Here is a 115,343-nt window from a genome sequence, read left to right as displayed (position 1 = left end):
CTCGCAATAATAATCTTGCATTTCATCATAGTAAATATCTTCGACCTTTAACGGAATTCTATTATCACTATTAAATATATTATTTTGTATAATACACCTTAATTGTTCGTCTCTTCCTCTAATAACTTTATGAAATTTTACATAATTTAATGACTCGATTTGAAATATGGAATTTAAAATTATTTTCATTTCAAACAATGCATTAACTTTATTAAATCCCAATCTTATGAGAATATCATAATTTATATTATTTTTCTCACAATTATAAGATATAATAGAATGAGATTTTATAGAATTTAATAGTAGTCTATAACATTTAAAAGTATTTGAATCTTCTGCTATATACATAGAATTAATAAAACAATTAGAATTTCCTTTGTTTTCTGTCCATATATATCCTATGTATCTATAGTCATTTTTTAATAACTTTACCTGTTTTTTTATTAATAGCTGTTGAAATTGATTTAAATTATGATATTGATAAAAAAAATCCTTATTAAGTTTGTTAAAATTAGTCCTGCATTCATTAAGGAGTTTAAAATCATTCATATTATTTTTATTAAGCGTATAAAATCTGTACATTGCTTCAACCTTCTTTAGGAAAATTATAAAATATACAGTGTGTAGACAAATAAATATTACAAAAATAAGTCCAAAAGAAAACTTAAGTATTTTCTATTATGGACTTATTTTTGTATTTATTCAGCTTCTTTTATGCTCAAGCTAATTTTCTTTTCTTCTTTATTCACATTAATTATCTTAGCCTTAACTTGTTCTCCTATTTTTAACACATCTTCTGGTTTGTTAATTCTCTTATAGCTTATTTCAGAAATATGAACTAATCCATCTACACCAGGTTCTAATTCTACGAAAGCACCAAAATCAGCAAAACGAACAACTTTTCCTAAAACCATATTACCTACAGGATATTTTTCTTCTACATCATTCCATGGATTTGGGATTAGTTTTTTTATACTTAAGGATAATTTTTTACTTTCTTTATCAGCTTCTAATATATATACTTTTATTTTCTGACCTATTTTTAATACATCTTCTGGTTTTTCGATCCTTCCCCAAGAAATTTCAGAAACATGTAGCAAACCATCTATACCATATATATCCACAAAAGCTCCAAAATTAGTTATTCTCTTTATTTCTCCCTCTACAATTTGATCCTTATGAAGCTTTTCCCATGTCTTATTTTCTCTTTCTAGCTGTTGTTTCATTAGTATGTCTCTTCTAGAAGCAACTATTTTAGTTCCTCTTCTTTGAATCTTATATTCTATTATATTTACATCTAATTCTTTTCCTATGTAGGATTCTAAATTGTCAACATGATGAAGTTCTATATGAGAAGCTGGAATAAACACTCTTATTCCTTTATATCTTCCTATAACGCCTCCATTAACTACTTCTTTAATTAATAATTTTATAATTTCTTTATTTTCAAAAGCATATTTTAATTCATCATATGCTTTTTCCCTTTCGATTTCAATCTTTGATAATACTACATATCCATCATTATTTCTAAGACTTACTACCTTAGCTTCTACTGTGTCTCCTACATTAAAAATATCTTTAATACTCACATTTTCATCTCTCGTCGCCTCTTTTAAAGGAATAATTCCATCTTTTTTATAACCAATATCAACAAATGCTTCATTATCGTTTAACAAAATAATTTTTCCTTCTATCACATCTCCAACAGCAATTTGAACATCATTTTCCTCCATAAAAGCTAATTGCTCATTAAATTCTAAATCTTTACTTTCATTCATTTTTAATATGGCCTCCTTTATAATCCAATCAGGTGTTGAAGCTCCTGCCGTAACACCTATATTCTTACTGCTCTTAATTACTTCTTCAGGTATTTCACTTGAATTTTCTACATGTATAGTATTTTTACAATTTTCTTTGCAAATTTCGTATAATTTTGCTGTGTTTGAACTATGATGACCACCAATGATTATCATAGTATCTACCTGACTTGATAATTCACGTGCAGCTTTTTGTCTTATTTGAGTAGCGTTACATATTGTATTAAATGCAATAAACTCTTTGCATTGCTTTGCTATAATATTTATCACTTTTTCCCAATTTTCTTGCTTTTCAGTGGTTTGTGCTACTACACATACTTTTGAAGGAAGTTCCGTAATATTAGAACCATCTTTTGATACTATGGCCTTATCATCACAACAACCATTTATTCCGATTACTTCTGGATGAGTATAATCTCCAACTATAACTATGCTATATCCTGATTTAGAGTACTTTTCTACTTTTTGTTGTATATGTGCTACATAGGGACATGTAGCATCTGCTATTATTAATTTCTTTTTCTCTAATGTTTTAAGTATTTTAGGAGATATTCCATGAGACCTTATTATTATAACATCTCCTTCTTTTAAAGAATCTAATTCATTTATCTCTATAGAATATATATTTTTTAATTTCAAAAATTCAACCACATCGTTATTATGGATTAGTTGACCTAGAGTATATATTGGCTTATCATATTTTTCTCTATATTTTAAGGCTGTATCGACTGCTCTTTTAACTCCAAAGCAAAAACCAGCCTTATCTGCTAATATTATTTTTTTCACCTTATATCACACTACCTTACTTGATTATGTTATTTAAATTATTACTTATATAGCTTGATATTATATTAACAACATCGTCAATAGTCATTGATGTTGTATCAATTTCTATTGCATCTTTAGCTTTAACTAGTGGATTTATTTCTCTATGTGAATCTATATAATCTCTTTTTTTAATCTCTTCTAAGATTTTATCATAATCGACGTCTATATTTTTCTCTAATAATTCATTATACCTTCTTTTAGCTCTTTCTTCAGGCGAAGCTGTTAGATAGAATTTGAAAGGTGCATCCTTTAATACAACTGTTCCAATATCCCTACCATCCATTATGACATTATATTTCTCAGACATTTTCCTTTGTAAATATACTAACTTTTCTCTTACTTCTGGCACCGCTGCATAATTTGAAACATTATCACTTATATTAGGGAGGGTTAATTTATCATTAATGTTTTCTCCGTTTAATATTAATTCATTATTTTGAAACTCCATATCTAAATCATCTATTAATTTACACAAACCATCAATGTCTTTATATGAAACATTATTCTCTAGAGCTATTAGTGTAATAGCTCTATACATTGAACCAGTATTTATGTACATAAGATTAAATTTATCTGCAACCATTTTTGCTATAGTACTTTTTCCTGCTCCTGCTGGACCATCAATTGCTACACTTATTCTCAAATCAATACCGCCTTTCTTAAATAGAACCTCTTAATTATATTCTAGAGAAAATATAAAAATCCTTCAAAACAAATTAATATTTAATCCACACCAACGCTTATGCCAGCAAGATAACCTGTGGACAAAGCTATTTGAATATTAAAGCCACCTGTATATCCATCCACATCTATCATTTCTCCAGCAAAATATAAGTTATCAATTATTTTAGATTTCATTGTAGAAGGATTAATTTCCTTTACATCTATTCCACCAGATGTAATTATAGCCTCTGATATAGGTCTTAACCCTTTAATCTTTAGTTGAAAGTTTTGAAGAAGATAAACAAGTCTTTTTCTCTCTTCCTTAGTTATGGAGTTTACTTTTTTACTTTCATTTATTCCACTTAACTGTACTACGGTATTTATAATTTTACTAGGAAGTAAATCATTAAGAGCATTTTTAAAATCTTTATTCAGATTTTTAGCAAAATCTCTTTGTATCCTTTTATCTAATTCCTCAAAAGATAAAGCTGGCTTTAAATTAATTACTGCTCTTAAATTAGGTTTTAAGTTAACAACTCTACTTCCACTAAGAACTACAGGTCCAGATATTCCAAAGTGTGTAAAGATCATCTCGCCAAATTCTTCATATAGAGTTTTATCTTTATCATCTTTAATAATAAATTTTATATTTTTCAAGGATAACCCTTGAAGATCTTTTACCCATTTTTCTTCTACTTCTATAGGAACTAAGGATGGCTTAGGATCTATTATATTATGTCCAAGTTCTTTGGCAAATAGTAACCCTTCACCTGTAGAACCTGTTTTAGGGTAAGATAATCCACCTGTAGCAAGTATAAAATAATCTGCCGACAGTTTTTTTCCATTTTTAAGAACTATTTTTGTTATTTTTTTACCGTTACATTCAATTGTATCTACTTTAGAATTAAGCATTATATTCACATTTTTCCTATGTAATTCATTTTCAAGAGCCTTTATAATGTCAGATGATTTATCTGATTCTGGGAATACTCTATCACCGCGTTCCACTTTTAACTTTACTCCTAATTTATTAAAAAAGTTCATTGTATCTTGGTTTGTAAAAGAATATAGACTGCTATACATAAAATTAGAGTTTACTGGAATATTATCAAAGAATTCACTTATATCTTTTGCATTTGTTACATTGCATCTTCCTTTTCCAGTAATAAATAATTTCTTACCTAATTTTTCATTCTTTTCAACTAAAATAACCTTATATTTATCAGCAGCAGAAATGGCTGCCATCATACCTGCAGGTCCTCCACCTATGACTATAACTGTTTTCATTTGTCCACCTCATTAATTTTAGTAACCAGAATTATAAACTATGCATAAACTTATTACTATTATAATCTAATACAATGAAATATTTTATTCAAGTAATAAAATTCTATCAAACACTTTAATTATAAATAAAAAAATAGAAGTAAGAAACTATGTATAATTTCTTACTTCTATAATGTTATTCATCTCTTTTATAAGAGTATACTTGATATTCTTCCCAAATGTTTTCTAGCTCTTTAAAAAGACTTGAAATATGCTCCTTTTCTCGTAATCCAACTGCAACTATTAAGGCGTTAATTACACTAAGCGGAGCAACTAGAGAATCAACAAAAGACGCCATATTACTTTGTGCTATTAATGTATATTCAGCTCTAGTTGCCAGTGGAGATAGAAGGCTATCTGTTATAGCAACAACTTTTGTTCCTTTACTTTGAGCAAATTCTAAGACTTCAACAGTTCTTGCTGCATATCGTGGGAATCCAATTCCAATAACCAAATCTTCTTCTGTTATATTTATCATTTGATCAAAAATATCGCTAATACCATGCTTTATTACCTTTACATTATCTAAAATCATATTTAAATAAAATCCAAGAAATTCTGCTAATACTGTAGAACTCCTTAATCCAATAATATATATCCTTCTTGAATTAAAAATGCTGTTTACTACTTCTTCAAAATCTTTATGATTAATTTTTTCTAAAGTAGCTCTTATATTTTCCATATCTGCTTTTAATACACCTTTTAAGGCATTTTCTTGATTAATCAAACTATTTGATATTTCAATTCTTTGTACTGTTGTTAATTTGTTTTTTATTAAATCGTGTAAAGATTTTTGTAATTTAGGGTACCCACTAAAACCTAGTTCATTTGCAAATCTAACTACAGTAGATTCACTAACACCTACACTATTTCCAAGTTTTGCTGCAGTCATAAAAGCTGCTTTATCATAATGCTTTAATATGTATTCGGCAATAAGCTTTTGTCCTTTACTTAACCTTGGAAATTTCATTTGTATTGTTCTCATCAAATCCTGATTGTTGTCATCCATATATATTCAATCCCTTCTTATATTGCAGAAAAATGAAATTTTTATTTCATTTTAGCACCAATTAAATTATTTATCAATATATAATTCATATTTATTAAAACTTCATACTATTATTATAAACTTTTTAAGTAATTCACTTCATTTTCGTGCAAGTATCTCCATTCTCCCTTTCTTAAGTTTCCTATAGATATCTTGCCAACAGCTACTCTTTTTAGAGCTATGACTGGGTGACCTATAGCTTCACACATACGTCTTATTTGTCTATTCTTTCCTTCGTGAATTATTATTTCTACCTTACAATTAGAATTCATCTTTTTTAAGATTTTAAATTGAGCTGTAGCTGTAATATATCCACCTATATCAATTCCATTACAAAACCTATTTATTTCATTTTCAGTGGGTATTCCTCTTATAGTAGCTATATATACTTTATTAATCTGCTGACGAGGATGAATTACTCGATTATATATATCGCCATCATTTGTAAGTAGTAATAAACCTGATGTATTATAATCTAATCTTCCTATAGGAAAAATTCTTTCATCAACTTTTACTATATCTAATATAGTTTTTCTTCCCCTTTCATCCTTCACAGTAGAGACATATCCTTCAGGCTTATTCAAAGCAATATAAACTTTCCTTTCTTCTAAGCTAATAAGCTTTGAATCTATATAAACATTATCTATTAGAGGATCAATTTTATAGCCTAATTCTGTGATAACTTTTTCATTAACTTTTACTCTTCCGCTTTTAATTATTTCTTCACATTTTCTTCTTGACGCTACTCCACAGGCAGCCATATACTTTTGTAGTCTTTCTTTCAAGATTTACCACCTTCAATGCTTTATTATTTATCATTCTTTTCCAAGTGACATTATACTTGAACTTAATATAATTTTCCACCCATAATTCGTTTTATAATATCTATCCTCTTATAACCTAATTTATATCTTTTTATTTCATTTGATAATATTTTTGTTTGAAAAGGGTTAATTTCTAGAACTTTTGATATTTCTTCCAAGGTATAAAAATCATTTTTTAATACATTCATAATATTATTCTGAAGCATTCTTTTATACTTCAAATCAATTTTTCTATTTTTATGAGGACCATCTAAACCTCGATGATGATAAGGGCATAAAAATATATAGTTCATTGGAATATCTAAACCACCTTGACTTTTATAAACTATATGATGTTTTTCACCTTGTTCTCCGCATATAACACATTGACTCATATTACTCTCTCCAATCTTTGTTTATGAATAATGGATAAATATATTATATACTATATTAATAAAACTAATTGTTTTTTATATTTTATAATGATATATTAGAGGAAAAATATTACCTTAAAGAAAGGCGGAAATTTATATGGCAAACTACGACATAATAGCTACTGCTGCATTTGGATTAGAATCAATTGTTGCAAAAGAGTTAAAAAGATTAGGATATAGTAATTTAAAAGTTGAAAACGGAAAAATTACTTATAATGGTGATGAGGAATGTATATGTAAATCTAATCTTTGGTTAAGGTGTGCAGATAGAATATACATAAAATTATCTGAATTTAAAGCAACTACCTTTGAGGAGCTATTTCAAGGAGTTAAACATATTAATTGGGCAAACTATCTTCCGGAAGATGCAAACTTTATAGTAAACGCTAAATCAGTTAAATCTAAACTTTTTAGCTTATCAGATATACAGTCAATAACCAAGAAAGCAATAGTAGAAAAATTAAAAGAATCTTATTCTATAGAGTGGTTTAGTGAAAGTGGTAGTAAGTATCCTATATTGGTATCTATATTAAATGATAATGCCACCGTGCTTTTAGATACAAGTGGAGATGCTCTTCACAAAAGAGGATATAGAGAAATTGGAAGTGCAGCTCCTTTGAAAGAAACTTTAGCTGCAGCTTTAGTGCTTTTAAGTAATTGGAGATATGACAGAAATTTTGTGGATCCTTTTTGTGGTTCAGGGACTATTCCCATTGAAGCAGCTTTAATTGCTAAAAATATAGCTCCTGGACTTAATAGAAATTTTGCATGTGAAGATTGGGATTTTATTATTTCCAGTTTAACTTGGAAAAAGGTAAGAAAAGAAGCTTATGAAGCTATAATGTATGATAAACAATTTAACATATTTGGATATGACATTGATGATAAGATAATCTCTACAGCTAGAAAAAATGCAGAAAAAGCTGGTGTAGATGATTGCATCCATTTTCAGACACAAGAAGTCACAGCACTTAGCTCTAAAAAACATTATGGAACTATAGTATGTAATCCTCCTTATGGAGAAAGATTAAGTGATAAGAAAAAGGTTGAGCTTTTATATTCAGATATGGGGAAAACCTTTAGAAAATTAGATACTTGGTCATATTTCATAATTACTTCTTATGACCAATTTGAGAAATTCTTTGGTAAAAAATCTGATAAGAATCGAAAATTATATAATGGAAGGATTCAATGCTATTATTACCAATATATTGGACCTAAACCTCCTAAAAAAACAAGGGATTAAACGCGCCCTTGTCTTTTTATATATTTTATTTTTTGATGTACATATTTTCTTGTCTTCCTACAAGTATAGATAGTAATATGGGTATGGAAATAATGCTCAATATATAAGAAGTAACCATTTCTAGCAACACTAAGATACATAAAAATACTCCTTTTGGAATCATATCTCCATAACCTACAGTAAAAAAAGTAACTCCACTAAAATATATACAATCAACAAGACTCTTTTTTCCTCCATCATCCATGAAATTACCATTTAAATCAGAAATAATATCAGGTGGAAGATTGTTAATTATGTAATAAAGAAATCCATAAGCAAAAATCACTATAGAAATTGATATAGTTATACTAGCAATGAAGAAAAGAAATCTATTATTATACATTAATTTCTGCCACTTTACGTGAGTATTTTCTAATGAATTTATTTCCTTCCATATATAATACATGTTATGCAGCATCAACATAAGCAATAGAGAAATAAATAATACGCTAAAAATAATTGGCTTTTTGAGATAAACAATTTCTTCATTTTTAGGAACATGTATAGCTATATATAATTCTGCTAATGCACTAATAGTTCCTATCATTAAAAATATAAGATTTATAAGAAACTTTTCTATAATATTTTTTTGATTGTATATAATAATCATTATGAATATAGAAATAGCGATATAAGTTATTATTCCTAAGAGCATATTAACTATGTTTATTCCCCCTAGATTTTTTATTTTTATATAAGTACTATATGCGTGTAATTAGTTTAATGATTACATATAATTATTTTAAATTTTCGGAAGTATTTGTTTACAATTTAAAAAGTATACATAATAAATATTATGTATACTTTTTACCCTATTTCATACTAATTGGCATTTAATCCAGCTTGATTTAACAAGTTCCATGGCTTATTATAATGAGGCTGGAAAAAGAAGTCTATAAATGCTAATTCATCTATTGTTATTTTTCTTTGGATACATACAGATATAGTATTTATAGCTTGAGTTAAATCTACCTTGGATATTATCTGAGCTCCTAGGATTATTCTTGAGTCCTCTGAATAAACTATCTTTAATTTTACATTATCGTGAGTAGGCATAAATTCAGGGCGATAACTATCTTCAACTGTTACTTCTTTAACTTTTATTCCCTTAAGCTTAGCTGAATATTCTGTTAAGCCTGTTGAAGCAATATTATAATCATATATCTTAATTCCAGAAGTACCTTGAGTTCCGATATACTTTGTGGTTGGTTTAATTAAGTTCCTAGCAACTAATGTTCCCATACGAACTGCATTAGTTGCTAAAGGAATATATTCATATGTTCCTGTAGGGTTATATAATACAGCGCAATTGTCTCCAGCTGCGAATACATCTTTATTACTAGTTCTCATATATTCATCTATTATAATTGCTCCGTTATCTAGCATATCAATTTTACCTTTAAGCATATCTGTATTAGGCTTGAATCCAATACATAGTATAACTAAATCAGTTTCATATTCGTTCTTATTTGTAATTACTCTTGAAACCTTTTTATTTTTTTCCTCAAATTTTTTAACTGTTTCTCCTAAGGCTAATTTTATTGAATGTTCCCTAAAAACTTCTTCAGCCATATCAGTAAATTCTTTATCCAAATATTTACTTAAAATTCTATCTTGAGCATCTATAAGTGTTACATTTTTACCATTCGACTCAAAAGCCTCTGCTAACTCAACTCCAATATATCCTGCACCTACTACTATTATGTTTTTCGCATCCTTGGCTTTTTCAATTATTGTATTAGAATGGTAAAAGTTTTTTGATAAAAGAATATTTTCTAAATCAATTCCTTCAATTCTAGGCATTATTGGCCATGATCCTGTTGTAATTATTAGCTTATCAAAATTATCTTTAAAAATATTGTTATCTTTTAAATTCTTTACCTTAATTTCTTTATTATTTATGTCTATATCTAATACTTCATGCATCATTTTAGTTTTTACACCTAATTCTTCTAATTTGTCTGGTGAACAATAAAATAAGCCTTGACGGTCTTTTACTACACCTGCTATATATAGAGCAATTCCACAGGATAAAAATGATATATTATCATTTTTTTCATAAACAGTTATTTCAGCATATGGATATAAATTTGCAGTATTTAATATAGCTGCTGTTCCAGCATGTGTACAACCTATAACAACTATTTTCATAAATTCTTCCCCTTTCTCATTGTCTTTTATATAATAAGTATTTATATGTTATTATTTTGCAATAAAATTAAATATATGTTGCTAAATAATATAAAATTTCATAATTGATAATATTAAATTAATTCTCAAATGTAAAACTTAGTCTATATAAAAATAAGTTGGTAAATGTCTATTTTTATTTTTGGCCCTACTGGACTATTCTCTGTTTCTCTAGGCCCACTATTTTGCCAATTACAATTATCACAAATATCGAACATATCTACTTCATATTTTAACCTTATCATAATAAGTCACTTTGTTTTATCTACTTAAGTCACTTTTCTTAAGAGAGTTATTAGCAAATCCAATAAATGATACTTCTCCAATAGTATAATTAATATGTTCTTCTGAAATCATAGAACCATTATACGAACCTTGAAACTTATATCTATCCATAGTTGAATTTGTCCAATACTCAATATATGTAAAAGTTTGTTCATCTATTTGTCCTTCAACTTCGTTTATACATATATACTCTTATTATTGCTTCTAAGGTTATTTCTAATCCATTTGAATATATTGGGATTACTTACGTAGTAAATGCAAAAGAGCCTTTGCTTATCAGTCAATTCCGAATTCTCCAACTCGATAACTGCTTTAAGCTCAGGCTCTTTATTTATATTATTCTTACTTATATTTTTAGTTGCAACTTTTTCAGCCTTGGTTGCAACTTTTTTTACGGTTGTATTTAATTCACGGGCCTCCATTGTATTTATCTCTCTTTGCCTATAATTTTATAGTGCCTTCACTAATATTAAACTTCTCATCTGGTTTCTTAAATGTATAATTGCCAGTTTCATACTCAGCTCTAATTTCATTTTTATCTAGTCCTCTTATATTTGTTATTCTACATTGCCACCACCTCATATTGTTTGTATATAAAAAAGAGCCTAATAACTCTTTAATTTAATGTTTGACCTTTTTATGGTTCTATTTTGTTTAATACATTTAAACACATTCTGTTGAACGCAAGTTCTGTATCATTATTTTTTCTAAGATAGTTTCTATATATGTCTTTAGCTCCACTTCCAACAGTTACAGTAATCATTACTAAAATCTTAGCGTAACAATATCACTAAATTATACATATATTGTTAATGCATAGAAATTTTTGGAGGAATCATAGTGGAACATTCTCATAGTTACTCAGGCACAACAACATACAATCATGGTCACATTCATCATTATGGCGGAGTTACATCCAAAGCACCAAGCAGAGTACCTCATACTCATTCCATGAAAGGCGAAACAACCTATAACCACGAGCATGACCATGATTATGAAACCAGAACAGGTCCAGCAATAATGCTGCCTAATGGACTTCATTATCACTATTTTGAAACTAGAGTAAAACTTGAAAACAGTCATATTCACTGTATAGCTGGTTATACCAGTGCGGATTAATTAATTTCAATTGATTGTCTAAGGAGAATATAGCACTGTAACTCTATTTTCCTTAGACATTTTCCATTTATGCTGCTCCATTACTTTTAATAACTTCTTTAACATCTTGTAAAACTTCTTTTATATTTCTATTTACATTTATTACATAATCATAAAGAACTATTTTAAATACTTTTTTATCATGTTCAATTTTTTTTAGACTTTTAGTTCCGCCAGCCTTTACTATTCTTTTATACCTAGTGCTTTCATCAGCTTTTAAATTTATTTGCTAGTTCTAAAAAATTTAAACAAGCAGTAAAAAACTCCTAGGCTCGGATCTACCACTGGATACCATTATTTTTAGAATAAATATAAAAAGGCTGTTGACAAAATGTGTTTATCAACAGCCTGAACTCAACTTATACGAAATCGAGCTTTTTTTATTATTTTTATACTAATTTTTTTGTAAATACATTTTCTAACCCAAGTTTTTTAATTCTATCTTTAATTTTATCTTTATCAATTGTATATAATCCTAACTGTTTCATTCTATCAAAATATATTGAACCTGCAAAAGTAAATCTACTCTTTCTATCCTTATCTTCTAAAAATCTCTTATTTGAAAAATCTATAATGTCACCAATGACAGTTTCATTTGGTAAGCTTAGTAGTTTTTTACCTGCTGCATATCTAGCAGCATTATGTCCAGCAAGAGAACCTGTACATATTGCTTCTGTATGTCCTACAAATAGACCTGCCTTTTCCCCTCCACAGAATAAGTTATCTATACCCTTTACTTTCATAGTATTATCTCTAGGAGTAATTGCCAAGTACCTTATTGAATTCCCTTTGCCACCAGCATACGGATCTATATATTTTACATGTTCTAATCCTTTAATTTTTCTTAACTTTTCCAATGGATAATAAGATGTCATTAACTTTACATGTCCTGTGTCTAATAATACTACATTTTCAGCAAATTCTTTTAAAGCATATTGCTGGCAAACTTTTATTTTTAGTTTATCTAAATTAACATCTTCTTCAGGAACCTTTAATACTACTACTCCTTTTTCCTCCAATTCATCAACTATTTCTTTATCTATACTTTCTTTACATAGTTTACAAGAACCACTAAATGCTCCGTATACCTCATCTGCTCTTTCTCCTCTTAAATCCTCAATTCCAGCTCTTTGGCTTATGCTTATTCTTGGACCAAATGAAGGACATCTTAAAACGCACATAGAGCATCCATTTCCATATCTTAAACAATTGCCCATAGGTCCTGTTGTTCCTGTAGTTTCTATGAACACATCACCTTCCTCATAGTTTCCATCACTTGTATATATGCCTATAATTTTATTATTTTCTTTTTTTACATTTATAACTCTAGATATAAGCTTTAATTCTATATTCATGTCTTCTAGGTATTTTCTAACTTCTGCTTCTATTCTATTAACATCATATAACCAGGCATGTTCATGTCCTGGAAAATTTATATTTTTATGTCTGCTATTTTTATCTGTTATATTTATTAAATCACCAGCTCCAAGTGCTATTAATTCTTCGCTAGCCGTGTATCTCCCATTATTCCTCATTATTCCGCCAACATTTCCAAGTCCTAATATCATATCAGTCTTTTCGTATAATACTACTTGAGCTCCAGCTTTTTTAGCAGTTATGGCTGCTGCACATCCTGCCCAACCTCCGCCTATTATAATAACCTTCATATTAGTCTCCTCCCTTCAAAAATATACTTAGGATCAACTTGTAATTTACATAGCCTTTTAACTATATGTCCTTTAAATCTTGCCGTACACGCTCCACATACTCCTTCACCACAACACATCTTTGCATTATTACAGCAGGAATAATTGAAGTCATCTCCCAAGTACTCCATAACTTTATATATAAGAATATCAGCTCCAGAACAATGTATTAAATTAATATCATATTTATTCACTATATTTTGTAATATTTTCTTTAAATCATTTGTCAGCTCTCCGCAATTAAAAGTAGAGCATTCTATAACTTTTACATTATATAATTTAATATAATCTTCTACAAAGTTCTCATTATACTCAGCCTTGTCTAAAATCAATGTAACGTTATTGTCATTAGCACAGAGTTTTTTCATAATCGGTATCATTGGTGCTAGTCCTATAGCTCTTGCTATAATTATAGAATTTCCTTTTTTTGCATTCAATATATGCCGTACTCCTAGAACACCATTCCAATAAGGAGCCTTTACTAAAATATCTTGATTCTTATTTAATTCATCTATTTTCTTAGTTTTGGATGCAACAACTTCTATAGCTACTGTTATTGTATTGTTGAGAGTATCTATGTCCATAATTGAGATTGGAGCATTAAAGTATTCTTCACAGGAAGGATTTCTCAAAAATACAAAACTTCCAGGGCGCACTAAAGATTGGCTTAAATCATATGGAACTTTAATAGTAAGTATTATCAATTTATTATCAATTTTTTTCTTATCAACTATGTTGCATAGATAATGCTTTCTTCCGTTTTTAGCTTTATTTCCATTCCATATATATTCTTGATATATACAAGTCCCTTTCCAGTTTATACAGTCGCAAAAGGTCTTACTATTAAGTTCCGAACATAGAATACAGTCCCCTGTTTCAGCTAAATGGCAAGGACAATATTCACTTCCGGCATCTATACAATCAATGATCTCATATTTCATCCTAATGCCTCCTATTAACAACTATACTAATAAAATATTTTACTTGCTATCCTTTTGTTACACTATTATCTATAAAATTAAGCAACATGGAAAATCTTCTTCAACTTATTGAGAATATAATAAAAACACATAAAAAAATATAAGTCTTAATTATACTAAGACTTATATTTTTTAGTGGTGCTTTATTTATAATAAAACTTCAATAGACTTAAGTTCATCTATTCGTATTTCTTTATTTAGCGCTTTTATATTAACTTTTTCAATTTTTTTAGATGCCATAAAATATTTTATAAGCTTTAAATAATTAATACTTTCAATAGCTTTTTTAGCCTCTTCTTCATTTAGTACTTCTTTTCTATTATCCTTATAATTTAATGTTATTATCATTAAATTACCCCCACTCAATATAATACACTATAATTTATATTATTTTATTAAGTAAAAAATACATCTAACTTACATTTTTTCTAGATAATATTAGCATATAAAATAAAAAAAGAAGCCTTAGCTTCTTTTTAAAAATTTTTTTATAATTTCCTTAATATTTTTATGAATTTTAGTATCTATATTATCTTTACTTATCAATACAGTAGTTTTAACTAAACTTCCATTTTTATAAATACACAGTCTTCCAAGTGGAGTCCCAGAATTAATCTTTCGTGGTATATTAGTTGGTTTTATAACTTTTGTTTCTAGATTTTCTTCTAATGCTACCGGAATTATTACATCTTCACTTGAGATTAACTTTATGTTTTTATTTCTATCACAGACTATATTATCTATTGTTTCTCCTTTAGTCGCAATTTGTTTAAATTTAAAATTTTGTTTAATATGATCATAAATTTTTTTTGTTTCGTCCCATCGTTTATTGCTATTAAGAACTACTATAATTATATCATCCTTTTCATCATGTATAGATGAAACTAAGCACTTTCCTGCACCACCTGTATATCCTGTTTTAACTCCATTTGCATTTGGAATTTGATATAGTATCTTATTAATATTATGATAACTTCGTGTGAATCCATATTCATTTGCATCTACATATTTAGAACTTACAATTTTATTGAAAATTTCATTTTCCTTAGCTTTCGATGTAATTAAAGCTAAATCATATGCAGTTGAATAATGATATTGGCTATCAAGTCCATGAGGAGATTCAAAATGCGTATTAATAGCACCTATCTGCAATGCATATTCATTCATTAATTTTAAAAATTCATTTACACTTCCACTTATCCCTTCAGCAATGGCTATTGCAGCATCATTACCAGATCTTAACATAAGACCATAAAGTAATTCTCTTAGAGTTATAATTTCTCCTTTTTTATATCCTACCTGAGATCCATGAATATTAGCTGCCTTCTCTGATATTTCTATTTTCATGTCTAAATTTCCATATTTCAGTGCTATCAAAGAGGTCATAATTTTTGTAGTACTAGCTATTGGTATTAACATATCAGAATTTTTTTCATATAACACAGCTTTAGACTTGCTGCTCATAGCTATTGCACTTCTAGCATCAACATATAATCTTTTCGATTTAGCCTCTACTTTATATGCAAAAATTATATTAAACAATATAAGTAAACATGCTACTAAACAGAACTTAGTTTTGTTTTTCATATTTGGTTCACCTCTCTTTATATTTATTTTTTTCATAATTTTATATTAATAATCAAGAAACTTTTTCCGGTTTACATTTTATCTAAATTTACATAATAAAATATATGTAAACTAAAATATTTTATTTGTTTTTATAAAAATTCATATTATCAGTAAATATTGGTAATAATAATGATTATAAAGAAATTTGGAGGAGTATTTGTGATTTGGTTACTTATTATAGGCTTGATTTTTTTTATTCCACTTCCTATATATATAACTTTTGAATATAAAAATAATACTATTAACATTTATTTATATAGGTTTAAAATATCTCATTCTAAAAGATTTCATAATAAATCAACCAATACTATGAATGGTTTTCACTCTCAAAGTTTTTATATAAATATTATGAAAAAACTACACAGTAAATTTTTTTATGATACTATATTTAAACCTTCCATAAGTTTATACATTGATTTATGCTATGGCCTAGAAGATGCCTTTATAACAGCACTTTTATATGGAATTCTTCATAGCATATCTAATACTGTATATAATTTACTATCTAACATATTTAGAATAAAAAAATTCAAATCAAATATTAAGTCAACTTTTAATAAAACAGTTTTAAGCTTTACAATAAAAAGTATAACTTTTATAAGTTTAGTTAAAATTATCTATATAGTTATAATGGTACTTATATATGTAAAGAAGAAAAATAAATTTTATTTAAATCCTAAGGAGGTAAGCTGAATTGGAATCTCATCCTATTGAAAATCTAATGAAAAGTATGCTGGAAAATTTAAAAGATATGATAGATGTTAATACTGTTGTAGGTGATCCTATAAAATCTGTCGATGGAACTACTATAATTCCTATCTCTAGAGTATCATTGGGATTTGTATCTGGAGGAAGTGAATTCTGTTCAATAAAAACAAAGGAAGATCATGAAAATTATCCTTTTGGTGGTGGAACTGGTTCAGGAATTTCTGTAAAACCTGTAGCATTTTTAGTTATAAAAGATAATTTAATAAGATTACTTCCTGTTGATCAAAATAACATAAATATTTTTGATAGAATACTAGAGCAAATACCTCAGTTTATTGATATGTTTAAAAAGACAACCAAAGCTGATAAGAAATGTAAAGACAGTGAAGAGGAAGAATAATGACATCATCCTTCCTCTTCACTGTCCTGAATGAACTCATTTAATGATGGCATCTGCTCTAAATTTTGTAATCCAAAGTATCTTAGGAATTCATCTGTTGTTCCATACATTATTGGTCTTCCTAAAACATGTTTTCTTCCAGATTCTTTTATGAGATTTCTTTCTAGTAGTGTTTGAATTGCTTTATCACTTTTAACCCCCCTAATTTCATCGATTTCTACCCTTGTAATAGGTTGTCTATATACTATTATTGCTAAAGTTTCTAAGGCAGCTCTTGATAATGATTGTCTACTATTAGTTTTTAGTAACTTTTGTACAAAACTACTATTTTCTGACTTAGTAACAAGCGTATATTCATCATTCATATTAATCAATAATATTCCTCTTTCTTCTTTCTCGTATTCTTTTTTTAATTCTTGTAATAATTTATATGTATATTCTATATCACACTCTAATATATCAGCTATTTCCTTAATATTCATAGCCTCTCCGCTTACAAATAATATTGATTCTATTATTGAAAAATATCTTTTTTTCATAGATACCTCATTCATCTCTAATTGATCTACACTCCTACTCTTCATTGTTTTTTATCTCCTCTATATATATTTCTTCAAAATTACACTCCTGTACTACTGATACTATTCTTAATTTTATCAATTCTAATAATGCTAAAAATGATACTACTATTTCAATTTTATTTTTACATTCATTCATAATTTTTGAGAAAATTATTCTTTTTTCTTCATGAATTCTTTTACTCAATTCCTCAATTTTATCTTCAACTTTAAATCTATCTATAGGAATTTCCCTTTCTATCGTATTTCCTGTATTCATCTTATTATTATAAATAGTTATTAAATTATTATATATGTTAAACAATTTAAGTATAGTAATACCTTGCAATAATTCTTCTGTATTATAATTTGTTGCTTTATTATCTTCAATAATCTCAGGCTTTTTGGAAAACATAATCTCGGAAGTCTTTTCTTTTTCTTTAAGCCAATCCGCAACTTTCTTAAATTTTTTATATTCTATAAGTTTATCCATCAAATATTTTCTAGGATCTTCTTCCGTATCTTCATTATCTATATTTTCTTTAGGAAGAAGCATTTTTGACTTTATTTCTAAAAGAGTAGCTGCTATAACAATGAATTCAGAAGTTATATCTAAATCCATCTCTTTCATATTATTAATATAATCTAAATATTGAGTTGTAATATCATGTATTTTTATATCATATATTTCCATTTTGTTCTTTTTTATCAAATATAATAATAAGTCAAAAGGTCCTTCAAAATTTTCAATTTTTATGCTTATTGACATTAACTATCTCTCCTAGTTTTGCGTATAAGTATTGCTTCTCGTTAAGTATACCAGTATTTAATTTCAACAATAATAAGCGTTTAAGTATTTCTCTATACTGTTTACCTTTTTTTATTCCTAAATTTATTAAATCTTTGCCAGTTACATTTAATGATATATTATTCATATTTTTTATATAGTTAAGTATTAAGTATTTATATGACTTATTAAAACTTATTAATTTTATGTCAGTATCGCTCATTCTGCTTAATATATTATAAATATTGAAATTATTAATATCACTATGAAGCAATCTATCTAATTTATAGGTTAGATTTTCAAAATCTCTAAAAGCAGATTTTAACTCTTTTTTTAATACTGAATTATTAATAAGTAGTTGTCTATGATTTTTATTTTTCATAGAAATAAATAGATTTATTAATCTATCATCCATACATGTATAATTATAAATCTTTTTTCCTATATTAAATAAATTAAGGTCTATTTCCAAGATTCCTAATTCATTATACATTAATATATTTTTTATCCAATTTGTTTCGCTGCATGCTATTAAAATTTCTCTTACAATTCTATCTGAACTTATAGTATTAAAAACCTGTGCATCTATACATTCTCTTATCTCATATAGATCATTTATATAAAAGTTATACCTATTAGCATATTTTATAGCTCGAAATATGCGGGTTGGATCCTCATTATAACTATCTATATGCACTTTCTTAACTATTCTATTTCTTAAGTCTGCTACTCCATTATAAGGATCAATGATTTTGTTATTTACTATATCGTACCCTATAGCATTTATAGTAAAGTCTCTTCTATACAAATCGTCATAAATATTTGATGGTATTATATTAGGTAAAGCTCCGGGAAACTCATATTCTTCTTTTCTACATCTTATTAAATCCAATATAACTCCATTTTTAAATGTTATGGTGCTGGTTTGAAATTTTTCATAATACTTATATTCTTTTACAAAATCAATTTTTTTTATAATATCAATAGGATTGCATTCTATACATATATCTATATCTCTTGGTTTCTTATTCAATAAAAAATCTCTTACTACTCCACCTACTAAATAAGCTTTTCTATTATGTTTTAGACACTCTTTTTTTATTAAATTTATTATATTTAGTTCATCATAGTTAAAATGAGATAATATATTCATATGCTTTACCCCTAGTATTATAATATAAATTTATATTATAATACTACAAACAAAAAGTCCACATTCCTTAACGCTGTGGACTTTTAATATTTATATTGCATTATCAAATAAATTCATAAGATTGTATTTTATACTATCTAGCAAGTTATAAGTTTTAATATCTCTATCGCTATAAACCGGCACTTTATTATAAAGCTTGCCATTCACATATACTTCACAATATCCTATAACTTCATATTTTTTATATTCTTTTTTATTAGTATTTAATACAACCTTAGTTTCTATTTTATTATCTACTCCTCTTTCTAATACTAATACTAAATCTTCTTTAGCTTTAGCAAAAAAGAACTTACTACCTTTCTTATTTAAATTGATTTTTTGTATATCACTATCTTTAGCTACAACTTTCTTAGATTCAAATTTAGAAAATCCATAATTCATTAGCATACTTGCATCACGGTTCCTTATTTTATAAGTAGGAGCGCCCATTATTACAGCTAACATCCTAATATTGTTTCTTGTAGCTGTAGCTGATATACAATACTTTGCTTCATTTGTAAATCCAGTTTTTAATCCATCACATCCCTTATAAAATCTTACCAATTTATTGTGATTTACAAGTTCAATAGGTTGTTTCCTACCTTCTGATATTGTTTCCATATATGTTCCCGTATATTTTAGTATATTATCATGCTTTAATAATTCACGAGACATTATTGCTATGTCATAAGCGCTACTTAAGTGACCCTCTGCAGAAAGTCCATGACAATTTTTAAAAGTTGTATCATTCATACCTAACTCTTTAGCTCTATTATTCATCAAGTTTACAAAAGCTGCTTCACTTCCAGCTATATATTCTGCTAATGCCACTGCTGCGTCATTTCCCGAAGCTATGGCAACACCTTTTATTAACTCCTCTACTGTTCTAACTTCTCCAGTATCTAAAAGCATACTACTACTACCATTACTTCCAGCTTTTTTAGCATTTTCACTTACTACAACTTTATCGGATATTTTTATTTTTCCAGAATCTATAGCTTCCATAGTTAGAAGCATGGTCATTATTTTTGTTACAGATGCTGGTGCAAATTTATCATGTATATTCTTTTCAAATATAATTTTACCAGTAGATGGTTCCATTAAAAGACCTGATCTTGCCTCTATATCAAGGCCACCTTCTCCTTCTACTTCTATTGCTTTTGCATTTATGGTAAAAATCTGGCTAATAAAAGATATTAATAAAATTATACATATTAATAATTTGTTCTTAATCTTCATATTTATCCCCTTTCTAGTTACCTATAGATTTATAATTTTAGTTTTACCAATTTAAATAAGATTATCACAATATTTATTATTTGAAATAAAAAAGCACATCTTGAGCATTTAAGCTCTGGGATGTGCTTTTTTATAAACATCAGCTATTTTATTTTGTTTATATATACTAGTGTAAATTTGAGTAGTAGACATAGTATTGTGACCCAAAAGTTCTTGAACTATTTTTATGTCAGCACCATTTTGAAGGAGATGTACCGCAAACGAATGCCTTAAAGTGTATGAATTGATTTTTTTATTAATCTTAGCTTTTTTAGCATAAGCTCGTACTATCTTCCAAAAACCTTGTCTAGTCATTTTCTTACCTCTTACATTAGAAAATAACAATTCCGAATTATCCGTATAGAGTTTGTCCCTAATTTTTATATATTCTCTTAAGTATTCTACTGCATAATTGCCTATTGGTATAATTCGCTCCTTGTTACTGCTTTTTTTACACCTAATATAAGATAATTTTAAATTTACATCAAATATGGTCAAATTTAGTAATTCTGACACTTTTATACCTGTAGCATACATAAGCTCCAACATCGCTTTATCTCTTATTCCCTTATAATCGGTACAATCAGGAGTAGCTAAAAACCTATCTACTTCTTCTACAGTAAGAATTTCAGGAAAAGTTCTTTTATTTTTAGGTATCTGATAATTAAAAAATGGAGTTTCATTAATCTTTCCTATGCTTACTAAATATTTGTAAAAACTTCGTATTGCTACTAAATTCCTTATAATCGAGCTATTAGCTTTACCTTGCCTCTTTAATACTTGTACATAAGACATTATAACTAAAGTATCTATATCCAAAACATCCTCATTTCTATCATTTAAAAATGATAGAAATTTAGAAATATCTCTTCTATATGCATCTATAGTATTATTACTCAACTTATTTTTTCTCATTTTTTCAATAAATTCAATCAAATAGCTATTATTATTCATATTATATCTCCAGCTTATATAAATTGTATGATTATGAACTGTATCATAATTTAAAGAACCTATTAATCATATAAGTATATTTATATAGTATAATCTCATACCCACTCAAAATATTAAATACAAAGGTAATATCTCTATATCTATTAAACTCAATAATAAATTTCCATAATATAAAATCAATTATTTTAGGAATAAGTATTCCAAGCGTAAAAATTATAAGATAACACTTTAATAGCAGCACAACAAACCTATAGGCTAATATATATTTATTACCATTCATATTATAAAGCTTACTCCACTATATGCTATAAATTTTAATATGTTTGGAGATATATATCCTTCAATAATAAAGCCTACAAACATAAACACAGTTATAAAAACAAATAATGTAGAGTATGCTGCTATCTGAGTTAAATTCCCGCCTTTATTTATGGATTTAGGAGAAATATTTCTTAAAAGCATTAAAGAAAACTCTATTGCAAGTACTGATAAAATAATAATACATGGTATATAAACAATGTTTTGAGGAAAAACAATAAGTAAATCTATTAAAATTCCTTTACTACCTAACCCATTTATGAATAGACTAGATGTAAAACCTATAGTAAATCCTTTAAATAAATCAATAATTAGTATTATAGGCGCACCCAATATAGTAAGCCCTAAAAACCATATAGCTAAAATAATAGTCATATTATTTTTAATAGCCTCAATAAAAATATATCTTCTATTCACTTGCGCTCCATTAATTGTTTCGCAAATGTTTCTAAAATAAGTTATAAGGTTAGATTTTTCTACGCTCCCCATATATTTAACCGAATATATTCCCATCACTATACCTATACATAAAAACAGTACAGTAATTAGATATAAAATTAAATTTTGAGTTATATGATTTATTAACTTATATGAAGTCTTATTGTCTTTCACTTCTATACTCCTCCTTTTGTTAATCATCTTTTTTATGTTTATGATTACAAAAGAAGTTATATGCATAAATAGTTTTTAGATAAGCTTCATGTTATATACTAACTAATTTTATTTTTTATCTTAGTTTATTTACAATCAAAAATCAAAGCGCTCCAACTCTTGCTACTTATGTTTTATCAATTAATCTACGTTCGTTTATTATTTATTTTATATTCATAGTTAGAATAAATCAATATATTTTTACAATTATTACTACATATCTAAAAAACATTAGTTTTATCATAAATTATAATTTTTTCTTATATAATTAATATTTTTTATAAAAATAGACTTCCTCCATACTACTTCTTATAAATGAAGAAAGTCTATCGTTATTATTTTTTAACTCATACACAAAATTTGCATATTTAAGTAAAATCTACTTTGCTTTTTTATATAGTTTGTCGTTATAAATTATTCATAAATACTTGATTTCACTTGTACTAGCTAACTTTATTTTTTAACCTTAGTTTATCTGCAACCATAGCTATAAACTCGCTATTTGTTGGTTTACCTTTTCCATTATGTATTGTATATCCAAATATTCTATTTATAGTTTCAACTTGTCCTCGTGACCATGCAACCTCTATAGCATGTCTTATAGCTCTTTCTACGCGACTCGCAGTAGTGTTATATTTCTTAGCTATTGATGGATATAGTTCTTTTGTAACAGCTGACAAAAGTTCAACATCATTAACAACCATACTAATAGCCTCTCTAAGATACATATATCCTTTTATATGTGCTGGCACTCCTATTTCATGTATTATATTTGTTATCTCAGATTCTAAATCTAGTGGTTCATTTCTTCTAATGTTTATATCCTCTGTTTCTATTAAAGAAGCTGTCTTTCTAGTTTGTTCTCCTGATATTGTATTATTAAACATTTGCCTAATTCTCTTTGTAAACACATCCATATCAAACGGCTTTACCACATAGTAATCTGCACCAAGAGTGATTGCTCTTTGAGTAATCTTATCTTGTCCTACTGCTGATAATACAATTATTCTTGGTAATGGATCAATATTCATAGCATTTAATCTTTCTAAAACTCCTAGTCCATCTAAATGTGGCATAATTATGTCAAGAACTACTAAGTCAGGCCTTTTCTCTTGAATTAACTTTAAAGCTTCAATACCATCTTTTGCAACTCCTGTTACAACAATATCCCTTTGATTCAGTAAATAATCATTAAGAATATTACAAAATTCTTTATTATCATCTGCAATTACTACACTTATTTTATTATTTTCCATATATATCTCCCCTTCACAATTTCGTTCCATTTGCTAACGATTTATTTATTCGACAAAAGAATAATATTTCCTTCTTATTTAGGAATTTCTTCTAAAATTAGGATAAAATAATAAAATAAAAGATAGCTTTTGCTATCTCTTATTTTACTATTTTATATAATTAATTACTAGATTATTGTGCTAAAATACCAGCATCTTTAAGCATCCATTCTATATATATTCCATAACCTACATCTGGTCGATTAATTAAAACATGGGTAACTGCTCCAACTAGCTTATTATCTTGAATTATTGGACTTCCACTCATACCCTGAACAATACCGCCAGTTTTTTTTAAAAGTTCTTCATCGATTACCTTTATTACCATGCTCTTAGGACCTGGATTATCTTGATGCAGTAGTTTTTCAATTTTAATATCATACAGTTTAGGCTCTGATCCATCTATTGTAGTTAATATTTTAGCTGGACCTTCTTTTATTTCATTTCTTAGCGCAATTTTTATAGGTTTATTATATTTACTAGAAATTAATTTCTCATTTCCATTACCATATATTCCACACAAAGTATTTTTATTTACATTTCCTAAGTCTTCTTCTTCATTTATAAATATGCCTCTAAGTTCTCCGGGGTTTCCCTTTTCTCCCTTTCTTATAGAAATAATAGAAGATTCAACAATCTCTCCTTTATTGATTTTTAATACTGTACCAGTATCAACATCTGTTATAGGATGACCAAGTGCTGCAAATTTTTTACTTTTACTGTCATAAAACGTTAATGTTCCTACTCCAGAGGTGGAATCTCTTACCCATAAACCAATTTTATATACATTATCTGTTTTATCTTTTACAGGTTTTACTTTCTTTTCTAAAGTATTATTATTTCTTTCTATTATAATATTTAATTCTCTATTTTTACTTGAATTTATTTCTTTAATAAGCTCTTCAGAACTATTTATAGATACTCCATTAACTTTAGTTATTATATCTCCTACCTGTATACCACTCTCTGCCGATGGGCTGATTATTTTTCCTTTTATACCTTCTACATCTGAAAGAGCTACTACTAAAACACCTTTAGTATTTAATTTTACTCCTACTGGTGTTCCTCCGGGATGCACATAGATTTCCGGTACTGATCTTACAGAAACTGACTTAATTGGAAGTATACCCAATAGACTCACATTTACTACTTCATCATAAATTTTTGATTTTTCAATATCAAAATCAGTTCTATTTAATTTTATAATATAATTGGATTTTAATTCCTGACCTTCTCTTAAAAAAATTGTACTTGGTATACTTTGAGTTTTAAAATATAAGAGCATAACTAAAATCATTGTAGGAATCAAACTCCAGCATATTATGCATTTCTTTTTGTTTTTCATTTTTATACCTCCTGCATAACATACTTTATTCAAGTTTAATTTGCCCTTTTAGAGTTTAATTATGCTAATGTATACTTGTATATAGAGTAATACTTTAATAGAGAAACAAATATATGAAATTAATTTAAAAAAAACGAAAAAATAATTCATAATCATATGCTGATTATGAATTATTTTTATGTAGAACCAACTCTTTTTTTCGATTATAGGCAAGATTAACCATTTCTTTAGAATTTTTTAATGTAAGTTCAGTAATTTCTGAACCTCCTATCATTCTTGCTATTTCATGTTCTTTTTGTAAGTTATCTATTTCTTTTATAGTAGTGAAAGTCTTTTTATTTACTACATTCTTAGAAACTAAAAAATGTGCATCTGACATACTTGCAATTTGTGGTAAATGAGTCACACAAAATACTTGATGTGCATTAGATATCAAATACATCTTCTCAGCAACTCTTTGAGCTATTCTTCCACTAATTCCAGTATCTATTTCATCAAATATAACAGATGGAATTTCATCTTTATCTACAAAAACAGTCTTTAGACTTAACATTATTCTAGACAATTCTCCTCCTGAAACTACCTTATCTAAAGCTTTTAAAGGTTCTCCTGGATTAGTTGATATCAAAAACTGGACTTTATCGCATCCATTATCATAGAATTCATCTTGAAAGTCAACTTTAATTCTCAATATGCTCTTTTCAAGTCCAACATAATCTAATTCTTCTTTTATTCTTTTTTCTAATACTTTCCCAATATCTACTCGTATATTATGTATTTCTTTTCCGTAGCATACCAATTCTTGAATAGTTTTAATTCGCTCTTTTTTTAATTCTTCAATAATTTTTTCACTATGTATTATATCATTATATTGCTTTTCTATTCTTTTTTTATATTGTAGAATATCTTCTATAGTTTTTCCATACTTTCTTTTTAGGGAGTCGATTTGAAATATTCTGCTATTTACATATTCTAGTTCATTTTTATCATAGTGTATAGATTCTTGCATATTTCTGATTTCGGATATAATTTGCTCTATATTAAAATAAGTGTCTTCTACAGAATTTGTTATGTTTTTTAATTTATCCATATGTTTGTCAACATTTTTAAGTTCGCGAATAACTCTATTTAAACAATCATAAACCGATATAAAAGTATCGTTACTATTATATAGAATATTATAGCTATTTGATAATGCATTATTTATTTTTTCAGCATTATTCAATATAGCATATCTTTCCTCTAATTTTTTATCTTCACCTATTTTTAATCTAGCATTATTTATTTCTTCAATTTGATATTTAAGAAAATCAGTTAACTTTTCCTTTTCTTCATCTTGTGATTTGAATTGTCTTATTCGTTTATCTATATCTAATAATTGATTATATTTTTCACTATATTGCTTCAAAACATTATTTAATCTATCATCACCAAATTTATCTAAATAATTTATGTGGGAAGCAGAATCTAATAATTCTTGATTCTCATGTTGTCCATGAATATTTATAAGAGTATTAGCTATCTTTTTTACGTTAGATAGTAATATTGATTTACCGTTAATTTTAACTATACTTTTTCCTGACTTAAAGGTTTCCCTGCTTATAATCAATAAATCATTATATTCGATTTCCATCTCATTCATAATCTTTTTTGTATTACTGTTCAAAATATCAAAAATGGCTTCAACAAAAGTTCTATTTTCACCTGTTCTTATTAAGCTTTTATTAAATTTACCTCCGAGGACATAATTTATTGCATCTATTAATATAGATTTACCTGCACCTGTTTCTCCAGTTAAAACATTAAAACCTTTTTCAAAATTTATAGTCAAATCTTCGATTAGTGCAAAATTTTTAATATTTAATTGAAGAAGCATATCACCCCTCCTACACCTAAGAAAGCATTCTTCTTAGCTTTTTTACTATGTCTTGAGCCTTATCTTCACTTTTAGCTAAAATAAATATAGTATTATCTCCTGCTATAGTTCCAGCAATTCCTTCAAAGTTCATAGAGTCTATAGCTTCCGCAGCTGCTGGGCCTGAACCAGATAAAGTTTTTACAACTACAAAATTTTGGACATTTTCAACACTAATCACTGTATTAGCAAATATTTTCACTAATTTATCAGATAGAAATCCATCGCTTTGAAATATGGTAGCATATTTATATTTACCATCTTTTGATAAAACTTTAATAAGCTTTAATTCCTTTATATCTCTTGATACAGTTGCTTGTGTTACATCCATACCGCTCTTTTTTAATTCTTCAGCTAATTCCTCTTGTGTCTCTATATCTTTTGTGTTTATAATCTCTAAAATTCTTGCGTGACGTTGAATTTTCATTTTTCATCTCCCTATTTCATAAATTATAATTAAAAAATTTTCTTCCTTAAGACTTCAAAGTAATTATATCCATTTATTCTAACTAACTTACACTTAAAACTATACTTCTTTACTTCTATTCTCCTGCATTTTTCTAAATCTATAGCTTCCTGTCCATCTATAGTTAAAAAGACTTGTTCATTTTTACTATTTACTATGATGCTTATTTTACTACTACTTTCTAATATAATGCTTCTCATATGCATAGAATGAGGACATATAGGAATCAATGATATAACATCTAATGTAGGATATACTATAGGTCCTCCCGCCGATAAAGCATATGCAGTTGAGCCTGTTGGTGTAGAAATTATTACACCATCTGAATTAAAAGAAGTATAGAATTTATCATTTATATATATTTCATAATTCAATATTCTGGATAAAGTTCCCTTTGAAACAACTATATCATTCAGAGAATTATATAATTTTGTATTTCCATCAATATTAATCTCACATTGAAGCATCATTCTGTCTTCAATAGTGTAGCTTCCTTTACCTATGTTCTCAATAGCCTTTTCAATTTCTAAAATTTCAACCGCTGTTAAAAATCCTAAATGCCCCATATTTATCCCTAAAATTGGAACTTCGAATCTAGCTACAGTCCTAGCTGTCCTTAGAATAGTACCATCTCCACCTAAAACAATTATCATATCTAATTCTTTAGATTTAATTCTATCAAGATCAATAGAATCTCTATATATTTTAACTTCAACACCTTTAATAGACTGAGTTATCTTGTTTATTATATTCTCTATTATATTTTCATCGATAAATTTACTACTATTTATATTTAAGCCTATATTTTTCATTGTTCCTCCAATCACAAATTTTTATGTGAAGAATCAACTACAAAGTCAACCACTCTAAAATCAAAATCTGCTTTACAATTCTGATCTTTTGTAAAATATACTAGATATTCTATATTCCCCTCTGGTCCTTTAATCGGTGAATGTTCAAGACCTAATATTTTTTGATTGTTTTCTAAAAGAAATCTTAATATATCATTAATAACCTCTTTATGAGTGCTTGCTTCTTTAACTACTCCTTTTTTGCCTATTTTATCTCTTCCGGCTTCAAACTGAGGCTTAATTAGCGCAACTATTCCTCCCTTATCTGTTAATAAATTAATAATAGGTGGAACTATTTTTTTTAAAGATATAAATGATACATCTATACTAGCAAAATCAGGATAATCATTAATATCCTCAGTTGTTAGATATCTTGCATTTGTTCTTTCCATACAAATAACTCTAGGATCTGTCCTTAATTTCCATGCAAATTGTCCATATCCTACATCTACGGCAAAAACTTTTTTTGCTCCATTTTGAAGCATACAATCAGTAAATCCCCCAGTAGATGCTCCTATATCCATGCAAACCTTACCATTTAAATGTATATTAAAGCTTTTAATTGCCTTCTCTAATTTTAGTCCACCTCTGCTTACATAAGGCATTATGTTTCCTTTAAATTCTATATGTGAGCTTTCTTTAATTCTTTGCCCACATTTATCTACTCTTTGACCATCTACAAATATATCTCCAGCCATTATACTAGCTCTAGCTTTTTCTCTTGACGGAAAAAAACCTCTTTCAACCAAAATCACATCCAGTCTTTTGCTTTTTGCTGTTTCCATATCATGACTCCTTTAAGTATTATTATAAAATTTTTAATATGTTTTTAACAACTCCATCTGGATCTAGATAATTTAGTTTATATAAAATATCAACATTTCCATGAGGTATAAACTTATCTTCAAAGCCCAAATTTAATACTTTGATTTCACCATTTTTCTCTATAGTATTTATATATTCTAATATTAAACTTCCTAAACCTCCATGAATTACATTATCCTCCAAAGTCACTATTTTATATCCTTTTTTAACTAATTCTAAAATCAACTTCTTATCAATAGGCTTAACAAAACAAGCATTTATAACAGATAAATTAATTCCCATATTTTTCATTTTATCTGCAACTTCAACAGCTATTGCAACCATTTTTCCTGTAGCTATTACAGCTATATCCCCTTCTGACCTTAAAACTTCCCATTTTCCTTTAGTATATTCTTTTTGTATTGATAGATTTATTTTATCTCCTCCTCTAGGATACCTAATAGCTATAGGGAAATCCTGTTTTAAAGCCCATCTCATTATGTACTCAACTTCCCCCATAGATTTGGGAGCAACAATTGTCATATTTGGCATATGCGATAAATAAGATAAGTCAAAAACTCCTTGATGAGTTTCTCCATCATTTCCGACTATACCTGCTCTATCTATAGCAAAAATAACTGGAAGATTTTGATGGCATACATCGTGAAGTACCTGATCATAGGCTCTCTGAAGAAAAGTAGAATATACTGCAAAAATAGGCCTAAATCCTGCTTGAGCCATTCCAGCAGCAAAGGTTACAGCATGTTGTTCAGCAATTCCAACATCAAAAAATCTATTTGGAAATTTTTCACTAAAATCTTTTAAACCTGTTCCATCTCTCATAGCAGCAGTAATACCTACTATCTTTTCATTTTCAGAAGCTAATTTAACTATAGCATCACCAAATGCTTTAGAATAAGTGTTTCCACTTATTTTAGAGACCTTTCCTGTTTCTAAATTAAAAGCCGATATTCCATGAAATTCATCAGGATTTTCTTCTGCAAATTTATATCCTTTACCTTTCTGAGTAACAACATGTATTAATACTGGTCCCTTTATTTCTTTAGCTAAAGACATGACTCTAGTTAGTTCTTTAATATTATGTCCATCTATAGGTCCTAAGTATTTAATACCCATATCTTCGAAAAACATACCTGGTACTAATATTTGCTTTATTCCAGACTTTATTTTTCTTATGGAATCAGCTAAACCATTTCCAATGCTAGTTTTTCTTAAAGCATCATTAAAATCTTCTTTAAATTTATTATACTTAGGGTCAATTCTTATCCTATTCAAATAAGTGGATAATCCTCCTACATTTTTACCAATAGACATTTGGTTATCATTTAATATAATAATCAAATCTGTTTTTCTGTCTCCCACATCATTAAGAGCTTCTAAAGCCATACCACCAGTTAAAGCACCATCACCTATTACAGAGATAACATGATATTTTTTTTTGTTTAAATCTCTAGCTCTAGCCATGCCTAATGAGGCAGATATAGATGTGCTACTATGCCCTGTTTCAAAAATATCATATTCACTTTCACATCTTTTAGGAAATCCGCTTATACCTCCAAACTGTCTTAGTTTATCAAACTTGTCTTTTCTTCCTGTTAATATTTTATGTACATATGTTTGATGTCCAACATCCCATACTACTTTGTCTTCATCTAAGTTAAATACTCTATATAAACTTAATGTTAACTCTACAACTCCTAAGTTAGAAGCTAAGTGTCCTCCTGTTTTAGATACTTTATCAATTAGAAAATTTCTTATATCCTCAGCTAATCTTTCCAACTGTTTAAAAGACATTTTCTTTAAATCATCTATATTATTATAGGAATCAAGCATATTTTTCATATTATCATCTTTCCTTTGTATTAACATATACTGCCTAATTTTACACTGAAATTATACCACACACACTAAAAATTTCAAAGTTCCCAATAATACTACATTGCATTCTGTTACTTTTAATTAAATTTTTAATTAATATTCTCTCTCTAACAGAAATAAAGTTATATTCTTTAGATTTTCAATATTTCCGCAAATTCTATTCAGCAAACTTAATGATTCATCTGTTAATGATTTACACATCTCTTCACATTTTTTTAATCCAAATTTTGAAACAAAATTAGTTTTATTATTATTTTTATCACTATTTATATTCTTGCCTAATGTTTTTGTGTTTCCTATTACATCTAATATGTCATCCTTTATTTGGAATGCTAAACCTAACTTTTCTCCAAAAATGCTTAAAGTTTTTATATCTTCTTCTTTTGCTTCACCTAAAATAGCACCTGCTACTATTGCGCCTTTAATAAGCTTTCCTGTTTTATGCTCATGCATATAAAATAACTGCTCATCACTTATTTCTTTTCCCTCACTAATAATGTCTACTACCTGCCCTCCTATCATTCCTTCAACCCCAGCAGACTTAGAAATAATATAACAAGCTTCTAATTCTTTTTTCCCTCCTTTTAAACACTGTTCAAACATTATGTTCATTGCCTCATTTAAAAGGCCATCTCCTGCTAATACTGCTATAGCTTCACCATAAACTTTATGATTTGTAGGTTTTCCGCGTCTTAAATCATCGTTATCCATACAAGGTAAATCATCATGTATTAATGAATATGTATGAATCATTTCTAAAGCACATGCAATTGGCATAAAATATTCATAATTATCTTTATAAATGCTAGCTGCACATAGCATTAGTATAGGCCTTATTCTTTTTCCCCCTACTTTAATACTATATTCCATAGCTTCATATATTAATTTATTATAACTTCCTTTTCCTTTAAAATATTTTTCTAACCAATCATTTATTTCAATTTTTAATCTACTAATATCCATATTATTCATCAACCTCTATAAAATTTATTTCTCCTCTTTCAGTTAAGACCTTTATTTTACCTTCAGCTTCATTTAGCAACTTATATATTTTATTACAGATATTAATTCCATCTTCATAATTTTTTATAGAACTCTCTAAAGATAATTCGCCATCTTCCATTTGCTTAATAATAAACTCTAACTTATTCACTAAATCTTCGTAAGACTCTTTTTTTTTTCCCATTATTAAACCTCCAAAGTTTTTAAATGCAATCATTCTATTTTTTCAACATTACTTAAATTAACTTTAGCTTTGCCTTTTTTTAGAGTTATATTTATTACCTTATCCTTACATAACTGATTTACATCAGTTATCAATTGATTATTTTCATCTTCAATCACAGAAAATCCTTTATTTAATATATTCAATGGATTATGTGCTTGAATTAAAGAATTTAGTTTTGCCAAATGTTTTTTTTCATGCTCCAATTTTGATTCTATTGTGTACATCAGCTTATCTCTCATACTATCTAATCTAATATACTCATTTGCGATATACTTTATAGGATTATTTATTTTCAAATTGTTCATTAGAATAGTTAAATTGTCGTATTTGGAGTTTATACTATTTTTCATAATTTTAAACATTTTGTCTTTATATACTTCTATCTTTTTATTAAATTCACTTAAGCTAAATACAGCTATCTCAGCAGCTGCAGACGGAGTTGGCGCTCTCATATCACTAACAAAATCACTTATTGTAAAATCTGTCTCATGTCCAATGGCGCTTATAATTGGCTTATTGCAATCATATATGGCATAAGCTAAATTCTCATCATTAAAAGCCCATAATTCTTCTAAAGAGCCTCCTCCTCTTGCTAATATAATTAAATCTACATCATTTCTATTGTCAAAATACTTTATTCCTTCTATTAATTGATGGCTTGCTTCATCCCCTTGGACAAGTGATGGATAGATTATAAGTTCTACAGTAGGATTTCTTCTTCTTGTTACATTTATTATATCTCGTATAGCAGCTCCTGTAGGAGATGTAATTATACCTATTTTTCTTGCATATAACGGAATATCTTTCTTATGTTGCTCATCAAATATTCCTTCCTTATACAATCTTTTTTTCAATTTTTCAAATTCTAAAAATAAATTTCCTATACCTTCCTTTTCTAATTCTTCACAATAAAACTGATATAATCCATCTCGCGAATATACTGAAACTCTACCTCTTAATATAACATTATCTCCATCCTTAGGCATTGAAATAATATTCTCAGCATAACTTTTAAACATAATACAATTTATCTTACTATATTCATCTTTTAGGGAAAAATATATATGTCCACTGCTGTGTATCTTAAAATTAGATATTTCGCCTTTAACATAAGAATTTCTTAATATAAAGTCATTATCCATTACTTTTTTTATATAATTATTTAGTTGAGAAACACTTAATGTCTTTATATGCATATTAGCTTAATCCCTCACATAAATTTTTCATAAGCATAGTTGTTGTCATAGCTCCAACTCCTCCTGGTACTGGTGTTACAAAACTTGCTTTTTCTAAAACTTCATCAAAACATACATCTCCAACAAGCGTTCCTTCTATAACTGTGGTACCCACATCAATCACGATAGCTCCTGGTTTTATATACTCTTTTGTGATAAATCTAGGTTTTCCAATGGCTACTATTAAAATATCTGCATTACAGCAAATCTCCTTCAAATTATTTGTTTTAGAATGACAAATAGTAACTGTAGCATTCTCATTTAAAAGCAATTGCGATACTGGTTTTCCAACAATATTACTTCGTCCTATAATTACAGCATGCTTTCCCTCTATTTTCACACCTGTACTTTTTATTAATTCTATTATTCCTTTAGGAGTGCATGGTATAAAACATTTTTCTCCTTTATATAGTTTGCCTAAACTTAAAGTACTAAGAGCATCTATATCCTTTTCATGTGATATGAAAGATGTTATTTTAGCTTCATCTAAATGTTTCGGAAGAGGAAGTTGAAGAATTATTCCATCCACTTTGTTATCTTTATTTAAATCTTCTATAACTTTTATTAACTTTTCTTCCTCAACATCTTTTTCTAAATAAACACTTTTTACTTTTATCCCCAGCTTATTACATAGTTTATTTTGACTATTCATGTAGTAAGCCGAAGCATCATCCCTGCCCACCAAAATATTGGCTAGACAAGGAACTTTTTCTCCATTCGTATTTTTAAATTTAATAATTTGCTTAATCTCTTCCTGGATTTTTTTAGAAAGTTCTTTTCCATCTAGTTTAATTCCCATTACTTACACCCCAGATCATAATTTATTCCTGTATCATACTTCCAAGGACTCCATTTATAAATGAAGGTGAGTTATCCGTAGAATATTTTTTAGCAAGTTCTATACCTTCATTTACAGCAACTTTATTTGGTACATCTTCATTAAACACAATTTCATAGGTAGAAATTCTAAGTATACAAAGATCTATTTTTGATAACCTGTTTAACTTCCAATTTTTTAAATTACTTTCTATTTTTTTATCTATGAGTTCAAGATTTTCATTTATCCCTTTTATAATATTCTCTACATAACTAAAATCCACATCATGTAAATCCATATCTGTGTTTTCTTTAAAATTGTTTAATATTTCCTCGTACGATTCCTTATTAATACTCATTTCAAATAATAATCTCATAGCCACTTCTCTTGTTTTTCTTCTATTCATATTTTCCTCCTATAATTTATGTAATTACTATATAAAAAATAAACCTTATTTTAATTATTATCAACTTATTTATTCTTATGCATATTTAAACATGGAAACACCCTCTGATTTCAGAGGGTGTAAAATTAATCTTCATTTTCTTTAATCTTTTCTTCCGCTTTAGGAAGTACCACATTTTGAATATAAACATTAACTGCTGTTACATTTAATCCTGTCATAAGTTCTACTGACTTTTTAACATTTTCTTGAACCTTTCTAGCTACATCACCAATCTTAATACCATACTTAACTACTACATACAAATCTATCGTAGCACTGTCTTCTCCTACATTTACTTTAATTCCCTTAGAGACATTTTTCTTGCCACTAAGAATTTGAGTTATGCCTCCAACCAATGTAGTGCTCATTCCTTCAATTCCATCTATTTCTGAAGCAGCTAGCCCTGCAATAACTTCTACTACTTCATCCGATATCTTTACGATACCTGCTTCCATTTCCTTATTTAAATTTTCGTCCATTTATGTACCCCCTTGTTTTGATTACTTCAAAACAAATTATTCTTAAAGTTATTATATCAAACATAGCATGTTTTTACAAATATAATTATTCTTTTAATTGAATTTCTACATCTCGTATTTGAGTAACATCCATAACTACATCTTGGATCTGTTTCTGTTGACTTTCACTTAGTTTTTTAGATGATTTTATAATCACTGTAACTTTATTATCTTGAACATAGCATAATACATCTTCATAGCCTTTGCTCTTTAAAATAGTTTCTATTTGTGATTGATTAGTAGTTGCTAAAGCTAAATTAGTATATTTTTTAGATAACTCAGCTCTATCCTCTTTTGATGTATGTTCATCATCTATTAATGCTTTTAGATTTTGTAATGCCTGAGCTGCGTTATTATCTCTTATAATTTGAGCTTCTTCAAAATAATTTGAACCACTTGTATTTTTGCTCGCATCATTAAATGAAATAGCGTCCTTTCCGTTAGTTATGTCGTTTCCTGCTACATAATCTAAATCTGCATTTAATTTTGTAGCTAACACACCAGCACATACAATAAGTGCTAATAGGACAACAATAATAACTCCTTGTTTCTTATTCATTTAAATACCTCCTAATCGTGATTATTTTTATTTTCTCTTTCTTAAAAATTTATATGCTTTTGACCTTAAATATATGTTATTTTTTCATAGAGTACACGTTTACTTGATTTTCTTTTAATCCAAATAAATTTATAACAGCTTTATGGATTTGTAGCTTTATTAAATTGTTTTCTGCTCCTTCAGCTACTACACAAACTCCTGTAACCTCTGGCTTATATTTTTTTACTACAAAAGGCTCTGTTCCATTATCAGTATTCATCATAACAATAGTTCTTCCATCGTTCTTTTGTGTAATCTTCCTTGTTCCTCCATCTGTATCTTTTTCTTCAGTTAAGCTAGTAGAATCATTTATGTTTATTGCCGGTATCTGCTCTTCACCCCCTTTAAAGTAAATCATTACTTTCACCTTTCCCACTCCTTGAATATTTTCCAGTGTGTCCTTCAATTTTCTTTCCAGTTCTGCTTCTTCACTAGCAATTACTTCATCTTCCTTCTGATTTTTTATGGTTGATGCATTTTCTTCTATATTTTTCATATTTTCAGAATTGTTATTAGCTGTAGCAACACTCTTAGTCTTAAAAGTATTACTGATCATAGCTAGTAAAACTCCTATTAAAAGCAGTATAACTAAATTAGTAATATAACTTTTCTCATTTTTCTCCTTCACCTTACTTTTTAATTTTTCTGAATTAAATATCTTTTTAAAATCCATAAGCTCACCCTCTCTTTTACTTAAATTATATTAACTTCTTTAACTATAATTTATAAACTTTAATTTTTTCTTTAGGTATGCTAGTGATTTCGCTAAGATATTCCGTAATACTGTTGCTTTTTTTATTATCAATTGTTTCTTGACCATTTACTTCTTTACTATTTCCTACATTTACCTTTTCTATCTTTTTTACTTTTCCTTCATTAACCCCAACTTTTATTTCATTTATTATAAATTCTTCTTTTTTATCATCATATTTAACTTCTACACCTACTTTATAATCATCTTTAGGATATTTTTCTTTTAATTTCTGAATACATATGCTTTCCAAATTACTTGCAAAAACTTCTGTTGTATTATCAATACTATTTTTCTTATATTTTTCATAGTTTTCCTGATATTTTCTGCTATCAAAATATTGAGATGCCGCGTCTATGTAATTATCTATATTAAAATCACTATTAAATATTTTTATTATAGGATTAATCAATACAGTTATTAGAATTAATCCTAAAACAAACTTAGTATACTTTTTCATAGAGTTACTCGGGAGTATTATTTCTACTGCTGTTATAAAAAATATAGCAGTACAAACATTCATAACCCATCCTCTAAGAGCATCTATCATATCTTTCCTCCTTTATCCTCCTAAAATACTTCTGCCTGCTGATGCAATTATTGATATAATTATAAAAAACATTACTGAAACGCTTATGAGGCATGAATTTATAAGTATAAGGGAATCCCCTGCTGAAGCTATACACTTAACTAATCTGCTATCGCTGATGGGTTCTATAAGTGCCGCAGTCAATTTATATATAAATGCCATAACTACAATTTTGATTACTGGAAATATCAGTATTGCTATCAAAATAATTAATCCTATACTACTTAATGCATTTTTTAAAAGTAAAGAATACCCTGCTACAGTGGAAATTGCATCTGAAAGACTTTTACCTACTATTGGTATAAAACTATCTACTGCAAACTTTGCAGTTTTCTCTGTTACGGCATCTATCGTAGCTGTAGCCATACTTCTTATAGTTACAGTTCCTATAAAAATAGTCATTATAATACCTTGTATCCAAAGGGCAGATTTATTTAATAGTTTTGATAGATTGTCTACTTTATATTCTTGAGATATATTATTTACAAATTGTATTACAAAAGATAATCCAATAATAGGTATTATTAAATTCACAAATATCCTAGCACTTATATTTATGACTCCAATTATTATAGGATCCATAACAGCTGCTTGTGAAAATCCTCCAACACTAGCTAATAATATTAGTAAAACAGGCATCAAAGCCGCCATAAAGTCAGTCATATCTTTTATTGCTTCTCTTACAATAGATACACCTATATAGAATGTTCTAGATATCAATATTATAAGCAGCGAATAACATGCAAAATATGCTATATTTGATAAATTTCCATTACTAAAAGCATTCTCAAGATTATTTATAAGAGCACAAATAATGCATATTATTATTATCATATACATAAGTTTTCCGCATGCTATCACTTCTCTAAATCCATAACTCATTAATGCTTTAAAAATTTTTTTAGTAGAAAGTTTACCATCTCCATTTTTCATATAATCTTTAACGTATGCTTTTATGTCTATGTCATTTAAAATTTCATATTTTGTTTTCATATTTGTCATATAATTATATAATTGTTCAACTTGCTGAATCTCTTCTTGTTTCATCATTGGTGCTGATTCAAAGGCTTGTACATTGAGAGGAATTAGCAAAAACAGTATCAATATAATTATTAATCTTTTCATAATTTTACTCCTATGTCTTTTTTACATAATTTTTATTATAGATTGTAATACTGCCATTAAGATGGGAATTGCCAATACTAAAATCAATATTTTTCCAGCAAATTCCACCTTAGATGCTAACGTATTTTCTCCTGCATCCTTACATATTTCACTGCAAAAGGATGCCAGATATGCAATTCCAAGTATTTTAAATACTATATTTAAATATACAAAATCTATGTTTGCTTTTAATGCAAGCTGCTGAAGTAATTGTAATACAGCAGTAATCTTGTCGAGCATAAATAGAAAAATTAATATCCCAGCTGCTATACTAATATGTATAGCTAGATCATTTCTTCTATTTTTAAATACCAACACTACAAATAGTGTAACAAATGCAAATGCAACTACTTTTACTACTTCCATACATTCCTCCTAAAACTGGAACATAGTTCTTACTGTACTAAATAACTTATTTATAAGATTTATTACCATCATTAGCACAATAATTATTCCAGCCAAATTTGCTATTATGGCATAATCCTTTTTTCCAGTAGTCTCTAAAATTTTATCAAGAATAATAATCAATATACTAACAGCAGCTATTTTGAAAATTAAACTCACATCTAACATTCTTATCCCCCCTTATATAATCATAATTGTAAGTATAGCCCCGAAGGAAAATCCGAGATATCTATACATTTTAATATTTTTATTCATTTCAATTTCTGCATCATAAACTTGTTTTTTTACATTTTCCAAGGTCAATAATAATATACTTTTTTGTCCCTCTACATCTGATTCTCCCAAAGATTTTGATAGGTTTAACATTATATCAATATCAGATTGTTTCAAATTTAACTTATCTCTATTTTGCTTGAACATTCTTTTAAATCCTTCATTTACACTATCTACCTCATTGTTATACAATAGGTTAGAAACTTCTACAAATATATCTCCTATTGGCTTATTGCATTTATATCCTATATCTTGAAAAGCTTTTGGAAGAGATTCGTTTGTATAAACTATCTTGCTTTTAAGTTCCAATAACGCTTGTTCAATTTCTTTTAATTGAAAAACCCGTTTTTTTAGACTTTCACCATATAAAAAACCTATAAGTGAAGAACATATTAAAATCAAAGTACATCCAACTATCTTTAAATACAGCATATTATCTCCTCCATAGTTTTTCTTTTTTGCTAAAGTCATATATATACTCAATTGTACCAACGCCACCTAAGCCACTTAGTACTATAGCTCTTTGAAATACTTGATTTTCTAATATTTCTTTAAATACTGGCCTTTTATATAAATCTTCTACTCCTGCACCATGGATAGTTGTAATTAAATTTACTCCAGAATTCATAGCCATTAGCACACTTTCCATGTCTTTATCCGTTCCTATCTCATCACATACAATAACCTCAGGAGCCATACTTCTTATAGCCATCATAATTCCTTCACTTTTTAGGCAATTATCAAGAATGTCTGTCCTTAAGCCTACATCCATTTGGGGTATTCCGTTATAACATCCTCCTATTTCACTTCTTTCATCTATTATGCATACCTTTTTACCAACAAAGCTCAAATTTGCTACTTTCATTCCATTTGATATATTTTTACTTATATCTCTTAATAAAGTAGTTTTCCCGCATTTAGGAGGAGATATCAATATAGTATTTAGAATTCTATTATCTTCAATTATGTATGGCATCACTTGTTTTGAACATCCTGCAATCTCTCTGCATATTCTTATGTTTAGAGAAGCTATGTTTTTTATAGTTCTAATTTTATTGTTATCAATAACACATGAGCCACATAGCCCAACCCTATGACCACCTTTTATAGTAATATATCCTTGCTTTATCTCTTCTTCAAAAGCATAAATTGAATAATTACTAATTCTTTGTATGATTGTTTTTAATTCTTCTTTTGTAACTATATAATTAGTTACAATTTCCTTATTGTCAGCATAGATTAATATAGGTTTATTTATTTTTATTCTTATCTCCTGAAGTTTTTCCAGTTCTTTTATCTTTTCAATGATGTTCTTTATAGATTGGGGTAAAATATAAAATACATCCTTAGTGTTCATAACTTTCATCCTCCTTTCTTATTAAATTTTTATTTCTATGGTTATATAATTATTCCATTTAATAAAAAATTAAAATACAAATGCATTTAGGTTTATTCGACTATTTTTAAGATAAATTTCTTAAATAAAAAAAGCATATATGTTCGCAATATTTAATTTGCAAACATATATGCTTTTTTATTAAATAGTTTTTTTATTATTTTAAATATATGAGATTATGACAGTTAGGACATTTTAATTCATCTTCTTCATTTAAAAATTCTTTTTCAACAGCTAAAATTTCATGACATTTGTTGCATTCTATATCTACATAATCATAGCTATTAAACTCTTCTTCTTCCTCTTCAAATCCATATATTTCTTCTTCTATATTACCTAAATTTTCATCAAGAACAGTTACATACTCATTAATTTCACTTATACTATCCTCTGTTTTATCTATTTTCACAGCAATATCCATTAGAATATCACTCATGTCAGACAAGATTTTATACTCTTTAAAATTGCCCTTAGATTCTATATCTTTAATTTCCTCTTTTAAAGAAGACAATCTTGATATAAGAGAACTCATTTTACCACTCCCTTAGAGTAGTTACACTCTCTCCATATATTCTCCAGTTCTAGTATCTACTCTTATAGTCTCTCCTTCATTTACAAATAGCGGAACCTGAACTACTGCTCCAGTTTCTAATTTTGCTGGTTTCATTACATTTGATGTGGTGTTTCCTCTAACTCCTGGTTCACATTCAACCACTTGCAATTCTACAAAGTTAGGAGCTTCAACAGAGAAAGCCTCTCCTTTATAAAATTTAATTATCGCAAACATATTCTCTTTTAAATACTTAATAGCGTCTTCTACTTGACTATAGTTTAAAGGAATTTGATCAAAAGTTTCTTGATCCATAAAATAATAAAGTTCTCCATCACTATATAAGTATTGCATTTCTTTTCTTTCAATAACTGCTTCTTGGAATTTAGCAGTTGGGTTAAAAGTTGTTTCTGTAACCGCACCTGTTTTAACATTTTTAAGTTTTGTTCTTACGAATGCAGCTCCCTTACCTGGCTTAACATGTAAAAAATCAACTACACTATAAACTTGTCCATCTAATTCAAAAGTAGTTCCTTTTCTTAAATCTCCAGCTGAAATCATTATGATCCCTCCACTAATTAATTGTAATAATTTTTATTATAACTCTAAAACATATATTAACACCAATTCTATATCATTTAAAATATATAAGAGCATTATTACTCTATGTTCTACTTTATAACATATCATAAAACATGACTTATATATTTTAAATATGGATTAATTGCTTTTAGAGTTTTTTCTTATATCAAACTAAATATATAAATTATATGCTTTATAAAAAAACAAAAACAGTATTTACATATTTAATTTTTATAGTTCCTGATTGTAACCAATGATATTTTATCAAAACTTGCGAATATTTGCAAATAGAATTATTTTATGCATAAATTTTTATTATTTTAATAACCATCTATGAAATTTATACTTAGTTCTCCAATATAAGTTTTATTATTTTCATGCTTTAATTTTATAGAGCTTATACTATAAAAATTGTCTTTATTTTTTATATCATCAATAAAAATTTTTAATAAATTTAGCGTTCCTTTAAATTGCAAATTCATATTGACTATATTACTATCCATATTATTGACTATTCTTTCAATTTTTATGTATTCTTTTTCTTCTATACCTTTAATTATATCAGAATATTTTATATTGCCGACTTCTTTCTTTGTAGTATCTGTATAAGAAAAATTCTCTAACTTTTCCTTTTGAAAAGAAATTTTTTTTACTATAATAAAATTTAAAATAATAGTTATTATAACCCCAATTAGAGTTATAAGTAATATAGAACTTTCTTTGTAATATTTATTTTTGTAATATTTATTCATAATCTTTTACCTCTAACTCTATTTTAGTGATAATCTTCTTCTCATTTATATTGTGTATGTCTATACTTTTTATTTTATAGTTCTTTCCTTTTTCTATGTTTTCTATCATTTCCCTGGCAGTTTCTATATTATTAAAACTACTTTCTACATATATTTCTTTTCCACTTACCTCTAATGAATCAAAAAACATGTTATTCTGCACATATTTTTTTAAACTATTGAAAGCATTTATGGTATCATATTTCTTAGTTTGAATTTCATTTATTTCATTTTCACTTTTTAAATTCCTATTGTTTTTTAAATTATTCATACTTATCAAACTTTTGAATTCATTTTGGTATTTAAAAAATCTCACACCTCCAACTACGATTATAAGAGACATTATCCACATACAAATTCTGAACCTAATCCTTTTTTTCTTTTCTATTTTATTCCTATACCACAATGGTAAAAAATTATTATCTTGCATATCTATTTCCTCGTTATAGTAAAATATTCTATCATTTTATTACTACTTAAACTTCCCAAATCTACATATTTATATTTCATTAGATTGTTAATATAATCTATAAACTCTTTATCATTAAAATTAGCACTATATATCTTCGATACTTTTCCATTATATTGATCTAGCTTATGTAAAACATAATCTAAGCCATCTACTATTAAGTCATAATTACAGTCTACTTCATTTATTATTCTATTAGCTATCATTCTTTTTTTCATTACCCCTAAAATATATAAACTATTATTAAATCTAAATAAGAATACATAATCTTTTTCTTCTATTCTCTTTTCAAAATAATTTAAAAAGCAAAATTGTATTAAATTTATTTTTTTTACTCTATTATCATTAATACATTTTTCTAAACAGCTCAATTTATCACAATATATACAAAAAACCAAAACTTCTAATTCATTATTTTCTTCATTTAAAATAGTGTAAGTATAAAATATATTTTCTGACTTTTTCCCATACATAAAAATTAATTCATTTTTAATAATAGAGTTTAGACTATGCTTGTTTTTTATATTTGGTAACTTTAAATACTTAATATATATTTCCTCACCTTCTATAATTATATATACATTTCTATTCTTAAAATTAACATTAATCTTTTCCTCATTAAGCATAGATTCATAATCTATTTTTTTATTTTTCAAAAATTTATTATTAAATTCTAAAGTTTTAATATATTCTTTAGATATAGTTAATAGCATATTTCTTCCCATAGTATTACTATCTCCTTATTTAATTTTAAATTTTAGCTATACTACATACTGTTTCTTCTTTATCATTTTTAGTGAGTATACATCTATAAAACTCTTTTTTACTTAATCCATCTCTAGTATGTAAAGATAAAATTATTTCTTTGGATTGTGAGTCATATTCCACAAAAGAATCCTCATAATGCAATCTATTTTTATCTAATTCTAATAATTTATTATGTATATTTTCATCATCCCAAGTTTTTATATTATCCTTAAGATACTTGTTTAAACTAGCTAACAAATGCACCCTATATTCTTCATAAGGATCAGATTTAAGCTCACTTTCAATAGTGCTTATAATATACCTTTTTTCCATAATTCGAAGCTTATACTCATACAATAGCATTCCAATAACAACGCTACTGATTATTAGTGTGCTTATCATAATATATCCTCTTTTTTTCCTATTCCGAAACATCTTTCATAATTTTCTCCCTCTAATGTATTTATAGAAATAAATATGAGATTTTCTTTTAATGTGATTTTGAATGCAGCTACATCTTCTATAATAGTGTCAGTAACTTTACTTGTATTTTTTACCTTATTATAAGTTATAACAATTTTAAATTTGCCATTATACTTTTTAAGAGCTTTTATTATATTCTCATCACCGTTAAGTTTTTTTATGATTATAGTGTCTTCATTCACTTTAACAGATTTGTTATCTAATGCATAAACCTCACCCTCTATAAATCTTAGGGCTTCTCTGCAATAACTCTCTTCTCTATCGGCTTTTATAAATTTTTTGTATTTTATTGCTTGTGTTGATAACATATTTATCTCTATAAGCAATATAGTTATCCCAATTCCCATTGCTACTATAACTTCTATTATAGTAAACCCTTTTTTCATTATTAGTAATCCCCTTTATAAAAAGAAGTGCTTATATTATTAGTTTCATCAACTAATCTAAATATAAGATTTAAGTTAAGTTTTATAACATTATTAGGCTCTCCATGAACTTTTATTTCTAAATATGGTAATTTGTTAGGTTTTTCAAAAGTAATTATTTCTGAAAATTCTTTGTTTTTAAGAACATCTAAATTTATATTTTCATTATTTATGTATAACTTTTTAGTAGCACAACTCTCATCGTTTAAATTTTCTCCTTCATAAGCTATATTTTTTATATCTTCATAAGTTTTATTAAAAATCAATGTGTTTTTTAAACCTTCTAGAAACTCTGCATATTTATTTATCTCTAAATTATATTTTTTTAAATTTATATTTCTCATCTCCATACTAAAAATAAAACTCAGTACTAAAGAAAGTAGAATTATACTAAAAACTGCTTCTAATAAAATATAACCTTTATTCGTTTTTAATCTGCACATATCTTGTTCCTACCCTTATTGTTATCCTATGAAGTTCTCCCTGCTTATCTTGATAATTTATAGTACACGATGTTAAAACTTCTCCCAAGTTATTTATATTTATCCTTTTATAAAAGCTTTCTGTATTTTTAAACTTAAATTCCAATGGAATTTCATATTCTTCTATTTTTTTATTTCCACAGAAAAATTTAACCTTATTTTCTTCAGAAAATAATAGATATCCACTTTTATTCTTATTTTTACAATATAGCGCAGAATTTTTTATCATATGTAGTATATAGTTATTACACAAATCTACACTAGTACTATTGGTCCAACTATCATAAAATTTAAAATAATTAGTAATGCAAACTCCTATTGCCATAGCTAATATGCTTAAAGCAATAATTAGTTCAATCATAGTTATTCCTTTGTGTGTCTTTACCTTATAACTTCCATTTTGTAATGTCTGCACTCTATTCCCCCTAAGCTGACACCTGTGTGCTATCCGTTAAAGGATATATCTGATTATGTGCATTATCTTGAATCTTAAATCCAGTACTAGTTTTGTTAAATTCCAAATAGTATTGCTTTTTATCTACTTCATATTTAACGGTCACTACATTTTCAGAACTTTCATTAACTTCTATATTATCTATTCCCAACAATTCTTTAGTTGCTTTAGAAATATCTATCTCACTAAAACTTTCATTTCCTTCAATGTAACTGTCCATTACTGCTAAGTAAATTTGCCTTCCAGTATCTACTACTTTTAATCTTTGAGCTTTAGATCTATATCCATTGAATTTAGGTATTAAAAAACTGGCCATAACTAATATTATTGACATAACTATTATAAGCTCAATTAAAGTAAATCCCTTTTTTTTATTTTTAGATAGCTTCCTATTTTTCAAACTTATTCCTCCTTACAATCATATACTTAGTATATAGATTCAATTGAATCTAGTGTATTCATTATCGGAATTAAAATTTTCATAATAACACAAGCAACTATTCCACCTACTATTAGTATAGTAATTGGCTCAATAAGCTTAGAAATTTTATGTATTGTTTCATTTATATCAAATTTATGAATTGTTGCTGCATTCTCTATCATGTCTTCTAAGTTTCCAGTTTCTTCGCCTATAGATATCATTGATATAAACATATCATTAAACAAAACTTCTTTTTCTAAAGCCTTTGATAAGTTAGTTCCTTGTCTTATATTAGAAATTACTTTAGATATTTTGTCTTTAATCTGATCATTATCTACACTACTCCTAATAATCTCAAGAGCAGAAATGATTGGTATTCCACTTTTTATCAAAATATTTAAACTTCTAGCAATGTTAATTTCCCATATGCTTAAAAAAACTTTACTTATTATAGGGACTTCAAACTTAAAGTGATTTATTACTTTAGTTAAATTCATCTTTTTATATAAAATCAATAATAAAATACATGCAATTATAAAAGATATCTTAAATGTATTGAATGTAATTACTTTATTCATATTCATTATACTCATCATGCTTTCTGCATCTATAGATAAGTCACTAGTTTTAGAAATATCGCTTATAAAATTAGGTAATATTTTTAAAGTAAGAAATAACACAATTATTATTGTACTAATAAGAACCGATAGCGGATATACTAATGAAGTTTTTATCTTCTTTTGAATGTTGTATTGTTCAATATAATATTCCGACAGACTAGAGAGTATATTATCTAGATTACCACTATATTCACCTATTTTTATCATTTGAATCATGAATTCAGGGTAAATTTGAGGAAAATTACTTAAACTAGAGTGAATTTCTTTGCCATTTTCTACATCGCATTTTATGCTGTATAAACTATCCCTAATTGAAGAATTTAATCTTTGAGTACAGAGAATATCCAATCCTTTTGATAAATTTATTCCAGATTTTAATATCTCTGAAAACTGCTTGCAAAATATAGCTATATCTTTAAAAGTAACCTGGTTAAATAAAACTTTACTTTTGGTTGATTTGTAATTTAATAAAAATAAATTTTTTTCATGAATTATATGGAACAGTTCTCTCTCATCTTTTAACGCATATTTACCCCTAATAATTTTTCCTTTAATATCTAAAGCTTTGTACTTATATGTTTTCATAACAAATCCTCATCATTTCATCAACTGTTGTAATTCCATTCATAACTAGTTCCATACATTTATTTTTTAATGTTGACATACCATTCTTTATACTAAATTCGCTTATTTCGAGAGAAGAAGATTTTTTTCTTATTAGTTCTCTGTGATTATTAGTGATATGCATAATTTCGAATATAGCACTTCTTCCCCTATACCCTGTTCCATTGCAATATTTACATCCTATTCCCTTAAAAGTCCTAATATTATTGTCTAATAACAAAATTTTCTTCTCCTTATCTGTAGGAGTATATTCTCTCTTGCAGTTTTCACATATATTTCTTAAAAGTCTTTGTGCAATTACTGCAACCAGTGAATCGGCTATTAAATAATTAGGCACATTCATATCAGCAAGTCTTACTATTGCACTAGCAGCATCATTAGTATGGAGAGTAGATAATACTAGATGGCCTGTTATAGCCGCTTTTATAGCAATTTTAGCTGTTTCTTCATCTCTTATTTCTCCAACCATGATTATATCTGGATCTTGCCTTAGTATACTTCTAAGTCCTGTTGAAAAAGTAAGTCCAGCCTTGCTATTTACGTTCATTTGATTAATTCCTTGTATTTCATACTCTACTGGATCTTCAATAGTAATTATATTTTTTTCTTTAGAATTTAGATGATTCAACATAGCACACAAAGTAGTGGTCTTACCGCTTCCAGTTGGACCAGTCACTAGTATGATGCCATTTGGATTTCTTAAAATATCTTTTATTTCTTCCATTTGTGTTGCATCCTTTAATAAATTTTCTATATATATTCCTTTACTTAGTTTATATAAGATTCTTATTGCTATTTTTTCTCCATATAAAATTGGAATTGATGATATCCTTAAATCAAATTCTTGATTATTAAACCTGTATTCCATTTTTCCATCTTGCGGAAGCAGCTTTTGTGATATATCCATACCTGATTTTATCTTTATCCTAGTACATATTAATGAGTATATTTCCTTTGGAATTATCATTTCTTCTTTTAATAACCCATCAATTCTAAATCTCACTATAGAGTCATTTTCTCTTGGTTCTATATGTATATCACTCGCTCTTTCTTTTATAGCCTCACTAATTATTGAATCAGTTAGTTTAACTATAGATGTTTTTTCAACTATTTCATCATCAACTTTTTTCTTTATCAGATAACTATGATTCTGTGATTCATAATTCTCATAATAATTTTCTATTGCACAGAGTATTTTGCTTTTTTTCTCTATGTAAGGAATAACCTGCTTATTAGTAATAAACCTTATATCATCGATTGCAGAATCATTTAATGGATTGTACATAGCGACATATAAATCATTTCCTTCTATATCAAATGGAATAACACAATATTTTTTTACTATTTCCTTTGGTAAAATTTTTATAACTTTAGTTGGAATGGAAGCTTTATCTAGGTTTGCATTTTTTATATCAAATTCTTTACCAATGATTTCATAAAACATATTTTCATCAATAAATCCATTAGATATAAGTATTTCATCCATTGCTTTTCCAGTAGTATTTTGAATATTTATTATGTTTTCATAATCTAGTTTTGTTATGATATTATTTTTTATAAGAACTTTTACCAGTCTATTCATCATATTTATCACCATAACTAAATTTATTTAATTATCAAATCATTTACATATTCTTTCCAACATAAAACTTTTTAATCAATTTTTCCAAAAAATAAAAATCCCATTAATTAAATAGGATTTTTATCATTTCATATTAAACTTATACTAAACTGTTTCTCCCTCAAAAACTGTAACTGCTGGTCCAGTCATAAGTACTTCTTTATCTAACAGCTTGATTAAAAGTTCTCCACCCGGCACCATTACTTTTACTTCATCATCTACATAGCCAAATAACTTAGCAGCTACTACAGATGCACAACTTCCTGTCCCACAAGCTAAAGTTGGTCCTGCACCTCTCTCCCAAGTCTTTACCTTAATAATATTTCTGCTAACCACCTCACAAAAGTTTACATTAGTGCCTTCAAGAAACATATCATGTATTTCTATATATTTTCCCTCTTCAATACTTATATCATCTAAGTTACAAAAAATAACTGTATGCGGTACTCCCATTAACATAGAAGTTATAGTATATTCCTTGCCATTTACAATTATATTTTTATTTATAATTTCTTCTTCTGATTCAGCTGGTATTAATTTAGGATTTAATGAATAAGTCCCCATGTCAATAGTTACTTCAGAAACCTTTCCATTTTTTACTGTTAAATCAGCTACTTTAATACCATTTCCTGTTGCAATTTTAATTTTACTATTGCATACAATTTTTTTATCAAATACATATTTTGCAAAACATCTTATGCCATTACCGCACATAGCTGCATATGAGCCATCAGCATTTATGATTTCCATCTCTATATCTGCTATATTGCTTTTCCTAACTAAAAGTATCCCATCAGCTCCAATTCCAAATCTTCTATTGCATAACTTTTGTGCTATATCACTTTCTTTTCCTTTAAAATTTCCATTTAAATCTTCAATAACTATAAAATCATTTCCTGTTCCGTGCATCTTAGTGAATTTCAATTAAACCCCTCCATTAAAAAACACATACTTTCCAGTAATGTATTTTCTCTATTGCTTATTCAATTATTGATTATTATCTATGTAAATAATATACTATAAAGAGTAACTACTTGTGAAGTATTTAAACTTCCTACCTTTCAACTACGTAGTTGCAACTTAAGAAAGGATGATAATATGGCGTTAGATGGAATATTCTTATTTAGCTTAGTACAAGAATTGAAAGATGTTATTATAGGAGGAAAAATTGATAAAATAAATCAACCTGAAAAAGATGAAATAATTTTAAACATACATAAGGGGAGAATAAAGCACAAATTACTTATAAGTTCTAGTTCTACCTATCCTAGGATACATTTAACTAAATTAAATAAACCTAATCCTATGAAGGCTCCTATGTTTTGTATGGTCCTTAGAAAATATCTTACCAATGCTAAAATAGCGGATATAAGCCAAATAGATAGTGATAGAATTGTAATTATTCGTTTTGAAAGCACAGATGAATTAGGATTTAATAGTGTATATCTCCTCATTACTGAGATTATGGGCAGGCATAGTAATATAACATTAGTTAGGGAACGCGATAATATGATCATGGATAGCATAAAACATATTACTTCTGATATAAATACTTATAGAAGCATATTCCCAGGGGTTAAATATATCTATCCTCCAAAATCTAGTAAGCTCAACCCATTTAATTTTACTTATAATGATGTTTATACTTATATAAAGGATAACAATATAAATTTTAACAAATATATGTTTTCTAATATATTTACCGGTATAAGCAAAACTCTATCTACAGAAATATATTTTAATTTGACATTAAATAGTATATCTTTAGAACCAAAATTTCTAGAAAAAATATTGGATTATACTAAAATGATAATTAATAGAATTTTAAATAAAGATTTTAAATATACATTATATAAGAGTAGCGAAAAAGATTTTATAGACTTCTATTGCATAGAACTTAATAGTTTAAATGAGCATACAAAGGTTCCATATTCATCACCATCCGATTTAATAGAAGATTTTTATTTTACTAAAGATAAGTTAGATAGATTGAAATCTAAGAGTTCAGATCTTCAAAAAATTATTGTTAACAACATAAATAGATGCATTAAAAAGAGTAAAATATTGAACAATACATTGAAACAATGTAAAGATAAAGAAAAATATAGATTATTTGGTGAGCTTTTAACTGCAAATATATATGCATTAAAAAAAGGTATGAAAGAAATTGAAGTTGACAACTATTATAGCGAAAACTATGATAAAGTAAAAATATACTTAGATGAAAACAAGACTCCTTCGGAAAATATTCAATCTTATTACAAAAAATATAATAAGTTAAAAAAATCAGAAGAGTCCGCATATGAACAGCTTAAACAAAATGATGATGAGTTGGAATATTTGCAATCCGTTTTAACAAATATACAAAATGTAGATAATTATACTGAAATCGAAGAAATAAAAAAGGAACTAATAGAAACAGGATACATTAAATTTAAAAAATCTTATAAGTCCAGTAAAACAAAGATGTCTAAACCTATGCATTTTGTTTCTACAGATGGATTTCATATTTATGTAGGAAAAAACAATATTCAAAACGATTATCTTACATTAAAATTTGCACATAAAAATGATATTTGGCTCCATACTAAAAATATTCCTGGATCTCATGTTATTATAAAGAGTGTAGGCATTGTACCAGAAACTACTTTAAAGGAAGCTGCAAACTTAGCAGCATATTACAGTAAGTCTCAGAACTCTTCCAATGTTCCCGTAGATTATACACAAGTAAAAAATGTTAAAAAGCCTAGTGGAGCAAAGCCTGGAATGGTTATATATTATACTAACCAAACTATATATATAACACCTGAAATACCTAAATTAAAACAAATAATAGATTAATAATATATAAAAAACTGTTGGAATTTAAAAATTCTAAATTCCAACAGTTTTTTATTATAGCAATTATATCTCAAATATCTTAACTGAATCTTCATTATCAATTTCTGAAACCATTACAGAAATCATCTCTTTCCTTGAGGTTGGAACATTTTTACCAACATAATCAGCTCTTATAGGAAGTTCCCTATGTCCTCTATCTACAAGTACTGCCAACTGAATATTAGCAGGCCTTCCACATTTAATAACAGCTTCCATAGCAGCTCTTGCTGTTCTTCCTGTATAAAGCACATCATCAACTAAAACCACCTTTTTATCTTTAACACCCATATCTAAGCAGCTTTTATTAAGTACTGGTTGTTCTCCAATCTCTGTTAAATCATCTCTATATAAAGTTATATCTACAGAGCCTACTTGAACCTTTGCGTTTTCAAACTCTTCTATAAGTTTACCTATTCTTTTTGCTATAGGAACTCCCCTTCTTTCTATTCCTACAAGCAATAAATTTTCTACCCCTTTATTTTTTTCAATTATTTCATGCGCTATTCTTGTGAGAGTTCTTTTCATTGCTTTTTCATCCAAAAGAATCGATTTAAACTCCATATTTACTCCTCCCCATCTTTTTATATAAAAATTTAACAATTCATAATGAATCATGATGCTTTAAGAAAGTTTTCTCAATACTTCTTTAAAATAATCTGGTAGGTCTGATTCAAATTCCATATATTCTCCTGATGAAGGATGTATAAATCCTAATTTTTTAGCATGAAGCATTTGGCCATTTAAACTGAATTTTGATCTTTTAAATCCGTATATAGGATCTCCTACTAGAGGATATCCTATATATGACATATGTACTCTTATTTGATGAGTTCTACCTGTTTCCAAAATACATTTTACTAACGTATTTTTTTCATATCTTTCTAGAACTTTATAATGAGTTACAGCTTTTTTTCCTCCTTCAACTACTCCCATCTTTAATCTATCTTTAGGATTTCTTCCTATTGGTTTATCAATAGTTCCTTCATCACTTTTTAGTCTACCTTCTAATAAAGCTATATATTCTCTTTTCATTGTATGTTCTTTTAATTGTTCTGCTAATTTTTTATGAGCTCTATCATTCTTAGCTACTACTAATATTCCAGAAGTGTCCTTATCTATTCTATGAACAATTCCTGGTCTTGCAACACCATTTATGCCTGATAAGTCTTTACAATGGTATAATAAAGCATTTACAAGTGTCCCATTATAATTACCTGGCGCAGGGTGAACAACCATTCCTTGTGGCTTATTTACTACTATAATATCTTCGTCTTCATACAATATATTCAAAGGTATATTTTCGGGTTCTACTACTAACTCCTGTGTTTCAGGAATATTTACAGTAATAACATCATTTAATCTTAGCTTATAATTGCTCTTTTTTATTTTATCATTTACCTTTATTTTTTCTTCTTCTATAAGTTTTTGTATGTACGATCTTGATTTATCTTCATATTTCTTTGATAAAAAAACATCTAATCTAAAGTTAACATATTCCTCATCTACAATTAGTTGTTCTATGTCCATTACTTACCTTCCCTTAATATTGAAATTGCTAATGCTATAGTTCCCACAACTACTAATATATCTGCTATATTAAAAGTAGGAAAATAATATATATCTTTATAATGTAGCATTATAAAATCTACTACATATTTATATATGATTCTATCATACAGATTTCCTAAAGCTCCTCCTATTATAAGAGCTAAACTAATTCTAGTCAATTTATAGATTTCCCTATACTTTATTAAGTAATATATCATTGCCAAAATTACTATTAAAGTTACTATTGATAATAATAAAGTCTTTCCTTGAAATATTCCAAAAGCAGCTCCTCTATTTTCTAAATATTGAATGGAAAAAAAGTCTTTTATAATTACTATATCATTTCCTGATCTTATAGTCTTTAAGGCCCATACTTTAGTAATTCTGTCTATTAATACTCCAATTATAATAATTGCAATCTCCAAAATATCCCCCCCTATAGATAAATTATAACTTACAGCTTATACATAATAAAGATTACAATATTAAGTATTTTATAATATCAAGTATAAGCTGTAAATTACTTCATCAAATTATTTAATCTGGTAGTTGATTTTTATATTGTTCATTACTTATCTTTTCTACATCTTCCACATATCCTATTTCATCATCTTCACCATAATGTCCATAGTCATATACATTTTCCATCCTATTAAATTTATCAACGCTTTGATAGCTATCCTCAGCGTCAAATCCAATTGCATCTGAGCCATCATTATATCCATACCCAAAAGCTTCTTCTATTACTTCCTCTTCTGGTGGTCTATTATGATTTTCTGAAGGCATGGATTCATATTGAGCCTTTTTACATTTAATACAGTACTGAGTATATGGAATAAACTCTAATCTTTCTTCTGAAATCTCCCTTCCACAAGCTTTACATTGCCCATATGTGCCCATATCTATGGCTTTTAAAGCATCATCTATAGAGTTTAATATTTCAATTTCGTTTTTATGAAGAGCGACACCTTTAGCTTTATCATAAAATTGTTGACCAGTATCTGCTGGATGATTGTCATAAAGAGATAATTCTGATGATAATTCATTATCAGACTTTATGTTTTCAAATTCCTCTATTTTTTCTATAAGACTAAGCACTCTTGACTTTTCATCTAATAATCTCTTTTTAAAATGTTCCATTTTAGCCTTATCCATAATAACAGCCCCTTTAAAATAATAATTGGAATCTGTTATTTATTTTTTTCAAAGAAATTTATTTTATTACACTAGCTAAAATCTATATTAATTTTTTTTACATTTTCAATTATATTCTTTAGTGTTTCCATAGAAATAGTCTGTGAAGAATCTGACATTGCTTCATTAGGCACTATATGACTTTCAATTTCTAATCCATCTGCGCCAACAGCTATAGCTGCCATTGACATTCTTGGAACCAATTCTCTTATCCCTGTACCATGGCTTGGATCTACAACTATAGGTAATTTATATTTTTCCTTTATTACAGCAACTGCATTTAAATCTAGTGTGTTTCTTGTATAATTTTCAAAAGTACGTATACCTCTTTCGCATAACACTACATTATAATTACCTTCTGCCATAATATATTCTGCTGCATAAAGCCATTCCTGTATAGTTGCACTCATACCTCTTTTAAGAAGAATGGGAATTTTTGTTTTTCCAACTTCCTTTAGTAGACTATAATTATACATATTTCTCGAACCAATCTGAATCATATCTATATAATCTACAGCTTTCTCCACATCTCTAGTGTCCATTATCTCGCTAACCACAGGTAATCCTATTTCTTTTCCAACCTTTTTCAATATTTTAAGCCCTTCATCTTTTAATCCTTGAAAACTATAGGGGGATGTCCTAGGTTTAAATGCTCCTCCTCTTAGTATATCTACTCCTAAAGATTTTAACTTCTTACCAATAGAAAGCATAATATCATAGTCCTCTACTGCACATGGTCCAGAAATTATAACCTTTTTCTGTCCTCCAATAACTACATCTTTTACTTGCACCCTAGATAAGTTTTCATTTGTTTTTTCAACAAGTAATTTATCCATTTATTATCACCTACATAGCTTGCAACATACCTTTTAATATATTAGTGGAATTTTTTACACCAATTGGAACAAATCTTTCATAATCTATATGAGCTCCATTATTAGCATTATCCGAAATAGATCTTATTATTACGAAAGGAATTGAATTTAAATAGCATACTTGTGCTATACTTGCACCTTCCATCTCACATGCAATAGCATTAAATTTTTCATTTAACCATCTAATTTTCTCAACACTTGCTATAAATTGATCTCCTGAAACTATTCTTCCAATAAAACTTTTATGTTCTGTATAATTTTCGCAAACCTTTTTTGCTAATCTAACTAAATCCGAATCAGATTTAAAATCATAAGTTCCTAATCTAGGTATCTGTCCAAGCTTATCTCCAAATATTGATGTATCCACATCATGTTGAATTAAACTATCACCTATAACTACATCTCCAGGCATTATTTCTTTGCCTATGCCTCCAGCAACTCCTACGTTAATAATTTTATCTACTTTGTAATTATCTATCAAAATTTGAGTACAAACTGCTGCATTCACTTTGCCTATGCCACTTCTTACTACAACAACGTCTTTTCCCCAAAGTTTTCCTAAATTAAATTCCATACTTGCCTTTTTATCTTTCTTTATAAGTTCAATATTTTTTAATAATATTTCAATTTCTTCATCCATAGCACCAATAATTCCAATAATCATAATATCTCTCCTTCTTTAATGTATATATGCTTATAATAGAATACAGTAATACATTTTTATTGTCAACAATGCCCTTTTTAACTAAAAATAAAAAGCCTCAATATGAGACTTTTAATTCTCTTTTACAAAAAAACTTTTTATAGAATCTAAATCGTCATCAACTTGCTCCTTTTCCTCTAAAGATTCATTTTCTATTTCTTTAGGTTTAACAACTTCTGAAACATCAACCGCACTTCCAACATTATAATTTTTCATAAGTTCTTTTTCCAAGCTATTAAATGTATCTAATTGTGCCTTCATAAATCCCTTAAATTGTGCTCTAAATTTTAAAAACTCTTGCTTTAAAGTTTCGTAATTATCATGTATCTTTATAACATCATTGTGAGCCTTATCTATTATTTTTTGAGCTGTTTCATTTGCTTGTCTAATTATCAATTCAGATTCACTTTGAGCAGCAGTTTTAGCTTGCTCTGCAGCGTTTTGAGCTAATAACAAAGTTTTCTGAATATTCTCCTCTATCTGGACATAGTGTTTCAATCTTTCTTCTAGTATTTCTATTTTTTCTTTAAGAGATGAATTTTCTTTATAGATAATCTCATAATCTTCAGAAATTTTATCTAAAAATTCATCTACTTCATCACAATCATAGCCTCTAAGAGATTTCTTAAACTCCTTATTATTAATATCCATTGATGTAATTACCACGTTATCCACCCCATACTTATATGTATTTTTTTATAACTAGTTTTTCTTTACCCTTTTGGGTTTTACCAATAATCTCATGAATTTTAAATTTTCCATATCCTCTAACAGTTATAATAGAGCCAATATCTAAATTTACATCTTTCTCTACAATCTTTTCATAATCGAGTAAAATTAACCCTTTTTTAATCATATCTGCTGAAACATTTCTAGAAATACCACATATTCCTGCAACTACAGCATCAATTCTCATAGATGTAACCACTATGTTGCTTTTTTCGAATTTATATTCAGGAACTTTAGTATTTTCTATATCTATAGTTTCAATTTCACAAGGATTTTTACCTATCTTAACTAAGTTTTCCTTTATAAATTTTGAAATATCGCTACATACTGGAACATAGCAAGTTTGCTCTTCCAATATTAAATCCCCAAACTTTTCTCTTTTTATGCCCTGACCTACTAAAGCACCTAAAAAATCACTGTGTTTTAATCGAGAAAAATTAGATTTATTTTTTATTTTTAATAATTCCACTGGATAATCATATATAGTATCATTTTCATCTTTTGACATTATAGATATAAGCCTTCTATCACTTTCATCAAAAACACCATAAGTACAAATTTTGCAGTTCAATTCCACACTAATCTTAAGCAAACTCTTCCAAATAACAGGTGGATAGAATTCATTTGTATACACAGGTCTTCCTATTTTCTCATGAAGGGAAATTTTATCGTATATATTTGATAAAATCACCTTATCTTCATAATTTATTTTTCTTAAAAATTCTTTCTTATTCATTTTAAAAAATTCCTAGTAATGTGTTAACTATAGATTCGATTATCCATAATATAAACAATCCCATTATAGGAGATAAATCAACTGGAAGTCCTGGCATTAATCTATCTTGTATTTTCCTTCCTGGAGACAAAAAAGGTTCTGTAAAAATATGTATCAATCTTGTAAAAGAATTATCTTTTATATATATCCATGATAGAATTACATCAATCATTATTAATAATTCTATTATGGAAAATAACAAACTAAAAGCCTTTTGTAATAATATCATTTTGTCCTCCAATATTATTTAGTCCAACTTAATATTCCTTTACTTGATAATTCATTTTTTAACTCATTAGAGATTTCCACATTAGATGGAGAAATAATATACACTCCCTTTTCAACTTCTTCTAATGAACCGCCTAGAGCATAGCTGGCTCCTCCCATAAAATCTAACAATCTCTGAGCTATTTTTCCTTCAAGTTTAGTCATATTTACCACTATTATTTTCCTATTTTTTAAATTATCACATATCTCTATTGCTTCATCATAATCAGTAGGCTTAACTATTAATATTTTTGCACTAGCTGTAGTGTGAATACTTACTACTTTACCATTTTTAGATTTTCTTGAAGCAGCTACATTGAATACATTATCTATTTGTTCTTCTTGTTCTATATCTTCGTTTTCTATTTCTTCTATTTCTTCTACTTCTTCTTCTAAACCTAAAAAGCCCATAACTTTGTTAATCATCTTACCTGCCATTTTATACCCTCCTAAATATTATTATATATTCTTTTACCAAATATTCCTTCGCCAATTCTAATAATATTGGCACCTTCTTCAATAGCTATTTTGTAGTCTCCAGTCATACCCATAGAAAGATATTCCATTGTTATATTATTATAACTCTTTTTTGACAATAAATCATATAGTTTTTTCATATTATTAAAATACTTTCTGCATTTTTCCTCGCTTTCTTTAGGAAGCACAGTCATAAGACCTCTTATTTTAACATTATTACACTTTTCACAAGCTTCAATAAGATCATCCAATTCTTCTAATAAAATCCCGGTTTTATTAGGATCTCTTCCTATGTTTATCTGAATTAGAGCATTAGCTATCTTTCCCTTTTGAGAATATCTTTTTTCTATTTCATCTAATAATTTAATACTATCTAATGAATGTATTAAGTAAACCTTATCTACAATATACTTTACTTTGTTTGTTTGTAAATGTCCAATTAAATGCCATTTTACATCCTTATGGAACTTTTCTTCTTTTTCTATAAGTTCTTGTACTTTATTTTCACCAAAGTCTCTTATTCCAGCATTGTAAGCTTCCTCCATTTCATCTAAACTTCTAGTCTTTGAAACAGCAACTAAGGTAACATTTTCCGGAATTTCATTAATAATATTATTAACCCTTTCTTCTATTGACACTTTTATCGTCTCCTTGTAAGTTATTTTTCTTTTAATTCCCTCATAAAACTATAATCATAGCTTTTATCGCTAGCTAAAATTTTTATTTTATCATACTTATTAATATCAACTTTAATTCCTCTAATTTTTAGAAAAGATATATATCCACCATCTGCTACCATATAGCTATATAGCTTATCTTTATTTCCTATTGCTTTTATGTTAAAAGGCCCAGGGACCTTGATTCCATCCAATTCAACAAAAACTCCCCAACATAATATACTAGATCTATCAGTTATTCTCTGTCCATTAAGTGAAATAGCTTCTGCTCCTGCAATCTTTAATTCATTTATTACATTAACAATATCAGAATCATGTACTATTCTAGTAGAATAATCACTTGGATCTACTACATTTTCTTGAAATTCATCACTAGCATCGCTTAAATTTATTAATATTCCTTCCCCTTCAACATCTATATTTCCTAGTATAATCTCATTATTATATATTTCTTTCTTCATTTCATCTAATACATGGTCCTTATTATTTTTATTTTCTTTATAGGCTTGAAGTTTAGCATAATAATCATTATATTTCTCATTTAAATTTTTAATGTCACTAGTGAGCTTTCTGTTATAATCATATACTTCTTGATATTCTGCTGGTGTTAGAAGTACCTTATTATTAACTTCACTAAAGTTCATATTAGACGCTATTAGTATTCCTATAAATATTGAAGCTATAAAAATAAATATATTAGCTTCATTAGTCTTCATTTAATCACCTCATTGATGTGGCTTGGCCCTTTCTAGCAGTAATCTTCTCACTAAAGAGAAATTATTAAATATTCTCTCTCCAAATACTATTATAGCTGCCAAATATATTGGCATACCTAGTTTATCTCCTAAATAGGTAAGAGCAGCAGCTAAAACAGCATTACCAAAAAAACCAGAAATAAATATGTCTGCTCTAAACTTTTTATCTATGGATGCTTTAATAGCCCCAAAAACTGAATCTAAGCATGCAAAAATCGCAACAGAAATATATGGCGAGAACTTTAAAGGAATAGTTATATCCCAGAATATTCCTATTATAGTACCTAATATAAGTCCAATTAATATAATCATAAAAACACCTCTATTTATCTTCTATAGGTTTAGCATATTCTAATTTTAAACTCTTATCATACTTGTTAATCTGCACTTTATCTACTATTTCATACTTTACTTCATATCCATCGAAACCTGCATCTAGAACTTCTGGAAACTCTAAGGCCTGCTTTAACTTTGCTTTATTGCCTATGGCCTTAATAGTAATTCTTCTATACGGGGAAATTCTTTCATCATTTATTGTAATATAATTACCAGCACTTCTTATACCTGTCCTAGATGTAATTCTTATATCATTTATAGATATAGCTTCTGCATCTGCCGCATTTAATTCATTTACAATCTTGATTAAATCTGTATCTATAATAGTTGGCCCTTCCATAGTTCCTCCAAAAAACTCACTTTGAGGAGTTAAATATATTATAGCACCTTCTCCTTCTACAGCCACACTTCCAGTAAGTATCCTCGTATCTTCCAACTTTTTCACTATTTCTTTTGTTAGCTCATCATTGTTAGAAGCCGCATCTTCATAGCTTTTAATCTGAGCCTGAAGTTCACTTACTTTATCCTCTAAACTTTGTTTTTGCTTTTTTAACTGCTCCATTTCTATAGTAATCTGTGCTACATTTCTTTTATCATCAGTTTCCTTTTGTTGCTTCATTACTGACTTTAACTGATAGGTTATCATAAATCCTAAAAGTACGCATACAATACCTACAGATATTTGCGAACGTAACTTACTCATATAAGGTCCTCCTAGCTTTCTACAAAAAATACTGGGTCTCCTTTATAACTTACATCTATATACCCTTTTTTATTTATCAATTTGTTATACATTAAAATATTTATAGCCATATTATATTTTTTTTCCATATTATCGCTTGTCCCCAATTTAATTATCATGTCACCATAACATATTCTTATATCCGTTAAATCTGTTAAATCCACTATAGATGGTTCTGGTATACCTTCTTTCAAATTCTTAATAAGCTCAGTTATTTCAGTTATAATTTTTATTTTTCTAGTATCCTGTGCTTTAATCACTTCTCCAACCTTGTAGTCATCTTTATCAAATCCATCAAGTCTAATAAGTTTCATTCCATTTATTGTTTGTTTTTCTTCTAATATAACCCCACTATCATCTACTACAAGGTATTTTTCACCTTTTTTAATATAAAAAACCGCTGTTCTTTCTTCCACATAAATTTTAATCTTATTAGGCAACTGCCTTCTTATGTTTACGTCCAATATATACGAATTTTTCATTATATTTGTCTTACTACGCTTCAGATTTATATAAAAAATATTTTTTCCTATTTCAATGTTTGATAACTTTATAATCTCATCAGAAGTTATATTTCTATTATTTTCTACCTCTATAGTATTAATATTAAAATATGGCAATTTCAAACATAATATAATACTTATAGATATGAGCAGGATACTTAAAAGTATATATCTCTTTATTTTTTTTCTTTTCCTTCTTTTTTGAATCAGCTCATTTTCTCCATATTTATTTTGAAAGTTGTTTTTTGATATTAAGCTACTTTTCATAATTGAATCCTTTCAAAGCTTTTAAAATTTCTATCTCTATAATACCACATAATATATTAAGATTAAACTTGTTTAATACTTTTTTTAATTAAATTAATATATTTGTAATTATAATACAAAAAAGCATCGCTCCTGTGAACAATGCTTTTTTATTTAAGTTTTAATTAGTCTGCCTAGATATGTTAAGAAGCACTCCCATGGCAATTAAATTAAATACTAGAGAAGATCCTCCGTAGCTTATAAAAGGTAATGGTACCCCTGTAACAGGCATTGATCCAGTTACAACTGCTATGTTTATTATAGCTTGAACGGCAATTACTCCTGTTATTCCTATAGCCAATAAAGTACCAAATATATCTTTAGCTCTTACAGCTGTTCTAATTCCTCTCCAAATAAATACTAAGAATAAGCAAATAATGATAATACATCCTATTAATCCTAGTTCCTCGCCAATAATTGAAAATATGAAATCATTGTGAGGTTCTGGTATGTAGTAGCACTTTTGTCTTGACTTTCCAATACCCATTCCTAATATTCCCCCTGATCCCAAGGCTAAAAGAGATTGAATTAATTGATATCCATCTCCCTTTGGATCTTTCCATGGATCTAGGAAACTTAGAAGCCTCTTCATTCTGTATGACTCAGTTACTGTAAAAGTTATTCCTGCCGCAAATACAAATGAAAACAGCATAGCCATATGCTTTATCCTGCAGCCTGATGCAAATAATACAATCATTGTAACAATCATTATAACTGATGCAATACTAAGATTTTTTTCCATCAGTACTATACCTGCAAAGAAACCTGATACCAACAAATACGGCAAAATACCATATCTGAATGTTTTTATCTTTTCACCCTTTTGCTCTATGCTTTTAGCCAAATATAGTACAACTACATATTTAGCAATTTCTGACGGCTGAATAGAAGCACCTCCTGGAAGGTATATCCACCTTCTAGCTCCATGATTATCAGGAAAAGCAAATACAGCAAAAAGTAAAATTATTGTTACTATCATAAGAAACTTTGTATCTTTCTTTAGTTTGTGATAATCTCTTTTTTCAGCAATAATCATAAAAGTACTGCCTATAATTGCCCATAATCCCTGCTTTTTTAGAAAATACATATCATCATAATTATAAGCTTTACTGTGCAGTGAAGCATATGAGCTAGCACTATATACCATGATTATGCCTATTGCCACTAAAATTAATATAGTTGTAAATAACACAAAATCAACCTGACCCATTTTATTTTTGGGTTTTCCCATAACATATCCTCCTATTTAGATTGATTATAAAGTCAACTTATTCATTTGCATTAAGGACAAAAAGCCAATCAAGCAAAGTATTACTGTTACTATAGAAAATACTGAAACAACTTTCGTTTCATGCCATCCACTTAGTTCAAAATGATGATGTAAAGGACTCATCTTGAAAATTCTCTTTCCAAATAACTTAAAAGATATAACTTGGAGAATTACAGACAATGTTTCTGCTAAATAAATACCACCAACAATTATAACTATTAAAGGAAGTTTAAGTATCATAGCCACTACCGCTACTGCTCCTCCTAACGCTAATGAACCAGTATCTCCCATAAAAATCTGTGCTGGATGAGCATTATATCTTAAGAACCCTAAAAGTCCTCCACCTATTGCAGCACAGAATATAGAAAGCGTATAATAACCTGTGGCATAGCATACCACAGCAAAAAAAGTTATAACAAGCAAAGTAATACTTGTAGCTAAACCATCTAACCCATCTGTTAAGTTTACAGCATTAGTAGTTGCTGCGAAATACAATATTATGAATGGTACATAAAAAACTCCCAAATTCCATGTCTTGTGTATAAAAGGAACTATTATACTACTACCTATTTTAGGATCATTATATGCATAAAAAGCGATTATCGATGACACGATAAGGAGTAATAACATTTTTTGATACGCCTTTAATCCTTCATTTTTTTTATGTATTATTTTTAATAAATCATCGACTAACCCTATTATTCCAAAAGCCACAAAAGCAAATATTGCAAGTAAAGTTTCAAATCCTGGTTTCTTTAATACAATAAATACTGTTATTATACTAGAAAGAATGAATATAATTCCACCCATAGTAGGCGTTCCAGACTTCTTTTTATGACTTTGAGGCCCTTCATCTCTTATATTTTGACCAAATTTCAGTTTATGCAATAGAGGTATTAATATAGGTCCCTGAAGTATAGATATAATAAATGCTACTAATACTGAATAAATCATCAAACTCATAGTTCTATCTCCTTTAGCAGTTTTTAGCTTTAAGCTTGTTTACTATAGTTTCAAATTTCATACTTCTTGAAGCTTTTATCAATATACCATCTTTATCTTTGATATTAGCCTCTAAAAATTCACAAGCATCCTCTACATTGTCAAACTCCTTAAATTTATCATCATCATTAAATCCTTCTTTATATGCCTTATTAAATTCTCCTATAGTAACAAGTAAATCTATTCCCTTATCCTTAGCATATTTAGCAACTTCCATGTGAAATTTATAAGACTCATCTCCTAGCTCTTTCATAGTTCCAAGTACCGCTATCTTTCTACCAACCTTCATAGTACTCATTACATCAAGAGCCGCTTTCATAGAATCAGGACTTGCATTATAGCAATCATCGATTATAGTGAATTTATTTCCTTTTATTATATCTAATCTCATTGACGTAAAACTCAAATTTTTAATTCCTTCTTTTAATTTATCATATTCTATATTCATAATTCGACCAGCTGCAATTGCTAATAAGGAATTTAGTACATTATGCTTACCTGGAACTGGTATATTAAACCTCTCCTTCTCTATTCCATCATCTACAGTAAATTCAACGTGTTCTTCATCTGTAAATATATCGATAGCCTTAAAGTCTCCTTCTTTAAATCCAATTTTCACTATTTTATACTCTCTTGAAGAAATAGTTGATAATAAATCATTTTCTCCATTTACTATTAATACATTATCCTTAGTGAAAAAATCTGTAATTTCCATCTTTGCTTTTAAAATATTTTCTCTAGTTTTTAAATTTTCAATATGCGATATTCCTATGTTAGTTATTATAGCAACATTTGGTCTTGCAGTTTTTGCTAACCTGTGTATTTCTCCTAAGTTACTCATGCCCATTTCTAAAACTGCTATATCATAACTGTTATCTAGTTCAAATATCATTAAAGGAAGGCCTATTTCATTATTAAAGTTACCTTTTGTTTTAAAAACCTTGAATTTAGAACTTAAAGCTGCAGCAGTTAAATCCTTAGTAGATGTCTTTCCTGTTGATCCTGTTATTCCTATTACTTTTACTTTTAACTTACTTCTGTAATACTCTGCTAAGTTTAACAAAGCTTCTTTTGTATCATCTACTAAGATAATAGAAGTATCTTTGCTTAAATCTTTACTTTTAAATTTTATTTCATCAACTATGCAAAGATTGGCACCTTTTTTACTGGCTTCTTCTATATAATCATTTCCATTGAAATTCTTGCCCTTTAAAGATATAAATATACTATCTTTGCATATTTTTCTTGTATCTGTACTTAAATTATTATATTTATTATTACCAGCATTTATGTATACTTTTCCATTTATTGCTTCAACAATTTCTTCAAAACTTAGTGATTCCAATTAAAACAACTCCTTTATAATATCTCTTATTACTTCTCTTTCATCAAAATGTATAACTTTATCCTTTAGTATCTGATAGTCCTCATGTCCTTTACCAGCAACAACTATAACATCACCTTTTTCAGCTATCTCCATAGCTTTTTTTATAGCTTCTTTCCTGTTTTCAATTAAAATATAATTGTCCTTTTCTATTCCCATCTCAATATCTTTTAATATAAGCAGAGGTTCTTCAGTTCTTGGATTATCAGATGTAATTATAGCTATATCCGACAATTCAGAACCTATTTTACCCATTATAGGTCTTTTAGTCTTGTCTCTATCTCCTCCGCACCCAAATACGCTTATTAATCTTCCTTTTGTAAATTCTCTTGCTGTTTTTAATATATTTTCTAACCCATCAGGAGTATGAGCATAATCAATAATAACATCAAATCCTAAATCGTAATCTTTTGTTGCTATTTCACATCTTCCAGGAACAACTACCTTTTGAAGCCCTTCTTTTATCTTTTCTAACGAAATTCCTTCTTTAATACATGCTCCAGCACTACATAAGGCATTATAAACATTGTATCTTCCTGGAATACTTAGCTGAATATGTATACAATTATTCTTATAATATAAGTCAAATTCTGCTCCTCTTGAATGGTTTATAATATTTTTTGCAATTAAATCTCCACTTTCAAGGGAATAAGTTAGTACTTCACTAGATTGTGGTATATCTTTAAGCATCTTTCTTCCATATATATCATCTACATTAATTATAGAACTTTTTGCATTTTTAAATAATTCAAGTTTAGCATTGTAATAATTTTCAAAGGTTTTATGAAAATCTAAGTGGTCCTGAGTTAAATTAGTAAATACAGCCTGTGAAAAATTTAATCCATAAACTCTATTTAAACTTAAAGAGTGAGAAGATACTTCCATTACACAATAGTCTACGCCTTTTTTCCTCATTTTGTTAAATAATTCATGAAGTTCTAAAGATTCAGGAGTAGTTCTTTCTGATTTAATTTTTTCCTTTCCAATATAATTGGCTATAGTTCCTATAAGACCTACATTATATCCAGCATGTTCTAAAATTGATTTAATCATATATGTAGAAGTTGTTTTACCATTTGTTCCTGTAATTCCTATTAATTTTATTGCCTCTACTGCATTTTTGTAGAAATTATTTGATATTATAGCAAGGGCCTTTCTTGTATCTTTAACTTTTATTACAGTACAATTTAAACAATCCTCTAAGTCCTTACTGCAAACTATAGCTGTAGCACCATTTTTAATAGCACTACCTATATATTTGTGTCCATCAACATTAAATCCTTCAATACAAATAAATAAATCTTCTTTCTTGACTTTTCTTGAGTCATATTGAACTTCCTTTACGTCTAAATCTATGTTTCCTTGAACAATACTATACTCTAATCCTTGCAACATTTCTGAAAGCTTCATATTAATCACCTCTTAATTAACAATTAATGTGATTAGCATAACTATGCTAATCACATATTATCTTTAACTTAAAACTTTCTAAAGTTCTCTCCTTTTAATCTCCAAACTCATTAAGAGTTAAAACTATTGTAGCAGTACCTCTATTGACTTTACTTCCTGCTGATATGCTCTGCTCAGAGACTACTCCTTCTCCAATAATCTTAGCCTCAATTCCAAGGCTTTTAAGAAGTTCTATGGCTTTATCCTTATCATATCCTTTAAGATTTGGTACTACCACTTCCTTATTATAGTTTTGTGTGTTCCCGCTGTAAAGTACTATTTTGCCGCCTTCGCTTACAGCATAACCTGGTTTAGGCGTCATATCTACTATATATTCACCCTCGTTGGTTATTTCATAACTTAGTTTAGCATCTTTTAAGACTTTTATGGCCTCTTCTTTTTTTAGTCCTCTTACTTCAGGAACAGTTACATTTCTAACCATAACTTTATCAGCATCGCTGCTATTTAAAGCCATATAATTAAATATATCAGTAAATACCTGTTTTGCAACTGGTGCAGCAATCTGTCCAGCATAGTATTTAGATGGATCCGGTTCATCGATAGATACAAACACAGTAATTTTAGGATCATCAGCTGGTGCCATACCTCCAAAAGATGCAATATACTTGCCTGCAGCATATTTACCATTTACAACCTTTTGTGCCGTTCCTGTCTTACCAGCTATTTTATATCCATCTACAAAAGCATTTTGTCCTCCACCTTCGGATACTACCTTCTCTAAATATCCTCTTAATTTAGCCATTATCTCTTCATCTTCAATTTTTTTCTTTTCCTGTTCTATATTATTAAAATTCACATCAACTATTCTTTTATTATTTTCATCATAATGAACTATTTCTTTTACTACATGAGGTTTTATTAAGTATCCTCCGTTAGCTATCGCATTTAAAGCTCTCATATACTGTATAGCTGTTAATGTATTTGTCTGACCAAAAGATATGGTAGCTAAATCTGTATCACTTATATTTTCAGTTTTCTTAATTATTCCCTTAGCCTCTCCTGGAAGATCTATTCCGGTTTTTTCACCTAATCCAAAAAGTTGTATATGTTTATTTAGCTTTTCTGCTCCTAACTTTCTTCCTAAGTCCATAAATCCTACATTACATGAGTTTTTAAGTATATCAGCAAATGTTTCTGTTCCATGACCAGTTCTTTTCCAACAGTGAATTGTTCTTTTTCCAATTGTTGTACCTCCTCCGCAGGTAATTTCATAACTGTCTTCATCTACCACTTTTTCTTCTAAAGCAGCAGCAGCTGTTATAACCTTGAAGATAGAACCTGGTTCAAAAGTATCACTGACAGCTCTATTTCTCCAATTCTTTTGGAGTTCTTCATATGTCTTTCCTTCTTCCCAAGGAGAATTAGGATTATAGTCTGGTTTATTAGCCATAGCAAGTACTTCCCCATTTTTAGGATTCATCACTATAATAGTGACCGCTTTAGCCTTATTATCAATTAGAGCTTGCTCTGCCGCTTTCTCAGCAAAGTGTTGTATCATTTCGTCTATAGTAAGTACTACATCTTTCCCAGGTACAGGCTTTGTGTATTCTGAAATTGTATAAGGAAGATCTTGACTTTTGTTATCCGTCTCTGCAATTTTTACTCCTGGAATCCCTGCTAAATATTTATTATAGGTCAATTCTACGCCTGTTAAGCCCTCTCCATCTGATCTTGTATGTCCTAATACATGAGCTAGGAAATTCCCATTAGGGTAATATCTTTTTGTATCAGGCGATACTATAACTCCTCTCAATTTTTGTCCTTTAATTTCAATGTTTCTGACCTTATCTGCCTCTTCCTTTTCAATCCTTCTTTTTAAAGTAGCTGAACCGATAGGCAGTCCGCTCGGCAGAGTCTTTTTTAGAGTTTTGAGTACTTCTTCCTTGTCCATATTAAGAGCTGTAGCTAATGCTGATGCTATTTCTTCGTCATCAATTTCATATTTTGCCTTTGTTTGTCTTAGAGTATTCATATCTAAATCAACTCTATATACGTTAGCACTTACTGCTAACTCTTGACCATTTCTATCCAAAATCCTTCCTCTTCTTGCCTCGATTTTAACTTCACTTGTCCACTGGTCTGTAGCAATATTTTTATACTTTGCAGATTTTATTATCATAATATATCCTAGTCTAATTGTTAGTCCAAAAAACAAAAGCAAAAGTATGCCGAAAACTATTAGCATCCTTCGCTTTACTATAACTTTATCTCTATATTCCTTTTTAATCACACTTTTTACCTCCGTTAATATAAAATCTTTTTTAATCTCTCAATCATCCCCTCATTTTCTTTAACATCTTCTTTTGAAAAACTCTTAAAGTTATTTTTTTCCAAGTCTATGTACACAATATTAGATTCGTTCTTAGGAAACATATTTAAGTTTTTCACTGCATTATTCTCTATTTCTTTAATATTGCTATACTTTAGTAATCCAATTTTTAAATTTTCGTTTTCTGAATTTACTGTAGAAATCTCACTTTTCACATCTAATATATCTTTTTCGATATTGTATATTATTGAATATCTGTATACTACAGCGATTCCAATAATAAAACAAAATATAATGTTTCTTAAAATTGTTACTTTCTTGTTTACCGATTTTTGTTTATTAATTTTAATGTGCTCCTTTTTTAGTTTTTCTAAATCTCTTTGTTTATCATAATCAATTTGTCTAGAATATATCTTTTGGGGTGCTAAAGCATTGTTACCATTTATATTATTTCTATTATTTATTATCAATTTATTCCCTCCATCCTAGTTTTAGAACTATATTTTTTCTGCAACTCTCAGTTTTGAACTTTTACTTCTTGAATTTGAATTTTTTTCTTCTTCCGAAGGTTCAATTGGCTTTTTAGTAATTATATCTATAATAGGCTTTTTACCACATACGCATACAGGAAATTCTTTTGGACAAGTACATGGATTTTGAAGTTCTTTAAATTTAGTCTTTATTATTCTATCCTCTAAAGAATGAAAAGTTATTATAGCAATCCTTCCACCTGAGTTTAAATTTTTTATGCTATCTTCTACAGCTTTATTTAATATTTCAAGTTCTTTATTTACTTCTATCCTTATAGCCTGAAAAGTTTTTTTAGCTGGATGGCCTCCCTGCTGAAATTTAATTGGTATAGATCTTTTTATAATATCTACTAGTTCTAATGTAGTTTGAATAGGCTTTATCTCTCTTGAACTTACTATATTTCTAGCTATTTTTTTTGCGAATCTTTCTTCTCCATAGTCTCTTATAATTCTAAAAAGATCCTCTTCACTATATTCGTTCACAATTTCATAAGCTGAAATACTGTCCTCCGTATTCATTCTCATATCAAGAGGAGCATCTTTCATATAGCTAAATCCCCTTTCAGCAGTATCTAATTGATAAGAAGAAACTCCTAAATCCATTAAAACTCCATCTACGCCATCTATATTAAGTTCTTTTAAAATATGGTCTATGTTATAAAAATTATCGTGCACATAGGTTACATTACTATATCCTTTTAATCTTTCTTTAGCAGCTTTTATAGCATTTATATCCTGATCTATTCCAATAAGTCTTCCTTCTTGCGATAGTCTCTTAAGTATTTCACTTGAATGTCCTGCTCCTCCTAAAGTACAATCCACATAGATGCCATTTTCTTTTATATTCAAAGCTTCTATAACTTCTTTTAATAATACTGATACATGTTTAAATTCCATACTATTCTCCTTTTCTATATTCCAAGTTCACTCATCTTTTCTGCTATTTCATTAAAATCAATATTTGAAGAATTGTATTCTTCCCATTTTTCCTTTCCCCATATTTCAATTCTGGTCATTACCCCAATACTTACTATTTCCTTATTTATTTGAGCATATTCTAGAAGACTTTGAGGTATTAATGCCCTTCCTTGCTTATCTAAAGTTACTTCATTAGCTCCGGAAAAGAAAAATCTTATAAATGCTCTAGCATCTTTACTTGTTAGTGGGAGTTCTTTTAGCTTTTGTTCTAGTATTTTCCACTCATCCATAGGATAAATATATAAGCATCCATCAAGACCTTTAGTCAATACAAATCTATCACCTAAATTTTCTCTAAACTTAGAAGGAATTATCATTCTATTTTTACTGTCTAAAGAATGCGTATATTCTCCTATGAACATTTTCCACCCCTAATAATCATTTTCTCTCCACTTCACTCCACTTTTAACCACTAGATGTTATTATTCTATACTCATTAGAAATTTCCTTCTTTAAAATTAGTTTTTTAATACAATTAATTTTAATATTCAATAAATTATTATAAAAGCGTCTTTCTTGCAATGAAATTTAATCTAGAGTATAATTTACTAGAATATTATAATAAATGATAAGAAAGGAATGTACATAGATGAAATTAGGAATTGTTGGTCTACCTAATGTTGGAAAAAGCACTTTGTTTAATGCCATAACAAAGGCCGGAGCAGAATCTGCAAACTACCCATTTTGTACTATCGAACCTAATGTTGGAGTAGTAACTGTTCCAGATAAGAGATTGGACGTGCTTGAAAAAATATACAATCCCAAAAGGAAAATATATGCTACCGTAGAGTTTTATGATATTGCAGGTCTTGTAAAAGGGGCTAGTAAAGGTGAAGGACTTGGAAATAAATTTTTATCCCATATTAGAGAAGTAGAAGCTATAGTTCATGTTGTAAGATGTTTTCAAGATGATAACATAGTTCATGTTGAAGGTTCTATTGATCCTATACGCGATATAGAAACAATAAATCTTGAGCTCATATTAGCAGACCTTGAAGTCCTTGAAAGAAGAATTGAAAAAGGAGTTAAGGCTGTTCGAGGTGGAATTAAAGATGCAAAGTTTGAGCTTGAAGTAATGGAGAGAATTAAAGCTCATCTTGAATCTAATAAACCAGTTAGAACAATGCAATTTACCGATGAAGAAAAAGCCATTGTAAAGGGTTTATTTTTAATTACTTCAAAGCCTATATTATATGTTGCTAATATATCTGAAGATGATCTTATATCTGGAAACTCTGAAAATGCCTTTGTAAAAGCAGTTAAAGAATATGCAAAAGAAGAAAATTCTGAGGTAATAACTATATGTGCAAAAATAGAAGAAGAGCTATCCTCTCTTGAAGATAATGAAAGAGACGAATTGCTATCCGAGTATGGCCTTACAGAGCCAGGACTTAACAAGCTTATTCGTTCAAGCTACTCTCTTTTAGGTCTTATAAGCTTTTTAACAGCTGGTAAAGATGAAGTTAGAGCTTGGACTATAAAAAAAGGTACTAAAGCGCCTAAAGCTGCTGGTAAAATTCATACAGATATCGAAAGAGGCTTTATACGAGCAGAAATCATATCCTATGATAAACTTATAGAATGTGGATCTGAAGCTGCCGCTAAAGAAAAAGGCTTTTACAGATTAGAAGGTAAAGACTATATTATGCAAGACGGAGATATTGTAAACTTTAGATTCAATGTATAAAAAAGCTTAAAAGTGTAAAGTAAAAAGCTATAGCTTTTTACTTTACACTTTAACCTTTAAATTCTACCCTAAAAATTCTGACTTTCAATTTGCTAACCTCTAATTTGTTACGTTTTAACTTTATCTGCTAAATGTTTTTCCTTTCTTTCCGTATTTCTTAAGTTCCTTTTTTACATTATTCATCACTTCATCATAGTCTCCCATTAAAATATTTATAGCATCCTTTACTGTATTCATAGTGTATATGTGAAATTTTCCATCTTTTATAGCATTTTCTACTTCATCGTTTAGAATTAAGTCCATTTTATTAGAATATGGAATCAATGCTCCTTTGCCTTCAATTGAATCTACAACCTTACACACTTTAAAAAACCCCTCAATTTTTTCGTTAACTCCACCTATTGCTTGAACATCTCCAAATTGATTTATAGATCCAGTAACTGCAATGTTCTGTTTTATTGGCATATTGCTCAAAGCAGAAATCATACTAATTAACTCAGCTACAGAAGCACTATCCCCATCTATTTTCCCATATATCTGTTCGAAACTTAAATGAAAATTAACCGGTAACTTATCATATCTTCCCAATATCTCATTAATATATCCCTTTAAAATATTTACTGCCTTACTATGAATGTTTCCACTTAAATCGCTTTGCTTTTGTACATCTATTATCTCTCCTTCTCCTTTACAACAAGAGCAGGTTATTCTTATAGGCTTTCCAAAGCTCAGGTATCCTGTACTAACTACAGAAAGGCCATTTATCTGTCCTATTCGCTTACCTTTTACACTTAAAAGTATTTTTTTTTCTTCATAATACTCTCTTATTTCTTTTTCTATTAAATCTTCTTTATATATTATTTTAATTATATCATCTTTAGTAATAATTTCTTTTCCTTCTCTTTCTACTTTATTACTACATATAGTAATAATTCTCCTTATTTCATCATTATCTATATAAAATTTATTTCTATTTTCAGCCTTTCGAGATAAATATTTAGCAACTTCTTTTATAGCCTCTTCATCTAATTTCTTCAATCTTCCACCATCACATAACCTATTAATGTTGTTTATTAATGAAAACTTTGTATCATGGTCAATATTAACTATAGGATTATATTGAGCTTTAATTTTGAATATCTTTTTAAAATCTTCATCATAGTTAAATAAAATATCATAGGTTTCATAATCTCCAATCATAATTATCTTTTGTTTTAATTTAATAGGTTCTGGATCTAAGCTACTTAAAGATATTAGTTCTGCATATCCTCTATTGTAATTAAAATTAAGTTTTCCACTCATAATAGTCTTTTTTAAATTATAATAGGCTGTTGGATTAGATAAAAGACTATTGGCTCTGATTATAAGGCATCCTTCATTAGCTTTAAGAACACTTCCTCCTTTAATTAAAGATAAATCTGTAACGTAAGTTCCGTTTTGATTTTTATATTCTATGTTTCCTAATAAATTTATTACATTAGGATCCTCTTCAAATATAACTCTTGGTTTATCATACTTGCTGTTATCGACAAGAATATTAACATCATATCTCATAATTATCTCATTTATTTTATCTTCATCATCTTCATATATCATTGAATAATTATGACATGCATCATTCTCTATTTCTTCACACATTTCATCTAGAAATTTTACTACTTCTTCATCTTCATAAAACTCTTTTCTGTACTTTTCCTTTATTCTATTTGATTGTTCTTTTAAAAACTCATTCATTATTTTTTTTATCTTTTCTACTTCTACTGTTTCTATATTTTTTAATGAATCTAGTATTTCTGCAGATTTTATTTTAAGATCATTAACCTTCTTTAATATTTCTTCTTTACTTTTAGGTTCAAGAGCATCATATTCTTTTTCAGTCATAATTTCTCCATTAGTTATTGGAATAAATGTAAATCCTCTAGTTGTTGATCTTAAATCAAATCCCTGTTTATGAGCGTTACTCATAAGTTCGTTTATAAGTTCGCTTCTCTTTTTTTGTATATTTTCAATTATCTCTTCTTTCTTTTTATTTGTAGAACTATTATAAAATTCATATATAGATTTAAAATAAAAATTTTGAATTTCTTCTATAGTTTTTTTGAATAAGTGTCCTTTTCCGTTTGATATATATAGAGGATAAGGCTTTTCTGGATCTTCTTTTATTACATAGCATATATCTTTGGGTTTATCTCTATTTTTAAGAATTTCTTCTATATACTCTTTAAGATTTTTTAATTTTACTTTAGAAAAATCATCTATTAAATAAACATTATATCCCTCATCTTCTATCTCTAAAGCTGTCCTAATATTTTCATAAACCTCCCATTTATATTCAGGTAAATCAAGTTTATCTTCTCTTAAGTCAATATCTTTAAAATCAATATTATATATAACATCTTGGGATGATAACTCCATCATTCTATCCCTCCCTTTCATCACACTTACTATATTAATATTCTATATTTATTAATTTAGGAACAAAATTGATATAAATATTTAATTAATTATTACATTCTTAATATATTAGAGAATTCTGTATGTATTTGCTCATATTGGGTTAAGCTATAATTAATTGTTTTAAAAAAAATAATACTATGATATAATAAAGTCTAGTTATAATAGTTCTTTTAATTCATTCATAGAAACATAGAAATCATTTGTAAAGGAGTTATTTATATGGGTTTTAGAGAAAAATTAGCTGAAAATTATACTAAAAATTACTTAAGAAAATATGGTGATAGAATTACTCAAGCTCAAGGTAAGGTCATGTCAATAAAAATTCAGGAAAAATCCATATTAGGAATTTTTCATAAATTAGTAGTATCTATATTAATTAAACCTGATAGAAGTAAAAATATAATTAAATGTTACTATAAAACAAATAGATGGTTTAAAAAGCCAAAATTCATGACAATAGCTCAAGGTCATTCTTTAATAATCCAAGGACTAAAAGGTAAAAAAGGTAAAAGCGACAGAGAAACCATTAAAATTCTTAATATATTGAATATGACTACTAAAGGTCAATTAGTTCCTATTGAAGGAGATGCCATTAAAAAAATCCAGCAGGCTCAAAAAATAAAATATAGATAAAAACGTTGGCCTTCGTCAACGTTTTTATCTTTTTCTCATAAATAAATATAGACTGTTTATAAATGAAATAGTTCCTGAGTAAAATAAGATTATAGCCCATTGTCCTAAATTTAAAGCCACTGTATGAAATATGTTTCTCAAAAATGGCACATATATTATAGCCAAAAGCATACAAACTGATACTAAAACAGCTCCTACAAGGTATATATTTGTAAATAACTTAATTTCAAAGATAGAGTGTTTTTCAGATCTGCATTCAAATACATGAATTAGCTGTGACATTATTAATGTTCCTAGTGCTAAAGTTCTACAAGCATTTAGATTCATACCATAGTATTTTCCTGTTAGGAAAGCTAATATTGTGCATACTCCTATTAAGCTTCCTCTTAGCAAAATTTTCTCCTTTAATCCCCTTGCAAACACACTTTCATCTTTTGCTCTTGGCCTTTGAAGCATTATATCTTTATCAGGAGGATCTACTCCAAGAGCTATAGCCGGAAGTCCATCAGTGGCTAAATTTACAAGTAATATTTGTATCGGAAGAAGAGGTGTTTCTAAATAGAATAAGGATGCTAAAAACATTGTAAGAACTTCTCCTAAATTGCAGGATAGCAAATATCTTATAAATTTTCTTATATTGTCATATATAATTCGTCCCTCTTCCACAGCTGAAACTATAGTAGCAAAATTATCATCTAATAATATCATAGATGAAGCTTCCTTAGTAACATCTGTTCCTGATATTCCCATAGATATACCTATATCTGCTTCCTTTACAGCCGGAGCATCATTTACTCCATCGCCAGTCATGGCTACTATGTTATTTTTTTTCTTAAATGCCTTTACAATTCTCAATTTATGTTTAGGACTAACCCTTGCAAATACAAAGAGTTTATCTATTCTATTATTCAGTTCTTTTTCAGATAACTTGTCTAATTCTTCTCCTGTAATTACTTCTTCTTCTCTTTTACATATACCTAATTCTTTTGCAATAGCATAAGCAGTGTTTTTATGATCTCCTGTAATCATAACTGGTCTTATTCCAGCCATTTTACACTTTAATACAGCATCCTTTGCCTCTCTCCTTGGAGGATCTTTCATGCCTGCTACCCCTATAAAGATTAAATTATTCTCTAAATTACTTCCTTTAGATATATCTGAGTCCTTATAAGCAGCAGCTATACATCTTAAAGCATTGTAAGACATTTCTTCAACTTGCTTTATGACCCTATTTTTATATTCCCATTTAAAAGGAACTACTTCATTATTTATCAAAATATAGTTACATCTTTCTATTACTCTCTCTGGAGCCCCTTTAACATAGCATCTCTTTTTTATTCCTTCTTCTATTATTACAGACATCATTTTTCTATTAGAATCAAAAGGTATATCATAAATTCTCTTTCCCTTGCTTAAAAATTCTTTTATATCACTACTTTTATTAAAAAAAGCTTTTATTAACGCTGTTTCCGTTGGATCACCAAGCAGTGATTTTTCAAAATCCTTTTGACTAAAATCATACCCACAATCATTACAATATACAAAAGCCTTTTTTAGAATTTCAAAGTTTGTCTCATTTTTTTCTTTAATATCATAAAGCTTATTATTATAATATATTTTTTCTACGGTCATATTATTTTGTGTAAGAGTCCCTGTCTTATCACTACATATTATTGATGTACATCCTAAAGTTTCTACAGCAGGAAGTTTTCTTACAAGAGCATTTCTTTTTAGCATTCTAGAAACACCTAAGGCTAGAGCCACTGTAACTATAGCAGCCATTCCCTCTGGAATCGCAGCAACTGCCAAGCTTACTCCGAGCAAAAACATTTGATACTTATCCTGTCCTCTAGCAATTCCAAGTAAAGTCACCAGAGCACAAATAGCTATACATACTACAACCATTACTTTACCTAGGGAAGTTAGCTTTTTCTTTAAAGGAGACTTTTCAGTTTCTATGCTGTCTAGCATATTAGCTATTTTGCCCATTTCAGTTTGCATTCCAGTCTTAACCACTCGCGCTTTTCCTTTTCCTCTAAGTATTATGGTTCCCATATAGACGCTATTATTTTTATTATTCAAACTCTTTTCTACTCCTACAGACTCTCCAGTAAGCAAAGATTCATCTGCAAGAATATTATTTCCCTCAAGAAGTATGCAGTCTGCCGGTACTCTATCTCCACTTTCTAAAATTACTAAATCTCCTGGAACCAAAAATTCTGCATTGATTACTTTTATTTCACCATTTCTAATTATTTTTGCTGTAGGTGCTGCAAGACTTTTTAATGCTTCTAAAGATTTCTCAGTTCTAAATTCCTGAATAAAACCTAAAATAGCATTCATAATGACTATAATGATTATAGTTATAGCATCTGCTTCCTCTCCTATAAGAGCTGACAATATAGTAGCTGCTAGTAATACCCAAATTATGAAATCATTAAATTGTTCTAAAAATATTTTTATAGGTGAAAGTTTCTTTTTTTTCTGTAGTGCATTTAGCCCATACTCCTTTAATCTTTTTTCGGCTTCTGCATTTGTAAGACCTCTTATCATATTTTTTTCACTAACCATGTTCTTCCCCCTATCATTTTAAGACACCATTTAATTATCCAATTCTTTGCACCCCTAGAATAATATATGAATGTTACCTAGCAACTTATGAAAAAAATATATTTTTTTAAAAAATTATAAAATATACTGGTTTTATGGTAAAATAGTAAAGTAATTTTTATTATTATAGGAGGAACATTAGATGAAAGATGTAGTTTACATTACAGGACATAAAAACCCAGATACAGATTCAATATGTTCTGCTCTTGCTTATGCAGAATTCAAGAATAAATCTGCTGGTTTAAACGCAATACCCATTAGAATAGGTGAAGTGAGCAGAGAAACTCAATTTGTATTAGATTATTTTGGAGTAAAAAAGCCTCGTTTTGTTGAAAGTTTAAAAGCTCAAGTTAAGGACTTGAATATGGATAAAGTCCCACCTGTATACCCAGAAACTTCTTTAAAAACTGCATGGACTTTAATGAAAAAAAATAATGTAAAAACTTTACCTGTAGTAGATAACGATGATACCTTTATAGGACTTGTCAGTCTTTCAAACTTAACTACAACCTATATGGATATATGGGATAATTATATTTTAGCTAAGAGCAACACCTCTTTTGAAAATATAGTTGATACCCTAGCTGGTAAATCAATATATCAAAATAAAGATTTAGAAAAATACACAGGAAAGATTTTAGTTGCTGCTATGGAACCTAATAGCTTGAGAAAAATTATGGAACCAGGTGATATAGTTATATGCGGAAATAGAGAGGATAACCAAGAAGCTATAATAGAAGGTAAAGCTTCTCTTATGATAGTTACAGGAAATCATGATATAAGCCCTGAAGTACTAGAGAAAGCTAAGAATAAAGGCTGCTCTATTATAACTACCCCTTATGATTCCTTTACAGCAGCTAGAATGATAATTCAAAGTATCCCTGTAAGATATGTTATGACTACAGAGGAAATTATTCATTTTAAGGATACAGACTATGTTGAAGACGTAAAAAGTGTTATGGCTAAGACTAGATTTAGAAATTATCCTGTTCTTGATAATAATAATAAGGTGCTTGGTACTATTTCAAGATATCACTTAATATCTCAAGTTAACAAGAAAGTAATTTTAGTGGACCATAATGAAATATCTCAATCCGTAGAAGGGCTTGAGGATGCTGAAATAATAGAGGTTATAGATCACCATAGAATTGCTGATTTGCAAACAGGTAATCCTATATACTTTAGAAATGAACCTGTGGGATGTACAGCTTCTATAATAGCTTCTATATTTTTTGAAAATGGAATCAGACCTTCAAAACAAGCAGCTGGTCTTCTAGCAAGCGCTATAATATCTGATACCCTTTTATTTAAATCACCAACTGCTACTAACTTTGACAGAATTATGCTGAACAGACTTACAAAAATAGCTGATATTGATGCTGAAGAATATGCTAAAGAAATGTTTAAAGCCGGAACATCCTTTGCTGGTAGAAGTGTGGACGAGATTTTTAATACAGACTTCAAAGTATTTACTCTCCTAGATAATAAAATAGGAGTAGCTCAAGTAAGTACTATGGATCTTGAAGGATTTAATTCTCTAAAAGATGAAATGTTAGCTTATATGGAAGAAAAATGCCATACTGAAAAATTCGATCTTCTTATGTTACTTTTAACTGATATAATTCAAAATGGTTCACAAGTAATAGCTGTTGGAGATAAGACTGAGTACGTAACTAAAGCATTTAATGTTACTTTAAAAGATAATTCTGCTTATGTTCCAAACTTATTATCAAGAAAGAAACAAGTAATCCCACCTCTTACAGCAGCCATAGAGGCTAGCAAATAAAAATTAGGGTTTATATATAAACCCTAATTTTTATTTGATTTAAAATCTAATTTGAGTTCAAAAGTAGTAAATAGAAAAATCCTATAAAATTTATCATGCATACTGTATATGCAACCCCTATATAGTCTTTAATGTGCACATATTCTATGTCTTTTTTATATCTTCCATAGCTTTTAATATAGTCTTTTTTATTCTTACCTTCAAAATAATAGTAAAAGTTTACAGATTCTATGTAGGCTGCCAAAATATTAACATTCAAAAGAGGTTTACTAAATATGTTAGATAAATAATCTCCTTTAAAATCCACTTTAAAATCTTTATGTCTTATAATATATATAAAGTATAAAAATCCCTGCATTAACATAGAAGGAATTATAGTAAGTATTTTCCAAACCTTTATAACTATTTTATTATCTTTATTAAAGCTTAAATTATAAATGATCATATATAAAATTGCAGCATAATTACCTAATAGAACTATATAGAATAAAGGTGCTGTAAACCCGCAAACAATTGCTCTTGTTATTTTTGATATGGTGTTATAAAAGTCGGCTTTTTCCTTTAAAGATAAATTCTCTCTTTCAGAATTACTTATATCTAATACTAAAAACGCAGTTATGCCATTATATATTTGCCCTTTAAAATTTAATTCTACAATTAAGCATATTAATATTCCAAATATAAGATATAAACTCTGAAGAAGATTTGTGTCTCTTATAATGCCTCTTAACTTTAAGTCTATGTTTCTAAAGAATATTTGTCTATTAAATCTCCATAATAAAATACTTAACAAACATCCAAATAAATACCCTATCCCAAATTACTCACTCCTTTAAATTTTAAATAAAAAATCCCTCCTAAACATATGTCCACTATAATCATATGTAGGAAGGTAAACGAATAATTCTATTTTTATGAATTTATTGATTAAATTTTTATCTACTTCGTAAATTATTTGCCATTTGCCACATTTCATCTGCTGTCTTAAGAGCGGATGAATTTAATTGAAATGCTCTCTGAGTTATAATCATATCAGCCATTTCTTTTCCTAAATCTACATTTGAGTTTTCAACAAATCCTTGGAGTATATCTGCATCTCCACTTTCTATAACTCTAGCCTGTTGTTCTAATCCATTTTCATCAACTGTTACTTCAGGAACATACAAATTATTTCCTATGCTTTTCATAGAATTGCTTCCTATAGTTTTATATATAGGTATTCTAAGACCATTATATCTGTCACTTATAAGATTTCCTTTATTATCTACTATAAAGTCCTTCTCCACAAAATTTCCATTTTGGTTATTCACGTTTATACCATTTTGATCTAATATAACAAGTCTATTTCCATTACTGTCAACAATGGTGCCATTTTTATCAATCTTAAATGTTCCTGCTCTTGTATAAGCTTCATTTCCATTAGGATCAATTACTTTAAACATGCCAACTCCATCTATTGCTAAGTCTGTATTCTTATCTGTTTGTAATAGACTTCCCTGCAAATTATCCATTTGCACCTCAGAAACCCTAACACCAGTTCCAGTAAAAACAGCATTTTCTTGTTTATTTCCGTCTACTGGATATCCTCTTCTTTTCAATGTTTCTTGCATTAAGTTGCTAAAATTAATCTCTTTCTTCTTATATCCTGCAGTATTAATATTAGCTATATTGTTTGAAATAATATCCATCTTTTCCATTTGAGCTGACATACCGCTTCTGGAATTCCATATGCTTCTTATCATAAATTAGTGCCTCCTATATGAAATTTAACCAACTTTTCCAACTTCATTAACAGTTTTTCCCAAAGTCTCATCTAAAGCTTGAACAACCTTTTGATTACTTTCAAATGTTCTCAAAGTCATCATCATATCTGCTATCTCACTCATAACGTCTACATTAGATCTTTCTAAGGATCCTTGAACTACCTTTTTATCTGTAAGTTGAACAGGATTTTCTCCTCTATAAAGATTGTCTTCAATCTTATTTAGCGTTGTATAGTCTTCAAAATCTACTATTTCTAATTGATAAGCAGGAGTATTATTTAAACTTATATCACCATTTGCACTACATTTAATACTTGCTATATCACCATTTACTATAACATTAATAGGTTCTAATGCTCCTGAGCTAACATTTCTTCCTAATACCATATCTCCCATGTCATTTACTAAATATCCATTACTATTTACATGAAAATGTCCATCTCTTGTATAGTAATTTTGAGTTTCTATACCATTATTTCTTGCTACTGTAAAAAATCCTCTTCCTTCTATTGCAAAATCAGTATCCTTATCAGTAGCTTCAATTGTACCCTGATTAAAGTTTATATAGGTCTCATCTATTTTGCTTCCCATAGATAAACTTCCTATGACATTTCTAACATTTTGTCCATTTACAATCTTATCATAATTTTGCATCAATACATCATCAAATTTTTTAGCTATTAAATTATCTTTTTTATATCCCACAGTATTTACATTTGCTAGATTATTGCTTATAACATCCTGCTTTGCTTCCTGAGTAACAAGGCCTGAAACCGCAGTATATATTCCTCTAATCATTTTTTCACCTCATCGTTTTTTAAATTATTATAACTAGACGTTTCTTCTATAACTTTATGTTCACTTTTATATTCCATTCCATATTCTCTTGCTTTCATTTCAATTTCGTATCTGGATAAATTAGTTCTTATTTTTACATTTATCATGAGTAACGTTGAAATAATAATTCCTATACCTATTCCTATAAGAACTCTTCTGTCACTTAAAAAATCTATAATGTCTTTTATTTTAAGTATAGATCTTTTATTAATAGTATTTCCCCCTTACCTATTTTTAGCTTATCTGCTATCTCCTCAGTACTAAGTCCCTCATCTATAAGTTTTTTAATTTCATTTATCTTTATATTATTATTTTTTTCTTCTTTATCTTCACTAATTTCTTCATTGATATTGTTTATTTTACTAAAATCAATATCTACAACATCAATTATGTTATCGTTATAATCTACTATATCTTTATATATTTTTTTATGTACAGTATCTAATTCCATTGTTTCGTCACTTTCATCATTTTCTATGCTTTTATTATCGTATATGCCTTTATTATTCTCTATACTTTTTTCCAAACTAACTATTTGAGTTTGAACTTCTAATAAGGTTTCTGCAAATTCCTTACGAAGTTTGCCTATTTCTACTTCTATATCTTTCATATCTGTTTCTGCTGTATTAAGAATTCCTTGAAAAGAATTTTTTTCTTTTTTTATAGCTCTTAAATTTAAAACTATCAAAGCTAGTCCAATTATAAGCAGAGTTATGGCCGTACCCATATCTTAGTCAACTCCTTACTTAAATTTCGTATTTAAGCTTACTCATCATCTTTCTGAGATGAATTATAGCCCTACTGTGAAGTTGACATACCCTAGATTCTGAAACTCCTAGTACTTTCCCAATCTCTTTTAATGTCATTCCTTCATAATAATACAAAGATAATACAGTCCTATCCTTTTCATTTAACATCTCCAACGCTTTTGTTAAATATTCAATTTTTTCCTGTTCCTCTAAGGCATTTTCAGGATTAGGACTCTTTTTGTCTTCAATGGTTCCCATTAAAGACATATCATCATCTTCCGAAAAAATTAAGTCTTCAAGAGATACAACTGATATATAATTTATAAAATTCTCTATCTCTCCTACTTCTTCTACAGTTATACCAAGTTCCTCTGCTATCTCTATATTGCTTGGATCCTTTAAATTTTTCTTTTGAAGCAGCTCTATCGCAGTATTATATCTATTTAATTTATCCATAGCACCTTTCGAGATAGGACTATTTTTTCTAATCTCATCTATCATAGAGCCCCTTATACGTATTGAAGCATAAGTTGAAAACTTCATGCCCTTACTCTCATCAAACTTATTTAAAGCATCCATAAGTCCTACCATACCATAACTAAGCAAGTCCTCAAACTCTATATACTTGCTCTTTCCTATAATTACTCTAGAAGCAATATATTTTACTAATGGAATATATCTTTTTACTATTTGCTCTCTTACATCTATACTGCTAGCTATGGACATATTTACTCCTCCCTTAACCCCTTTTTCATGTGTTCTCTCATAACCTGAAATACAAACCTTATTATCTTTTCCTGCTCCATAGTCTTCAAGTCTATAAAATTTATGCCATAAACCATCTCTCCTAATTCATCTGTTGAGGTCCTTTTCACCTCTCCTTTTACAATAATATGCCCCCTACTTATAGGTATAATTAAAGCTAATACATCATCTTTTTGAGCTGCTATATCTGTTTTAAGCCTAACTCCTCCTCCACTTAAATCTAATATAGTTCCTTTTTGAAATCTTACATTACACAGCTCTTTTTTACTTAATTCCAAATTTCTATTTACTAAAGCACATTTTGTTTCATAAACCAAAGGTACACGAACAAACTTTCTCCTTTGAATTTTTTCAAACTTATTAGGCATACTTATCCAAATCAATGGTATATTAGATTTATCTCTTTTAACAACTATGGAGGAAAACTTATATATACTCCCATCGTCATAATATAAAACTTCAATTTTTTCATCTTTTCTTAAGGGTAAGTATTGAAAATCTTTTATTGGAATGCTTATAGCTATATATTCATCTTTAATATCTTGAATATCGCAGATAAATACTCCTTCCTCAGATATTATTTCTACTCTGTTATTCACCTTAAATTTTAGTTCAGCCATTTATGTTCCTCCTTATGAAAAGATAGTAAATATTTTTTTAAACAATCCTTGTATTCCCTCACCCTTTTGCCCTATATTTTCTCCGCATAGCTTTAATGCTATATTTCTAATATCTAAAGCTGCATCACATTCAGGGAAATTCACTGCAAGAGGTTTTTGCTTCCTTACAGACTGTATAAGTTTTCTATCTTCTGATATACTGCCAAGATGCTCTACTCTCATACTCAAAAATTTATTTACTACACTGCTAAACCTATTAAAAATTAATTCGCCTTCCTTAGCATCTATTACCCTATTCACTACGATCTTTGCTGTATTCCTAAGGTTAAAATGATTAACAACTTTAATAAGGCTATAGGCATCTGTCAAAGCTGTAGGTTCTGGAGTTGTAACTATAATAAGCTCTTCACAACATTTTATAAATCCAAGAACAGTTCTATTTATTCCAGCTCCTGTATCCATTAATATAAAATCGAATCCTTTTAAAGCACTTAACTTGTTAAGGAACTCACTTCTTCTTTTCTCATCTATCTCATCTACTTTATTAATGCCTGTACCTCCTGGTAGAAGCTTCACTCCAAAAGGTCCTTCTATTATAACATCCTCTATTTTCTTATTTTTAAATATTACATCATATACATTATACTTGGGTAAAAAGCCCATTAGAACATCATCATTACCCATTCCCACATCAGCATCAAAGATTAAAACAGATTTTCCCATCTTTTGAAGGGTAATGCCTAAATTCACAACAAAATTACTCTTACCTACTCCCCCTTTTCCAGAAGTCACTGTAATAATCTTTGCTTCATCTCCAGTTCTTTCAATATCTATACTTTTTTCTTTCACCAATTGCCTAAGTCTTTGAGCCTGGTCTAACATATAAGATCCTCTCCTAGTATAAGTCTGCTAATCTCCTCCGCAGTTAATTCTTTAAAATCATCTGGAACATTTTGTCCAGTAGTCACAAAGCTTAAAGGTTTCTCTGCACTATCTAAAATATTGAGTATGGATCCATAGGTAGTTGTTTCATCTAACTTGGTTATTATAACGTTATTGAAATTAAGGACCTTATACCCTTGTAAAATAGCATCTATATCCTTATTTTTTGTAGTACTGCTTATGACCATATATATATTCTTAGAATTAGCTTTTTGAACAAAAGAATTAAGTTCCGCAATTTGCATAGCATTTTTGCTATTTCTTCCTGTAGTATCTATTAAAATTACTTCACAGTCCTTCATACTCTCTAATGCGCTACCCATTTCCTTTACAGAAAATACAGCTTCAAAAGGTATAGACATTATATCAGCATAAGTACTTAGTTGTTCTACTGCTCCAATCCTATATGTATCCACAGTTATAAGTCCAACCTTTTTCTTTTCTATAAGAGCAAGTTTTCCTGCAATCTTTGCTATAGTAGTAGTTTTTCCTACTCCTGTAGGGCCCACAAACACTACTGGCCCCTCCATATTCGAATGAGATATGTTTATCATATCTTCGATTGCAATTTTAACTTTCTCCTCTTCTTCAATACTTTCATCCATATCTCTGACCCTTGTTAATATTTTTTTTATTACCCTTTCATTTAAGCCACTTTCCTCCAAAGTTTTATATAGTTTGCTTTTATTTAAATCTGTTGTAGTAATCGCAGTTTGGCTTATATTGGCTATCATCTCTTTCATCTGTTGCATTTCTGCTAAAATCTCATCCTTAGGAAAATATTTTTCATCATAAACTTTATCTTTTGTGCTTGGACTCTTTTTCTCCATAACCTTTTTTATGGCATCTATACTATTTTTCATATTTTCATCTATGTCGCTTTTTTTACTATCAACAGCTGCTGTAACTTCTAAAATCTTTGGGGAAAACAGCCCTCTTAATCCAGGTCTTTTTATCTTTCTCTGACTTATTATTATTGCATCTTTACCTAATTCCTGCCTTATCCTATCCATAGCTTCATTCATGCTGGTAACAACATACTTCTTAACTATCATTAGCAAGTCACAACTCCTTCAGTTCTAATTTCTACATCATTTGGTACTTCATTTAAAGATATTATTGTTAAATTAGGAAATACCATTTCAGTAAGTTTTCTAAATGCTGGTCTTACCTTAGGGGAAACTAAAATTACAGGCTGGTTCTCATAAAAATGCACAGTGTCTATAATATTTTTTATGGATTCAAATATTTTTCCTGTAGTTTCTGGATCAACTGCTGGGAATGAACCCTGCATAGATTTTTGAATATTATTTCCTATTATCTCTTCTAGCTCTGGCGAAAGTATAGCTACTGTAATTACTCCATTTTCATCAACTAAAGGGTTGCAAATATTTCTTGCAAGTGCAAACCTTACGTATTCTGTAAGCACTTCTATATCCTTTGTATTCCTTGAATTATCAGCTAAAGACTCCAATATTGTTACCATGTCTTTTATTGGTACTTTTTCTCTTAAAAGATTCTGAAGAACCTTCTGAACTTCTCCTATAGTCATTAAGTCAGGAATAAGCTCTTCCACGACAGTATTGTATTTTTCTTTTACTGTATCCAATATTAATTTTGTTTCCTGTCTTCCGAGCAATTCGTAAGAATGAGCTTTTATGGTTTCTGTTAAGTGAGTAACCATAACAGTGGTAGGATCTACTACTGTTAATCCCTTAATCTCTGCTTCTTCTCTTTGATCATTATTTATCCATAATGCAGGTAAATTGAAGGTTGGCTCAATTGTTCTAATTCCCTGAAGTTCTATGTTTTCTCCAGTAGGATCCATGCAAAGAAGCATATTTGGCATAAGTTCACCTTTTGCTATAACAGTGCCCCTTATTTTTATTACATACTCATTTGTCTTTAACTGCAAATTATCTCTTATTCTTATAGGTTGAACTATAATTCCCATTTCAATAGCACATTGGCGTCGTACAGAAGCAATTCTCTGAAGAAGATCTCCTCCTGACGCCTCATCTGCAAGTGGAATTAAGCCATACCCTATTTCTATTTCCATTGGTTCCACAGAAATTAGGCTCGTCACATTCTCAGGCTCTCTTCTCTCTGTTTCAATAAGTTCTTCTTGTTCTGTCTGAATCTGTTGAATAATTTGCTCCTTTTCATCTTTATATAAAAGGTATGCACTTAATCCTGTAGCAACTGCCAATATAAGAAAAGCCATCTTAGGTAGTCCAGGTATAAGTCCTAAAAATAAAAGCATTGCAGAAGCAACTGCTAAGACCTTAGGAAAACCTGTTAATTGTTTTACCAGTAAGTTACCAAAATTCTCACTTGCAGAAGAACGAGTTACCAATATACCTGAGGCAGTAGATATCAAAAGAGCAGGTATCTGGGATACAAGGCCATCACCTACAGTAAGTTTTATATAAGTTTCAGCAGCATCACTAGCAGACATTCCTTTCATAATAACTCCAATTATGATTCCTGCAACAATATTTATAATGGTAATAATAATTCCTGCTATGGCATCTCCTTTTACGAATTTTGAAGCACCATCCATTGCTCCATAAAAATTTGCCTCTTCTTGAATCTTTTCACGCCTCTGCCTTGCTTCAACTTCTGATATAAGTCCTGCATTTAAATCCGCATCTATACTCATCTGCTTCCCAGGCATAGCGTCCAATGTAAATCTTGCAGATACTTCAGATACTCTGCCTGCACCATTAGTAATTACAACAAATTGAATAACTACTATAATTAAAAATATAATTATTCCAACTACATAATTATCTCCAGTAACAAAGTTACCAAAGGTCTCAATTATTTTTCCTGCATATGCATCTTTTAATATAAGCCTTGTAGAAGATATATTAAGTCCTAATCTAAACAAGGTGGTTATTAAAAGAAGAGTTGGAAATACTGAAAATTGCAGTACCTCTGTTGTAAACATAGTTAATAACAAAGTAATTGTAGCAATAGTTATATTAAAAGCTATAAAAACATCTAAAAGCGTAGTTGGCATAGGTATAATTATCATCATAACTATTCCCATAACCCCAAAGGCTACTGCCATATCCAAATAATTTTTTGCATTGAGTTTTAGTTTTCTACCACTTTCCAAAACATTCACCCTCTATTTTCTTCTTCTCAGTTTATATACTAGTGCTAAAATTTCAGCTACAGCTTGATACATTTCTGAAGGAATTTCCCTTTCTAATTCTACTTCGTTAAATATTAATCTTGCTAAAGGCTTATTCTCTATAATTGGTACACCACTTTCTTTTGCAATTTCCTTAATTTTTATTGCCACGTACCCACTCCCTTTTGCAACAAGAACAGGAGCATTATTCTTCCCCTCTTCATACTTTAAAGCTACTGCAATATGGGTAGGGTTTGTAATTACAACAGAAGCATTTGGAACACTTTGCATCATTCTTCTTGCAGCAATTTCTCTTTGCTTCTGTTTTATCTTTCCTTTTACCTGAGGATCTCCTTCCATCTGCTTAAATTCCTCTTTTACTTCCTGCTTTGTCATCCTCATATCTCTCTTAAATTGAAACTTTTGATAAACAAAATCTAGTATTGCTATAACTGCCATAACTAAAGCTATTCTAAAAAATACATTAGAAGCCAACTTTAAAAAGGTGGTTATAATTATGGGGAATTTTAAATTCCCCATAGTTAAGACTTTTCTAAAATTGCTTTTTAAAAATTCATAGCCTACAAATCCTACTATTGAAATTACAGCAATGTCTTTAATAAGTTCAATTACAGTTCTAGTAGAAAACATTCTTTTAAATCCATTTATAGGATTTATCTTAGAAAACTGAGGCTTCAATGGTTCTGTTGTATTTATATATCCCGTTTGAAGGAAACTTGCTGCTATTCCCATAATCATAATAGGCAATACAACAGGGAAAAAAACCATAGCAAATCTTAACATAATAGTAAAAATAATTGATTGTAAAGTATCTGCATTTAGCTCCAAATTTAAATATCCAGTAAAAAATTCTATAATATCTTCCTTAAAAGAATTCACAACATACTCCCCTAAAGTTGTTAAAATAATAGTCGAAACTAATAAAGTAATGGCATTTCCAATCTCCTTACTTCTTGGAACTTGACCTTTTTTCTTTGCTTCACTCAGTTTATGAGGAGTAGCTTCTTCTGTTTTATCATCTGATGCAAAGATTATAACTAAAGGTATTAGCTTATAAAGTTGCCTTATAGCACTTGGTATATCATCAAAAGCATTAATAAACATATTATAAAACACTGGAAGACATAGACATAAAACTGTTAAACCTAGTAAAATTTTTACTGGAAGACCTAAAATCATTATATTTAACTGTGGAACAGTCTTAGCCATAAGTCCCATAGTTAAATCTGCTAATATAATAATCAATACTATAGGTATTGCTATTCTCAAACCTAATTCAAAATATTTAATAAAAACTTCTATAATAAACATAGGGCTTTTTTGAGATAAAATAAATTTTCCTAATGGTATAATTTTAAGACTTTCTACTAATACTTTAATAAGCATATGATGTCCATCTACTATTAAAAAGGCTATTAAACTAAACCAATAGAGAATTCTCTCTATTAAAGTTACATTACCTTCAGAGCTTGGATCGAACATAGACATCATTGAAAATCCAACTTGCATATCCATCAAGGACCCTGCTATCCTTATACAATAAAAGCATAAACTTGTAATAAATCCGAAGGTAAGCCCTGTGCTTATTTCACTTAAGCAATATATTATTAATTGAAAGTTGCTATTTATACTACTTAAGTGTGAATAATCAATTATTGGTAATAATATAAAAGCTATTATTACACTAAACATAATCTTCAATATTTGGGGTGTTCCTTTAGGGAAAAATACAGGAACGACTATCACAAATGAAGACATTCTAAGAAAAATTAATAAAAATGCTGTAAAAAAGGTTAGATCAATCAAAGTTCACCCCACCTAATTAGTCAAGTTAGCTATAATGGCAAATATTCTCTCAGCAAACCCAACAACTGTTTGATTTATAAACTTAGCTGTAATAAGTCCTACTACTGCCACCCCAATAAGTTTAGGAACAAAGGTCAAAGTTTGCTCCTGTATTTGAGTAGTTGCTTGAAATATGCTTATTACAAGCCCTATTACTATGGATACAATTAAAATAGGTGCTGCTGCTAAAATTCCTGTTGAAATTGCATCTTTTAATATACCCATTACCATATCTTCACTCATTCATATCACCTCACGAAAATCCCAAAACTAACGACTTTGTTAGAAGATACCATCCGTCTACCATTACAAACAACAATATTTTAAAAGGTAGTGATATCATAACTGGCGGCAGCATAAACATTCCCATAGACATCAAAATACTTGCCACCACAATATCTATTATTAAAAAAGGTACATATATCAAGAATCCAATAGTAAACGCTGTTTTAAGTTCACTTATTATAAAAGCGGGAATTACTGCCTTAAGTGGGGCATTGTCTTTAGTTATTTTAGATTTATCAGCCTTAGAAATATCCAAAAACAACTCTAAATCCTTTTCTCTCGTTTCCTTCAACATAAATTTACGTATCGGTTTTGATGCTCTTTCTAAGGCTTGCTGCTGATTTATCTTATTTTCTAAGAATGGCTTGACTGCCTCACTATTAATAGTATTGTAAGTTGGATACATTATAAATATAGTAAGAAAAAGAGCAAGTCCAACTAATACTTGATTTGGAGGAGATTGCTGAGTTCCTAAAGCATTTCTTGTAAATCCTAAAACTACAATTATTCTAGTAAAACTAGTCATCATTACTAAGAATGAAGGTAAAACTGAAAGTACAGTAAGAACCATAAGTAGCTTTATATTATCTACATAATCCTTTGGAGAGCTTGCACCATCTATCGAAATATCAATTTTAGGAACTGGTAAAGTTTCTGGAGCTGCATATGCCTTTACTCCTGCTAAAAACATAATTACAAATATAATTAAACCCATTAATAAGACTTTATTTTTTTTCATTTATTATCTTCCTTTTTTACCATAAGTTTAGATACTACTTCTTTAAAGTTGCCATATTGCTGAATTTTATTATCTTTTTCAATTTCACTAAGTTCTAAATCACTAAGTTTCATTAATATTTCCACTCTTCCCTGAGCCGAAGAAATTACATAGCCCCTTTCACCTATTTTCACAACTAAAAGACAGTTATCCTTTGTCAAAGGTAATCTATCCAATATTCTCATATGTTTACCACTTTGCATTTCTTGAAGCTTAGCTCCTCCATACTTAAAAAACAAATATATTAAAAATATTATGAATGGTAAAAATACTACTACCTTAAAGAACATTATTATAGTTTCTTTGGTTTCCATATTAAACATCCCTACTATTGAACAATTATTTCATAGAAATATACATCCAAAATCTGTCCTTTTGTTAAAAGGGGATTAATCTTATTCTTAATTTCCTCTTTCATCTTTTCAACTCCAGCCTCTGAGAAATCTTCTGGCTTTTTTGATCTTAACACAGTATTAACAGCATCTCTTAAAATAGCTTTATTATTTTCTAACTCTGCTTGTAACTCCTTATTTTCTTTAACATCAGCATATCCTACATATATCTGTGTTTTTAGATATCTTGAAGTCCCATCTGATTTTAGATTTACTAGAAATTCATCTAAAGAAAATGTTTTTTGTGTTATACCTGTACTAACAGGCTTAATATAAGTTTCAGTAGTTTTATCTTTATAGGCTATATAATATCCTGCAAAAATTCCACCACCTAAAAGGATTATTGATAATAGTACTATTATAGCTACCTTTAAAACATTTCCTTTTGAAGTTGTTTTCTTTTCTCCATCTGCCATATTACTTATTCTCCTTTTCACTTGCTACAATTAATATATTAACTCTTCTATTTTTCGCCTTGTTGGCATATGTAGTATTTGGAACTATAGGTCTATGTTCCCCATACCCTGCCGCTTGAAATCTTTTAGGATTCATTCCTTTACTTTCAACAAAATACTTTAATACATTAACAGCTCTTTGAGTAGATAATTCCCAGTTGCTTTCAAACTGATAATTATGAATAGGTACATTGTCTGTATGCCCTTCTACAATTATTTCATTTGGAATAGATGCTATGAGTTTAGCAATTTTATCTAAAACTTGTTTACTAGGCTCCTTTAAATCTGCTTTTCCAGTATCAAACAATACATTATCTTTTAATTCGATTATAATTCCCTTAGAATCTCTCTTTATTTCAGCTATATTTTCAAGATCATTTGATTTAACAAAGCTCTTAACCTTATCATACATTCCTCTGTTTTCTCCTCCTTGTTGAGGAGCTAAATCTTGAGGGGGCCCTACAATAGGAACTTCTCCATTGCTATTAAATTCTAAAATACTATCACCAGCTTCACCAGTAAAAACAGATTGTATAGAATTAGTCATCTTTTGAAATTTTATAGCATCTATATTTGAGTAGGAATATAACAAAACGAAAAAAGTTAAAACCAAAGTAATTGTATCTGCATAAGTAGCTAGCCATGCCTCTGTATTGATTTCGTCGCCTTCTCTTTTTTTTCGTTTAGACATCTGCTCCCACCTCACTAGCTGCTTGCACTTCATAATATTTTTTCTTATCTAAAGGATTTAAATAAGATACTAGCTTTTCTTCTACAATCCTTGGATTAACTCCTGACTGTATTGCAAGTACACCTTCTAACATCATTTCTCTTGCAGTAGTCTCCCTACTACTTTTGTAGTTCAAATTTGATGCCATAGGATTCATGATCAAATTGGCAATAAGAGAACCATAATAGGTTGTTATAAGTGCTTTTCCCATACCTGGTCCAAGAGATGATGGATCATTAAGATTTGCAAGCATTTGAATTAATCCTATAAGAGTACCAAGCATACCAAAAGCTGGTGCATAAGCAGCCCAGGATCTTAGCATATCTGAACCGTCCTTATGTCTTTTTTCCATCTCGCTTATCTCTAGCTCCAAGATTTCTCTTATAGTTTCAGGTTCAATTCCATCTACCACCATTTGAAGGCCTTTCTTTAAAAATTCATCCTCTATCTTATCAATATCATCTTCAAGGGATAATAATCCCTCACGTCTAGCTTTTTTAGACAGCTCTCCAAATTCACTAATTATAGATAATCCATCCATACTGCTATCTTTAAAGGATTGTATTAGAACTTTAACCATTCTTTTAAACTCATTTAAAGGATAATTGATTAGTAAAGCACTAAAGGATCCTCCTACGGTAATTGCTATTGATGGTAAGTCATAAAACATTTTAAATGTTCCTCCACCGCTTAGCATACCGTAAACCATAAGTCCACTACCTGCTAGTAGTCCTACAAGAGTTAGCATATCTTGTCTTTTCATTATAAATTGCCTCCTATAAACCCAATGTAAAAATCTTTCTCTTGTATTCTATAACTCTATTTATAACTTCTTGTGGTGTTTCAAGCACAATGTACTTTTTGCCATTGGTAAGGGTTATTATAGTCTCTGGAACCTGTTCTATCTTTTCAATATGGTCTGAATTTAAATACATTTTCTTATTATTTAAGCCTGTCACATTTATCATAACAACCCTCCACTTTTAAATTGACAATTTAGAATTGACAATGACTTAAAGAAATTCTTGAAAAATTTCTTTAAATCATTTGTCAATTTTTTATTATACATTGTCAATTGTTGTAATCATTATCTCTTAAGATTAATAATATCCTGTAAAATTTCATCTGCTGTACTAATTGTTTTGCTGGCTGCTTGGAAGGCCCTTGTGCTTACTATCATATCTGTGAATTGTTCTGCAAGATCAACATTTGACATTTCAAGACACCCACTAACAATATCTCCATAAGCATTACTGTTGTCAAAATCTTCTGCACCTACTCCACTTCTCACTATTGCATCTCCTGAGTTTGCTGTATTTTTATAAAGATTATTACCTACTTTTTCAAGTCCAGCTGGATTAGTAAAAGATGCCATAGCAATTTGTCCAAGAGCTGTAACGCTTCCATCCTCCAATACAGCTTTTATAACTCCGTCTTTTTCAATTGAAAAACTGGTTACTCTTAAAGTTTCTCCATCCTTTAACACAGTATCAGGTATTCTAAGAGGAACAAGTGTTTCGCCTGCCATAAATCCCTCATCATTAGGATCAACAAAATTTACAGTAGGTTGTCCTTTTTCATCAACTGCACCATAATCTATGCTAGGACCACTATTATCACTTGAAATAAAATATCCTAATACTCTATATCCATCTGACGTTAATAGATTTCCCTTACTGTCTCTAACAAGAGCTCCATCTCTTGTATAACTTATGTTCATTCCATTACTTTCTAAAATCTTATGTTGTTCCTCAAAATCTGTATCTTCTCCACCAATTATTACCGCTGTATCATTGTCCTCCGGAAATGGTCCTTTACCAACTATAAGATATCCTTCACCATCTATTGCAACATCTAAGTTTCTACTAGTAGGCTGCAACGTACCTTGAGTTACTAATGTGTCTATTCCTGCAACCTGCACTCCAATACCTACTTGTTTTGAATTTACACCACCTTGAGTTCTTCCTGGTGCTGTAGCATCTGAAATAGTTTGACTTAGCATATCCTGAAATCTTACTCTAGAACCTTTAAAAGCAGTAGTTCCTACATTAGCAATATTATTGCCTGTTACATCAAGCTTTGTTTGATTAACTTTCATTCCGCTTATTCCTGCATACATAGATCTTAGCATTTTGATTACCCCCAACTCTTTCTATTAAAATTTTTATGTTTTCAAATATTTTTATGAATTCATTTGCTCTGACTCTGTCTTTCATCAGAGTTTGGCTTCCTTTCGGTCCAGCCTCTATAACAGCACTACGCTGTCTATATTCGTAAACACATTTCCTTTTGATTCATCTCTATCAACTGCTGTTATTATAGTTCTGTTCTTTATACTTGCAACTAATGCTACATCTTTATAAAGAATTAAAGAATCTCTTGCTCCTTTTTCACTTGCCATATTAATTCCTTTATTTATACTGTTCATGTCTTCTTCAGTAAATCTTATATTCCTATCTTCAAGCCTTTTTGCAGCATGATTTGATATTATAAAATTAGAACTTTTATCAATTTCCTTTTTTAGAATTTCTTCAAATGTACTAGAACTATTTTTATTTGAAATTTGTTCACTTCTAGTACTATGAGGAAAATTTCCAATGGGATATAATTTGCCATTTATCACTCTATAACCCATAGATATCACCTAAAATCATCTATTCTTTTACCTTTACTACATCATTATAATAAAATTCTTTTTCTTCTCCACTGTCTTCAAGTCTAACCTTCAATTTAATGCCATCTGATGTTCTAAAAGCTTCAATTACAGTTCCTGAATAATTTTCTGTAGTATCACCTGATTTTACACTTAACTCAACCTGCTTATTAACTAAATTAGATGCTAGCATAAAATTCATGTTGCTATTTGTATATGATATGTTATCAATCAAATATAGAAGCATTTCTGACTTATAATCTCCAATATCCAAAACTTCAGACACATCATTAAAGGAGAATTTTTTTTCTTCATATCCTATTAGTTTATCTCCTTCATATTTTCCTACTTTTACAGTCAGATTAATTTCATCTCCATCTCTAGCTACATTCACTACAGTTCCACCGTATTGCCTTCCATTTCCATCATAGACATCTAAAGCCACAGTTTTTCCTACAAGATTGGTTGCGGAATTAAAACTCATAGTATTATTTAAGTTTGTCATTTGTTCAAGGCTTGTAAATTGAGCTAACTGAGATACATAGGCTGTAGAATCTTTTGCATTCATAGGGTCTTGATTAGTTAATTCTGCAGTTAAAATTTTTAAAAATGCATTTTTATCCATCTCTTGACCCTTTTTTACTATTTTAGTGCCTCGTTCTGTTGCAGTTTGTGATGATAAAACTGGATCTATCATAAGTTTACCTCCTTATACAAAGACATTTACACCATTCTCTTCATCTAATAATGAAGTATCTTCAATCACGCTATCGTCATCTACAGCTATAACTCTTCCTGAATTTTTCTTGCTGTTAAACTGCCTGTCCCTTTCACTGCTGTTTTCTCTACTAAAAAATGTAGTATCTCCATTATAAATATCAACGGTAAAGTTTTGTATTTTTATTTGCTGATGGCTTAACTTTTCATTTAAATCCTGAATATTTAAATTTATAAGGTTATATGCATCTTTATTAGATGCAGTAATATTAGCCTTCATAATTCCATTTTCCATAGTAATTTTAATAGTAACTTCTCCAAGTTCTTTTGGCATTATCTTTACTGTCATCTGTTTTATATCATTTAGCTCCATATATTTTACAGACTTAATTATATCGTTAACTAAAGTATCTCTATTAATTACAATATTCTCTGACTTGTTTATGAACACAGTATCAGCAGATTTTGTAATATGACTCATAAGATTCATTACCCTATCAAACTTATAATCTGTATCCTTTTCATTTCCCAAAGCTAAATTTTTTAATAATCTATCCTCTTTACTTTCTAAGGTAGATAAGCTGTGCTCTTTTTTATCTTGATTTACATTTGTTTTATTTGCAGAGAACTTAGATATTGATGATGCAGTTTTTTCAAATAGCTTTTCCTTAATCTTGTCCATAACTTCTTCATAAGGTCTAATTGAAGGATTTTCATTACTTAATAATGACTTTTCTTTAATCCATTCTTTTTGTATATTTTCTAAAGATTCTCCAATTGCCTCTTGTACAGCAATTTTTACATCATCAACTTTTATTTCTTCCTTATTGAGCATATTCTGCTCCACAGCATTATTTAATGCATTCTTTATAGAATTTTTTATATCTTGTACAAGCTTTTCTATTGCTGATTCATCATTTATAAAATTCAATTTAGTGTAAACATTAGTTAAATTATCACTGTTAATATTTAAATTGCTGTTGCTTATACCAAATAAATTTTCAGAATTATTTAAGAAGATTTCATTATTTAGTTTTTCATTTACCCCTTTTTCAACAAGCCCTTCAAAAAACTTAGCAGTTATAGCACTTGAAATTCTATCTATTATTTTTGAGCTTTTTTTAGCATCATCTAAATTGTTTATGCTATCATCCTTAGATTTACTCATCAATGTTTGAAGTTCACTCATTAAAATATTTTCAGCATTTTCACTATTCAAAAATATTTCAGCAGTATTATCAGACAAAGATTCACCATGAATATTAGTATCAATACCAATATCACTAAGTAATTCCTTTATTTTTTCATCATCAAAAACTTTATCTAATATCTGCATTATTTCATTAGTGTGTAAATAAAAAATCTGCTCTGTAGATACATATAGTTTATCTAAATCACTATTTAAATCTTTATCTAATTCTTCATATAAATCCTCTTTTATATTCTTATCTGTAGAAGTTCTTTTCAAGCTGTTAAACTTGGACTTTAAATTTAGCTTGTCTAGCATATTTTTAAAATCTGTATTTTCAGTTTTATTTTGATTACAATTAGTGACATTATTTTGCGGCATGCTAGCAGCAGCATTATTAATGCCAAAATTAGTACTTATATTCATACTTGAATTGCTCATAACTCCACCTCCTTTCTATTATTTAACTCCTAAATTTCTTATATATCCATAAAGAGCAAATTCATCATTAGCATTCTGTTCTCTTAGATTTTGCTCTTTAATATAAGCTTGTTTCTGTTTATCCCTTAAAATCTCTACAGTTTTTCTTTCAATTTGCCTACTTTTTAGCAATTCTCTTTTTCTCTCTAAAATTTCCACCTTTTTTTCAAGTTCTATACTAGTTTCATCTATATTAAATTTTAGTGCATTGCAATAGTTCTGCCTTATCTTTCTTTCAACAGCACTACAATTCAAATCAAACTTAGAATATTTATCATAACTCTTTTGCAAAGTTTCTAATTTCTTTTCCACTAAATTCTTTTCATCTTGAGCAGCCTTAAATTCTCTTTTGCTCTCTTCTTCTTTTGCATATCTAATATCAAGAATCTTTTGAAGTCTAAAACTAAAACCAGACATATTAATTCCTCGATTCTATTTTAAACTGAGTTTTTATTTAAACATGTTTTTAAGTTTATTTATACTTTCATTAAAATCACTATGTTCATTTATGCCTTGTTTTAAATAATTAGTTATTTCATCGTAATATTGTATTGATAAGTCTACCTTTTTATTGCTTCCTTTAACATAAGCTCCTATATTAATTAAGTCTTCTGAATTCTTATATGTAGCTAGGAGGTCTCTTGCAAAAGATGCTGCTTTTTTATGTTCTTCATCAGCTATTTCTGACATAAGTCTGCTTACACTGCTTAAGATATCTATAGCTGGATAATGATTTTTAGCTGCTAAACTTCTTGATAGCACTATGTGCCCATCTAGTATACCTCTTACCGCATCTGCAATGGGTTCATTAAAATCATCTCCATCCACCAAGACCGTATAAAAGGCTGTTATGGAACCTTTATCAGACATTCCAGATCTCTCCATAAGCCTTGGAAGCATAGCAAACACTGAAGGAGTGTACCCCTTTGTTGCTGGAGGTTCTCCTATAGCAAGTCCTACCTCTCTTTGAGCCATAGCAAATCTAGTTACAGAGTCCATCATTAATATAACCTTTTTCCCTTTGTCTCTAAAATATTCAGCTATGGCTGTAGCTGTAAAAGCTCCTTTTAACCTTACTAAAGCAGGCTGATCGGAAGTAGCACACACTATAATAGACTTTTTTAGTCCTTCTTCGCCTAAATCTTTTTCTATAAAATCTAAAACTTCTCTTCCTCTTTCTCCAATTAGAGATATTACATTTACATCTGCTTTAGCTTCTCTTGCTATCATTCCTAAGGTTGTACTTTTCCCAACCCCGCTGCCAGCAAATATACCTATTCTTTGTCCTTCTCCACAGGTTAAAAATCCGTCTATAGCTCTTACTCCTGTTGCAATGGCCTCCTTTATTCTTCTTCTTTTAAGAGGATCTGGCGGAGCAGTATCCAAAGGATAATCCTCACCTGTTTTTAGCTTTTCGCCATTAAGAGGTCTTCCAAGTCCATCAAGGACTTTTCCAAATAATTCTTCAGAACATTTGGCGCTTAAAGGCTTTCTTAATGGAACAACTCTACACCCTGGTGCAATACCATTTAGCTCTCCTAAAGGCATTAAAATAACGTTATCCTCCTTAAATCCAACAACTTCACATGGTATAAGGTTATTTTTTTCATTATATATATCGCAAACTTCTCCAACAAATGCCTTTATACCTTCAACCTCTATGGTAAGTCCAATTACCTGTTTAACTATACCCTCTACATATTTAAAGTCGCATTCTCGGATTTTTTTTTGTATGCCTAAAAAATCTATTGATATGTCCACCAGTCTCTCCCCCATATTTCGCCAATACCTAATTGCTATTTTTGTTCTTTCTCTTCTAACTTGTTTCTATAATTTCCTTAACCTTTTTCATAGCCTCTGTTACGCTTACTACAATTTTCCCATTTTCCCTTTGAATTTCTGCTTTTCCTTCTTCTAAATTATCATCTGGTACTACGAAGACTTCTCCTCTAAATACACTTCGATTTTTCCATATCTCTAATTTTTCTTTTAAATCTTCTATATAAACACTGTTACACCTTACTATTATAGTTTTAGACTTTTCAACTGTTTCCATAGCATCCAGCACCATGCTTGTTATTCCATCTTTATCTTTAATCTCTCTTTTTAGTATGGATTCAGTAATTGATATTATTAGACTTTTTATATCTTCTTGTTTTTCCTTCATATACTTTATGTATTCCTGCTTTGCAGAATATAAAATTTTTTCAGCATTTTTTTTAAGAACTTCACATTCCTTCTCTGCTCTATCTTTTACTTCTTCATAATAAATGTTTGCTTTTGCAATTCCTTCTTCACGCCCAGACATTTCTCCTTCACTATAACCTTTTTCATAAGCCTCTTGCTCAATTCTTTGAGCATCGCTATGGGCAGAAACTAAAATTTCATCCCTTTGTCTCCTTGCATTTTCAAGTATTGCTCTTGCCAAAGCCTCATAGCTTTCCATAAAACTCTTAGCTTTTTTTTCTTCAAGTTCTTCAATTTCCTCATTTTTTTCAATTACATATTCTGTATTTATCTCTTTCTTTCCTTTTTCTATAACACTGTGGTTCTTTATAACCTTATAGGATGATAGCATCTTCTCCACCTCTCGATAGGATTATCTCACCTGCATCTTCAAGTCTTCTTATGATGCTAACAATTTTCTGTTGAGCTTTTTCAACATCCATAAGCCTTACAGGTCCTAAGAATTCAATATCTTCTTTTAAGGAAGCTGCAGCCCTCTTAGATTGATTTCTAAATATGCAATTAGCAACTTCTTCCGAACAGCCTTTTAATGCAAGAGCAAGATCTTTTGATTCTACTTCTCTTAATACTCTCTGTATTGAAATATCGTCTAGAGTAATAATATCTTCGAATACAAACATAGATTGTTTGATTTTTTCTGCAAGATCTGGGTCTTCTCTCTCTAAGCCCTCTGTAATATTCTTTTCAGTAGTTCTATCAACTTGATTTAATATATCAACAAGAGTACTTACTCCACCAATAGTTGTCATATCTGTCCTTACTACAGAGGATAACTTACTGTTTAGTACCTTTTCTATCTCCTTTATAACCATAGGCGACGTATTATCCATAGAGGCTATTCTAAAAGCTACTTCTGTCTGTATATCCTCTGGTAACTCCCCTATAATCTGTCCAGCTTTATCTGGCTGAAGATAGCATAATATCAGTGCTATAGTCTGAGGATGTTCATTGGATATTATATTTAATAGTTGATGAGCATCTGCTTTTCTTGCAATTGCAAAAGGTCTATATTGCTGAGTAGCTTCGGTTACCTTTTCTAAAATTTCATTCGCCCTTTGACTTCCAAGAGCTTTTCCAAGGAGAGTTTTGGCATATTCAAAACCTCCTTCTAATATGTAATCTTTTGCTCTATTCATTTCTACAAATTCCTTCAGTATTTCAGCTCTTTGTTCTTGTTTTACTGCTGTAATATTTGCTATTTCATAAGTTATTTTTTGTATTTCGGAATCCGTCATTCTTTTAATAATACCAGAAGCAATTTCTGGGCCTAGGGTTATAAATAGAATGGCTGCTTTTTGCACGCCTGTCAACTTGTTTTCTTTTGCCATTCTCGTCATCATCTCTCATCCTCCGCCATCCATGCTTTAATAATTTCTGCAACCTGTTCTGGCTTTTCAGTTGCATATCTTTTAATCTCTTTTTCAATATGTGTTTTCTCATCCTCTTCTTCAAAGTCGATTGGAGGAAGCGGTTCTTTTGGAGTAATATTATCACCTATAAGCATATCTATTCCTTCTATCTCTTCTTCCATCTTTGCTTTTCTAGCTTTTCTTAAATATATTAGGATTATTGTAAGCAATGCTATTGCTGCAGCTCCTCCTCCAATACACTTATACACGAAAGACTTTTTCTTAGCTTCTTCTTCAGCAGCTAATCTTGCCGCTTCTTCCTGAGCCAAAGCATCAGCATCATTATTAAATTTCATTCCTTCTATACTTATAATATCTCCTCTAGTCTGATCATAGGATATAGCAGCAGAAACCAAGCTATTTATTTTTGCCTTTTCTATATCACTTAGATTTTCATCATTAACGGTTACAGAGGCCGAAACTCTTTTTACCTTACCTGGTGCTGATATAACTTTTTCTTCTATTTTGCCTACTTCATAATTTCTAGTCTGCTTTTCCTGGCTTGATTCTACAGTATTCCCATCAGCATCAGTATATGTATTAGAAAGATTATTATCTACAGGTCCAGAACTAGTATTACCTCCAGTTGTAGCATTTGTACTTTTTTCAGTTTGTTCACTTCTAACAACATTATTAGGATCATATACAGTTGAAGTCTTCTCAGAGGCATCAAAATCAGCATCTACATCCACAGTCACCTTAACTCCACTTCCATATTTAGGTGACAATAGTGTAAGTATCTTCTTTTCATACTCTTTTTCCAAATTCTTTTCATATTGCTGTTGTTTACTTGTGGCAGATTCAATATCAGTATTTTCATCCTCTAATAATTGTTCGCTAAGATCGGAAGTTTTTCCGTTAATTACTCCAATAATCTTTACATTTTCCTTTTTTAAATTTTTTACACTTCCAGTTAAGAGAGAAACTATAGCTTGAACCTGATCTTTTGTTATATTTTTACCTTGTTCAACTTCTAATCTTACAGATGCTTGAGCAGGTTCTGCTTCTCTTAGAAAATTGCTGTCTTCTTGCATAACTAAAAACACATTAGCTTGTTTGACTTCTGGAAGAGATTTAATAGTCTTAGCAAGTTCGCCTTCTAGGGCCATCTTATACTTTAAATTTCTCTCCTTATCAGTCATACCAAAAGCGCTAGTATCTTCTAAAAGCTCATATCCCTTACTGCCATCTGTAAGCTCAGGCGCTAGTTCAAGTCTAAGTTCAGAAACATTTTCTTCTGGAACCTTTATTGTATTGTTCTCCACTACGTATTGAATTTTCTTTTCATTCAGTTTACTAAGAACCATTTGTGCATCATTTGGATCTATATCACTGTATAAAACTCCATATTTAGTCGTATTTAAATATATAATTATGTATACAAGGGCTGAAATTAAGCCTAGAAAAAGGATACAGAATGCGATTTTCTTTCCTTTACTCAGCTCTTTAAACTTCCCAACAAGTTTATTAAAACCTTCCTTTATTTTGTCCATTTATCTAGCACTCCTAACTACACCTGCATTCTATTTATCTCTTGGTAAGCCTCCAACAATTTATTTCTTACCTGTACTGCTAGTTGAAGAGAAAGTTTAGCTTCTTCCGTCTTTATCATAACTTCATGTACATCAACATCTTCGCCTTTTATAAATTGTTCTGTTGTTTTCTCTGCTTCCAGTTGCTTTTCATTTACTTCTTCTAGTTTATTCTTTAATGTTTCTACAAAACTTAAACTAGCATTTTCACCTATGTTTTCTGTATTTTTATTCTTAGCTTCTTCAAATCCAAGATTAGAATAAATTGTAGTACTTGGTATAAAATCATTGATTTTCATATGTCTTTCTCCTATCTACCTATTTCTAATGCTTTCATAAACATATTTTTTTCTGAATTTATAGCAGTTACATTAGCTTCATATGCACGAGTAGCCGCTATCATATCTGCCATTTCGTTTAAAATATTTACATTAGGCATTAACACATAACCTTCCTCATCTGCATCAGGATGAGTTGGATCATACACCCTTCTTAACTCAGAATTATCTTCTATAATACCTACTGCTTTTACTCCGTTAAGCTTATTTTCATATGTATTTGTGTTTTTGTTTAACTCCTGTTTTAAATTTTCCTGAAAAACTGCAACCTTTCTTCTATAAGGTTGTCCATTTTCTCCCCTTGTAGTAGAAACATTAGCAATATTTGATGCTATAGTGTCCATTCTCAATCTTTCTGCTGAAAGACCGCTGGAACTTATTCTAATAGAACTAAAAGCGCTCATACTACTTTCCTCCATTTATTACAAATCTTTTAAGGGATAATCTGGAATTCAACTCTGTAATTAAAGCATTATACTTTAAATTATTAGCAGCTAAATTCGTCATTTCGTTATCTATATCTACATTGTTTCCATCTATTCTCATACTATTTGATTCATCCCGCTTAACACTAATTTCGCCATATTCTTCATCACAAGTTATATGTCTTTCATTAGTAGTTTTAAGGCTTACATTGTCTTTAACATCTTGAAGAGTTTCTTCAAATGTAACATAATGCCTTTTATATCCTTTGGTATTAACATTTGCTATATTATTAGCTATTACCTCTCCCCTAGCAACGGATGCATCAAGGGATTTTTTTATCAAGTTATAAGTCTTGTCGCTTTCTGATAAACCCACCATTTTCATTGTACCATCTCCCTTTTTCTTATTTATGCATTATTCATCATAATATATGTAAATTCTTTTTAATACTACCTCATATGTTATGTTATACCATAAATTTGTTATATCTTCCACAATTTTTTTCCATGCATTGACAAATATATTGCCAATTAATACTTTATTATTAAATTTAATACTTTATTAATATTTATTATACAATATTTTTTTATTATTTAAAACATTTTTAAACAATTTTAAGTTAAATTTTTTATAGACACTTAAATTATAATTAAAACTCTCTTTTTTAATCATAACTATAAATATAATTTAAATTTGAACGATAAAAATATAATAAATAAAAAATATATAAGGAGGTATGTACTTGAAAAATTTAAAAAAAATATCTTTTGCATTTCTTTTTCTTACAGCTTTTACTATATTATTTGATATCAACGCTTATGGAGCCACTAAAAGAAAAGTACAGCTTGCTACAGGAGAAAATCATTCTCTAATTTTAAATTCAAACGGTACTATTTACTCTTGGGGCGCAAACAGCTTTGGTCAACTTGGAAATTCTACAGAAATAGATAGTTTGAAACCTACGCCTGTTGAAGATAAATTTGGAGATGAAGATATTATTTCAGTTGCAGCTGGTGCTTTTCATAGTATAGCTTTAAGCGACGATGGAAACCTGTGGGCCTGGGGTTGGAATATGTATGGTCAACTGGGAGATGGAAGCCAAAAAAATAGAAATACTCCTAAAAAAATTAATTCTATATCCAAAGTAAAGGCTGTTTCAGCTGGCTATTCTCATACTATAGCACTTAAAGATGATGGTACAGTTTGGGCATGGGGGCAAAACGATTCAGGCCAACTTGGAAACAATTCAACTAAAGATTCCAGCTATCCAGTACAAGTTTATGGCTTAAAAAATATTGTATCAATTTCCGCAAATGGTAAACATAATTTAGCCTTAGACTCAGATGGTAACATATGGTTCTGGGGTGAAAATTGGGGTGGCCAGCTTGGTGAATTGTTTTCCAGCATCAAGATACCTAGGGCATTAACCCTTCCAAAAGATAATGATGGAAATAATCTGGTTCCAGCTTATATATCTGCAGGAAAATATCATTGCATAGCACTAATGTTTGATGGTTCTGTATGGACTTGGGGATTTAATCCTTTTAATGATTTAGATAGCTCAACTTCAAATCCGGTAAAGGTAGAAGGATTGGATAATGTAATAAGAATATCTGCTGGAAATGATTATAACTTAGCACTAAAAAGAGATGGCAGCCTTTGGGCTTGGGGATTAAATGGATTTGGACAACTTGGAAATGGTACTAAAGAGGACAGCAGCACTCCTAAATTAGTAGCCATATCTAACAATATAGATAGTATATGTGCTGGAAACTCATTTAATTTAGCCTTAGATAAAAACGAAAACTTCTTTTCTTGGGGATTAAATAAATATGGCCAACTTGGAGATGAAACCACGGAAAATCGTACAACGCCAGTTTTATTAAACTTAACCGCTGTAAAAGGTATTTCACTAAACGAAAAGAAAATAACTGTATCCGTAGGTTCCTCTTATAGACTCTTCGCCACTATAACTCCTCGTAACGCTTCAAATACGGATGTAGTTTGGAGTTCTTCTAAGAGTTATATAGCAAGCGTGGATGATACCGGAAAGGTAACTGCACATTCTCCTGGAACTACAACAATTACAGTTAAAACTTTAGACGGAGGATATACAAGCTCCTGTGAAGTAACTGTTCCCGTTCCTGTTAGCGGCATTAGTCTTAGTAAAAGTTCAATCACTCTTATATTGAATAAAACTAATTTTGATACAGATACTATACATGCTACCATATATCCTTCTAATGCAGATAACAAGGAGATCATATGGTCATCTAGTAATCCTAATGTAGTTAGTGTGGACTCAAAAGGAGTAGTAAGAGCTGTTTCTCCTGGAAAAGCTGTTATAACTGCAAAAACCAAAGATGGTAATTATAAAGATACAGTAAATGTAACAGTTACAGACGAAGGGCTACCAGAATGGAAAACAATTAAAATGTTATATCCAGTGGATATAAATAAAAATTGGAAAATTAATTTCAGCCTTCCTCTTTATTATAAAACTGTAACAAAAGAAAATATATATATTAAAGATGAATATGGTAACAAAATAGATACAGAATTATACTTTGTAGATGAATCCAATAATATTTCTAGTATAAATTCTGATATAACTGCCAGCTCTGTTCTAATAATTCCTAAGAGCACATATGTAAAAGGCAGAACTTACTATTTATATATAGATAATGATTTACAATCTAAAAAGAATAAAACTTTCTTAAAACAAAGAATGAAGATAGAATTTAAAGTAAAAGAAAACTAGCTAGAGAATTTTCTAGCTAGTTTTCTTTTACTTTAAATTATTTTATAAGGTTATATGGTGAGAAGTAAGGGTAAAATACACCTATTCTATCAAGCTCACTTAATGGTATTTGTTCTATAATCTGTTGCAGTGAAGTAGGATCCTTCATCAAATCATAAAATGATATTGTTGTACCAAATATAGGTGATATTTCCGGAACATAATCACTCTTAAATTCAGCACCAGGTGCTCCTTGAAGCTTGAAAGATCTTCTTTCAAGTATTTTACCATAGGAATCATATGCATATACCTCTATTGTAGATATGTCTGCATTTAATCCAGCAAAAGCCACAGAGAATTTATCATTAGCACCTCTATAAACTTTAGGCCTTATTCCTCTATTAGTTACAATCTTCATATAATATACATCCTCATCAGCTTCAATGTCTATATTTGTTAAATTAGGAGCAACCTGCTCATCTGGTATTAAACCGTTTCTATAATGTATAGTTTCAAGCTGTTTTATATAAACTTTAGGAATCTTCACCGCTATATTATGAGTGCTATAATCCCTAAATATTCCATTATTTAAATCTTGGGCTGAAGATTGTAAAAAAGCATTGTTAAAACCATCTATAGTTTTAAATATTATTTTTATTTCTTCATTTTCACAATGTTCTCCTCCATATATGTCCCTAATGGCTCCCGCTTCTATAGTTACAGTATATTTTGTATTAAAGTTTAACATTCTATCTGGGTGATCTGTGTCAAAAGTGATTAATAAATCCATTCCATTTTCACTTATTTCAACATTATACCTTAAATCTGGATGATATGGAGTTCTATCTATACTTATTTTGCTTAATATATCAGCTGCTGCTTCTATCCTATCGTCAAAAGATAGTACAAGAGCTTGGTTTACTCCAACACCGATTTTATTTACTCCAATTAAATCCGGAATTTGATATATAGGATTTGTGTTTGCCATATAAAAAGGTGAGCTCTCAAAGTTTACATTATCATTACCTGGATTAAAAAATACATTCACTAATGTAGGCCTTTTTTCAGTATAAAAAGCTACACTAGAAAGTCCTGGCTGGGAAGTAACATTGAAAATCCCTGGAACACCTGAATTATCTCTCATTATTTCATTTCCATCTACTATAAGAACATACTGCTGATTTTCTCTTAAAGGTTTATAATAAATGGTTAAAGTCTTATTTTCTATTTTGCATTCATCTATAAAATCTTCCTTTGTTGACATTTCTAAAAGACGTATGCCTTTCCCTTCATTAACCAATTTTGCATCAGAATCAAAATATATTTTTAACTCTCCTTCTCTATTTGATGTAACTCCTCTTACAACAGATAGAGGATCATTCTTATCTATATGTTCTCCTGAATCTCCTATTTCGAATTCAGTAACTTTAGGAAATGGATCTGTATTAAACCTAATCCCCTTTAAATTATCAAACTCGTAATATTGTCCACCTATCTCCACCATAATATAAACTGAATATTGATGATTTATATTAAGATTTGAAGCTGATATACTGGCAGCAAGAGTTCCTGTTATTTTTTTTGAACCTTTAGAAACATACTTTTTAGTAGCATCGCATTCTTGTGGATTTAAAATAATTTCTTCTACACTTTTTCCTGCTTCATCAGCAATGCTTTTAGGATTTATTTCCCCATTACCATTATCCCATACTAGATAATGTACTTTTCCATCAAATCGATTACTTGCAGCTGAATCTTCAGTAATCTCCATAGTAAATGATGTAGATGTTATAGTAGTAAATTTATACTTTAATTTGTCCACCCTGCTATCTGTTAAAGCAAAAGCTTTATCTATAAAAACTGTAATTGATAAAACCAAAGCAAATACTAGGAAAAAAATAGTTTTTGATATAAATGAATATTTATTTTTCAATCTTTGTCCCTCCCTTATTCATTTGAAGTATCTAGCTTGTAAGTTTTTCTTGCAATCTCATTATTGAATTTATCATAAGATACGATAGTAATCTCAGAGCCTGGTATTAATCTTGGAGTTGCTAAAGTAAATCTAGTTTCTGTTGATAAAGTAGGTTCCCCGTCACTTCCATAATTTACAGGTGGATCATAGTGCATTGGTATTGTAGTTTTTACTAATTTCTTTTTTGAATTGTAAACAGAAGCTTCTATATTAACTGCATATACTTCTGGATCAGCTTCAACTACAATTGAGTGTAAGTCTAATATACCTATATAATTAACCTCTATCTTCTGTATTGGATCTACATTCTCATCAGTATCTGACAATTCTTCAACAACAATAACTTGAGTTTCTATAGATATACCAAGATTTTTTAAAGTTCCTTTTACATTCTTTGTACCTAAGGTTTTTGTATTTACAGCATCCCAAATTACTTCTTCCATTTTAACAGAACCATCTTTATAAGTTACTGCTATAGTAGAAGGTAATTCTGGTGTTTCATTAATTAGCACTTTTATCGGATTAACAATTTCAATAGAATCAATTTGTTCGTCATCATTAGTTTTCTGTCCTACAACAATAACTTCTATAGTAACTGATATACCACTAGTTCCCACTTTACCATTTACAACCTTTTTTCCTAATGTACTTGTATCAACATCTTCCCATTCTACATTTTCTTTTCCAGTTGAATTATCTTTGTATGTAACTGTAACTTTCGATGGTAAATCAGGGGTTTTCCCCTTTTGTACAGTAACTGGGCTTGGTTTTGTTACCCACTTAATATCTGTATCTACTACAGATATTTTAAACTCTCTTTGATAGGTATATTTCTCACCATCTGTAACCTTTATCGTAAAAGTACTAGTGCCTGTTTTAGTTGGAGTACCAGTAATTTCTCCTGTACTAGAGTCCAATTTCATTCCAGCAGGAAGACTTCCTTTTACTTTTGTCCATTTATATGGTTCAGTTCCTCTTATAGCTTTTAGCTTAACACTATAAATTGAATTTAATGCTGCAGATGGCAGTTCTTTATTTTCTATAGCTAAAAGATTTGTTCTTGCTCCTGTAAGATATTCCATCCATAAATCAACATCATTGTCTGTAAGTTCTCCATCTAGGTCTATATCTAAATCTTCTATATCACTAGATCTTGTAATTTTATCTACCCCTTTAAGATGTCGCATTATTTTTAATGGAGCTAATTCATCCTTTTCAACAGTATCATCTGCATAAGCAAGCTTGTTTCCTCCAAGGAAAAGTAAAGCTGAACAAAGCATAAAAGTCATAATTTTTTTATATTTCATTTATTCTTAATACCTCCTTCCTTTTATAATCCTATTTTATTTCAAAATCTACCTTTGCAGGAAACCTTAATTGTTTTCCTCCTTGTGATAAAATCTGCTCAGTTACAGTCAGAGTATATTTGCCTTTTATATATTCTAATTTAGGTGAAACCACAACAGTCTTATTACCATTTTCAAAAGAAAAATCTACAGCAATAGCTTTACCTTTACTATCAATCACTGTAATACTTTGATTATTTATAGTATTTTTGTCTACAGGAAGACTAAAATTAATTTTAAAATCTTTCTTAACATTGTTTACAGTTATAGGATTTTTAGTTCCACCTTTAAATGCACCAATTCTTCCGTCAACCTTTCTTGAAGAAATTTCATTATAGCTATCATCATACATACTTAGATAGCTAATTTTAATAGGTGCTGCCTGTACAGCCTGAAGAGTTCTAAATTTTATTGTAAATAATACACCATTCTCTGAAATTCCTTCTTCAGTTGCCCAAGCGATTTTTATCTTTCCGTTTTTTGCATCTTTCAAATTTTCAACGAGTTTAGCAGAACTTAATAATTCACCTTTTCCCACGTCTTTTGCTTTGATAAAGGCAGGGTCATATTCAAGTTCCATAATTCCTGATGCCATATTAGAAGGGTTACTAACATATACGTTAATAGTAACATATTTTCCCTTACTCTCTTCATATACAGAATTAAGCATTACAACGGTATGATTCGCTTCTGTCGCTTCTACATTCATAAATGTAAATACGTTGAAGCACATCAGTAGAGCAATTATAAATCCTAAAGTCTTATGTTTCTTCATAATATCTCTGCACACTACCTTTCTTATAATTTAATTGTTAAATATCCCTCCTTTAGATTTTTTATAATTAGATAAAAAAATTAACCTATAAAATTTTTATCGTTTTACATGATAAAAACTTTATAGGTATGTATCCCTTTTAACTCTTAGTTTTGCATTTATACTATTTTAAGTTTTAAAACAAAAATAGCCTTACGTAAAAGAAATACTCTACGTGAGGCTTAAGAATTTTTACTTTGCTTTTACATTTTCTAGTATTCTTAAAATCTCTTGTGGAAACTTATTTGATTGAACCATCATAGCATTTCCTGCTTCTATTAATATGTTGTCTCTTGAAAAGTTCATAATTTCTTCTGCTACATCAGCATCCCTTATCTGACTTTCTGCTCCAACTATGGTGTCATGAATTTCTCCTGTTTTATCATAGGCACTTTCAAACCTATTTAATAGGGCACCATATTTACTTCTTTTAGAAATAACTGTATCCAAAATCTCGTCTATTTTATCAAGATTGTCATCAATAGTATTTGTAGTTACATCTATGATATCTAGTCCAATATTATTTGGACTTAAATCAGAAATGGAAATTTCCACACATTCGCCTACATTTGCTCCTATTGGCATCTTTAGTATTTTATTACCTTTTAAAAGTTCTACACCATTAAATTGTGTATTTTTTATAATATCCCCTATACCTTGTTTTAGATTATTTATTTCTTCTTGAATTACTTTTTTATCTTCTATTGTAGCTGAATCATTTCCTGCTTGAACTGTAAGCTCTCTTATTCTTTGGAGCATAGAAGTAATATTATCTAAGGCTCCATCGGCAGTCTGAAGCATACTAACTCCATCTTGAGCGTTCCTTTGAGCCATTTGAAGCCCTCTTATTTGAATTCTCATTTTCTCGCTGCTTGCAATAGCATTAGGATTTTCCTTTGCACTATTGATTTTATAACCTGAGGATATTCTTCTTAAGGCTGCACTTTGCCTTGATACTACTTTATTCTGTTCCCTATAGATATTAAGAGAATTTAAGTTATGCATTAATCTCATATTATCAACTCCGTAATCATAATAATATAATTTATTATCGGAGTTTTTTTGCTTTCCTTTACATATACTCAGTAGTTTTTAAGATTACTTCAAACCTGTCTACAGCTTCCTGTATGGATATTCTATCATTTTTTAATTCTTGATATAAAATATAAAGGCTAGCATTTAAATCTTCATTTATTGTTTTCACTTCAACCATCTTATCGTGTATTTGATCCAACAGTCTTTCTTTTATATCCTTATTATTTAGAATATCTACATTTATAAACTCTATAAGGCTTTCAATACTGTTTCTTATATTCTCATCATAACAAGAAAACTTTATTTTAATTAACTCATTAATCAAGTTGTTCATATTTTTAAGAGATACTTCAATTTTCTTTTCTGCCACTGAACCTTCCCCCCTATGCTTCATACTTAATTCATTTATCTTTTAAGCAATTCCCTTGGAATATGACAATATCCATTTGGATTCTTATCTAAATATTTTTGATGATATTCCTCAGCATCATAGAAGTTTTTTAAATGTTCTATTTCTGTTACAATAGGACTATCATACTTTTCTTGTTCCATATCTTTTGATTTTAATATTATTTTCAGATCATCTTCATCTAAGTAATATATTCCTGTTCTGTATTGTGTTCCAATATCATGTCCTTGTCTATCTTTTATTGTTGGGTCTACTACTTTCCAGTAGGCATCAAGTATTTTCTCTAAAGTAACTATATTCTCATCATATTCTATGTAACACGCTTCTGCAAAGCCAGTTTTGTTTTTACATACCTCTTCATAGGTAGGATTTTCAGTGTTTCCATTAGCATATCCAACCTTAGTGTCCATAACTCCTTCTATTGTATTAAAATAAGCTTCTACCCCCCAAAAACATCCACCAGCTAAAACTATCTTCTTCATATGCTATTGCCTCCGATTTTTATATTTTGCTACTCTTTGTTTTCAATAATAGGCTTTATCTTATATGGCTATTAAATATTCTTTACATATATTTATCGTAAATTCGCGAAAAGAATTAAACACCAAATATTACTTTTATTTTTTATTATACCATATAACAATATGCATGAATAATATATTAAAATGCTATCTGAATAAAATAGAAAGAACACTAGTAACTATTAGTCCCTAGTGCTTTTTCATCCATTCATAATATTTAGTTCTTCTACTTTAGTTATTTCTTGTTCCTATATAGTGTTTTTGAAATTTGAAGAACTAAGCTTACTTATTTTAATTTAATTGCTGGATTACCAGCTACAACAGAATTACTTTCTATATCTTTTACTACCACTGCACCGATGCCAATTAGGGAATTATCTCCTATAATTAATCCATCCCTAATGCAAGAATTAGGAGATATCCAGCAATTTTTTCCTATACTTACACTTCCACTCACTTCACTATTTGCAATAATATACGTACCTTTTTCAATATTACAATTATGAGCTATAAATACATTATCATCAATTTTTACATAGTCTTTAATAATCGTAGGTTCTACAGTTCCTTGACATATACAAGTTAAAGCACCCACTTCCACATTGTTTCCTATATTTACACCACCTAAATGAGGTATTTTATAAGTTGTTCCATCTTCATCTCTTTCCACACCAAAACCATCAGTGCCAATAACGCTATTTTCTTTTATTATACAATTGTTACCTATACTTACATTTTGTCTAATTCTAGCACCAGATTTAATTATGCAATTACTTCCTATAGTAACGCCATGATCTATAAAAGAATATGGTTCTATTATAGTATTTTCGCCTATAATAACGTCTTCTCCAATGCAATATCCATCCATATATGTATATCTTTGAATTTTATTCGATTGGCCTTTTATAATAAAGTCTAATATTTTTGCATACTCTTTTCTCGGTCTATCTACATATAATAAGCAATTATGATCTAACTTAAAAGATAGATCAAATTTATTCAATAAAATAATGCAGTTTTTTACTTTACTTAGCTTTTTTTGATGTTCTTCATTTAACTTATTAACGAAAATTAAAGTATTATCCTTAGGATTATTTATAGATGAAACAGAATAAATTGTAGTATTATAGAGATCATAATTTTTATATTGGGGTATATTTTTTAATAAACTACTATTAAATTCAAATTTTCTAATCATTCAGCCTATTCTCCTTTATATAATTTTGAAAGTATTCCAAAAGTGTATTATTGTTCAACTCTTTTTTATAGGTTTTATTACTATATGAGTTATATACATCAATTCTATTAATATTATCCGCAATTATTCTACTAAAACTTTCCATATAAGATTCTTCTTTTTCTGAAAAATGAATCGGATGAAATAGTACCTGAATTAAATTATTTCTTCCTTTTTTCATAAACTCACGCAAATTCTTTCCTCTAAAATCTTTACAATAATCAGATATATATAAATCAGTATTAAAAAATTCTTTTGAATAGGCATTTTTATATCCTCGAAATTCTGGATATTGATTATGTATTGATGGATTATGTAAACTGATAGTTTTAACCCTAGTACCTATTATATTTTCTATAATACAGCATTCTTTTTCAACTTTATTCTGCATTTCACATAAATCTATATCACCATAAACAATAGGATCAAAATGAAGTCCTATCTCAAATCCATATGATGAAATTCTTTTTATAATACTTTTATTAGTACGCGAACAAATATTATAAAAATCAGATGTAACTAATAAAAAATAAGTTGATGTTATATCAGAGATTTCGCATCTAATTTCCAGTAAAGCTTTTTTCTTTATAGGAAATTAGATTTTTTCTATTTTATTGAAATTTTGGAAGAGAAAAAGGCCGTAGGCCATGTATATAGATACACCTTCCCCCTCCCCATCATAATGAAAAGCTGTATTTCCAATTTTATTATCGACTATGCGGTGTTAAAAATTGGATTAATCCAATTCATAATTATCAACATTTCATCTTTCAAATCTTCTATTATATTTATCTGCAAAAGCCTTTTTTCTCTGAATCCTCGAATGTTTCTAAAAAAGTATAATTGGG

127 protein-coding genes (1 of these 127 running past the window's edge) are annotated in these 115,343 nt (G+C 28.9%); 9 read left to right on the top strand and 118 right to left on the bottom strand.

Translation table 11 applies throughout. The features are described 5' to 3' along the window. The 7 genes from CPAL_RS03910 to CPAL_RS03880 all read right to left on the bottom strand — a co-directional run. Positions 1–582, bottom strand: the 5' portion of a protein-coding gene (locus tag CPAL_RS03910) for a GNAT family N-acetyltransferase (RefSeq protein ID WP_061857421.1). It extends 291 nt beyond the left edge of the window; the window shows 582 of its 873 coding nt (coding positions 1–582); it begins with the start codon at positions 580–582; the stop codon falls past the left edge of the window. A 116-nt stretch (positions 583–698) separates the two neighbouring features. Continuing rightward, the gene (locus tag CPAL_RS03905; RefSeq protein ID WP_106024127.1) at positions 699–2,603 is read right to left on the bottom strand and encodes a bifunctional 4-hydroxy-3-methylbut-2-enyl diphosphate reductase/30S ribosomal protein S1; all 1,905 of its coding nucleotides are present in this window, start codon (positions 2,601–2,603) and stop codon (positions 699–701) included. 16 nt (positions 2,604–2,619) lie between these two features. Continuing rightward, a complete protein-coding gene (gene cmk / locus CPAL_RS03900; RefSeq protein ID WP_207644337.1) occupies positions 2,620–3,294 on the bottom strand; it encodes a (d)CMP kinase in 675 nt (224 codons plus the stop codon). 74 nt (positions 3,295–3,368) lie between these two features. Then, positions 3,369–4,595, bottom strand: coding sequence for a BaiN/RdsA family NAD(P)/FAD-dependent oxidoreductase (locus CPAL_RS03895; protein WP_061857418.1), 1,227 nt, complete (start codon positions 4,593–4,595; stop codon positions 3,369–3,371). 175 nt (positions 4,596–4,770) lie between these two features. Next, positions 4,771–5,643 carry a MurR/RpiR family transcriptional regulator gene (locus CPAL_RS03890; RefSeq protein ID WP_061857417.1) on the bottom strand — a complete coding sequence of 291 codons (873 nt, stop codon included), beginning with the start codon at positions 5,641–5,643 and terminating at the stop codon, positions 4,771–4,773. Between the two features lie 113 nt (positions 5,644–5,756). Then, positions 5,757–6,467: a pseudouridine synthase gene (locus CPAL_RS03885; protein WP_061857416.1), complete on the bottom strand. Its 711-nt coding sequence runs from the start codon at positions 6,465–6,467 to the stop codon at positions 5,757–5,759. A 62-nt stretch (positions 6,468–6,529) separates the two neighbouring features. Continuing rightward, the gene (locus CPAL_RS03880; protein WP_061857415.1) at positions 6,530–6,880 is read right to left on the bottom strand and encodes an HNH endonuclease; all 351 of its coding nucleotides are present in this window, start codon (positions 6,878–6,880) and stop codon (positions 6,530–6,532) included. A gap of 136 nt (positions 6,881–7,016) precedes the next feature. On the opposite strand from CPAL_RS03880, the gene CPAL_RS03875 reads away from it, so the two are divergent. Then, entirely contained in the window at positions 7,017–8,165 is a 1,149-nt protein-coding gene (locus tag CPAL_RS03875) for a THUMP domain-containing class I SAM-dependent RNA methyltransferase (protein ID WP_061857414.1), read from the top strand. Between the two features lie 25 nt (positions 8,166–8,190). On the opposite strand, the gene CPAL_RS03870 is transcribed toward CPAL_RS03875, so the two are convergent. The 5 genes from CPAL_RS03870 to CPAL_RS14160 all read right to left on the bottom strand — a co-directional run bounded on the left by CPAL_RS03870 (position 8,191) and on the right by CPAL_RS14160 (position 11,442). Beyond that, positions 8,191–8,859, bottom strand: coding sequence for a potassium channel family protein (locus CPAL_RS03870; RefSeq protein WP_106024126.1), 669 nt, complete (start codon positions 8,857–8,859; stop codon positions 8,191–8,193). A gap of 167 nt (positions 8,860–9,026) precedes the next feature. Continuing rightward, positions 9,027–10,355, bottom strand: a complete 1,329-nt coding sequence (locus CPAL_RS03865; RefSeq protein WP_061857412.1) for an FAD-dependent oxidoreductase — start codon at positions 10,353–10,355, stop codon at positions 9,027–9,029. Positions 10,356–10,655: 300 nt separating this feature from the next. After that, positions 10,656–10,790 (bottom strand): hypothetical protein, encoded by a 135-nt coding sequence (locus CPAL_RS14165; RefSeq protein ID WP_273091743.1) that lies wholly within the window; start codon positions 10,788–10,790, stop codon positions 10,656–10,658. Between the two features lie 65 nt (positions 10,791–10,855). After that, positions 10,856–11,101: a hypothetical protein gene (locus CPAL_RS14000; protein WP_061857411.1), complete on the bottom strand. Its 246-nt coding sequence runs from the start codon at positions 11,099–11,101 to the stop codon at positions 10,856–10,858. A gap of 215 nt (positions 11,102–11,316) precedes the next feature. Continuing rightward, complete coding sequence (locus CPAL_RS14160) at positions 11,317–11,442, bottom strand: hypothetical protein (RefSeq protein ID WP_278320557.1); 126 nt, start codon at positions 11,440–11,442, stop codon at positions 11,317–11,319. A 77-nt stretch (positions 11,443–11,519) separates the two neighbouring features. On the opposite strand from CPAL_RS14160, the gene CPAL_RS03855 reads away from it, so the two are divergent. Next, positions 11,520–11,798 carry a YmaF family protein gene (locus CPAL_RS03855; RefSeq protein ID WP_242862600.1) on the top strand — a complete coding sequence of 93 codons (279 nt, stop codon included), beginning with the start codon at positions 11,520–11,522 and terminating at the stop codon, positions 11,796–11,798. A gap of 428 nt (positions 11,799–12,226) precedes the next feature. Here CPAL_RS03855 and CPAL_RS03850 read toward each other — a convergent pair whose 3' ends face one another. The 4 genes from CPAL_RS03850 to CPAL_RS03835 form a co-directional block, all read right to left on the bottom strand. Then, positions 12,227–13,504: an FAD-dependent oxidoreductase gene (locus CPAL_RS03850; RefSeq protein WP_061857409.1), complete on the bottom strand. Its 1,278-nt coding sequence runs from the start codon at positions 13,502–13,504 to the stop codon at positions 12,227–12,229. Beyond that, positions 13,501–14,484 (bottom strand): sulfide/dihydroorotate dehydrogenase-like FAD/NAD-binding protein, encoded by a 984-nt coding sequence (locus CPAL_RS03845; protein WP_106024125.1) that lies wholly within the window; start codon positions 14,482–14,484, stop codon positions 13,501–13,503. The genes CPAL_RS03850 and CPAL_RS03845 overlap by 4 nt, the downstream gene beginning before the upstream one ends. A 186-nt stretch (positions 14,485–14,670) precedes the next feature. Then, positions 14,671–14,871, bottom strand: a complete 201-nt coding sequence (locus CPAL_RS03840) for a hypothetical protein (protein WP_061857407.1) — start codon at positions 14,869–14,871, stop codon at positions 14,671–14,673. A gap of 117 nt (positions 14,872–14,988) precedes the next feature. Continuing rightward, positions 14,989–16,110, bottom strand: coding sequence for a D-alanyl-D-alanine carboxypeptidase family protein (locus CPAL_RS03835; protein ID WP_061857406.1), 1,122 nt, complete (start codon positions 16,108–16,110; stop codon positions 14,989–14,991). 201 nt (positions 16,111–16,311) lie between these two features. Between CPAL_RS03835 and CPAL_RS03830 the strand changes: the two genes are divergently transcribed. Together CPAL_RS03830 and ytfJ are read left to right on the top strand one after the other, a co-directional pair. Continuing rightward, positions 16,312–16,845 carry a DUF2953 domain-containing protein gene (locus CPAL_RS03830; RefSeq protein ID WP_165815343.1) on the top strand — a complete coding sequence of 178 codons (534 nt, stop codon included), beginning with the start codon at positions 16,312–16,314 and terminating at the stop codon, positions 16,843–16,845. A gap of 1 nt (position 16,846) precedes the next feature. Then, on the top strand, positions 16,847–17,260 hold the full coding sequence (gene ytfJ, locus CPAL_RS03825) for a GerW family sporulation protein (RefSeq protein ID WP_061857404.1): 414 nt from the start codon (positions 16,847–16,849) through the stop codon (positions 17,258–17,260). Positions 17,261–17,265: 5 nt separating this feature from the next. Here the strand turns inward: ytfJ and scpB are convergent, their stop codons facing one another. From scpB to dapF, 40 genes are all read right to left on the bottom strand, one after another. Beyond that, complete coding sequence (gene scpB / locus CPAL_RS03820; protein ID WP_061857403.1) at positions 17,266–17,844, bottom strand: SMC-Scp complex subunit ScpB; 579 nt, start codon at positions 17,842–17,844, stop codon at positions 17,266–17,268. Continuing rightward, positions 17,834–18,586, bottom strand: a complete 753-nt coding sequence (locus CPAL_RS03815) for a segregation/condensation protein A (RefSeq protein WP_061857402.1) — start codon at positions 18,584–18,586, stop codon at positions 17,834–17,836. Before CPAL_RS03815 ends, scpB begins: the two co-directional genes overlap by 11 nt. Then, a complete protein-coding gene (locus CPAL_RS03810; RefSeq protein WP_061857401.1) occupies positions 18,564–19,757 on the bottom strand; it encodes a tRNA nucleotidyltransferase/poly(A) polymerase family protein in 1,194 nt (397 codons plus the stop codon). The genes CPAL_RS03815 and CPAL_RS03810 overlap by 23 nt, the downstream gene beginning before the upstream one ends. Positions 19,758–19,847: 90 nt before the next feature. After that, a complete protein-coding gene (locus tag CPAL_RS03805; RefSeq protein WP_106024123.1) occupies positions 19,848–21,035 on the bottom strand; it encodes a D-alanyl-D-alanine carboxypeptidase family protein in 1,188 nt (395 codons plus the stop codon). 108 nt (positions 21,036–21,143) lie between these two features. Further along, positions 21,144–22,028 (bottom strand): site-specific tyrosine recombinase XerD, encoded by an 885-nt coding sequence (gene xerD / locus CPAL_RS03800; protein WP_061857399.1) that lies wholly within the window; start codon positions 22,026–22,028, stop codon positions 21,144–21,146. A gap of 276 nt (positions 22,029–22,304) precedes the next feature. After that, entirely contained in the window at positions 22,305–22,958 is a 654-nt protein-coding gene (gene spoIIM / locus CPAL_RS03790; RefSeq protein ID WP_061857397.1) for a stage II sporulation protein M, read from the bottom strand. Positions 22,959–23,440: 482 nt separating this feature from the next. Further along, positions 23,441–24,253, bottom strand: a complete 813-nt coding sequence (gene spo0A / locus CPAL_RS03785) for a sporulation transcription factor Spo0A (protein WP_061857396.1) — start codon at positions 24,251–24,253, stop codon at positions 23,441–23,443. Between the two features lie 172 nt (positions 24,254–24,425). Continuing rightward, positions 24,426–25,637, bottom strand: coding sequence for a SpoIVB peptidase (gene spoIVB / locus CPAL_RS03780; protein ID WP_061857395.1), 1,212 nt, complete (start codon positions 25,635–25,637; stop codon positions 24,426–24,428). A gap of 163 nt (positions 25,638–25,800) precedes the next feature. Then, positions 25,801–27,513, bottom strand: coding sequence for a DNA repair protein RecN (gene recN, locus CPAL_RS03775; protein ID WP_061857394.1), 1,713 nt, complete (start codon positions 27,511–27,513; stop codon positions 25,801–25,803). Positions 27,514–27,529: 16 nt separating this feature from the next. Then, a complete protein-coding gene (locus CPAL_RS03770) occupies positions 27,530–27,979 on the bottom strand; it encodes an arginine repressor (RefSeq protein ID WP_061857393.1) in 450 nt (149 codons plus the stop codon). A gap of 29 nt (positions 27,980–28,008) precedes the next feature. After that, on the bottom strand, positions 28,009–28,830 hold the full coding sequence (locus CPAL_RS03765; protein ID WP_061857392.1) for an NAD(+)/NADH kinase: 822 nt from the start codon (positions 28,828–28,830) through the stop codon (positions 28,009–28,011). An 11-nt stretch (positions 28,831–28,841) separates the two neighbouring features. Further along, the gene (locus tag CPAL_RS03760; RefSeq protein WP_061857391.1) at positions 28,842–29,654 is read right to left on the bottom strand and encodes a TlyA family RNA methyltransferase; all 813 of its coding nucleotides are present in this window, start codon (positions 29,652–29,654) and stop codon (positions 28,842–28,844) included. A 22-nt stretch (positions 29,655–29,676) separates the two neighbouring features. Continuing rightward, positions 29,677–31,536 carry a 1-deoxy-D-xylulose-5-phosphate synthase gene (gene dxs / locus CPAL_RS03755; protein ID WP_106024122.1) on the bottom strand — a complete coding sequence of 620 codons (1,860 nt, stop codon included), beginning with the start codon at positions 31,534–31,536 and terminating at the stop codon, positions 29,677–29,679. A 129-nt stretch (positions 31,537–31,665) separates the two neighbouring features. Further along, positions 31,666–32,535: a polyprenyl synthetase family protein gene (locus CPAL_RS03750; RefSeq protein ID WP_106024139.1), complete on the bottom strand. Its 870-nt coding sequence runs from the start codon at positions 32,533–32,535 to the stop codon at positions 31,666–31,668. Position 32,536: 1 nt separating this feature from the next. Further along, positions 32,537–32,758, bottom strand: a complete 222-nt coding sequence (locus CPAL_RS03745) for an exodeoxyribonuclease VII small subunit (RefSeq protein WP_061857389.1) — start codon at positions 32,756–32,758, stop codon at positions 32,537–32,539. 29 nt (positions 32,759–32,787) lie between these two features. Continuing rightward, the gene (xseA, locus tag CPAL_RS03740; protein ID WP_061857388.1) at positions 32,788–33,996 is read right to left on the bottom strand and encodes an exodeoxyribonuclease VII large subunit; all 1,209 of its coding nucleotides are present in this window, start codon (positions 33,994–33,996) and stop codon (positions 32,788–32,790) included. Between the two features lies 1 nt (position 33,997). Then, the gene (locus tag CPAL_RS03735) at positions 33,998–34,834 is read right to left on the bottom strand and encodes a bifunctional 5,10-methylenetetrahydrofolate dehydrogenase/5,10-methenyltetrahydrofolate cyclohydrolase (protein WP_061857387.1); all 837 of its coding nucleotides are present in this window, start codon (positions 34,832–34,834) and stop codon (positions 33,998–34,000) included. A gap of 22 nt (positions 34,835–34,856) precedes the next feature. Then, entirely contained in the window at positions 34,857–35,258 is a 402-nt protein-coding gene (gene nusB / locus CPAL_RS03730; protein ID WP_061857386.1) for a transcription antitermination factor NusB, read from the bottom strand. Positions 35,259–35,383: 125 nt separating this feature from the next. Beyond that, a complete protein-coding gene (locus CPAL_RS03725; RefSeq protein WP_061857385.1) occupies positions 35,384–35,776 on the bottom strand; it encodes an Asp23/Gls24 family envelope stress response protein in 393 nt (130 codons plus the stop codon). 85 nt (positions 35,777–35,861) lie between these two features. Continuing rightward, positions 35,862–36,374: a SpoIIIAH-like family protein gene (locus tag CPAL_RS03720; protein ID WP_061857384.1), complete on the bottom strand. Its 513-nt coding sequence runs from the start codon at positions 36,372–36,374 to the stop codon at positions 35,862–35,864. Positions 36,375–36,450: 76 nt separating this feature from the next. After that, the gene (gene spoIIIAG, locus CPAL_RS03715; RefSeq protein WP_061857383.1) at positions 36,451–37,086 is read right to left on the bottom strand and encodes a stage III sporulation protein AG; all 636 of its coding nucleotides are present in this window, start codon (positions 37,084–37,086) and stop codon (positions 36,451–36,453) included. Positions 37,087–37,129: 43 nt separating this feature from the next. Next, positions 37,130–37,714 (bottom strand): stage III sporulation protein AF, encoded by a 585-nt coding sequence (gene spoIIIAF, locus CPAL_RS03710; RefSeq protein ID WP_061857382.1) that lies wholly within the window; start codon positions 37,712–37,714, stop codon positions 37,130–37,132. A 12-nt stretch (positions 37,715–37,726) separates the two neighbouring features. Next, positions 37,727–38,878: a stage III sporulation protein AE gene (gene spoIIIAE / locus CPAL_RS03705; RefSeq protein ID WP_061857381.1), complete on the bottom strand. Its 1,152-nt coding sequence runs from the start codon at positions 38,876–38,878 to the stop codon at positions 37,727–37,729. Positions 38,879–38,899: 21 nt separating this feature from the next. Next, complete coding sequence (gene spoIIIAD / locus CPAL_RS03700) at positions 38,900–39,283, bottom strand: stage III sporulation protein AD (RefSeq protein WP_061857380.1); 384 nt, start codon at positions 39,281–39,283, stop codon at positions 38,900–38,902. 9 nt (positions 39,284–39,292) lie between these two features. Then, a complete protein-coding gene (gene spoIIIAC, locus CPAL_RS03695) occupies positions 39,293–39,490 on the bottom strand; it encodes a stage III sporulation protein AC (protein WP_061857379.1) in 198 nt (65 codons plus the stop codon). Between the two features lie 12 nt (positions 39,491–39,502). Beyond that, on the bottom strand, positions 39,503–40,027 hold the full coding sequence (gene spoIIIAB, locus CPAL_RS03690) for a stage III sporulation protein SpoIIIAB (RefSeq protein ID WP_242862599.1): 525 nt from the start codon (positions 40,025–40,027) through the stop codon (positions 39,503–39,505). Between the two features lies 1 nt (position 40,028). Continuing rightward, the gene (gene spoIIIAA, locus CPAL_RS03685) at positions 40,029–40,952 is read right to left on the bottom strand and encodes a stage III sporulation protein AA (RefSeq protein WP_106024121.1); all 924 of its coding nucleotides are present in this window, start codon (positions 40,950–40,952) and stop codon (positions 40,029–40,031) included. Between the two features lie 196 nt (positions 40,953–41,148). Further along, complete coding sequence (locus tag CPAL_RS03680) at positions 41,149–41,523, bottom strand: CD1247 N-terminal domain-containing protein (RefSeq protein ID WP_061857377.1); 375 nt, start codon at positions 41,521–41,523, stop codon at positions 41,149–41,151. A 21-nt stretch (positions 41,524–41,544) separates the two neighbouring features. Further along, positions 41,545–42,102, bottom strand: a complete 558-nt coding sequence (efp, locus tag CPAL_RS03675; RefSeq protein ID WP_061857376.1) for an elongation factor P — start codon at positions 42,100–42,102, stop codon at positions 41,545–41,547. 341 nt (positions 42,103–42,443) lie between these two features. Then, a complete protein-coding gene (locus CPAL_RS03670; RefSeq protein ID WP_061857375.1) occupies positions 42,444–42,875 on the bottom strand; it encodes a hypothetical protein in 432 nt (143 codons plus the stop codon). Further along, positions 42,868–43,344 (bottom strand): hypothetical protein, encoded by a 477-nt coding sequence (locus tag CPAL_RS03665; RefSeq protein ID WP_061857374.1) that lies wholly within the window; start codon positions 43,342–43,344, stop codon positions 42,868–42,870. The genes CPAL_RS03670 and CPAL_RS03665 overlap by 8 nt, the downstream gene beginning before the upstream one ends. A gap of 2 nt (positions 43,345–43,346) precedes the next feature. After that, complete coding sequence (locus tag CPAL_RS03660) at positions 43,347–44,108, bottom strand: hypothetical protein (protein WP_061857373.1); 762 nt, start codon at positions 44,106–44,108, stop codon at positions 43,347–43,349. A gap of 25 nt (positions 44,109–44,133) precedes the next feature. Further along, positions 44,134–44,532, bottom strand: coding sequence for a hypothetical protein (locus tag CPAL_RS03655; RefSeq protein WP_061857372.1), 399 nt, complete (start codon positions 44,530–44,532; stop codon positions 44,134–44,136). Further along, positions 44,529–44,999: a type II secretion system protein gene (locus CPAL_RS03650; RefSeq protein WP_061857371.1), complete on the bottom strand. Its 471-nt coding sequence runs from the start codon at positions 44,997–44,999 to the stop codon at positions 44,529–44,531. Before CPAL_RS03650 ends, CPAL_RS03655 begins: the two co-directional genes overlap by 4 nt. Before the next feature lie 2 nt (positions 45,000–45,001). Next, positions 45,002–45,481, bottom strand: a complete 480-nt coding sequence (locus tag CPAL_RS03645) for a hypothetical protein (protein ID WP_061857370.1) — start codon at positions 45,479–45,481, stop codon at positions 45,002–45,004. After that, positions 45,459–45,935, bottom strand: coding sequence for a pilus assembly FimT family protein (locus CPAL_RS03640; RefSeq protein ID WP_116485970.1), 477 nt, complete (start codon positions 45,933–45,935; stop codon positions 45,459–45,461). The genes CPAL_RS03645 and CPAL_RS03640 overlap by 23 nt, the downstream gene beginning before the upstream one ends. A gap of 10 nt (positions 45,936–45,945) precedes the next feature. After that, positions 45,946–46,374, bottom strand: coding sequence for a type II secretion system protein (locus tag CPAL_RS03635; RefSeq protein ID WP_242976281.1), 429 nt, complete (start codon positions 46,372–46,374; stop codon positions 45,946–45,948). Between the two features lie 26 nt (positions 46,375–46,400). After that, positions 46,401–47,600: a type II secretion system F family protein gene (locus tag CPAL_RS03630; protein WP_061857368.1), complete on the bottom strand. Its 1,200-nt coding sequence runs from the start codon at positions 47,598–47,600 to the stop codon at positions 46,401–46,403. Further along, positions 47,587–49,221 (bottom strand): GspE/PulE family protein, encoded by a 1,635-nt coding sequence (locus tag CPAL_RS03625; RefSeq protein ID WP_242862597.1) that lies wholly within the window; start codon positions 49,219–49,221, stop codon positions 47,587–47,589. The genes CPAL_RS03630 and CPAL_RS03625 overlap by 14 nt, the downstream gene beginning before the upstream one ends. A gap of 144 nt (positions 49,222–49,365) precedes the next feature. Further along, a complete protein-coding gene (gene dapF, locus CPAL_RS03620; RefSeq protein ID WP_061857367.1) occupies positions 49,366–50,184 on the bottom strand; it encodes a diaminopimelate epimerase in 819 nt (272 codons plus the stop codon). 174 nt (positions 50,185–50,358) lie between these two features. Between dapF and CPAL_RS03615 the strand changes: the two genes are divergently transcribed. After that, the gene (locus tag CPAL_RS03615; protein WP_106024120.1) at positions 50,359–52,101 is read left to right on the top strand and encodes an Rqc2 family fibronectin-binding protein; all 1,743 of its coding nucleotides are present in this window, start codon (positions 50,359–50,361) and stop codon (positions 52,099–52,101) included. A 63-nt stretch (positions 52,102–52,164) separates the two neighbouring features. Here CPAL_RS03615 and pyrR read toward each other — a convergent pair whose 3' ends face one another. From pyrR to mraZ, 23 genes are all read right to left on the bottom strand, one after another. Then, positions 52,165–52,701 (bottom strand): bifunctional pyr operon transcriptional regulator/uracil phosphoribosyltransferase PyrR, encoded by a 537-nt coding sequence (gene pyrR, locus CPAL_RS03610; RefSeq protein ID WP_061857365.1) that lies wholly within the window; start codon positions 52,699–52,701, stop codon positions 52,165–52,167. A gap of 60 nt (positions 52,702–52,761) precedes the next feature. Further along, the gene (locus tag CPAL_RS03605) at positions 52,762–53,667 is read right to left on the bottom strand and encodes an RluA family pseudouridine synthase (protein WP_061857364.1); all 906 of its coding nucleotides are present in this window, start codon (positions 53,665–53,667) and stop codon (positions 52,762–52,764) included. Further along, positions 53,667–54,113 (bottom strand): signal peptidase II, encoded by a 447-nt coding sequence (lspA, locus tag CPAL_RS03600; protein WP_061857363.1) that lies wholly within the window; start codon positions 54,111–54,113, stop codon positions 53,667–53,669. The genes CPAL_RS03605 and lspA overlap by 1 nt, the downstream gene beginning before the upstream one ends. Before the next feature lie 112 nt (positions 54,114–54,225). Further along, complete coding sequence (locus CPAL_RS03595; protein ID WP_061857362.1) at positions 54,226–54,843, bottom strand: TraR/DksA C4-type zinc finger protein; 618 nt, start codon at positions 54,841–54,843, stop codon at positions 54,226–54,228. 71 nt (positions 54,844–54,914) lie between these two features. Continuing rightward, complete coding sequence (aroF, locus tag CPAL_RS03590) at positions 54,915–55,718, bottom strand: 3-deoxy-7-phosphoheptulonate synthase (protein WP_061857361.1); 804 nt, start codon at positions 55,716–55,718, stop codon at positions 54,915–54,917. Positions 55,719–55,728: 10 nt separating this feature from the next. Then, positions 55,729–56,421: a 5'-methylthioadenosine/adenosylhomocysteine nucleosidase gene (locus CPAL_RS03585; protein WP_061857360.1), complete on the bottom strand. Its 693-nt coding sequence runs from the start codon at positions 56,419–56,421 to the stop codon at positions 55,729–55,731. A gap of 111 nt (positions 56,422–56,532) precedes the next feature. Continuing rightward, positions 56,533–57,126 carry a DivIVA domain-containing protein gene (locus CPAL_RS03580; RefSeq protein WP_061857359.1) on the bottom strand — a complete coding sequence of 198 codons (594 nt, stop codon included), beginning with the start codon at positions 57,124–57,126 and terminating at the stop codon, positions 56,533–56,535. Between the two features lie 16 nt (positions 57,127–57,142). Next, positions 57,143–57,925 (bottom strand): YlmH family RNA-binding protein, encoded by a 783-nt coding sequence (locus tag CPAL_RS03575; protein ID WP_061857358.1) that lies wholly within the window; start codon positions 57,923–57,925, stop codon positions 57,143–57,145. A 1-nt stretch (position 57,926) separates the two neighbouring features. Next, positions 57,927–58,193: a YggT family protein gene (locus CPAL_RS03570; RefSeq protein WP_061857357.1), complete on the bottom strand. Its 267-nt coding sequence runs from the start codon at positions 58,191–58,193 to the stop codon at positions 57,927–57,929. A 14-nt stretch (positions 58,194–58,207) separates the two neighbouring features. Beyond that, positions 58,208–58,669 carry a cell division protein SepF gene (locus CPAL_RS03565; RefSeq protein WP_061857356.1) on the bottom strand — a complete coding sequence of 154 codons (462 nt, stop codon included), beginning with the start codon at positions 58,667–58,669 and terminating at the stop codon, positions 58,208–58,210. Positions 58,670–58,680: 11 nt separating this feature from the next. Next, the gene (locus CPAL_RS03560) at positions 58,681–59,346 is read right to left on the bottom strand and encodes a YggS family pyridoxal phosphate-dependent enzyme (RefSeq protein ID WP_061857355.1); all 666 of its coding nucleotides are present in this window, start codon (positions 59,344–59,346) and stop codon (positions 58,681–58,683) included. Positions 59,347–59,366: 20 nt separating this feature from the next. Continuing rightward, positions 59,367–60,101: a DUF881 domain-containing protein gene (locus CPAL_RS03555; protein ID WP_106024119.1), complete on the bottom strand. Its 735-nt coding sequence runs from the start codon at positions 60,099–60,101 to the stop codon at positions 59,367–59,369. A gap of 9 nt (positions 60,102–60,110) precedes the next feature. Beyond that, a complete protein-coding gene (locus CPAL_RS03550) occupies positions 60,111–60,452 on the bottom strand; it encodes a small basic family protein (RefSeq protein ID WP_061857353.1) in 342 nt (113 codons plus the stop codon). Positions 60,453–60,462: 10 nt separating this feature from the next. Then, complete coding sequence (locus CPAL_RS03545) at positions 60,463–61,179, bottom strand: DUF881 domain-containing protein (protein WP_061857352.1); 717 nt, start codon at positions 61,177–61,179, stop codon at positions 60,463–60,465. Positions 61,180–61,190: 11 nt separating this feature from the next. After that, a complete protein-coding gene (locus CPAL_RS03540) occupies positions 61,191–61,988 on the bottom strand; it encodes a cell division protein FtsQ/DivIB (protein ID WP_106024118.1) in 798 nt (265 codons plus the stop codon). A 160-nt stretch (positions 61,989–62,148) separates the two neighbouring features. Beyond that, positions 62,149–63,258, bottom strand: coding sequence for a stage V sporulation protein E (spoVE, locus tag CPAL_RS03535; RefSeq protein WP_106024117.1), 1,110 nt, complete (start codon positions 63,256–63,258; stop codon positions 62,149–62,151). Between the two features lie 24 nt (positions 63,259–63,282). Further along, positions 63,283–64,260, bottom strand: a complete 978-nt coding sequence (gene mraY, locus CPAL_RS03530) for a phospho-N-acetylmuramoyl-pentapeptide-transferase (RefSeq protein WP_061857349.1) — start codon at positions 64,258–64,260, stop codon at positions 63,283–63,285. A 13-nt stretch (positions 64,261–64,273) separates the two neighbouring features. Next, positions 64,274–65,644, bottom strand: coding sequence for a UDP-N-acetylmuramoyl-tripeptide--D-alanyl-D-alanine ligase (locus CPAL_RS03525; RefSeq protein WP_106024116.1), 1,371 nt, complete (start codon positions 65,642–65,644; stop codon positions 64,274–64,276). Continuing rightward, the gene (locus CPAL_RS03520) at positions 65,645–67,093 is read right to left on the bottom strand and encodes a UDP-N-acetylmuramoyl-L-alanyl-D-glutamate--2,6-diaminopimelate ligase (protein ID WP_106024115.1); all 1,449 of its coding nucleotides are present in this window, start codon (positions 67,091–67,093) and stop codon (positions 65,645–65,647) included. 94 nt (positions 67,094–67,187) lie between these two features. After that, positions 67,188–69,383, bottom strand: a complete 2,196-nt coding sequence (locus tag CPAL_RS03515; RefSeq protein WP_061857346.1) for a stage V sporulation protein D — start codon at positions 69,381–69,383, stop codon at positions 67,188–67,190. 14 nt (positions 69,384–69,397) lie between these two features. Then, positions 69,398–69,892 carry a hypothetical protein gene (locus CPAL_RS03510; protein WP_061857345.1) on the bottom strand — a complete coding sequence of 165 codons (495 nt, stop codon included), beginning with the start codon at positions 69,890–69,892 and terminating at the stop codon, positions 69,398–69,400. 27 nt (positions 69,893–69,919) lie between these two features. After that, the gene (rsmH, locus tag CPAL_RS03505; RefSeq protein WP_106024114.1) at positions 69,920–70,849 is read right to left on the bottom strand and encodes a 16S rRNA (cytosine(1402)-N(4))-methyltransferase RsmH; all 930 of its coding nucleotides are present in this window, start codon (positions 70,847–70,849) and stop codon (positions 69,920–69,922) included. A 14-nt stretch (positions 70,850–70,863) separates the two neighbouring features. Then, complete coding sequence (gene mraZ / locus CPAL_RS03500) at positions 70,864–71,292, bottom strand: division/cell wall cluster transcriptional repressor MraZ (protein ID WP_061857343.1); 429 nt, start codon at positions 71,290–71,292, stop codon at positions 70,864–70,866. Between the two features lie 227 nt (positions 71,293–71,519). Here mraZ and ychF point away from each other — a divergent pair, with 227 nt between their 5' ends. Next, the gene (gene ychF, locus CPAL_RS03495) at positions 71,520–72,617 is read left to right on the top strand and encodes a redox-regulated ATPase YchF (RefSeq protein WP_061857342.1); all 1,098 of its coding nucleotides are present in this window, start codon (positions 71,520–71,522) and stop codon (positions 72,615–72,617) included. A gap of 120 nt (positions 72,618–72,737) precedes the next feature. Here ychF and CPAL_RS03490 read toward each other — a convergent pair whose 3' ends face one another. Further along, complete coding sequence (locus CPAL_RS03490) at positions 72,738–75,032, bottom strand: AAA family ATPase (RefSeq protein ID WP_061857597.1); 2,295 nt, start codon at positions 75,030–75,032, stop codon at positions 72,738–72,740. 261 nt (positions 75,033–75,293) lie between these two features. Between CPAL_RS03490 and CPAL_RS03485 the strand changes: the two genes are divergently transcribed. Further along, a complete protein-coding gene (locus tag CPAL_RS03485; protein WP_061857341.1) occupies positions 75,294–75,707 on the top strand; it encodes a hypothetical protein in 414 nt (137 codons plus the stop codon). A 24-nt stretch (positions 75,708–75,731) separates the two neighbouring features. On the opposite strand, the gene CPAL_RS03480 is transcribed toward CPAL_RS03485, so the two are convergent. Next, complete coding sequence (locus tag CPAL_RS03480; RefSeq protein WP_061857340.1) at positions 75,732–78,278, bottom strand: calcium-translocating P-type ATPase, SERCA-type; 2,547 nt, start codon at positions 78,276–78,278, stop codon at positions 75,732–75,734. 181 nt (positions 78,279–78,459) lie between these two features. Between CPAL_RS03480 and CPAL_RS03475 the strand changes: the two genes are divergently transcribed. Beyond that, complete coding sequence (locus CPAL_RS03475; RefSeq protein WP_061857339.1) at positions 78,460–80,103, top strand: putative manganese-dependent inorganic diphosphatase; 1,644 nt, start codon at positions 78,460–78,462, stop codon at positions 80,101–80,103. A gap of 46 nt (positions 80,104–80,149) precedes the next feature. Here CPAL_RS03475 and CPAL_RS03470 read toward each other — a convergent pair whose 3' ends face one another. From CPAL_RS03470 to flgB, 29 genes are all read right to left on the bottom strand, one after another. Beyond that, positions 80,150–80,896 (bottom strand): hypothetical protein, encoded by a 747-nt coding sequence (locus tag CPAL_RS03470; RefSeq protein ID WP_061857338.1) that lies wholly within the window; start codon positions 80,894–80,896, stop codon positions 80,150–80,152. Between the two features lie 142 nt (positions 80,897–81,038). After that, on the bottom strand, positions 81,039–81,845 hold the full coding sequence (locus CPAL_RS03465) for a flagellar hook-basal body complex protein (RefSeq protein WP_106024113.1): 807 nt from the start codon (positions 81,843–81,845) through the stop codon (positions 81,039–81,041). A 24-nt stretch (positions 81,846–81,869) separates the two neighbouring features. Then, positions 81,870–82,664 carry a flagellar hook-basal body complex protein gene (locus CPAL_RS03460; RefSeq protein WP_061857336.1) on the bottom strand — a complete coding sequence of 265 codons (795 nt, stop codon included), beginning with the start codon at positions 82,662–82,664 and terminating at the stop codon, positions 81,870–81,872. A 223-nt stretch (positions 82,665–82,887) separates the two neighbouring features. Then, entirely contained in the window at positions 82,888–83,430 is a 543-nt protein-coding gene (locus CPAL_RS03455; protein ID WP_061857335.1) for a hypothetical protein, read from the bottom strand. 19 nt (positions 83,431–83,449) lie between these two features. Next, entirely contained in the window at positions 83,450–84,178 is a 729-nt protein-coding gene (locus CPAL_RS03450; protein ID WP_106024112.1) for a FliA/WhiG family RNA polymerase sigma factor, read from the bottom strand. A gap of 2 nt (positions 84,179–84,180) precedes the next feature. After that, complete coding sequence (locus CPAL_RS03445; RefSeq protein WP_106024111.1) at positions 84,181–84,837, bottom strand: flagellar brake protein; 657 nt, start codon at positions 84,835–84,837, stop codon at positions 84,181–84,183. 12 nt (positions 84,838–84,849) lie between these two features. After that, a complete protein-coding gene (locus CPAL_RS03440) occupies positions 84,850–85,719 on the bottom strand; it encodes a MinD/ParA family protein (RefSeq protein ID WP_106024110.1) in 870 nt (289 codons plus the stop codon). Continuing rightward, positions 85,713–86,834, bottom strand: coding sequence for a flagellar biosynthesis GTPase FlhF (gene flhF / locus CPAL_RS03435; RefSeq protein WP_061857331.1), 1,122 nt, complete (start codon positions 86,832–86,834; stop codon positions 85,713–85,715). The genes CPAL_RS03440 and flhF overlap by 7 nt, the downstream gene beginning before the upstream one ends. Further along, entirely contained in the window at positions 86,834–88,855 is a 2,022-nt protein-coding gene (gene flhA, locus CPAL_RS03430; protein WP_061857596.1) for a flagellar biosynthesis protein FlhA, read from the bottom strand. The genes flhF and flhA overlap by 1 nt, the downstream gene beginning before the upstream one ends. Positions 88,856–88,915: 60 nt before the next feature. Further along, positions 88,916–90,748, bottom strand: coding sequence for a fused FliR family export protein/FlhB family type III secretion system protein (locus tag CPAL_RS03425; protein WP_106024109.1), 1,833 nt, complete (start codon positions 90,746–90,748; stop codon positions 88,916–88,918). A gap of 12 nt (positions 90,749–90,760) precedes the next feature. After that, positions 90,761–91,030, bottom strand: a complete 270-nt coding sequence (locus CPAL_RS03420; RefSeq protein WP_061857329.1) for a flagellar biosynthetic protein FliQ — start codon at positions 91,028–91,030, stop codon at positions 90,761–90,763. Positions 91,031–91,040: 10 nt separating this feature from the next. Next, entirely contained in the window at positions 91,041–91,811 is a 771-nt protein-coding gene (fliP, locus tag CPAL_RS03415; protein ID WP_061857328.1) for a flagellar type III secretion system pore protein FliP, read from the bottom strand. Then, a complete protein-coding gene (locus CPAL_RS03410; protein ID WP_106024108.1) occupies positions 91,808–92,164 on the bottom strand; it encodes a flagellar biosynthetic protein FliO in 357 nt (118 codons plus the stop codon). Before CPAL_RS03410 ends, fliP begins: the two co-directional genes overlap by 4 nt. 14 nt (positions 92,165–92,178) lie before the next feature. Continuing rightward, a complete protein-coding gene (locus tag CPAL_RS03405) occupies positions 92,179–92,658 on the bottom strand; it encodes a flagellar basal body-associated FliL family protein (protein WP_061857326.1) in 480 nt (159 codons plus the stop codon). A gap of 1 nt (position 92,659) precedes the next feature. Beyond that, positions 92,660–93,388, bottom strand: a complete 729-nt coding sequence (locus CPAL_RS03400; protein WP_061857325.1) for an OmpA family protein — start codon at positions 93,386–93,388, stop codon at positions 92,660–92,662. After that, complete coding sequence (locus CPAL_RS03395) at positions 93,381–94,190, bottom strand: motility protein A (RefSeq protein WP_061857324.1); 810 nt, start codon at positions 94,188–94,190, stop codon at positions 93,381–93,383. Before CPAL_RS03395 ends, CPAL_RS03400 begins: the two co-directional genes overlap by 8 nt. A gap of 13 nt (positions 94,191–94,203) precedes the next feature. Continuing rightward, positions 94,204–94,395: a flagellar FlbD family protein gene (locus CPAL_RS03390; RefSeq protein WP_061857323.1), complete on the bottom strand. Its 192-nt coding sequence runs from the start codon at positions 94,393–94,395 to the stop codon at positions 94,204–94,206. A gap of 119 nt (positions 94,396–94,514) precedes the next feature. Then, the gene (locus CPAL_RS03385) at positions 94,515–95,558 is read right to left on the bottom strand and encodes a flagellar hook-basal body complex protein (protein ID WP_106024107.1); all 1,044 of its coding nucleotides are present in this window, start codon (positions 95,556–95,558) and stop codon (positions 94,515–94,517) included. Positions 95,559–95,672: 114 nt separating this feature from the next. Then, positions 95,673–96,062 carry a TIGR02530 family flagellar biosynthesis protein gene (locus tag CPAL_RS03380; RefSeq protein WP_061857321.1) on the bottom strand — a complete coding sequence of 130 codons (390 nt, stop codon included), beginning with the start codon at positions 96,060–96,062 and terminating at the stop codon, positions 95,673–95,675. 19 nt (positions 96,063–96,081) lie between these two features. After that, on the bottom strand, positions 96,082–96,777 hold the full coding sequence (locus CPAL_RS03375; protein ID WP_106024106.1) for a flagellar hook assembly protein FlgD: 696 nt from the start codon (positions 96,775–96,777) through the stop codon (positions 96,082–96,084). A gap of 12 nt (positions 96,778–96,789) precedes the next feature. Further along, positions 96,790–98,427 (bottom strand): flagellar hook-length control protein FliK, encoded by a 1,638-nt coding sequence (locus CPAL_RS03370; protein ID WP_242976280.1) that lies wholly within the window; start codon positions 98,425–98,427, stop codon positions 96,790–96,792. An 18-nt stretch (positions 98,428–98,445) separates the two neighbouring features. Next, a complete protein-coding gene (gene fliJ / locus CPAL_RS03365) occupies positions 98,446–98,883 on the bottom strand; it encodes a flagellar export protein FliJ (protein ID WP_061857318.1) in 438 nt (145 codons plus the stop codon). 33 nt (positions 98,884–98,916) lie between these two features. Continuing rightward, the gene (fliI, locus tag CPAL_RS03360; protein ID WP_420535961.1) at positions 98,917–100,242 is read right to left on the bottom strand and encodes a flagellar protein export ATPase FliI; all 1,326 of its coding nucleotides are present in this window, start codon (positions 100,240–100,242) and stop codon (positions 98,917–98,919) included. 40 nt (positions 100,243–100,282) lie between these two features. Next, entirely contained in the window at positions 100,283–101,044 is a 762-nt protein-coding gene (locus tag CPAL_RS03355; protein ID WP_106024105.1) for a FliH/SctL family protein, read from the bottom strand. Further along, the gene (gene fliG / locus CPAL_RS03350) at positions 101,028–102,041 is read right to left on the bottom strand and encodes a flagellar motor switch protein FliG (RefSeq protein WP_106024136.1); all 1,014 of its coding nucleotides are present in this window, start codon (positions 102,039–102,041) and stop codon (positions 101,028–101,030) included. The genes CPAL_RS03355 and fliG overlap by 17 nt, the downstream gene beginning before the upstream one ends. An 8-nt stretch (positions 102,042–102,049) precedes the next feature. Then, positions 102,050–103,615, bottom strand: a complete 1,566-nt coding sequence (fliF, locus tag CPAL_RS03345; protein ID WP_061857316.1) for a flagellar basal-body MS-ring/collar protein FliF — start codon at positions 103,613–103,615, stop codon at positions 102,050–102,052. Positions 103,616–103,632: 17 nt separating this feature from the next. After that, a complete protein-coding gene (gene fliE, locus CPAL_RS03340) occupies positions 103,633–103,953 on the bottom strand; it encodes a flagellar hook-basal body complex protein FliE (protein WP_061857315.1) in 321 nt (106 codons plus the stop codon). An 11-nt stretch (positions 103,954–103,964) separates the two neighbouring features. After that, a complete protein-coding gene (flgC, locus tag CPAL_RS03335) occupies positions 103,965–104,396 on the bottom strand; it encodes a flagellar basal body rod protein FlgC (RefSeq protein WP_106024104.1) in 432 nt (143 codons plus the stop codon). Between the two features lies 1 nt (position 104,397). Beyond that, entirely contained in the window at positions 104,398–104,802 is a 405-nt protein-coding gene (gene flgB, locus CPAL_RS03330) for a flagellar basal body rod protein FlgB (RefSeq protein WP_106024103.1), read from the bottom strand. 358 nt (positions 104,803–105,160) lie between these two features. Between flgB and CPAL_RS03325 the strand changes: the two genes are divergently transcribed. Next, positions 105,161–107,179 (top strand): RCC1 domain-containing protein, encoded by a 2,019-nt coding sequence (locus CPAL_RS03325; RefSeq protein WP_165815340.1) that lies wholly within the window; start codon positions 105,161–105,163, stop codon positions 107,177–107,179. Positions 107,180–107,216: 37 nt separating this feature from the next. Here CPAL_RS03325 and CPAL_RS03320 read toward each other — a convergent pair whose 3' ends face one another. From CPAL_RS03320 to CPAL_RS03285, 8 genes are all read right to left on the bottom strand, one after another. Continuing rightward, the gene (locus CPAL_RS03320; RefSeq protein WP_106024101.1) at positions 107,217–109,091 is read right to left on the bottom strand and encodes an Ig-like domain-containing domain; all 1,875 of its coding nucleotides are present in this window, start codon (positions 109,089–109,091) and stop codon (positions 107,217–107,219) included. 14 nt (positions 109,092–109,105) lie between these two features. Further along, on the bottom strand, positions 109,106–110,440 hold the full coding sequence (locus CPAL_RS03315; RefSeq protein ID WP_061857310.1) for an Ig-like domain-containing protein: 1,335 nt from the start codon (positions 110,438–110,440) through the stop codon (positions 109,106–109,108). Positions 110,441–110,471: 31 nt separating this feature from the next. Beyond that, positions 110,472–111,254 carry a cohesin domain-containing protein gene (locus CPAL_RS03310; protein ID WP_133241819.1) on the bottom strand — a complete coding sequence of 261 codons (783 nt, stop codon included), beginning with the start codon at positions 111,252–111,254 and terminating at the stop codon, positions 110,472–110,474. Positions 111,255–111,485: 231 nt separating this feature from the next. Beyond that, positions 111,486–112,307 (bottom strand): flagellin N-terminal helical domain-containing protein, encoded by an 822-nt coding sequence (locus tag CPAL_RS03305; protein ID WP_106024099.1) that lies wholly within the window; start codon positions 112,305–112,307, stop codon positions 111,486–111,488. A 58-nt stretch (positions 112,308–112,365) separates the two neighbouring features. Continuing rightward, entirely contained in the window at positions 112,366–112,698 is a 333-nt protein-coding gene (locus tag CPAL_RS03300) for a hypothetical protein (RefSeq protein WP_061857307.1), read from the bottom strand. A gap of 35 nt (positions 112,699–112,733) precedes the next feature. After that, positions 112,734–113,219, bottom strand: coding sequence for a peptide-methionine (S)-S-oxide reductase MsrA (gene msrA / locus CPAL_RS03295; protein ID WP_106024098.1), 486 nt, complete (start codon positions 113,217–113,219; stop codon positions 112,734–112,736). A 325-nt stretch (positions 113,220–113,544) separates the two neighbouring features. After that, complete coding sequence (locus CPAL_RS03290; protein ID WP_106024097.1) at positions 113,545–114,456, bottom strand: UDP-3-O-(3-hydroxymyristoyl)glucosamine N-acyltransferase; 912 nt, start codon at positions 114,454–114,456, stop codon at positions 113,545–113,547. Beyond that, the gene (locus CPAL_RS03285; RefSeq protein ID WP_106024096.1) at positions 114,449–114,886 is read right to left on the bottom strand and encodes a hypothetical protein; all 438 of its coding nucleotides are present in this window, start codon (positions 114,884–114,886) and stop codon (positions 114,449–114,451) included. Before CPAL_RS03285 ends, CPAL_RS03290 begins: the two co-directional genes overlap by 8 nt. Between the last annotated feature and the right edge of the window lie 457 nt (positions 114,887–115,343).

It is taken from the genome of Clostridium thermopalmarium DSM 5974 (assembly GCF_002995795.1).
Classification (GTDB): domain Bacteria; phylum Bacillota; class Clostridia; order Clostridiales; family Clostridiaceae; genus Clostridium_H; species Clostridium_H thermopalmarium.
This window is presented reverse-complemented; position numbering and strand designations above follow the sequence as displayed.

Excerpts from the sequence above, each read along its gene's own strand:
- CPAL_RS03895 (WP_061857418.1), bottom strand. The coding sequence starts at position 4,595 with ATGAAAACAGTTATAGTCATAGGTGGAGGACCTGCAGGTATGATGGCA.
- CPAL_RS03890 (WP_061857417.1), bottom strand. The coding sequence starts at position 5,643 with ATGGATGACAACAATCAGGATTTGATGAGAACAATACAAATGAAATTT.
- CPAL_RS03880 (WP_061857415.1), bottom strand. The coding sequence starts at position 6,880 with ATGAGTCAATGTGTTATATGCGGAGAACAAGGTGAAAAACATCATATA.
- CPAL_RS03875 (WP_061857414.1), top strand. The coding sequence starts at position 7,017 with ATGGCAAACTACGACATAATAGCTACTGCTGCATTTGGATTAGAATCA.
- CPAL_RS03870 (WP_106024126.1), bottom strand. The coding sequence starts at position 8,859 with ATGCTCTTAGGAATAATAACTTATATCGCTATTTCTATATTCATAATG.
- CPAL_RS03865 (WP_061857412.1), bottom strand. The coding sequence starts at position 10,355 with ATGAAAATAGTTGTTATAGGTTGTACACATGCTGGAACAGCAGCTATA.
- CPAL_RS14165 (WP_273091743.1), bottom strand. The coding sequence starts at position 10,790 with ATGGATAGATATAAGTTTCAAGGTTCGTATAATGGTTCTATGATTTCA.
- CPAL_RS14000 (WP_061857411.1), bottom strand. The coding sequence starts at position 11,101 with ATGGAGGCCCGTGAATTAAATACAACCGTAAAAAAAGTTGCAACCAAG.
- CPAL_RS14160 (WP_278320557.1), bottom strand. The coding sequence starts at position 11,442 with ATGATTACTGTAACTGTTGGAAGTGGAGCTAAAGACATATATAGAAAC.
- CPAL_RS03850 (WP_061857409.1), bottom strand. The coding sequence starts at position 13,504 with ATGAAGGTTATTATAATAGGCGGAGGTTGGGCAGGATGTGCAGCAGCC.
- CPAL_RS03845 (WP_106024125.1), bottom strand. The coding sequence starts at position 14,484 with ATGAAATATGAGATCATTGATTGTATAGATGCCGGAAGTGAATATTGT.
- CPAL_RS03840 (WP_061857407.1), bottom strand. The coding sequence starts at position 14,871 with ATGATAATAACATTAAATTATAAGGATAATAGAAAAGAAGTACTAAAT.
- CPAL_RS03835 (WP_061857406.1), bottom strand. The coding sequence starts at position 16,110 with ATGAAAAACAAAACTAAGTTCTGTTTAGTAGCATGTTTACTTATATTG.
- scpB (WP_061857403.1), bottom strand. The coding sequence starts at position 17,844 with ATGAAGAGTAGGAGTGTAGATCAATTAGAGATGAATGAGGTATCTATG.
- CPAL_RS03815 (WP_061857402.1), bottom strand. The coding sequence starts at position 18,586 with ATGTCAATAAGCATAAAAATTGAAAATTTTGAAGGACCTTTTGACTTA.
- CPAL_RS03810 (WP_061857401.1), bottom strand. The coding sequence starts at position 19,757 with ATGAATATATTATCTCATTTTAACTATGATGAACTAAATATAATAAAT.
- CPAL_RS03805 (WP_106024123.1), bottom strand. The coding sequence starts at position 21,035 with ATGAAGATTAAGAACAAATTATTAATATGTATAATTTTATTAATATCT.
- xerD (WP_061857399.1), bottom strand. The coding sequence starts at position 22,028 with ATGAATAATAATAGCTATTTGATTGAATTTATTGAAAAAATGAGAAAA.
- spo0A (WP_061857396.1), bottom strand. The coding sequence starts at position 24,253 with ATGGAAAATAATAAAATAAGTGTAGTAATTGCAGATGATAATAAAGAA.
- spoIVB (WP_061857395.1), bottom strand. The coding sequence starts at position 25,637 with ATGAAAAACAAAAAGAAATGCATAATATGCTGGAGTTTGATTCCTACA.
- recN (WP_061857394.1), bottom strand. The coding sequence starts at position 27,513 with ATGCTTCTTCAATTAAATATTAAAAATTTTGCACTAATCGAAGATTTG.
- CPAL_RS03770 (WP_061857393.1), bottom strand. The coding sequence starts at position 27,979 with ATGAAAATTCAACGTCACGCAAGAATTTTAGAGATTATAAACACAAAA.
- CPAL_RS03765 (WP_061857392.1), bottom strand. The coding sequence starts at position 28,830 with ATGAAAAATATAGGCTTAAATATAAATAGTAGTAAATTTATCGATGAA.
- CPAL_RS03760 (WP_061857391.1), bottom strand. The coding sequence starts at position 29,654 with ATGGAAACAGCAAAAAGCAAAAGACTGGATGTGATTTTGGTTGAAAGA.
- dxs (WP_106024122.1), bottom strand. The coding sequence starts at position 31,536 with ATGAAAAATATGCTTGATTCCTATAATAATATAGATGATTTAAAGAAA.
- CPAL_RS03750 (WP_106024139.1), bottom strand. The coding sequence starts at position 32,535 with ATGGATATTAGTAGATTAAAAATTGAAATAAATGATTGGTTAGAAAAA.
- CPAL_RS03745 (WP_061857389.1), bottom strand. The coding sequence starts at position 32,758 with ATGGGAAAAAAAAAAGAGTCTTACGAAGATTTAGTGAATAAGTTAGAG.
- xseA (WP_061857388.1), bottom strand. The coding sequence starts at position 33,996 with ATGCATATAAAGACATTAAGTGTTTCTCAACTAAATAATTATATAAAA.
- CPAL_RS03735 (WP_061857387.1), bottom strand. The coding sequence starts at position 34,834 with ATGGGAATTAAACTAGATGGAAAAGAACTTTCTAAAAAAATCCAGGAA.
- nusB (WP_061857386.1), bottom strand. The coding sequence starts at position 35,258 with ATGAATAGAAGAAAAACAAGAGAAGTGGCTATGAGATTATTATTTGAA.
- CPAL_RS03725 (WP_061857385.1), bottom strand. The coding sequence starts at position 35,776 with ATGGACGAAAATTTAAATAAGGAAATGGAAGCAGGTATCGTAAAGATA.
- CPAL_RS03720 (WP_061857384.1), bottom strand. The coding sequence starts at position 36,374 with ATGAATAAGAAACAAGGAGTTATTATTGTTGTCCTATTAGCACTTATT.
- spoIIIAG (WP_061857383.1), bottom strand. The coding sequence starts at position 37,086 with ATGGATTTTAAAAAGATATTTAATTCAGAAAAATTAAAAAGTAAGGTG.
- spoIIIAF (WP_061857382.1), bottom strand. The coding sequence starts at position 37,714 with ATGATAGATGCTCTTAGAGGATGGGTTATGAATGTTTGTACTGCTATA.
- spoIIIAE (WP_061857381.1), bottom strand. The coding sequence starts at position 38,878 with ATGAAAAGATTAATAATTATATTGATACTGTTTTTGCTAATTCCTCTC.
- spoIIIAD (WP_061857380.1), bottom strand. The coding sequence starts at position 39,283 with ATGGAAGTAGTAAAAGTAGTTGCATTTGCATTTGTTACACTATTTGTA.
- spoIIIAC (WP_061857379.1), bottom strand. The coding sequence starts at position 39,490 with ATGTTAGATGTGAGTTTAATTTTCAAAATAGCTGCTGTTAGTATATTG.
- spoIIIAB (WP_242862599.1), bottom strand. The coding sequence starts at position 40,027 with ATGCTGTATTTAAAGATAGTTGGATGTACTTTGATTTTAATATGTTCT.
- spoIIIAA (WP_106024121.1), bottom strand. The coding sequence starts at position 40,952 with ATGAACACTAAGGATGTATTTTATATTTTACCCCAATCTATAAAGAAC.
- CPAL_RS03680 (WP_061857377.1), bottom strand. The coding sequence starts at position 41,523 with ATGAGTTCTCTTATATCAAGATTGTCTTCTTTAAAAGAGGAAATTAAA.
- efp (WP_061857376.1), bottom strand. The coding sequence starts at position 42,102 with ATGATTTCAGCTGGAGATTTAAGAAAAGGAACTACTTTTGAATTAGAT.
- CPAL_RS03670 (WP_061857375.1), bottom strand. The coding sequence starts at position 42,875 with ATGAATAAATATTACAAAAATAAATATTACAAAGAAAGTTCTATATTA.
- CPAL_RS03665 (WP_061857374.1), bottom strand. The coding sequence starts at position 43,344 with ATGCAAGATAATAATTTTTTACCATTGTGGTATAGGAATAAAATAGAA.
- CPAL_RS03660 (WP_061857373.1), bottom strand. The coding sequence starts at position 44,108 with ATGGGAAGAAATATGCTATTAACTATATCTAAAGAATATATTAAAACT.
- CPAL_RS03655 (WP_061857372.1), bottom strand. The coding sequence starts at position 44,532 with ATGATAAGCACACTAATAATCAGTAGCGTTGTTATTGGAATGCTATTG.
- CPAL_RS03650 (WP_061857371.1), bottom strand. The coding sequence starts at position 44,999 with ATGAAAAAAGGGTTTACTATAATAGAAGTTATAGTAGCAATGGGAATT.
- CPAL_RS03645 (WP_061857370.1), bottom strand. The coding sequence starts at position 45,481 with ATGTGCAGATTAAAAACGAATAAAGGTTATATTTTATTAGAAGCAGTT.
- CPAL_RS03630 (WP_061857368.1), bottom strand. The coding sequence starts at position 47,600 with ATGAAAACATATAAGTACAAAGCTTTAGATATTAAAGGAAAAATTATT.
- CPAL_RS03625 (WP_242862597.1), bottom strand. The coding sequence starts at position 49,221 with ATGAATAGACTGGTAAAAGTTCTTATAAAAAATAATATCATAACAAAA.
- CPAL_RS03615 (WP_106024120.1), top strand. The coding sequence starts at position 50,359 with ATGGCGTTAGATGGAATATTCTTATTTAGCTTAGTACAAGAATTGAAA.
- pyrR (WP_061857365.1), bottom strand. The coding sequence starts at position 52,701 with ATGGAGTTTAAATCGATTCTTTTGGATGAAAAAGCAATGAAAAGAACT.
- CPAL_RS03605 (WP_061857364.1), bottom strand. The coding sequence starts at position 53,667 with ATGGACATAGAACAACTAATTGTAGATGAGGAATATGTTAACTTTAGA.
- CPAL_RS03595 (WP_061857362.1), bottom strand. The coding sequence starts at position 54,843 with ATGGATAAGGCTAAAATGGAACATTTTAAAAAGAGATTATTAGATGAA.
- aroF (WP_061857361.1), bottom strand. The coding sequence starts at position 55,718 with ATGGATAAATTACTTGTTGAAAAAACAAATGAAAACTTATCTAGGGTG.
- CPAL_RS03585 (WP_061857360.1), bottom strand. The coding sequence starts at position 56,421 with ATGATTATTGGAATTATTGGTGCTATGGATGAAGAAATTGAAATATTA.
- CPAL_RS03575 (WP_061857358.1), bottom strand. The coding sequence starts at position 57,925 with ATGAATAAGAAAGAATTTTTAAGAAAAATAAATTATGAAGATAAGGTG.
- CPAL_RS03570 (WP_061857357.1), bottom strand. The coding sequence starts at position 58,193 with ATGATATTATTACAAAAGGCTTTTAGTTTGTTATTTTCCATAATAGAA.
- CPAL_RS03565 (WP_061857356.1), bottom strand. The coding sequence starts at position 58,669 with ATGGCAGGTAAGATGATTAACAAAGTTATGGGCTTTTTAGGTTTAGAA.
- CPAL_RS03555 (WP_106024119.1), bottom strand. The coding sequence starts at position 60,101 with ATGAAGACTAATGAAGCTAATATATTTATTTTTATAGCTTCAATATTT.
- CPAL_RS03550 (WP_061857353.1), bottom strand. The coding sequence starts at position 60,452 with ATGATTATATTAATTGGACTTATATTAGGTACTATAATAGGAATATTC.
- CPAL_RS03545 (WP_061857352.1), bottom strand. The coding sequence starts at position 61,179 with ATGAGTAAGTTACGTTCGCAAATATCTGTAGGTATTGTATGCGTACTT.
- CPAL_RS03540 (WP_106024118.1), bottom strand. The coding sequence starts at position 61,988 with ATGAAAAGTAGCTTAATATCAAAAAACAACTTTCAAAATAAATATGGA.
- spoVE (WP_106024117.1), bottom strand. The coding sequence starts at position 63,258 with ATGGGAAAACCCAAAAATAAAATGGGTCAGGTTGATTTTGTGTTATTT.
- mraY (WP_061857349.1), bottom strand. The coding sequence starts at position 64,260 with ATGAGTTTGATGATTTATTCAGTATTAGTAGCATTTATTATATCTATA.
- CPAL_RS03520 (WP_106024115.1), bottom strand. The coding sequence starts at position 67,093 with ATGAAGCTTTCAGAAATGTTGCAAGGATTAGAGTATAGTATTGTTCAA.
- rsmH (WP_106024114.1), bottom strand. The coding sequence starts at position 70,849 with ATGGAATTTAAACATGTATCAGTATTATTAAAAGAAGTTATAGAAGCT.
- mraZ (WP_061857343.1), bottom strand. The coding sequence starts at position 71,292 with ATGTTCATAGGAGAATATACGCATTCTTTAGACAGTAAAAATAGAATG.
- ychF (WP_061857342.1), top strand. The coding sequence starts at position 71,520 with ATGAAATTAGGAATTGTTGGTCTACCTAATGTTGGAAAAAGCACTTTG.
- CPAL_RS03490 (WP_061857597.1), bottom strand. The coding sequence starts at position 75,032 with ATGGAGTTATCATCCCAAGATGTTATATATAATATTGATTTTAAAGAT.
- CPAL_RS03485 (WP_061857341.1), top strand. The coding sequence starts at position 75,294 with ATGGGTTTTAGAGAAAAATTAGCTGAAAATTATACTAAAAATTACTTA.
- CPAL_RS03480 (WP_061857340.1), bottom strand. The coding sequence starts at position 78,278 with ATGGTTAGTGAAAAAAATATGATAAGAGGTCTTACAAATGCAGAAGCC.
- CPAL_RS03475 (WP_061857339.1), top strand. The coding sequence starts at position 78,460 with ATGAAAGATGTAGTTTACATTACAGGACATAAAAACCCAGATACAGAT.
- CPAL_RS03465 (WP_106024113.1), bottom strand. The coding sequence starts at position 81,845 with ATGATAAGAAGCATATGGAATTCCAGAAGCGGTATGTCAGCTCAAATG.
- CPAL_RS03460 (WP_061857336.1), bottom strand. The coding sequence starts at position 82,664 with ATGATTAGAGGAATATATACTGCGGTTTCAGGCCTTGTTACTCAGGAA.
- CPAL_RS03455 (WP_061857335.1), bottom strand. The coding sequence starts at position 83,430 with ATGGGTACGGCCATAACTCTGCTTATAATTGGACTAGCTTTGATAGTT.
- CPAL_RS03450 (WP_106024112.1), bottom strand. The coding sequence starts at position 84,178 with ATGTCCATAGCTAGCAGTATAGATGTAAGAGAGCAAATAGTAAAAAGA.
- CPAL_RS03445 (WP_106024111.1), bottom strand. The coding sequence starts at position 84,837 with ATGGCTGAACTAAAATTTAAGGTGAATAACAGAGTAGAAATAATATCT.
- CPAL_RS03440 (WP_106024110.1), bottom strand. The coding sequence starts at position 85,719 with ATGTTAGACCAGGCTCAAAGACTTAGGCAATTGGTGAAAGAAAAAAGT.
- flhF (WP_061857331.1), bottom strand. The coding sequence starts at position 86,834 with ATGATAGTTAAGAAGTATGTTGTTACCAGCATGAATGAAGCTATGGAT.
- flhA (WP_061857596.1), bottom strand. The coding sequence starts at position 88,855 with ATGGCAGTAGCCTTTGGGGTTATGGGAATAGTTATGATGATAATTATA.
- CPAL_RS03420 (WP_061857329.1), bottom strand. The coding sequence starts at position 91,030 with ATGAGTGAAGATATGGTAATGGGTATATTAAAAGATGCAATTTCAACA.
- fliP (WP_061857328.1), bottom strand. The coding sequence starts at position 91,811 with ATGAAAAAAAATAAAGTCTTATTAATGGGTTTAATTATATTTGTAATT.
- CPAL_RS03410 (WP_106024108.1), bottom strand. The coding sequence starts at position 92,164 with ATGGAAACCAAAGAAACTATAATAATGTTCTTTAAGGTAGTAGTATTT.
- CPAL_RS03405 (WP_061857326.1), bottom strand. The coding sequence starts at position 92,658 with ATGGCAGATGGAGAAAAGAAAACAACTTCAAAAGGAAATGTTTTAAAG.
- CPAL_RS03400 (WP_061857325.1), bottom strand. The coding sequence starts at position 93,388 with ATGTCTAAACGAAAAAAAAGAGAAGGCGACGAAATCAATACAGAGGCA.
- CPAL_RS03395 (WP_061857324.1), bottom strand. The coding sequence starts at position 94,190 with ATGAAAAGACAAGATATGCTAACTCTTGTAGGACTACTAGCAGGTAGT.
- CPAL_RS03390 (WP_061857323.1), bottom strand. The coding sequence starts at position 94,395 with ATGATAAATGTGACAGGCTTAAATAATAAGAAAATGTATTTAAATTCA.
- CPAL_RS03385 (WP_106024107.1), bottom strand. The coding sequence starts at position 95,558 with ATGCTAAGATCTATGTATGCAGGAATAAGCGGAATGAAAGTTAATCAA.
- CPAL_RS03380 (WP_061857321.1), bottom strand. The coding sequence starts at position 96,062 with ATGGGTTATAGAGTGATAAATGGCAAATTATATCCCATTGGAAATTTT.
- CPAL_RS03375 (WP_106024106.1), bottom strand. The coding sequence starts at position 96,777 with ATGATAGATCCAGTTTTATCATCACAAACTGCAACAGAACGAGGCACT.
- CPAL_RS03370 (WP_242976280.1), bottom strand. The coding sequence starts at position 98,427 with ATGAGCAATTCAAGTATGAATATAAGTACTAATTTTGGCATTAATAAT.
- fliJ (WP_061857318.1), bottom strand. The coding sequence starts at position 98,883 with ATGTCTGGTTTTAGTTTTAGACTTCAAAAGATTCTTGATATTAGATAT.
- fliI (WP_420535961.1), bottom strand. The coding sequence starts at position 100,242 with ATGGGGGAGAGACTGGTGGACATATCAATAGATTTTTTAGGCATACAA.
- CPAL_RS03355 (WP_106024105.1), bottom strand. The coding sequence starts at position 101,044 with ATGCTATCATCCTATAAGGTTATAAAGAACCACAGTGTTATAGAAAAA.
- fliG (WP_106024136.1), bottom strand. The coding sequence starts at position 102,041 with ATGGCAAAAGAAAACAAGTTGACAGGCGTGCAAAAAGCAGCCATTCTA.
- fliF (WP_061857316.1), bottom strand. The coding sequence starts at position 103,615 with ATGGACAAAATAAAGGAAGGTTTTAATAAACTTGTTGGGAAGTTTAAA.
- fliE (WP_061857315.1), bottom strand. The coding sequence starts at position 103,953 with ATGAAAATCAATGATTTTATACCAAGTACTACAATTTATTCTAATCTT.
- flgC (WP_106024104.1), bottom strand. The coding sequence starts at position 104,396 with ATGAGCGCTTTTAGTTCTATTAGAATAAGTTCCAGCGGTCTTTCAGCA.
- flgB (WP_106024103.1), bottom strand. The coding sequence starts at position 104,802 with ATGAAAATGGTGGGTTTATCAGAAAGCGACAAGACTTATAACTTGATA.
- CPAL_RS03315 (WP_061857310.1), bottom strand. The coding sequence starts at position 110,440 with ATGAAATATAAAAAAATTATGACTTTTATGCTTTGTTCAGCTTTACTT.
- CPAL_RS03310 (WP_133241819.1), bottom strand. The coding sequence starts at position 111,254 with ATGAAGAAACATAAGACTTTAGGATTTATAATTGCTCTACTGATGTGC.
- CPAL_RS03305 (WP_106024099.1), bottom strand. The coding sequence starts at position 112,307 with ATGAGATTAATGCATAACTTAAATTCTCTTAATATCTATAGGGAACAG.
- msrA (WP_106024098.1), bottom strand. The coding sequence starts at position 113,219 with ATGAAGAAGATAGTTTTAGCTGGTGGATGTTTTTGGGGGGTAGAAGCT.
- CPAL_RS03290 (WP_106024097.1), bottom strand. The coding sequence starts at position 114,456 with ATGATTAGAAAATTTGAATTTAATAGTAGTTTATTAAAAAATATACCC.
- CPAL_RS03285 (WP_106024096.1), bottom strand. The coding sequence starts at position 114,886 with ATGCAGAATAAAGTTGAAAAAGAATGCTGTATTATAGAAAATATAATA.